Origin of the sequence: Methylococcus capsulatus, from assembly GCF_036864975.1 — a bacterium.
GTDB lineage: Bacteria > Pseudomonadota > Gammaproteobacteria > Methylococcales > Methylococcaceae > Methylococcus.
This window is the reverse complement of record NZ_CP104311.1, coordinates 3273601-3388943: the sequence shown is the minus strand read 5'-3', so window position 1 is coordinate 3388943 and position 115343 is coordinate 3273601. Positions and strand designations below refer to the sequence as shown.

Annotated in this window: 105 protein-coding genes, 1 tRNA gene and 1 pseudogene (2 of these 107 only partly in view); 60 read left to right on the top strand and 47 right to left on the bottom strand. The window is 61.7% G+C overall.

The genetic code is table 11. The features are described 5' to 3' along the window. The 8 genes from N4J17_RS16335 to N4J17_RS16300 all read left to right on the top strand — a co-directional run. A protein-coding gene (locus N4J17_RS16335) for a DNA polymerase III subunit chi (protein WP_198322883.1) crosses the window boundary here: on the top strand, positions 1-131 show its final stretch. 301 nt of this gene lie to the left of the window's left edge; 131 of the gene's 432 nt are visible here — the last part of the coding sequence; its start codon lies off the left edge, out of view; its stop codon occupies positions 129-131. A gap of 86 nt (positions 132-217) precedes the next feature. Next, positions 218-2983: a valine--tRNA ligase gene (locus N4J17_RS16330; RefSeq protein WP_198322882.1), complete on the top strand. Its 2766-nt coding sequence runs from the start codon at positions 218-220 to the stop codon at positions 2981-2983. A 49-nt stretch (positions 2984-3032) separates the two neighbouring features. Further along, on the top strand, positions 3033-4748 hold the full coding sequence (gene pilB / locus N4J17_RS16325) for a type IV-A pilus assembly ATPase PilB (RefSeq protein WP_198322881.1): 1716 nt from the start codon (positions 3033-3035) through the stop codon (positions 4746-4748). Between the two features lie 4 nt (positions 4749-4752). Then, complete coding sequence (locus tag N4J17_RS16320) at positions 4753-5967, top strand: type II secretion system F family protein (RefSeq protein WP_198322880.1); 1215 nt, start codon at positions 4753-4755, stop codon at positions 5965-5967. A gap of 46 nt (positions 5968-6013) precedes the next feature. Next, entirely contained in the window at positions 6014-6859 is an 846-nt protein-coding gene (locus N4J17_RS16315; protein WP_277458359.1) for a prepilin peptidase, read from the top strand. Positions 6860-6866: 7 nt separating this feature from the next. Beyond that, positions 6867-7463, top strand: coding sequence for a dephospho-CoA kinase (gene coaE, locus N4J17_RS16310; protein ID WP_198322878.1), 597 nt, complete (start codon positions 6867-6869; stop codon positions 7461-7463). A gap of 154 nt (positions 7464-7617) precedes the next feature. Further along, a complete protein-coding gene (zapD, locus tag N4J17_RS16305) occupies positions 7618-8331 on the top strand; it encodes a cell division protein ZapD (protein WP_338457616.1) in 714 nt (237 codons plus the stop codon). Positions 8332-8343: 12 nt separating this feature from the next. Next, positions 8344-8559 (top strand): DNA gyrase inhibitor YacG, encoded by a 216-nt coding sequence (locus N4J17_RS16300; protein ID WP_198322876.1) that lies wholly within the window; start codon positions 8344-8346, stop codon positions 8557-8559. A gap of 9 nt (positions 8560-8568) precedes the next feature. On the opposite strand, the gene cysG is transcribed toward N4J17_RS16300, so the two are convergent. Next, complete coding sequence (gene cysG / locus N4J17_RS16295) at positions 8569-9993, bottom strand: siroheme synthase CysG (RefSeq protein ID WP_198322875.1); 1425 nt, start codon at positions 9991-9993, stop codon at positions 8569-8571. Positions 9994-10040: 47 nt separating this feature from the next. Here cysG and N4J17_RS16290 point away from each other — a divergent pair, with 47 nt between their 5' ends. After that, a complete protein-coding gene (locus tag N4J17_RS16290) occupies positions 10041-10271 on the top strand; it encodes a sulfurtransferase TusA family protein (RefSeq protein WP_198322874.1) in 231 nt (76 codons plus the stop codon). Between the two features lie 8 nt (positions 10272-10279). On the opposite strand, the gene N4J17_RS16285 is transcribed toward N4J17_RS16290, so the two are convergent. After that, positions 10280-10942 carry an HAD family hydrolase gene (locus tag N4J17_RS16285; protein WP_198322873.1) on the bottom strand — a complete coding sequence of 221 codons (663 nt, stop codon included), beginning with the start codon at positions 10940-10942 and terminating at the stop codon, positions 10280-10282. A gap of 193 nt (positions 10943-11135) precedes the next feature. Here N4J17_RS16285 and N4J17_RS16280 point away from each other — a divergent pair, with 193 nt between their 5' ends. Further along, positions 11136-11711, top strand: coding sequence for an RNA pyrophosphohydrolase (locus N4J17_RS16280; protein ID WP_198322906.1), 576 nt, complete (start codon positions 11136-11138; stop codon positions 11709-11711). On the opposite strand, the gene cpdA is transcribed toward N4J17_RS16280, so the two are convergent. From cpdA to N4J17_RS16245, 7 genes are all read right to left on the bottom strand, one after another. After that, positions 11624-12388, bottom strand: a complete 765-nt coding sequence (gene cpdA, locus N4J17_RS16275) for a 3',5'-cyclic-AMP phosphodiesterase (protein WP_232470446.1) — start codon at positions 12386-12388, stop codon at positions 11624-11626. The genes N4J17_RS16280 and cpdA overlap by 88 nt on opposite strands. A 21-nt stretch (positions 12389-12409) precedes the next feature. Then, entirely contained in the window at positions 12410-13756 is a 1347-nt protein-coding gene (gene argA / locus N4J17_RS16270; RefSeq protein ID WP_198322871.1) for an amino-acid N-acetyltransferase, read from the bottom strand. Next, positions 13753-14946 (bottom strand): acetylornithine deacetylase, encoded by a 1194-nt coding sequence (argE, locus tag N4J17_RS16265; protein ID WP_198322870.1) that lies wholly within the window; start codon positions 14944-14946, stop codon positions 13753-13755. Before argE ends, argA begins: the two co-directional genes overlap by 4 nt. A 16-nt stretch (positions 14947-14962) precedes the next feature. Then, positions 14963-16651: a dihydroxy-acid dehydratase gene (ilvD, locus tag N4J17_RS16260; protein WP_198322869.1), complete on the bottom strand. Its 1689-nt coding sequence runs from the start codon at positions 16649-16651 to the stop codon at positions 14963-14965. A 55-nt stretch (positions 16652-16706) separates the two neighbouring features. Continuing rightward, positions 16707-17195 (bottom strand): TIGR04211 family SH3 domain-containing protein, encoded by a 489-nt coding sequence (locus N4J17_RS16255; RefSeq protein ID WP_198322868.1) that lies wholly within the window; start codon positions 17193-17195, stop codon positions 16707-16709. Between the two features lie 182 nt (positions 17196-17377). Further along, positions 17378-18274 (bottom strand): ornithine carbamoyltransferase, encoded by an 897-nt coding sequence (argF, locus tag N4J17_RS16250; RefSeq protein WP_198322867.1) that lies wholly within the window; start codon positions 18272-18274, stop codon positions 17378-17380. A gap of 24 nt (positions 18275-18298) precedes the next feature. After that, positions 18299-19474, bottom strand: coding sequence for an aspartate aminotransferase family protein (locus N4J17_RS16245; RefSeq protein WP_198322866.1), 1176 nt, complete (start codon positions 19472-19474; stop codon positions 18299-18301). A 227-nt stretch (positions 19475-19701) separates the two neighbouring features. On the opposite strand from N4J17_RS16245, the gene grxD reads away from it, so the two are divergent. Then, complete coding sequence (gene grxD, locus N4J17_RS16240) at positions 19702-20034, top strand: Grx4 family monothiol glutaredoxin (RefSeq protein ID WP_277458356.1); 333 nt, start codon at positions 19702-19704, stop codon at positions 20032-20034. Positions 20035-20044: 10 nt separating this feature from the next. Here the strand turns inward: grxD and rnt are convergent, their stop codons facing one another. After that, a complete protein-coding gene (rnt, locus tag N4J17_RS16235; RefSeq protein WP_198322864.1) occupies positions 20045-20674 on the bottom strand; it encodes a ribonuclease T in 630 nt (209 codons plus the stop codon). Between the two features lie 150 nt (positions 20675-20824). Here rnt and N4J17_RS16230 point away from each other — a divergent pair, with 150 nt between their 5' ends. Further along, the gene (locus N4J17_RS16230; RefSeq protein WP_198322863.1) at positions 20825-21679 is read left to right on the top strand and encodes an MlaA family lipoprotein; all 855 of its coding nucleotides are present in this window, start codon (positions 20825-20827) and stop codon (positions 21677-21679) included. Positions 21680-21740: 61 nt separating this feature from the next. Here the strand turns inward: N4J17_RS16230 and pyrC are convergent, their stop codons facing one another. Together pyrC and N4J17_RS16220 are read right to left on the bottom strand one after the other, a co-directional pair. Beyond that, positions 21741-22784 carry a dihydroorotase gene (pyrC, locus tag N4J17_RS16225; RefSeq protein WP_198322862.1) on the bottom strand — a complete coding sequence of 348 codons (1044 nt, stop codon included), beginning with the start codon at positions 22782-22784 and terminating at the stop codon, positions 21741-21743. Positions 22785-22843: 59 nt separating this feature from the next. Then, positions 22844-25216 carry a TonB-dependent receptor gene (locus N4J17_RS16220; RefSeq protein ID WP_232470444.1) on the bottom strand — a complete coding sequence of 791 codons (2373 nt, stop codon included), beginning with the start codon at positions 25214-25216 and terminating at the stop codon, positions 22844-22846. A gap of 21 nt (positions 25217-25237) precedes the next feature. Here N4J17_RS16220 and N4J17_RS16215 point away from each other — a divergent pair. The 8 genes and pseudogenes from N4J17_RS16215 (at position 25238) to trhA (ending at position 35115) form a co-directional block, all read left to right on the top strand. Then, positions 25238-25923 (top strand): annotated as a pseudogene (locus N4J17_RS16215) (LemA family protein). A 34-nt stretch (positions 25924-25957) separates the two neighbouring features. Then, positions 25958-27586, top strand: coding sequence for a DUF2207 domain-containing protein (locus N4J17_RS16210; RefSeq protein WP_198322859.1), 1629 nt, complete (start codon positions 25958-25960; stop codon positions 27584-27586). 200 nt (positions 27587-27786) lie between these two features. Beyond that, on the top strand, positions 27787-30021 hold the full coding sequence (locus N4J17_RS16205; RefSeq protein WP_198322858.1) for a heavy metal translocating P-type ATPase: 2235 nt from the start codon (positions 27787-27789) through the stop codon (positions 30019-30021). A gap of 64 nt (positions 30022-30085) precedes the next feature. Beyond that, a complete protein-coding gene (locus tag N4J17_RS16200; RefSeq protein ID WP_198322857.1) occupies positions 30086-30712 on the top strand; it encodes an MEDS domain-containing protein in 627 nt (208 codons plus the stop codon). A 3-nt stretch (positions 30713-30715) separates the two neighbouring features. Next, positions 30716-33121 carry a PAS domain S-box protein gene (locus N4J17_RS16195; RefSeq protein WP_198322856.1) on the top strand — a complete coding sequence of 802 codons (2406 nt, stop codon included), beginning with the start codon at positions 30716-30718 and terminating at the stop codon, positions 33119-33121. Between the two features lie 146 nt (positions 33122-33267). Then, positions 33268-33354, top strand: a tRNA-Leu gene (locus tag N4J17_RS16190). Positions 33355-33689: 335 nt separating this feature from the next. Then, a complete protein-coding gene (locus N4J17_RS16185; protein WP_198322855.1) occupies positions 33690-34415 on the top strand; it encodes a hypothetical protein in 726 nt (241 codons plus the stop codon). A gap of 13 nt (positions 34416-34428) precedes the next feature. Continuing rightward, positions 34429-35115, top strand: a complete 687-nt coding sequence (trhA, locus tag N4J17_RS16180) for a PAQR family membrane homeostasis protein TrhA (RefSeq protein WP_198322854.1) — start codon at positions 34429-34431, stop codon at positions 35113-35115. A 51-nt stretch (positions 35116-35166) separates the two neighbouring features. Here the strand turns inward: trhA and N4J17_RS16175 are convergent, their stop codons facing one another. Further along, entirely contained in the window at positions 35167-35493 is a 327-nt protein-coding gene (locus tag N4J17_RS16175) for an RNA recognition motif domain-containing protein (protein ID WP_198322853.1), read from the bottom strand. 1142 nt (positions 35494-36635) lie between these two features. Between N4J17_RS16175 and N4J17_RS16170 the strand changes: the two genes are divergently transcribed. The 9 genes from N4J17_RS16170 (at position 36636) to N4J17_RS16130 (ending at position 47710) form a co-directional block, all read left to right on the top strand. Then, positions 36636-37964: a UDP-N-acetylglucosamine-peptide N-acetylglucosaminyltransferase gene (locus tag N4J17_RS16170; RefSeq protein ID WP_232470442.1), complete on the top strand. Its 1329-nt coding sequence runs from the start codon at positions 36636-36638 to the stop codon at positions 37962-37964. Positions 37965-38615: 651 nt separating this feature from the next. Then, positions 38616-38960, top strand: coding sequence for a zinc ribbon domain-containing protein YjdM (locus N4J17_RS16165; RefSeq protein ID WP_198322851.1), 345 nt, complete (start codon positions 38616-38618; stop codon positions 38958-38960). A 193-nt stretch (positions 38961-39153) separates the two neighbouring features. Continuing rightward, on the top strand, positions 39154-39735 hold the full coding sequence (locus N4J17_RS16160) for a superoxide dismutase (protein WP_232470455.1): 582 nt from the start codon (positions 39154-39156) through the stop codon (positions 39733-39735). 564 nt (positions 39736-40299) lie between these two features. Then, the gene (adk, locus tag N4J17_RS16155) at positions 40300-40944 is read left to right on the top strand and encodes an adenylate kinase (RefSeq protein ID WP_198322850.1); all 645 of its coding nucleotides are present in this window, start codon (positions 40300-40302) and stop codon (positions 40942-40944) included. A 35-nt stretch (positions 40945-40979) separates the two neighbouring features. After that, complete coding sequence (gene leuC / locus N4J17_RS16150; protein ID WP_198322849.1) at positions 40980-42392, top strand: 3-isopropylmalate dehydratase large subunit; 1413 nt, start codon at positions 40980-40982, stop codon at positions 42390-42392. Further along, the gene (gene leuD / locus N4J17_RS16145; RefSeq protein ID WP_198322848.1) at positions 42389-43027 is read left to right on the top strand and encodes a 3-isopropylmalate dehydratase small subunit; all 639 of its coding nucleotides are present in this window, start codon (positions 42389-42391) and stop codon (positions 43025-43027) included. Before leuC ends, leuD begins: the two co-directional genes overlap by 4 nt. A gap of 28 nt (positions 43028-43055) precedes the next feature. Further along, complete coding sequence (gene leuB / locus N4J17_RS16140) at positions 43056-44138, top strand: 3-isopropylmalate dehydrogenase (protein WP_198322847.1); 1083 nt, start codon at positions 43056-43058, stop codon at positions 44136-44138. 59 nt (positions 44139-44197) lie between these two features. Then, complete coding sequence (locus tag N4J17_RS16135) at positions 44198-45220, top strand: aspartate-semialdehyde dehydrogenase (RefSeq protein WP_198322846.1); 1023 nt, start codon at positions 44198-44200, stop codon at positions 45218-45220. A 36-nt stretch (positions 45221-45256) separates the two neighbouring features. Then, positions 45257-47710: a FimV/HubP family polar landmark protein gene (locus tag N4J17_RS16130; protein WP_277458490.1), complete on the top strand. Its 2454-nt coding sequence runs from the start codon at positions 45257-45259 to the stop codon at positions 47708-47710. Between the two features lie 76 nt (positions 47711-47786). Here the strand turns inward: N4J17_RS16130 and N4J17_RS16125 are convergent, their stop codons facing one another. Both N4J17_RS16125 and N4J17_RS16120 read right to left on the bottom strand, forming a co-directional pair. Then, the gene (locus tag N4J17_RS16125; RefSeq protein WP_198322845.1) at positions 47787-48272 is read right to left on the bottom strand and encodes a DUF934 domain-containing protein; all 486 of its coding nucleotides are present in this window, start codon (positions 48270-48272) and stop codon (positions 47787-47789) included. Further along, entirely contained in the window at positions 48259-49905 is a 1647-nt protein-coding gene (locus N4J17_RS16120) for a nitrite/sulfite reductase (RefSeq protein WP_198322844.1), read from the bottom strand. The genes N4J17_RS16125 and N4J17_RS16120 overlap by 14 nt, the downstream gene beginning before the upstream one ends. 270 nt (positions 49906-50175) lie before the next feature. Here N4J17_RS16120 and nhaD point away from each other — a divergent pair, with 270 nt between their 5' ends. Next, positions 50176-51537, top strand: a complete 1362-nt coding sequence (nhaD, locus tag N4J17_RS16115) for a sodium:proton antiporter NhaD (RefSeq protein ID WP_198322843.1) — start codon at positions 50176-50178, stop codon at positions 51535-51537. A gap of 368 nt (positions 51538-51905) precedes the next feature. Here the strand turns inward: nhaD and N4J17_RS16110 are convergent, their stop codons facing one another. After that, a complete protein-coding gene (locus N4J17_RS16110; protein WP_198322842.1) occupies positions 51906-52874 on the bottom strand; it encodes an alpha-E domain-containing protein in 969 nt (322 codons plus the stop codon). Between the two features lies 1 nt (position 52875). Beyond that, positions 52876-54324, bottom strand: a complete 1449-nt coding sequence (locus N4J17_RS16105) for a circularly permuted type 2 ATP-grasp protein (RefSeq protein ID WP_198322841.1) — start codon at positions 54322-54324, stop codon at positions 52876-52878. 323 nt (positions 54325-54647) lie between these two features. On the opposite strand from N4J17_RS16105, the gene N4J17_RS16100 reads away from it, so the two are divergent. Then, complete coding sequence (locus N4J17_RS16100; protein ID WP_198322840.1) at positions 54648-55412, top strand: proteasome-type protease; 765 nt, start codon at positions 54648-54650, stop codon at positions 55410-55412. Here the strand turns inward: N4J17_RS16100 and N4J17_RS16095 are convergent. Continuing rightward, positions 55395-55790 (bottom strand): hypothetical protein, encoded by a 396-nt coding sequence (locus N4J17_RS16095; RefSeq protein WP_198322839.1) that lies wholly within the window; start codon positions 55788-55790, stop codon positions 55395-55397. The genes N4J17_RS16100 and N4J17_RS16095 overlap by 18 nt on opposite strands. Positions 55791-55929: 139 nt before the next feature. On the opposite strand from N4J17_RS16095, the gene N4J17_RS16090 reads away from it, so the two are divergent. Continuing rightward, positions 55930-57132 carry an aminotransferase class I/II-fold pyridoxal phosphate-dependent enzyme gene (locus tag N4J17_RS16090; protein ID WP_198322838.1) on the top strand — a complete coding sequence of 401 codons (1203 nt, stop codon included), beginning with the start codon at positions 55930-55932 and terminating at the stop codon, positions 57130-57132. Positions 57133-57143: 11 nt separating this feature from the next. Here N4J17_RS16090 and N4J17_RS16085 read toward each other — a convergent pair whose 3' ends face one another. From N4J17_RS16085 to speA, 6 genes are read right to left on the bottom strand one after another with little or no spacing between them, the layout of a single operon-like run. Continuing rightward, positions 57144-57893 (bottom strand): lysophospholipid acyltransferase family protein, encoded by a 750-nt coding sequence (locus tag N4J17_RS16085; RefSeq protein WP_198322837.1) that lies wholly within the window; start codon positions 57891-57893, stop codon positions 57144-57146. After that, positions 57856-58395, bottom strand: coding sequence for a D-glycero-beta-D-manno-heptose 1,7-bisphosphate 7-phosphatase (gene gmhB / locus N4J17_RS16080; RefSeq protein WP_198322836.1), 540 nt, complete (start codon positions 58393-58395; stop codon positions 57856-57858). The genes N4J17_RS16085 and gmhB overlap by 38 nt, the downstream gene beginning before the upstream one ends. A gap of 1 nt (position 58396) precedes the next feature. After that, a complete protein-coding gene (gene glyS, locus N4J17_RS16075) occupies positions 58397-60478 on the bottom strand; it encodes a glycine--tRNA ligase subunit beta (protein WP_198322835.1) in 2082 nt (693 codons plus the stop codon). After that, a complete protein-coding gene (gene glyQ / locus N4J17_RS16070; protein ID WP_198322834.1) occupies positions 60471-61406 on the bottom strand; it encodes a glycine--tRNA ligase subunit alpha in 936 nt (311 codons plus the stop codon). The genes glyS and glyQ overlap by 8 nt, the downstream gene beginning before the upstream one ends. Before the next feature lie 53 nt (positions 61407-61459). After that, positions 61460-62329 (bottom strand): NAD(P)-dependent oxidoreductase, encoded by an 870-nt coding sequence (locus N4J17_RS16065; RefSeq protein ID WP_232470441.1) that lies wholly within the window; start codon positions 62327-62329, stop codon positions 61460-61462. A 2-nt stretch (positions 62330-62331) separates the two neighbouring features. Further along, positions 62332-64209: a biosynthetic arginine decarboxylase gene (gene speA, locus N4J17_RS16060; RefSeq protein ID WP_198322832.1), complete on the bottom strand. Its 1878-nt coding sequence runs from the start codon at positions 64207-64209 to the stop codon at positions 62332-62334. Positions 64210-64279: 70 nt separating this feature from the next. Here speA and speE point away from each other — a divergent pair, with 70 nt between their 5' ends. Both speE and N4J17_RS16050 read left to right on the top strand, forming a co-directional pair. After that, positions 64280-65137 (top strand): polyamine aminopropyltransferase, encoded by an 858-nt coding sequence (gene speE, locus N4J17_RS16055; protein WP_198322831.1) that lies wholly within the window; start codon positions 64280-64282, stop codon positions 65135-65137. A gap of 56 nt (positions 65138-65193) precedes the next feature. Beyond that, positions 65194-65766 (top strand): MarR family winged helix-turn-helix transcriptional regulator, encoded by a 573-nt coding sequence (locus tag N4J17_RS16050; RefSeq protein ID WP_198322830.1) that lies wholly within the window; start codon positions 65194-65196, stop codon positions 65764-65766. A gap of 60 nt (positions 65767-65826) precedes the next feature. Here the strand turns inward: N4J17_RS16050 and glnK are convergent, their stop codons facing one another. Both glnK and acs read right to left on the bottom strand, forming a co-directional pair. Next, a complete protein-coding gene (gene glnK, locus N4J17_RS16045) occupies positions 65827-66165 on the bottom strand; it encodes a P-II family nitrogen regulator (RefSeq protein WP_198322829.1) in 339 nt (112 codons plus the stop codon). A 54-nt stretch (positions 66166-66219) separates the two neighbouring features. Further along, on the bottom strand, positions 66220-68154 hold the full coding sequence (gene acs / locus N4J17_RS16040; RefSeq protein WP_198322828.1) for an acetate--CoA ligase: 1935 nt from the start codon (positions 68152-68154) through the stop codon (positions 66220-66222). A gap of 312 nt (positions 68155-68466) precedes the next feature. Between acs and rpoS the strand changes: the two genes are divergently transcribed. Beyond that, a complete protein-coding gene (gene rpoS / locus N4J17_RS16035; protein ID WP_198322827.1) occupies positions 68467-69489 on the top strand; it encodes an RNA polymerase sigma factor RpoS in 1023 nt (340 codons plus the stop codon). A 68-nt stretch (positions 69490-69557) separates the two neighbouring features. Further along, positions 69558-69947: a hypothetical protein gene (locus tag N4J17_RS16030; protein ID WP_198322826.1), complete on the top strand. Its 390-nt coding sequence runs from the start codon at positions 69558-69560 to the stop codon at positions 69945-69947. A gap of 84 nt (positions 69948-70031) precedes the next feature. On the opposite strand, the gene N4J17_RS16025 is transcribed toward N4J17_RS16030, so the two are convergent. From N4J17_RS16025 to gltB, 3 genes are all read right to left on the bottom strand, one after another. Continuing rightward, positions 70032-71516 (bottom strand): TrkH family potassium uptake protein, encoded by a 1485-nt coding sequence (locus N4J17_RS16025; RefSeq protein ID WP_198322825.1) that lies wholly within the window; start codon positions 71514-71516, stop codon positions 70032-70034. A 152-nt stretch (positions 71517-71668) separates the two neighbouring features. Further along, the gene (locus N4J17_RS16020; protein WP_198322824.1) at positions 71669-73108 is read right to left on the bottom strand and encodes a glutamate synthase subunit beta; all 1440 of its coding nucleotides are present in this window, start codon (positions 73106-73108) and stop codon (positions 71669-71671) included. A 38-nt stretch (positions 73109-73146) separates the two neighbouring features. Next, positions 73147-77775 carry a glutamate synthase large subunit gene (gltB, locus tag N4J17_RS16015; RefSeq protein ID WP_198322823.1) on the bottom strand — a complete coding sequence of 1543 codons (4629 nt, stop codon included), beginning with the start codon at positions 77773-77775 and terminating at the stop codon, positions 73147-73149. A gap of 365 nt (positions 77776-78140) precedes the next feature. Here gltB and rpsF point away from each other — a divergent pair, with 365 nt between their 5' ends. The 8 genes from rpsF to N4J17_RS15975 all read left to right on the top strand — a co-directional run bounded on the left by rpsF (position 78141) and on the right by N4J17_RS15975 (position 84655). Then, positions 78141-78554 carry a 30S ribosomal protein S6 gene (rpsF, locus tag N4J17_RS16010; RefSeq protein WP_198322822.1) on the top strand — a complete coding sequence of 138 codons (414 nt, stop codon included), beginning with the start codon at positions 78141-78143 and terminating at the stop codon, positions 78552-78554. A gap of 58 nt (positions 78555-78612) precedes the next feature. Further along, on the top strand, positions 78613-78843 hold the full coding sequence (gene rpsR, locus N4J17_RS16005; protein ID WP_198322821.1) for a 30S ribosomal protein S18: 231 nt from the start codon (positions 78613-78615) through the stop codon (positions 78841-78843). Positions 78844-78880: 37 nt separating this feature from the next. After that, complete coding sequence (locus N4J17_RS16000) at positions 78881-79786, top strand: hypothetical protein (protein ID WP_277458489.1); 906 nt, start codon at positions 78881-78883, stop codon at positions 79784-79786. Positions 79787-79843: 57 nt separating this feature from the next. Continuing rightward, complete coding sequence (gene rplI, locus N4J17_RS15995) at positions 79844-80290, top strand: 50S ribosomal protein L9 (protein ID WP_198322820.1); 447 nt, start codon at positions 79844-79846, stop codon at positions 80288-80290. A 28-nt stretch (positions 80291-80318) separates the two neighbouring features. Then, positions 80319-81596 carry a lipid IV(A) 3-deoxy-D-manno-octulosonic acid transferase gene (gene waaA / locus N4J17_RS15990; protein ID WP_198322819.1) on the top strand — a complete coding sequence of 426 codons (1278 nt, stop codon included), beginning with the start codon at positions 80319-80321 and terminating at the stop codon, positions 81594-81596. 19 nt (positions 81597-81615) lie between these two features. Beyond that, positions 81616-83073: a mannose-1-phosphate guanylyltransferase/mannose-6-phosphate isomerase gene (locus tag N4J17_RS15985; RefSeq protein ID WP_198322818.1), complete on the top strand. Its 1458-nt coding sequence runs from the start codon at positions 81616-81618 to the stop codon at positions 83071-83073. A gap of 12 nt (positions 83074-83085) precedes the next feature. Beyond that, positions 83086-84177, top strand: coding sequence for a redox-regulated ATPase YchF (gene ychF, locus N4J17_RS15980; RefSeq protein WP_198322817.1), 1092 nt, complete (start codon positions 83086-83088; stop codon positions 84175-84177). Between the two features lie 298 nt (positions 84178-84475). Then, positions 84476-84655, top strand: a complete 180-nt coding sequence (locus N4J17_RS15975; protein WP_010961275.1) for a hypothetical protein — start codon at positions 84476-84478, stop codon at positions 84653-84655. Positions 84656-84691: 36 nt separating this feature from the next. On the opposite strand, the gene N4J17_RS15970 is transcribed toward N4J17_RS15975, so the two are convergent. Together N4J17_RS15970 and N4J17_RS15965 are read right to left on the bottom strand one after the other, a co-directional pair. After that, the gene (locus N4J17_RS15970) at positions 84692-84889 is read right to left on the bottom strand and encodes a hypothetical protein (RefSeq protein WP_198322816.1); all 198 of its coding nucleotides are present in this window, start codon (positions 84887-84889) and stop codon (positions 84692-84694) included. 40 nt (positions 84890-84929) lie between these two features. Then, complete coding sequence (locus N4J17_RS15965; protein WP_232470440.1) at positions 84930-85604, bottom strand: class I SAM-dependent methyltransferase; 675 nt, start codon at positions 85602-85604, stop codon at positions 84930-84932. 164 nt (positions 85605-85768) lie between these two features. Between N4J17_RS15965 and N4J17_RS15960 the strand changes: the two genes are divergently transcribed. The 3 genes from N4J17_RS15960 (at position 85769) to rsfS (ending at position 88352) form a co-directional block, all read left to right on the top strand. Beyond that, positions 85769-87250: a transglycosylase SLT domain-containing protein gene (locus N4J17_RS15960; RefSeq protein WP_232470439.1), complete on the top strand. Its 1482-nt coding sequence runs from the start codon at positions 85769-85771 to the stop codon at positions 87248-87250. A gap of 295 nt (positions 87251-87545) precedes the next feature. Further along, positions 87546-87740, top strand: coding sequence for a LysM peptidoglycan-binding domain-containing protein (locus N4J17_RS15955; protein WP_277458488.1), 195 nt, complete (start codon positions 87546-87548; stop codon positions 87738-87740). Positions 87741-87905: 165 nt separating this feature from the next. Beyond that, positions 87906-88352, top strand: coding sequence for a ribosome silencing factor (gene rsfS, locus N4J17_RS15950; RefSeq protein WP_232470437.1), 447 nt, complete (start codon positions 87906-87908; stop codon positions 88350-88352). Positions 88353-88377: 25 nt separating this feature from the next. On the opposite strand, the gene N4J17_RS15945 is transcribed toward rsfS, so the two are convergent. The 15 genes from N4J17_RS15945 to N4J17_RS15875 form a co-directional block, all read right to left on the bottom strand. Then, the gene (locus tag N4J17_RS15945) at positions 88378-88620 is read right to left on the bottom strand and encodes a YMGG-like glycine zipper-containing protein (RefSeq protein WP_277458487.1); all 243 of its coding nucleotides are present in this window, start codon (positions 88618-88620) and stop codon (positions 88378-88380) included. A gap of 182 nt (positions 88621-88802) precedes the next feature. Continuing rightward, positions 88803-90878 (bottom strand): ATP-dependent DNA helicase RecG, encoded by a 2076-nt coding sequence (recG, locus tag N4J17_RS15940; protein ID WP_198322814.1) that lies wholly within the window; start codon positions 90876-90878, stop codon positions 88803-88805. 12 nt (positions 90879-90890) lie between these two features. Then, positions 90891-91277: a RidA family protein gene (locus N4J17_RS15935; protein ID WP_198322813.1), complete on the bottom strand. Its 387-nt coding sequence runs from the start codon at positions 91275-91277 to the stop codon at positions 90891-90893. Positions 91278-91286: 9 nt separating this feature from the next. Then, positions 91287-93494: a RelA/SpoT family protein gene (locus N4J17_RS15930; protein ID WP_198322812.1), complete on the bottom strand. Its 2208-nt coding sequence runs from the start codon at positions 93492-93494 to the stop codon at positions 91287-91289. 27 nt (positions 93495-93521) lie between these two features. Next, a complete protein-coding gene (gene rpoZ / locus N4J17_RS15925; protein WP_198322811.1) occupies positions 93522-93803 on the bottom strand; it encodes a DNA-directed RNA polymerase subunit omega in 282 nt (93 codons plus the stop codon). A gap of 134 nt (positions 93804-93937) precedes the next feature. After that, positions 93938-95113, bottom strand: coding sequence for a phosphoglycerate kinase (locus tag N4J17_RS15920; RefSeq protein ID WP_198322810.1), 1176 nt, complete (start codon positions 95111-95113; stop codon positions 93938-93940). Between the two features lie 39 nt (positions 95114-95152). After that, positions 95153-95710 carry a thioredoxin family protein gene (locus N4J17_RS15915; protein ID WP_198322809.1) on the bottom strand — a complete coding sequence of 186 codons (558 nt, stop codon included), beginning with the start codon at positions 95708-95710 and terminating at the stop codon, positions 95153-95155. A gap of 66 nt (positions 95711-95776) precedes the next feature. Further along, positions 95777-97405 (bottom strand): ubiquinone biosynthesis regulatory protein kinase UbiB, encoded by a 1629-nt coding sequence (gene ubiB / locus N4J17_RS15910; protein WP_198322808.1) that lies wholly within the window; start codon positions 97403-97405, stop codon positions 95777-95779. Then, positions 97402-98055 (bottom strand): ubiquinone biosynthesis accessory factor UbiJ, encoded by a 654-nt coding sequence (locus N4J17_RS15905; protein ID WP_232470435.1) that lies wholly within the window; start codon positions 98053-98055, stop codon positions 97402-97404. The genes ubiB and N4J17_RS15905 overlap by 4 nt, the downstream gene beginning before the upstream one ends. Positions 98056-98066: 11 nt before the next feature. Further along, positions 98067-98813 carry a bifunctional demethylmenaquinone methyltransferase/2-methoxy-6-polyprenyl-1,4-benzoquinol methylase UbiE gene (gene ubiE / locus N4J17_RS15900; protein ID WP_198322806.1) on the bottom strand — a complete coding sequence of 249 codons (747 nt, stop codon included), beginning with the start codon at positions 98811-98813 and terminating at the stop codon, positions 98067-98069. A gap of 29 nt (positions 98814-98842) precedes the next feature. Next, the gene (locus N4J17_RS15895) at positions 98843-99196 is read right to left on the bottom strand and encodes a DUF971 domain-containing protein (RefSeq protein WP_277458486.1); all 354 of its coding nucleotides are present in this window, start codon (positions 99194-99196) and stop codon (positions 98843-98845) included. Positions 99197-99210: 14 nt separating this feature from the next. Beyond that, positions 99211-100533, bottom strand: a complete 1323-nt coding sequence (gene hslU, locus N4J17_RS15890) for an ATP-dependent protease ATPase subunit HslU (RefSeq protein WP_198322804.1) — start codon at positions 100531-100533, stop codon at positions 99211-99213. Next, positions 100530-101093 (bottom strand): ATP-dependent protease subunit HslV, encoded by a 564-nt coding sequence (gene hslV, locus N4J17_RS15885; RefSeq protein WP_198322803.1) that lies wholly within the window; start codon positions 101091-101093, stop codon positions 100530-100532. Before hslV ends, hslU begins: the two co-directional genes overlap by 4 nt. A gap of 56 nt (positions 101094-101149) precedes the next feature. Next, the gene (locus tag N4J17_RS15880; RefSeq protein WP_198322802.1) at positions 101150-102901 is read right to left on the bottom strand and encodes a proline--tRNA ligase; all 1752 of its coding nucleotides are present in this window, start codon (positions 102899-102901) and stop codon (positions 101150-101152) included. Between the two features lie 96 nt (positions 102902-102997). Beyond that, positions 102998-103513: a copper resistance protein NlpE gene (locus N4J17_RS15875; protein ID WP_338457615.1), complete on the bottom strand. Its 516-nt coding sequence runs from the start codon at positions 103511-103513 to the stop codon at positions 102998-103000. Between the two features lie 415 nt (positions 103514-103928). Between N4J17_RS15875 and N4J17_RS15870 the strand changes: the two genes are divergently transcribed. The 3 genes from N4J17_RS15870 to N4J17_RS15860 all read left to right on the top strand — a co-directional run bounded on the left by N4J17_RS15870 (position 103929) and on the right by N4J17_RS15860 (position 107648). After that, complete coding sequence (locus N4J17_RS15870) at positions 103929-105620, top strand: multicopper oxidase family protein (protein WP_198322800.1); 1692 nt, start codon at positions 103929-103931, stop codon at positions 105618-105620. A gap of 111 nt (positions 105621-105731) precedes the next feature. Then, the gene (gene purT, locus N4J17_RS15865) at positions 105732-106934 is read left to right on the top strand and encodes a formate-dependent phosphoribosylglycinamide formyltransferase (protein ID WP_338457686.1); all 1203 of its coding nucleotides are present in this window, start codon (positions 105732-105734) and stop codon (positions 106932-106934) included. 69 nt (positions 106935-107003) lie between these two features. Further along, the gene (locus N4J17_RS15860; RefSeq protein ID WP_198323601.1) at positions 107004-107648 is read left to right on the top strand and encodes a lytic transglycosylase domain-containing protein; all 645 of its coding nucleotides are present in this window, start codon (positions 107004-107006) and stop codon (positions 107646-107648) included. 22 nt (positions 107649-107670) lie between these two features. Here the strand turns inward: N4J17_RS15860 and N4J17_RS15855 are convergent, their stop codons facing one another. Then, on the bottom strand, positions 107671-108270 hold the full coding sequence (locus N4J17_RS15855) for a Maf family protein (RefSeq protein WP_198323602.1): 600 nt from the start codon (positions 108268-108270) through the stop codon (positions 107671-107673). A 56-nt stretch (positions 108271-108326) separates the two neighbouring features. Between N4J17_RS15855 and N4J17_RS15850 the strand changes: the two genes are divergently transcribed. From N4J17_RS15850 to mltG, 10 genes are all read left to right on the top strand, one after another. Continuing rightward, positions 108327-108842 carry a YceD family protein gene (locus N4J17_RS15850; RefSeq protein WP_198323603.1) on the top strand — a complete coding sequence of 172 codons (516 nt, stop codon included), beginning with the start codon at positions 108327-108329 and terminating at the stop codon, positions 108840-108842. A gap of 9 nt (positions 108843-108851) precedes the next feature. Beyond that, complete coding sequence (rpmF, locus tag N4J17_RS15845) at positions 108852-109046, top strand: 50S ribosomal protein L32 (RefSeq protein WP_198323604.1); 195 nt, start codon at positions 108852-108854, stop codon at positions 109044-109046. 77 nt (positions 109047-109123) lie between these two features. Beyond that, positions 109124-110143, top strand: coding sequence for a phosphate acyltransferase PlsX (gene plsX, locus N4J17_RS15840; protein WP_198323605.1), 1020 nt, complete (start codon positions 109124-109126; stop codon positions 110141-110143). Continuing rightward, the gene (locus N4J17_RS15835; protein ID WP_198323606.1) at positions 110140-111105 is read left to right on the top strand and encodes a beta-ketoacyl-ACP synthase III; all 966 of its coding nucleotides are present in this window, start codon (positions 110140-110142) and stop codon (positions 111103-111105) included. Before plsX ends, N4J17_RS15835 begins: the two co-directional genes overlap by 4 nt. A gap of 14 nt (positions 111106-111119) precedes the next feature. Next, positions 111120-112076 carry an ACP S-malonyltransferase gene (fabD, locus tag N4J17_RS15830; RefSeq protein ID WP_198323607.1) on the top strand — a complete coding sequence of 319 codons (957 nt, stop codon included), beginning with the start codon at positions 111120-111122 and terminating at the stop codon, positions 112074-112076. Next, a complete protein-coding gene (gene fabG, locus N4J17_RS15825; protein ID WP_198323608.1) occupies positions 112073-112810 on the top strand; it encodes a 3-oxoacyl-ACP reductase FabG in 738 nt (245 codons plus the stop codon). Before fabD ends, fabG begins: the two co-directional genes overlap by 4 nt. A gap of 92 nt (positions 112811-112902) precedes the next feature. Beyond that, positions 112903-113133 (top strand): acyl carrier protein, encoded by a 231-nt coding sequence (gene acpP / locus N4J17_RS15820; RefSeq protein WP_198323609.1) that lies wholly within the window; start codon positions 112903-112905, stop codon positions 113131-113133. A gap of 78 nt (positions 113134-113211) precedes the next feature. After that, positions 113212-114453, top strand: a complete 1242-nt coding sequence (gene fabF / locus N4J17_RS15815; protein ID WP_198323610.1) for a beta-ketoacyl-ACP synthase II — start codon at positions 113212-113214, stop codon at positions 114451-114453. Between the two features lie 56 nt (positions 114454-114509). Next, a complete protein-coding gene (gene pabC, locus N4J17_RS15810) occupies positions 114510-115340 on the top strand; it encodes an aminodeoxychorismate lyase (RefSeq protein WP_198323611.1) in 831 nt (276 codons plus the stop codon). Next, positions 115337-115343: the beginning of an endolytic transglycosylase MltG gene (gene mltG, locus N4J17_RS15805; protein ID WP_198323612.1), read on the top strand. Its footprint extends 992 nt past the window's final position; only the first 7 of its 999 coding nucleotides appear in the window; it begins with the start codon at positions 115337-115339; its stop codon lies beyond the right edge, outside the window. Before pabC ends, mltG begins: the two co-directional genes overlap by 4 nt.

The following is a 115343-nucleotide window of genomic DNA, read 5'->3' as shown; positions in this document are numbered from 1 at the left end:
GCCGGTTCCGGCGCGTGATCGAGTTGGTTGGGCCGGACGATGCCGCGCGGGCACTCAAGCGCGAGCATTTCCGTTATTACCGCAGCCAAGGGCTGAGTCCTGCCATGGTCGACCTCGAAGCCGGGGCATAACCGCCGGCGGGTTGGATATCATTAACATATTATGATTGCTGGCACCGGCTTCGACGCCAGCCGGTTTCGCTTATATTTTGAAATCCATGGATAAAGTCTACGAACCCCACGCCATCGAGCAGCGCTGGTATCAGTACTGGGAGGCATCCAGCTTCTTCGCCCCGGCGGGCGAGGGCGCACCTTACTGCATCATGATTCCGCCGCCCAACGTCACCGGCAGCCTGCACATGGGGCATGCCTTCCAGGACACGGTGATGGACATCCTCGTCCGCTACCATCGCATGAAGGGCGACCGCACCCTGTGGCAGGCTGGCACCGACCATGCCGGCATCGCCACCCAGATGGTGGTGGAGCGCCAGCTCGCCGCTGGCGGTCAGACCCGCCACGAGCTGGGCCGTGAAGCCTTCATCGAGCGGGTTTGGCAATGGAAGGAGACTTCCGGCGGTACCATCACCCGCCAGCTCCGCCGTATGGGGGCCTCTCTGGACTGGTCGCGCGAGCGCTTTACCCTGGACGAGGGGCTGTCGCGGGCGGTACGCGAGGTGTTCGTTCGGCTTTATGAGGAAGGGCTGATTTATCGTGGCAAGCGTCTGGTGAACTGGGATCCGGTGCTGCACACCGCCGTGTCCGATCTGGAGGTGATCTCTGAGGAAGAGCAGGGCCATCTCTGGCACATGCGTTACCCGCTGGCGGACGGCAGCGGCCACCTGGTGGTGGCGACCACCCGGCCGGAAACCATGCTGGGCGACACCGCCGTCGCGGTGCATCCGGAGGACGGACGCTATCGCCACCTGATCGGCCAGGCAGTCCGGCTGCCGCTTACCGGTCGCGAAATTCCGGTGATCGGCGACGACTACGTCGATCCGGAATTCGGCTCAGGCTGCGTCAAGATCACCCCGGCGCATGATTTCAACGACTATGCCATCGGCGTGCGCCATGGGCTGCCGATGATCAGCATATTCGACCAGAGCGCGGCGATTCTGCCGCGGGCGGACATTCCCGCCAAATACCACGGCCTCGACCGTTACGAGGCCCGCGATCTGATCGTCCACGATCTCGACGAGCTCGGCCTGATCGAGAAGATCGAAGGGCACCGCCTTATGGTGCCGCGCGGTGACCGCACCGGCGTGGTGGTCGAGCCGTTCCTGACCGACCAGTGGTTCGTCAAGGTCGGCCCCCTGGCTGAGCCGGCGATCAAGGCGGTGGAGGAGGGGCGCATCCGCTTCATTCCTGAGAACTGGAGCAACACCTATTACCAGTGGATGTACAACATTCAAGACTGGTGCATCAGCCGGCAAATCTGGTGGGGACATCGCATCCCGGCCTGGTACGATAGCGAAGGCCGTGTCTATGTCGGCCGCTCAGAGGAAGAAGTCCGGGCCAAGCACTGTCTCGATGCCTCCGTCGCATTGCGGCAGGACGACGACGTGCTGGATACCTGGTTCTCCTCCGCGTTGTGGCCATTCTCCACCTTGGGCTGGCCCGATCGCACGTCAGAGCTTGACACTTTCTATCCCACCAGTGTCCTGGTCACAGGCTTCGACATCATCTTTTTCTGGGTGGCCCGGATGATCATGATGGGCCTCAAGTTCATGGGCGACGTACCGTTCCGCGAGGTCTACATCCACGGGCTGGTGCGCGATGCCGAAGGCCAGAAAATGTCCAAGTCCAAGGGCAACGTGCTGGACCCCATCGACCTGATCGACGGTATCTCGTTGGAAGATCTGGTCGCGAAGAGGACCCAAGGGCTGATGCAGCCGCAGATGGCGGCGCGGATCGAAAAGCGCACCCGCCAGGATTTCCCCGCGGGCATTCCCTCCTATGGTACCGATGCGCTGCGCTTCACCTTCGCTTCGCTGGCGTCCACCGGCCGCGACATCCGCTTCGACCTGAAGCGGGTCGAAGGTTACCGCAACTTCTGCAACAAGCTGTGGAACGCGGCGCGCTACGTGCTGATGAACACCGAAGGGCAAGATTGCGGCCTAGGTGGCGGCGCATGCAGCTATAGCCTGCCTGACCGGTGGATCCGGAGCCGGTTTCAGGCGGCCGTCGGCACAGTGACCGAGGCGGTGGGTCAGTACCGCTTCGATCTGGCGGCACAGGCCCTCTACGAGTTCGTCTGGAGCGAATACTGCGACTGGTACCTGGAGCTGGCCAAGGTGGTGCTCCAGTTCAGCAATGAGGCTGAAGGACGCGGCACCCGCCAGACACTGGTGAGTGTGCTGGAATCCCTGCTGCGGCTGGCCCACCCCTTCATGCCGTTCATCACCGAGGAGATCTGGGCTAGGGTGGCGCCGCTGACAGGGGTATTCGCGCCTACGATCATGCGGCAAAGCTATCCCGAAGTCGACCCGGCTCAGGTTGATCCCGAGGCCGAGCGCGAAATGGCCTGGCTGATGGACGTGATCCTGGGGGTGCGGCGCATCCGGGCGGAAATGAACCTCGCTCCGGCCCGACCGCTGCCGGTGTTGCTGAGTCACGGCACCGAGCAGGACCGGGTCTGGTCGGTACGTTCGGGCCCGTTGCTGGAGAAACTGGCACGGCTGGAAAGTCTGAGCTGGCTCGCGCCGGGCCAGGCCGAACCGGAAGCGGCGATCGCTCTGGTGGGCGAACTGCGCGTCCTCATTCTGATGCGGGGTCTGATCGACAAGGAGGCCGAGCTGATCCGGCTGGACAAGGAAATCCAGCGTCTGGGCAAGGAGCTGCCGCGACTGGAAAGCAAGCTCGGCGATGCCGCTTTCTTGAGCAAAGCGCCGCCGCAGGTGGTGGAAAAAGAGAAGGCCCGTCTGGCCGATCTGCAGGCCGGTTTGGCTTCTCTGATCGCCCAGAAACAACGTATTCAAGCGCTGTGATGCTCTGGTCTGATTCACGACCGGCGGGGGTCGGGGGGATGTCCTGAGCATGGCGGCAGTGTCCGGCGGCCAGCAGCTGAGCGGTCTGGCGAAAAGCCTGGTCAAGGCCCAGTTGCTTTCGGAGGCGGAGGCTCAGGCGTACTTCGAGGATGCGCGCCGGCAGAACACCCCTTTCGTCAGCTATCTCGTCACCAACAAGATCCTCGACGGCCTCCAGATCGCCCAGGTCGCCCACCAGGAGTTCGGCCTACCCCTGCTCGACCTGGACGCAATCGTGTTCGACATCCCCCCCACCCAATGGGTCAGCGAGAAGCTGATACGCCGCCATCACATTCTGCCCTTGCTGCGACGGGGGAATCACCTCTTCGTCGCGGTCTCGGATCCGACCAATTTTCTGGGGCTGGATGAAATCACTTTCCAGACCCGTCTCGTCACCGACTGTATTCTGGTCGAGGAGAATAAGCTTTCGCGCTGCATCGAGGTGGTCCTGGATGCGGCCGACACCAGCCTCAAGCAACTGCTCGAAGAGGACCTGGACAGTCTCCAGATCACCGCGGGGGACGACGAAGGCCCGCACGCCGAACCGGAAATTTCCGGCATCGACGACGCGCCGATCGTGCGTTTCGTCAACCGGCTCTTATTGGACGCGGTGCGGAAAGGGGCTTCGGACATTCATATCGAGCCCTACGAAAAATTCCTGCGCATTCGCTTCCGACACGACGGCATCCTGCACGAAGTGGCGAATCCGCCATCGGCGCTGGGCGTCAAGATCTGCGCTCGCATCAAAGTGATGTCGCGCATGGATATCGCGGAACACCGCATTCCCCAGGACGGACGCATCAAGATGACGCTGTCGCGCTCCCGCGCTATCGATTTCCGCGTCAATACCTGTCCGACGCTGTTCGGGGAAAAGATCGTGCTGCGTATCCTCGATCCGGGTTCGGCCCAGATCGGCGTTGAAATGCTGGGATTCGAACCCGAGCAGCGAGACAATTTCTTGCGCGCACTGGAAAAGCCCTATGGCATGATTCTGGTCACCGGCCCCACCGGCAGTGGCAAAACCGTCACGCTCTACACCGGTCTGAACCTCCTCAACCGCGTCGAAACCAACATCTCTACGGTCGAGGACCCGGTCGAAATCACGGTGCCGGGGATCAACCAGGTCAACGTCAACTACAAGACCGGCCTCACTTTCGCCGAGGCGCTGCGGGCGTTTCTGCGTCAGGATCCCGACGTCATCATGGTCGGCGAGATCCGCGACCTGGAAACCGCCGAAATCGCCGTCAAGGCCGCTCAGACCGGACATCTGGTGCTTTCGACCCTGCATACCAACGATGCGCCGCAGACCTTGAACCGTCTGATGCAGATGGGGATCCCGGCGTTCAACATCGCCTCCTCCGTGCTCCTGATCATGGCACAGCGGCTGGCCCGCCGGCTTTGTCCGCATTGCAAGCGGGAGGAGAAAGTACCGCCCGAGGTCCTGCTCGCCGCCGGCTTCCGGGAGGAAGACATCGGCAAATTCATGCTTTACGGACCGGCGGGTTGTGATCAGTGCGTGAAAGGCTACAAGGGGCGGGTCGGCATATACCAAGTCATGCCGATTTCGGAAGAAATCAACCGCATCATCCTGGAAGGCGGGAATGTGGTGGCCCTGACCGAACAGGCGCATGCGGAAGGTATCGCGGATCTGAGGGAGTCTGGCTTGAAGAAGGTGAAGGCGGGCATCACCAGCCTCGAGGAAATCGACCGCGTGACGAGGGACTGAGCGCATGCCGAATCAGGAAACCGCTTTGTTCGTTTGGGAGGGCCTGGACAGGAACGGCAGTCGGACCCGGGGGGAAATCAGCGCCCGGTCGGAGATCACGGCGCGGGCGGAGCTCAGACGTCAGGGCATCCGCGTCGTCAAGATCAAGAAGAAGCCCAAGCCCTTGTTCGGCGGTCCACACAAGAAGATCACACCCAAGCACATCGCCGTGTTCAGCCGCCAGTTGGCGACCATGCTGTCGGCCGGGGTTCCCCTAGTCCAGGCATTCGACATCGTGGGCCGCGGCCATGACAATCCGGCTATGCAGGATCTGCTGATGAGCATCAAGGCCGACGTGGAAGCCGGCACGACCCTGGCGGATGCCCTGTCGAAGCACCCGGTCTATTTCGACGAGCTTTTCTGTAATCTGGTTCGGGCCGGCGAACAGGCCGGTGTGCTGGAAACCTTGTTGCACAAGGTGGCCGACTACAAGGAAAAAACCGAGTTCCTCAAGGGCAAGATCAAAAAGGCTTTGGCGTATCCGATCGCCGTCGTCGTGGTTGCGGTGATCGTGACGTCGATCTTGCTGATTTTCGTGGTGCCGACCTTCGAGGACCTGTTCAAGAGTTTCGGCGCCGATCTGCCGGCCTTCACCCAGATGGTGATCAATCTTTCGCGCTGGCTGCGGGACTGGTGGTACGTGGTGTTCGGCTCGCTGGGCGTAGCCACGGCTGCATTCGTGAAGGCCCGGCAGCGCTCGCCGGCGTTCAACCATCTTCTGGACCGGCTGGCCTTGGGGCTGCCGGTCGTCGGTGCCATTTTGCACAAGGCTGCCATCGCCCGCTTCGCGAGGACATTGTCTACCATGTCCGCAGCCGGCGTGCCCCTGGTCGAGGCACTGCAATCGGTGGCAGGGGCGACCGGAAACATCATTTATGGCGACGTGGTTATGCGAATGCGCGAAGAGGTATCCATCGGCCAACAGCTCCAGATGTCGATGCGCCAGGCCAACCTATTCCCCAACATGGTGGTGCAGATGGTGGCGATTGGTGAGGAGTCGGGGGCGCTCGACAGCATGCTGTCCAAAGTCGCCGATTTCTACGAAGAAGAAGTGGACAACGCCGTGGATTCGTTGAGCAGCCTGCTCGAACCCTTGATCATGGTGGTTCTGGGCATCTTGGTCGGGGGGCTGGTGATCGCCATGTATCTGCCGATTTTCAAACTGGGTTCCGTCGTCTGAAGGGGTAATCTTGACCGACTTTGCTTTATTTCCGGAGAGTCCCGCGTTGATCTGGGTTTGGGGCTTGTTCGGACTGATCATCGGCAGTTTCCTCAACGTAGTTATCCATCGTCTACCGCTCATGATGGAGCAGGCTTGGCGCAGGGAGTGCCGGGAGTTTCTCGAGCCTGGCGGCGGGCATCCGTCCGTGGAGCCCGAATACGACCTGTGGAGACCCGGCTCGCAGTGTCCACACTGCAGGGCGCCGGTCCGGTTCTGGCAGAATGTCCCTATACTCAGCTATCTTTGGCTGCGCGGCCGCTGTGCCGCTTGCGGCGCCGCAATCTCCTGGCGATATCCTCTGGTCGAGGCGCTCACGGGCATGCTGTTCGCGACGCTGGCCTGGCGTTTCGGCGCGTCCTGGCAGGCCCTGGCTGCGTCCGGTCTGACAGCGGCTTTGATCGCCCTGGCTTTCATCGATATTGATCACCTCGTGCTCCCGGACGACATCACCCTTCCCCTGCTGTGGCTAGGCCTGCTACTGAACGCCCAGAGTCTGTTCTGCAACCTGGAGACGGCGCTGTACGGCGCCGTCGCTGGCTATCTCCTGCTATGGACGGTGCATCGCGGCTTTCTGCTGCTGACCGGTCGGGAGGGCATGGGGTTCGGTGACTTCAAGCTGCTCGCCATGCTCGGCGCCTGGATGGGCTGGCCCATGCTGCCGGTCATTATCCTGTTCTCGTCCATCTCGGGAGCGGTGATCGGTTCGATTGTGCTGGCGGTCGGCGGCAAGGAGAGGAATACGCCGATTCCATTCGGGCCGTTTCTGGCGGCGGGTGGCTGGATTGCCCTGTTGTGGGGAAATACGCTCAACGACGCCTATTGGCGCTGGGCTACTGCCGGAGGAGGCTAGGGTCGCAATGCTCGTGGTCGGTTTGACGGGCGGCATCGGTGCCGGCAAATCCACGGTCGCTCGTTTGTTCGCAGCGCGCGGCGTCGAGGTGCTCGACGCGGACGAAGTGGCGCACCGCTTGCTGGAGCCGGGGCAGCCGGCGCTCAAGGCCGTAATCCGGGCATTTGGCAGCGGAATCCTGGGGGCCGACGGCACACTGGACCGGGCGGCGCTGAGACGCCGTGTCTTCGCCGATCCGAAGGCCCGCAAGCGTCTGGAAGGGATCGTGCACCCCCTGGTCTATGCCGAACTCGCGCGCTTGGTGCTGGGATCGGAAGGCAGCTATTGCGTGCTGTCCATTCCGCTGCTGTTGGAGACGGGACGGCGTAGGTTCGTAGACCGTCTGTTGGTCGTGGATTGCCCGGAAACTCTCCAGATCGAGCGGGTGGTCCGGCGCAGTGGCCTGCGGCCCGAGGAGGTGCGGGCCATCATGGCCGCCCAGGTATCCCGCAGCGAGCGGCTGGCGGCGGCGGACGATGTCATCGTCAATGCCTCCGACACAGCCAGTCTGGAGGCGGAAGTGGACGCTTTGCACAAACGCTACAGTGCCCTCGCCGCAGCTTGACTAATGGGGGCTAAAGTTGACAATGACGCGGTCAACCGCTCGTCCGGTCCGACGATCCCGCGGGCTTACCCCTATCCCCAATCCGACCGGTTTCCCGAACTTGAAGAATCAAATCGTTTATGAGTTTCCGTTGAACGAACGGATGCGCTTGTTTATGCGCCTGGAGCAGCTGTTCCGGCAGGCCAGGCATTTCAATCAGGGCGCTTCGGTCTGGGATTGCCGTGCGGTCGTGGCGACCTTGAACGAGATCGTCGCGCTGCTCAGCCGAAACGACATCAAATCGGAGCTGCTCAAGGAGCTCGACCGGCTCGGCGGGGCGCTGGGCAAGATGCAGGGCAACCAACATATCGACCAGGCGGCACTGGCTTCGGTTCTTAGCCAGCTCGATGCCGCCAGTCAGCGCATCTACGGCCATAGCGGACGGATCGGCTATCAGGTGATGGAGAACGAGCTGTTCAAATCAGTCGCGCAGCGGACGGCGATTCCGGGCGGCACCTGTTCGTTCGATCTGCCAGGCTACCATTTCTGGCTGGAGCGGGATGGCGAGCGAAGAAGGAAAGAGGCCACCGAATGGCTGGACTGTTTCCATCCTGTCCAGGAGGGGATTGCGCTCATTCTCGGCCTGCTCCGTGACAGTGCCGCAGGCATCTGGGAAACCGCCCATAGCGGATTCTTCCAGAAGAATCTGGATCATGCCGCAGCGGTTCAACTGCTTCGCGTTGCGGTGCCGATCGAGCTGCCCTATTTCGCTGAAATCAGCGGCGGAAAGCACCGTTTCACGGTCCGCTTCCTCACCGGCCTGCCGAACGAGCGTCCCGTCCAGTGCAGCGAGGACGTGCCTTTCCAATTGACCACCTGTCTGCTTTGAAGCTTCCTGCCGATGTCGCGCGTCTACACCGTCGTCCGTTGCCCCCGCTGCGGCAAGCCGGTGCCCTGGACTGAAACGCAGAAGTTCAAGCCGTTTTGCAGCGAACGCTGCCGGCTGATCGATCTGGGCGGATGGGTCAATGAGGATTATGCCATTCCCGGCGAGCCGATTGGCCCGGAGGATCCATCCGAAGACCGCGATGACGGCGCAAAACCGCCCGCCGGTTGAGCCCGGTTCCTATTGGCCGTTTCCAGCCCTTCCGTCGGCTTCTTGCCGGCTGTGGTACCAAGCCAGTTTGTCCCGCAGCTCCACCACATCGCCGATGATGACCAGGGTAGGCGCCCTGATTTCGGCCTCCGCGACCCGGGCAGGGAGCGTTTCCAGCGTGGCGGTCACCACCTTCTGGTCGCGGGTGGTGCCCTGCTGGATCAGTGCGGCCGGACGGGACGGCGGCGCGCCGTGGCGGATCAGTTCGGCGCAGATCTGCGGCAGTCCATGCAAGCCCATGTAGACCACCACAGTCTGACGGGGCCGGACGAGCTGAGGCCAGTCCAGACCCTGGAGGGTGCCATCCTTCAGCTGGCCGGCGACGAACACGCAGGCATGCGCATGATCGCGGTGGGTTAAGGGGATACCGGCATAGGCGGCACATCCCGATGCCGCCGTGATCCCCGGAACCACCTGGAACGGAATGCCGCGCGCCATCAGAGTTTCGATCTCTTCGCCGCCCCGCCCGAAAATGAAAGGGTCGCCGCCTTTGAGGCGGACCACGCGGTTGCCTTCGGCGGCCAGATTCACTAGCAGCGCGTTGATGTTGTCCTGCGGAATGCTATGGCGGCTGCGTTCCTTGCCTGCATAGACGCGTCGTGCGTCCCGCCGCACCAGCGCCAGGATCTCAGGCGAGACCAGACGATCGTAGACGACGACGTCGGCCTCCTGGATCAGGCGCAAGGCGCGTAGGGTCAACAAGTCCGGATCGCCGGGGCCGGCGCCGACCAGTGCGACCGATCCCCGCTCCGCTGCCTCTTGCCGGGCGGCGTCCGCCGCCTCGAGCAGCAGGCGCTCGGCTTCTTCTTGGCGCCCCTGCAGTGCCAGCTCCGCAGCCGGCCCTTGCAGTGTCCGCTCCCAGAAATGCCGGCGAGCTCGCGGCTCGGGAATCGCCTGCCGGACCCGTTCCCGCAAGCCGGCTGTGATCCGGGCCAGCGTACCGAAACGGGAAGGAATGCAGGCCTCGATGCGGGTCCGAAGCTGGCGGGCCAGGACGGGCGAGGCGCCGCCGGTGGACACCGCAACCACCACTGGCGAGCGGTCGATGATGGCCGGGAAGATGAAGTCGCACAGGTCGGGGCAATCGACGACGTTGACCGGGATGCCATACCGCCGCGCAACGGCTGCGACACGTGCATTGACGTCGCGGTCGTCGGTTGCCGCGATGATCAGCCGGAAACCTTCGCTGTCGGCCGCCTCAAAGGACTTGGCACGCAACCGGACCAAGCCGCGACCGGCGAGTTCGACGATGGCCGCTTCCGCGGTGGTAGCGATCACGGTGACAGCCGCACCTGCCTCGACTAGCAGGCCGAGTTTACGGACAGCGACCTCACCGCCCCCCACGATTAGGCAGGGGAGACCGCGAAGCTTCAGGAAAATCGGTAGGTAATCCATGGGATGGCTTTTGTTAAAATGCGGGTCTTGGCATTGGAGTCAAAAACATGATCGTCATCGACCAGGAGCTGGATACCAGCGGACTGATGTGTCCACTGCCGCTGCTGCGCCTGAAAAAAGCCCTGCAGACCCTCGGCAGTGGCCAGACTGTGCGTGTGCGGGCGACCGATCCCGCATCCGTCCTCGATTTCGGAGTCTATCTCGAACAGGCGGGCCATGTGCTCTTGGATTATGCCGAAGAGGCCGGGACGCACCTCTTCCTCATCCGGAAAGGCTAAACGGGTCGTCAGGCCGCCCGCAGGCTGATCACCGGCCAGCCCCGCTGCTCGGCCGTGCGGCGCAGCACAGGATCGGGGTCCACCGCCACGGGATGAGCGACACGCGAGAGTAAGGGAATGTCGTTGTGGGAATCGCTGTAGAACCAGGTGTCTTCCAGATCGTGGCCGTCGTTATCCGCCAGCCAGGCCGAAAGGCGGTGGACCTTGCCCTCGTGGAAGGACGGAATGCCCTCAACCCGTCCCGTATAGCGGCCATCACGGAACTCGGGCTCGGTGGCGATGAGGTTGTCGATACCGTACAGCCGCACGATGGGTTCGGTCACGAAGCGGTTGGTGGCGGTGATGACCAGTAGCGTATGGCCGGCGGAGCGGTGCCGTTCGACCAGCTCACGGGCCGTAGTCTGCACGATCGGCAGGATTTTTTCTTCCACGAACGATTCACGCCAGCGAAACAACTGTTGGGGGTCGTTTTCCGCCAGCGGGCGCAAGGCGAACGCAAGGAATTCACCGATATCCAGCGTGCCATTCTTGTAGGCTTCATAGAAGCGGGTGTTGGCCACTTCGTAAGCCTCGGGATCGACGATGCCCCTGTCCACCAGGAAACGGCCCCAAAGGTAATCGCTGTCGCCGGCGAGCAACGTGTTGTCGAGGTCGAATATTGCCAGAGTCACGGGTTTCCTTTACATTCCAAACACATTGACGGAACTTCGCAGCGGTGTACTGCTTCGTCCGCTATCGAGGCGTTCACGCCGGCCCCCACGAGGTCGGTCGAGGGTGGGCTCGACGGCCGGCGAATCGACGCTATGTCACTTGCGACCGGAAACAGTATACCAGTTGGAGACAATGGGCGGATTAGCGGGAGATATGATCGATGCCGAGGGCTATCGCCTGAATGTCGGCATCATCCTCAGCAACGACGAGGGCCGGGTGTTCTGGGCGCGCCGGGCGGGCATGCGTTCATCGCAGTTTCCCCAGGGAGGCATCAAGGTCGATGAAGATCCGGATGCCGCGATGTTCCGCGAGCTCTATGAAGAAGTGGGCCTGGAGCGCCAGTACGTCAAAATCATCGCCCGCACCAAGGGTTGGTTGCGCTACCAGCTTCCGGAGCGCTTCATCCGCCGCCGCTCCTATCCGCTTTGCATCGGGCAGAAGCAGATCTGGTACATCCTGCGTCTGACCGGACCCGAAGCCAACATTCGATTGGACTGTTCCGAGCGTCCCGAGTTCGACCGCTGGTGCTGGGTCGATTACTGGCATCCCTTGAGCGACGTCGTCTACTTCAAGCGGGAAGTCTACCGCCAGGCCTTGAGCGAACTGCAACGGGCCTTGCAGGCCGACCGGCCGGCGGGGGCTCAGGCGGTGTCGGACGCCGGCGGCACCGCGACCCGGCAGATTCCCGTAGTCACCGAACCGTCCGGCCCCAGCTCGAGCCAGCGGTAGCCGGGTTGCTCCGCATCCAGCGCGAAGGTCCGGCTGGCGGGCTGGAACTGGATGCAGGTCGAGGGGGTGCCGAGCACTCGCTTTCCCTTAAATTCCACGTCCGCCACCTGGTGCGTATGGCCATGCAGGACGGCCTTGACTTGGGGGTGCCGGTCCAGCACAGCGAAAAACTCGCCAGCGTTGTCCAAGATCATGGTGTCCATCCAGGCGCTCCCGGAGGGAACGGGATGGTGATGGAGGGCGACGAGGGTATGGAGCGACGGATGGCGGCTCAGGGTCCGTTGCAGCAGGTCGAGCTGTCCTTCCGACAAGGAGCCGCCGGCCGAGCCGGGTACGGTGCTGTCCAGGCATACGATCAGCCAGTGGCCTTTCCGGATCACGGGTTCGTGCAACAGCGGCGTGGATTTCAGGATGTGGCGGGCGAGTGCGGGTTCGTCGTGATTCCCCGGCAGCCAATGGCACGGCGCTGGCAGTTCGGCACAAAACCCGGCGAGCCGCCGGTAACTTTGCGGTACCGGTTCCTGCGCCAGGTCGCCGGTGAGCAGGACCAGGTCGAAGGGGCCGCGGTTCGCATGGCCGATGACGGCGCGCAGGCTGGCCGCGCTGTCGATGCCGTAAAACCGGGCTCCCGGGTCGGGCAGGATGTGTGAATCGGTGATCTGGAGGATGCGCAGCATTCCTGAATCCGACATGGACGTTCAGGTTTTTCGGGGAATTTCGGACGGCCTGATCGTTTTGATCAAAACCTGGGAATTGCGCTCTGGGCTGTAGCTCGCGCGCCGCTGCGCAGGTAGGTCGGCGAGTGAGGCGGGTTCGAAGCCGCGTTCGCGGAACCACTGCATGGCCTGGGTGGTCAGCACGAAAAGCCGCGCCAAACCGAGTTTGCGGGCCCGCTGCTCGACGAATTCCAGCAGCCTTTCGCCCCGGCTTTCGCCCCGGTAATCGGGGTGCAGAGCAAGGCAGGCGAATTCGCCCAGAGATTCGGCCGGAAATGTATGCAGGGCGGCGCAACCGACGATCAGTCCATCGCGCTCGATGACGACATAGTCCCCGATTTCGGTTTCCAGGCGTTCGCGGGAGCGGTTCACCAAGGCGCCGGTCTGTTCGAGTGGCCGGATCAGATCCAGGATGCCGACCACGTCGTTGATGCGGGCCGGGCGCAATTCCTCGAATGGATTGGCGCTGACGAGGGTACCGACACCGTCACGCGTGAACAGTTCCAGCAGCAGGGCGCCGTCGATGTGGCGGTCCAGCAGATGGGCGCGGGCCACGCCGGAACGGCAGGCTTTGAGGGCGGCGGCCAAGTGGGTGGCTACGCCCGTTTCCAGCGAACCGCCCCGTTCCAGCAGACACTCGGCCTCCTGCACCGTAATCTGGTGGATCATCCGGCCGTCGGTGCCGGCGCAGGACTGCTCCATAAGCAACAGGAGCTTATCGGCCCCGAGGGCGCCGGCCACGGCAGTCGCTACCTCCTCGGCACTGAGGTTGAAGATTTCCCCGGTGGGAGAATAGCCGAGCGGAGACACCAGAACCACGCTGCCTTCGTCCAGCAGTCGGCGCATCGCCCCGGCATCCACGCGGCGCACCTCGCCGGTGTAGCCGAAATCCACTCCGTCGCGCACCCCCAAAGGCTTGGCGACCACGAAATTGCCCGAGGCCACCCGGATCCTTGCTCCGGCCATGGGTGAATTGGCGGCGCCCATCGACAGTAGGGCTTCGATCTCCACCCGGACGGCGCCGGCGGCTTCCTGCACGCACTCCAGCGCGGTCGCATCGGTGATCCGCAGACCCTGGTGGTACCGTAGTTCCGCACCGCGGCTGCGCAGACGTTGCTCCACCTGAGGGCGGGTACCGTGCACCAGCACCAGCCTGACCCCTAAGCTGTGAAGCAGAGCGAAGTCGTGGACCAGCTCAGCGAAGCGCCCATCGGTCAGGGCTTCGCCGCCGAAACTGACGACGAAGGTGCGGTTCCGGTGCGCATGAATGTAGGGGGCGGCGCCGCGGAACCAGCGTACGAAGGTTTGGGGGGGGATGCCTGAATTCATCCCGAAGCGTCCTCCGTCAAGGGTGCAGGAACCGGCCTGATGCAATAGCGTTCGATGAGGCCACGGAGAATCGCCGTCGCCGGCTCGATGTGATCCAACGGGAGGTATTCGTCGGGCTGGTGGGCCTGCTCGATGTAGCCGGCGCCCAGGACCACGGTTTCCATACCGAGCCGGGAAAAGAAGGGGGCCTCGGTACCAAAGGACACCGCCCCGGCCCGGGCGTGACTGAGATGCTCGCAGCAGCGCACCAGCCCGGCATCCGCCCGGGTTTCGAAAGCCGGCACGCCGTCGAAGAGGGAATCGACGGAAAGCTCGAATCGGGGGGAGGCCGGCAAGGCTCGTGCCAGCCGCTGCTTCAACAGGTTGCGGAGCTCCTCGGTGTCCATGCCGGGCAGAGGCCGCAGGTCGATGCTCAGCTCGCATTGGCCGCAGATGCGGTTGGGATTGTCGCCGCCGCGGATGGCGCCGAGGTTCAGTGTCGGCACGGGTACGGCAAAGGCCGGATTGCGGTAGCGCTCCTGCAGCTCCTCGCGGATGACCAGCAGTTCGGAAATCAGCCGGTGCATGCCCTCGATGGCGTTCGCGCCGAGGGTTGGATCGCTCGAATGTCCGGCCTGGCCGCGGACGCGGATCGATTCCATCATGACGCCCTTGTGCATGCGAATGGGCTTGAGGCCGGTCGGTTCGCCGATCACGCAGCGGCGGGCCGGTGCGAGCTGGACCGGCAAGAGTGCCTTGGCGCCAGCCATGGAGCTTTCCTCGTCCGCAGTGGCGACCAGCAGCAGGGGTCTGTGGAGAGCGGCTGGATCGATGTCGCTCGCAGCGGTCAGGGCCAGAGCAAAGAAGGATTTCATGTCGGCGCTGCCGAGTCCGTAGATCCGGCCGTCTTTTTCGATCGCCATGAACGGGTCGCTGTGCCAGCGGTCGGGATCGCAGGGTACCGTGTCGGTATGGCCGGACAACGCCAGACCTCCGCCACATTCCGCCGGCCCGAGGCTGGCGATCAGGTTGGCCTTGCCGTGTGCCAGAGGCTGGATCGCGACCCGGAATCCCAGCGCTTCGGCCCATTCTGCCAGCAGGTCGATCACGGCCCGGTTGGACTCGTCGAAGCGCGGGTCGGTGCAACTGACCGAAGGCCGGGCGATCAGGGCCCGGATCATCTCGCGCAGGGGCGGCAGGTGCCGGGCCATGGTCGCCGTAACCGGGTCAGAGACCGTTGTCGGTGACGGCGCCTTCCGAGGCCGAGCTCACCAGCCTGGCGTACTTGGCCAGCACGCCCTTGGTGTAGCGCGGCGCCGGCTGACTCCACTGCGCCAGGCGCCGGCCGATTTCATCGTCGGCGACGTGCAGGGTCAGTTCCCGGGTTTCGGCATCGATGGTGATGGTATCGCCGTCCCGAACGATCGCCAGCGGTCCGCCGGTGTACGCTTCCGGCGTGATGTGGCCGACCACGAAGCCGTGGGTGCCGCCGGAAAAGCGGCCGTCGGTGATGAGCGCGACCTCCTTGCCCAGCCCCTTGCCCATGACCGCCGAGGTCGGCGAGAGCATCTCACGCATGCCGGGGCCGCCCTTGGGGCCCTCGTAGCGGATGACGATGACGTCGCCTTTCACTACGGTGCCGTCGAGGATGGCCTTGAGCGCCTGTTCCTCGCCGTCGAATACGCGGGCGGCGCCGGTGAAGCTCAGACCTTCCTTGCCGGTGATCTTGGCGACCGCGCCTTCCGGCGCCAGGTTGCCCCTGAGGATTACCAGATGGCTATCCTTTTTGATAGGGTTGTTCAGCGGCCGGATCATGTCTTGTCCGGTCGGGTAGTCGGGCGCGTCGGCCAGGTTTTCCGCCAAGGTTTTGCCGGTAACGGTCATGCAGTCGCCGTGCAGGAGTCCCGCATCCAGCAATGTCTTCATCAGCGGTTGGATGCCGCCGATTTCCACCAGTTCGGCCATGGAGTATCTACCGCTGGGTTTCAGATCCGCCAGCATCGGCACTTTGTGACCGATGCGGGTGAAATCGTCGAGTGTCAGGTCGATGCCGCAGGCGTTGGCCATGGCCAGGAGGTGCAGCACGGCGTTGGTGGAGCCGCCCAGGGCGATCACCACCGTGATGGCGTTCTCGAACGCCTTCTTGGTCATGATGTCGCGGGGCTTGAGATCCAAGTCCATGAGTTTGAGCACCTGTGCCCCCGCCCGCTCGCAGTCCAGCTCCTTGGCACGGGAAATGGCCACCTGGGCCGAACTGCCCGGCAGGCTCATTCCTAATGCCTCGATCGCGGATGCCATGGTGTTGGCGGTATACATGCCGCCGCAGGAGCCCGGCCCGGGGATGGCCTTGGATTCGATGGCGTGCAGTTCGGCATCGTCGATGCGGTTGTTGGCGCGGGCGCCGACCGCTTCGAATACCGACACCACGTCCAGCTTCTTGTCGCCGTGGCAACCCGGCAAGATGGTGCCGCCGTAGACGAATACCGCTGGGCGGTTGAGGCGGGCGAGAGCGATCATACAACCGGGCATGTTCTTGTCGCAGCCGCCGATGGCGACCACGCCGTCATAACCCTGACAGGCCACAACGGTTTCGATGGAATCGGCGATGACCTCGCGCGACACGAGGGAATACTTCATCCCTTCGGTGCCCATCGAGATGCCGTCTGAGATAGTGATGGTGTTGAAGATCACCGCTTTGCCGCCGCCGCCGTTGACGCCGCGTGCCGCGTCCTCGGCCAGCTTGTTGATGTGCATGTTGCACGGGGTCACCATGGCCCAGGTGGAAGCGATGCCGATCTGTGGTTTGGCGAAGTCGGCATCGGTGAACCCGACGGCGTGCAGCATCGCGCGGCTCGGGGCACGCTCCATGCCGTCGACGACCTGGGACGAATGGGGACGGGGGTGCTTGTCGGTCATGATGAGTTTCCTTAGGGAATGTCCGGTTCGCCGGCGATGGCGAGGATGAAATGCGTCAAAACGAATCCCAGCTACTGCGTCTGCGCCAGCCGAGCTGGGGAACGATCAGGCCCAGCAGGAAGCCGCCGGCCAGTACGCCGGCGCCGATCAGGAACCAGCGCTGCCGGCTGTCTTCAGCCAGTGCCTGGTTCTCCAGACGCTTGGCTTCGAGATCGCGTTCGACGGTTGCCAGGGTTTCCCGCAGGCGGTTGCGTTCCGCTTCGATCTGAAGGGCATTGGCCGAGGTCTGCCGGATCGCGGCCAGTTCGGCCATCAAGCGCTCGTTTTCCGAGCTGAGACTGCGGGAGCTCGATTCCGCCGCATCCCGCCCGGCCCGCAGGCCGGCGAGTTCGGTTTCGAGCGATTTACGCTCGTTTTCCAGTTCGGCGAGCTTCTGTTTGAGCTCAAGGTTTTTCTGCTTGACCTCGTTGAAATCTTTCAGCAGAACGACCTGCCCACCGCGGGGTTTCGGGGTCTGGGCCGGTGGAGCAACATCGGCCGGCACACGGCCGTGTTCTGGTGCAGCGCTTGCTGCCGAGGCCGCGGCAAGCAGAAGGCAGGCTAGGGTCCTTTTCATTTCGGGCCGAACACCAAAGAAAAAACGGACGGGCCGGACCAGTCATGTCCTGCCACGAAAACGAATTATAACGCCGACAGCGGATTACCCAACGCAGCCCGGAAACCGCTTCAGGCCGTCAGCAGGAATTCCAGCAAGGCTTTCTGGGCATGCAGCCGGTTTTCGGCTTCGTCCCAGACCACGCTTTGCGGACCTTCCAGGACCTCGGCGGAAACTTCCTCGCCGCGGTGGGCGGGGAGACAGTGCATGAACAATGCGTCGGGGTGCGCCAGAGCCATGAGCGCGGCATTGACCTGGTAGCTTCGAAACGCTCCAGTGCGCTCGGTCTGCTCACTCTCCTGCCCCATGCTGGCCCAGACGTCGGTCACGACCAGATCGGCGCCGACCACCGCGGTCCTGACGTCCGGGCCGACCTCGACGCGTTTTCCCGCTGCTTCGATCAGGTCGGTCTCGGGTTCGTATCCGGGAGGGCAGGCGATGCGCAACTGGAAATCCAGCAGTTCGGCGGCATGGACGTAGGTCTGGCACATGTTGTTGCCGTCACCGATCCAGGCGACGGTCTTGCCGGCGATGTCCCCGCGGTATTCGAAATAGGTCTGCATGTCCGCCAGAAGCTGGCAGGGGTGGAAGCGGTCGGTCAGCCCGTTGATTACCGGTACTCTGGAGTATTCGGCGAAGATTTCGACGGTGCGATGGGAATGGGTGCGAAGCATGATGCAGTCCACCATGCGGGACAACACCCGTGCCGAATCCTCGATCGGTTCGCCGCGTCCGAGCTGCGTATCCCGTGGTGAGAGGAAGATGGAACTGCCGCCGAACTGGGCCATGCCGACTTCGAACGATACCCGCGTACGGGTCGAAGATTTTTCGAACACCATTCCCAGGACCTTGTTTTTCAGGGGTTCGTAGGTTTCCTTCCGGGCCTTGAGTTCGATGGCGCGGGCGATCAGCGTGCGGAATTCGGCGGAACTGAGGTCGCGCAAGGTGACGAGATGACGCGGTTTCATGGCGAATCTGCTGGATCGGTGATATCAGCCGACGGCGCCGAGATGGGCTGCGACGAGGGAGCTCAGTCGCTCCACCAGATCGTCGGCCTGGGCATCCGTCAGTATCAGGGGCGGGAGCAGGCGCACGGTCCGCTCTGCGGTGACATTGATGAGCAGGCCCTGCTTCAAGGCCACCCCGACGAGCTCGGTACAGGGCCGCTTGGTTTCAATACCGATCATGAGGCCCAGTCCCCGGATTTCGGTGACCCCGGGATGTTCACCAAGGCGGGCCAGGAAGCCGTCCAGCAATCGCCGGCCGAGGCTCTCCGCCCGCTGGGCCAGGGACTGCCGGGTCAGGGTGTCGATCACTGCCAGGGCCGCGGCGCAGGCCAGCGGATTGCCGCCGAAGGTGGAGCCGTGCTTGCCGGGTGTGAGCATTTCCGCGGCCGTGCCGCGTGCGAGACAGGCGCCGATTGGCACGCCGTTGCCGAGCGCTTTCGCCAGCGTCATCACGTCCGGGACGACGCCGGCGTGCTGGTGGCCGAACATCCGGCCGGTACGGCCCATGCCGGTCTGTACTTCATCGAGCATCAGCAGCCAGCCGCGCCGCTCGCACAGTGATTTCAGATGCGCCAGGTAGTCGTGAGGCGGAATACGGACTCCGCCTTCGCCCTGCACCGGTTCGACCAGGACGGCGACGACGTCGGGATCATCGACGGCGGCGACGGCATCGGCGTCGCCATAGGGCCGGCGCACGAAGCCGCCGACCAGCGGCGCAAATCCTTCCTGGACTTTCGGGTTGCCGGTGGCGCTCAGCGTGGCCAGCGTGCGGCCATGAAAGCTCCCGTCCATGACGACGATTTTCGGGGCGTCGATACCGCGCTGATAGCCGTATCGCCGCGCAATCTTGATTGCGGCCTCATTGGCCTCGGCGCCGGAGTTGCAAAAGAAGGCGTTATCCATTCCGCTCAGGTCGCAGAGGCGTTTGGCCAGGTCTTCCTGCAGCCCGATGCGATAGAGGTTGGAGCAGTGGACCAGCCGTCCAGCCTGATCGCATAAAGCCTGCGCGACTGCCGGATGGGCGTGGCCCAGGCCGCAGACCGCGACGCCGGACACGGCGTCGAGGTAACGCTTGCCTTCGCTGTCGAAAAGCCAGGCGCCCTCACCATGGGTGAACGTCACGGGTTGCCGGGCATAGGTCGGCATGATGTTGCTCGTCATCGATGTGCGGAAAAAACCCGAAAAAACAAAAGGCAGTCGAGCCAGACTGCCTAGTAAGGTCCGAAGATTAACGGAAAAGAAGGCGCAATACAAGAACTTCATCGACCCGATACGGCAAGCCGTTTCTGCCGGGCCGGCAGGCGCAGAGCCGTCGGACGTCCCGCTTGACGTTCAGGGTTGGGTATCGAACAATCGGATGGTTTCATCCGAAGCAAATGAGGCAAACCGTGGACGTGATCGAAAATATCAAGCGCCAGATCGCAGACAATCCCGTCATCCTGTACATGAAGGGGACGCCCGATTTCCCGCAATGCGGATTTTCCGGACGGGCCGTTCAGATTCTCGACAAATGCGGGGTGGAGTACGCTTTCGTCAATGTCTTCGAGGCGCCCGAAGTCCGTGAGAACCTGAAGCAGGTTTCCAATTGGCCGACGTTTCCTCAGCTGTTCGTCGGAGGGGAACTGGTCGGCGGCAGCGACATCATGATGGAGCTTTACGAGAGCGGCGAACTGCAGAAACTGCTTGCAGGGGCAACAAAGGCAGGAGAACAGCAGGTCTGAAGCCGGTCGTTCACTCCGGCGGCAGGAGTTCGGTCATCCGCTTCCAGCGGTTGACGATGGTGCAAAACAGCCGGGCGGTCTGGTTGGCATCATAGGCTGCGGAATGGGCCTCCTGATGGTCCCAGCTGAGCCCCGCCGCTTGCGCCGCTCGCGCCAGCACGGTCTGGCCGTAGGCGAGTCCCCCGAGGGTCGCGGTGTCGAACGTGCTGAAAGGATGGAAGGGGTTCTTCTTGATCCTGGCACGGCTCGATGCGGCGTTGAGAAAGGCGATGTCGAAGGCCGGGTTGTGGCCCACGAGGATCGCCCTCGTGCAGCCGTGCTGGCGGATGGACTGCTGGACGGCGTCGAAAATCTGCGACAGCGCCTCGCGTTCATCCACGGCGAACCGGAACGGATGAAACGGATTGATCTTGTTGAAGCTCAGCGCGGCCTCATCCAGCTTGGCACCTTCGAAGGGCTTCACATGCAGCTGATGGGTGCGGACGGGATGGAGATTTCCCGATTCGTCCATGTCCAGGTGGACTGCGGCGATTTCGAGCAGGGCATTGGTGTGCGGATCGAAACCCGAGGTTTCGACATCGACGACGACCGGCAGATAACTCCGGAAGCGCCGGGCTAGGGGGGATTTGCGGGAAGTCATAAAGAGTGCCAATCGCGGGTTTGCGGTGCATTAGAACCCATTGTAAGGCGATTTCGGGGGGGATTGCATTGCGGATTGCGGCGTAGCGTTTAGAATACGCATGCGCGTCAAGCTCCCCTGGAATCACGAGATCAAGGGTAAAAAAACAGTATGGAAAACTCTCGAATCATACGCGGCCGGCTGGCAGTGGCATTCATCGTCGTAGCAGGGGCGGCCGGTTGTGCGGCGGACAAGGCCAAACAGGAGGAGCCCGGCGCGGGCGCCCCCCGGACGCATGTGGATTCGCGCGACCCATGGGAGGAGTGGAACCGCGGTGTTCAGTCCTTTAACGACGGACTCGACGATTATTTCATGAAGCCCGTGGCCAAGGGCTATCAATGGGTCACTCCCAAATTCGTCGACAAGGGGGTCACGAATTTTTTCAGCAACGTCGACGACGTCTCGGTGATCGCGAACGATCTGCTCCAGTTCAAGCTGTTGCAGACGGGTCAGGACCTGGGGCGCTTCCTCGTCAACTCGACGGTCGGCATGGCGGGATTCATCGATGTGGCCGACAAACTCGATCTGCCCAAACACTACGAAGATTTCGACCAGACTTTGGCGATCTGGGGGGTACCATCCGGTCCCTATCTCGTACTGCCCGTGATCGGGCCGGGCTCGCCGCGCGGCGTGGTCGGGTTTGCTGGCGATACCGCGGCCAATCCCATCAACTACATCACACCATCAGCCATCCCTTGGGGTGCGGGTGCCGGGCGGTTCGTGGACGTCCGGGCCGACATGCTGAGTGCGACCAAGATCGCCGACGAGGCGTCGGTGGACCGTTACGAGTTCATCCGCAATGCCTATTTTCAGCAGCGGAACTATCTGATTCACGACGGCAATCCGCCACTGGAAGACGATTTTGGCGGCGGCGAGGGTCTGGAGATGGAATTCGAGCTGCAGGGCATCGAAGAACGCGCCAACGAAGCCACCGAGAAGGAAAAGGCAAAACCGGTATCGCCTTGACGACGGTTTCTTGCCCTGCTGCAAAAAGCCCGCTCGTGAAGCGGGCTTTTTTCTGGCCGGTTTAACCCGAGTGGCGGAATGCGCGCCAGGGAAGGCATTCGCCGGCCATGGCGGGAACCAAGCTGTGGGGTCCGAACGGCAGCGTGTCAGGAACCTGCCATGGCGTCCGGTGCAGGGTGATGGTTCCACGGTTTCTGGGGAGGCCGTAGAAATCGGCGCCGTTGTGGCTGGCAAACCGCTCGAGCTTGTGCAGCGCTCCGGCCCGCTCGAATGCGAGGGCGTAGAGCTCGATGGCCGTGAACGCCGTGTAGCAGCCGGCGCAACCGCAGGCGCTTTCTTTGTGTGGGCGGGGGTGGGGGGCACTGTCGGTGCCAAGAAAGAAGTGGGTGTTGCCGCTGGTCGCGGCCGACACCAGTGCCTGTCGGTGGGATTCGCGCTTGAGCACCGGCAGGCAGTAATGGTGAGGGTGGATGCCGCCGGCCAGTAAGGCATTGCGGTTGTAGAGCAGATGGTGGGCCGTGATGGTGGCCCCGATTCGGGAGCCGCAGCTTTGCACGAACTCCACACCCTCCTTCGTCGTCACGTGTTCCAGGACGATGCGCAATTCCGGGAAGCGCCTGACCAGCGGTTCCAGAACCGATTCGATGAAACGCGCTTCCCGGTCGAAAATGTCGACTTCCGCGTCGGTGACCTCGCCGTGGACGAGCAGGGGTACGTCATGCCGTTCCAGGGCTTCGAGCGCCCGCTGGATCTTTTCGATGGCCGTGACGCCGGCCTCGGAGTGGGTCGTGGCGCCGGCCGGGTAGAGCTTGAAGCCGATGATTTCCGGTGTTTCGGCCGCGCGCCGGACTTCATCGGCCGGGGTGGCATCCGTCAGATAAAGCGCCATCAGCGGCTCGAAGCGCGCGTCTTCCGGCAGGGCCGCCAGGATACGGCCACGGTATTCCAGCGCAGCCGTCACCGTCGTCACCGGCGGCTTCAGGTTGGGCATGACGACCGCGCGGCCGAACTGGCGGGCACTATGGTCCACGACGTCCGCCATGGCCGCGCCGTCGCGCAGGTGCAGATGCCAGTCGTCGGGTGTAGTCAGCGTGATCGAGTCCATGCCGATTCGGGGAAGGTGGGCTTTCCCGGCGATTATACCGGCCTGCCGCCGGCTTTCCTTCAGAAAGCCAGCTTGATGCCGGCCCAGGCCGCCCTGGGCGAACCCGGCCCGACGAAGCGGTTGTTGGTGTAGTCAGGCCCCAGCACTTCCCGAGGATTGCCGTACATGCCGAACGTCTGGTACTGCGTGTCGAACAGGTTGTTGACGCGGAAGAACATCGAGAAATGCTCATCATAACGGTATTCGCCGTGCAGCATGACGATGGCGTAGTCCTGCAGCGGCGCAGTCAGATTGGCTTCGTCGCCGCGCAGATATTGCCCGCTGTTGTAGATGATCTCGGTGCCGGCAGTGAGTCCTTCCGTAATGGTCACGGCAGCGTTGAACTTCAGCATGTTCTGCGGGATGCCGGGGATATGGTCTCCTTTTTGCACATAGATCAGGCCGTCCCGGGCGTAAGGGTTGTTCGGGCTGTTCTCGATGAACGGGGTCTGGAAAGTGGCGTCGAGCAGGGTGTAGTTCAGCCCTAACCTGAACCGCTCGAACTCGGCGTTGACGCCAAGCTCGAAGCCCCTGCGCAGGGTCTGGCCGACGTTGTCGAAATAACCCTCGTTGTTGTACACGCCGCTGGCCGCGATGAAGAGAATGTCGTTGCTGTTCTCGGTCTGGAACAGCGTCGCGTTCCAGTTGATGTCGCCCTCCACTCCTGCTCCGAAATCAATGTCCTCAAAGATGCCACGAGCACCGATTTCGCCGGTGGTCGCGACCACCTGCTTGAGAGGTGGGTCGGACAGGAAGGCGTTGGGCAGCTTGCAGGGCAGGGCGGGATCGGCGCAACTGAGTTCGAGCGGCGTCGGAGCACGGTTGGATTGGCTGAAGTTGCCGAAGAAATTGAGTTCGGGCCGCCAGTTGTAGGTCAAACCTGCCGAAGGATTGATCCGGTCGTAGCTGTGCTTGCCGTTCAGCTCCGTGCCGAGCTGGTCGACGAGCTCGATCTGGGTCAGGTTGTAGCGGCCCGATATTGTGAACGTCAGGGCGTGCGTGAGAGAAAACGAATCGCTCAGATAGACTCCATAGTTGTAGACGCTGGTATGCAGGCGTACCCGCGGCTCTGCGAGGATGACGCCGCTGCCTAGGGTGCCACGGTTGTTCAAGAGTGCAGCCAGTTCGGTGTCGGCGCCGTAATCGACCTGGCCCTGATTGTAGACGCCGCCGACGAGCAAGCGGTTGTCGTAGCCGCCCAGCGTTTGGTTGAACGCAGCCTGCAGGCTGCCGCCGTAGTTGCGCTGGTTGGTCTGGGTAAAATTGTTGGTCGCGCCTTGCACCTTGGGGCCGCTGGCGACCGGGCTGCCATCGATGGCATACACTTGTCCGCCCTCTCCGCCGTCGTCGCACATATAAGTGGGATCGTCTGCACAGGGTTCGTAGTCCGAACCATCGCCATTGAAGGTGCTGATCAGGTTCTGGCGGAAAAAGGCGTTGCCGGACAGTTCGATGTCGTCGGCCAGCCAGTGGTTGCCGTCCAGCGAGGCCAGGAACAGGTTGGTCTTGGTCTGGTCCGGATAGGTGAAGACGGCGTTGGGCTGCTGGTTGTAGAGCTGGATCGGAACCGCGCCGTTGCCGACCATGTTGTCGTCAGTCGCCGCGAAGTTCATGTTGAGATTGGAGCGGTCGCTGTTTTTCCAGCTCAGGGTGGAGAACCATTGCATCACGCCGGTCGGGGAGTATTCGCGCCAGCCGTCTTCGTGGAAATTGCGGAAATGGAAATAGGCACCGAACTCGCCGTTGTTCCAGCCGGTCTCGACCTCCTCCGAGTTGCGGCCCCACGACCCGCCGAACAGTTCGGCCCGGTAGCCCGGCGCCGTGAAACCGTTCTTGGTGCGGACGCTGATTGCGCCGCCCAGCGTGTTCTGACCGAACACCGGGTTGGAGCCGGATTCCAAGCTCATCCTGTCGATGGCGCCTTCCGGGATGAGGTCCCAGTTCACCGTGTCGCCGAAGGGCTCATTGAAGCGAATGCCGTTGACGTAAATCGAGAGCCCCTGCGGCAGCCCCAGCAAGGGCGAGGCGACGAAGCCGCGGTACTGCACGTCCGGCTGGAACGGGTTGTTCTGGGCGTCGTTGACGTTGACGCTGCCGAAGAATCGGTTCATGTAATCCGGGAGGGTGACGCTTTCCGCCTGGTCCAATTCCTTGGCGTCGACGGTCTGGACCCGGGAAGGCAGCTTGTATTCCTCCACTCCTGAATCACCCACAGGCGAGTCGGTGATGACCTTGACGGTTTCCAGCTGCACCGTCTTGTCCGACGTCGTTCCGGCTTCAGCACCCTGAGCGGTGTCCTCTGCTGCACCGGCGCATTGGGCGAAACTCAAGGCGGCGATGCCGCACACCATGATCTTGCGCATGTCGATGTCACTCTCAAAAAATCGCGCCATGATAGGGAATGGCTGACCGGCATGAATAGGGAAAATATCCCGCCGTTGGTGAAGGCAGCAGGGTTTGACAAAACCATCCGGCGCCCAGAAACTGCCGCGAAGGTACCGCCTCGGCGTGCCGGTTCGAGTCAGCAAGGAGTCACGACAGCCATGCAGTACGCAGTACTGGTCCTCATCCTGATCGTCCTTTCGGTCGTTTTCATCTACAACGCCCTGGTGCGGCTACGGGTACAGTGCGATAACGCCTGGGCCGATGTTGAAGTGCAGCTCAAGCGCCGCTACGACCTGATTCCGAACCTGGTGGAAACCGTCAAGGGATATGCAGTGCATGAAAAGGGCACGCTGGAGGCCGTCATCGTTGCTCGCAACCGGGCCATGTCGGTTCAAGGCCCTGCGGGGCGGGCCGCGGCGGAGGAAACCCTGAGCGGCGCGCTGCAGCAGCTTTTCGCCTTGGCCAGTATCCCCAGTTGAGAGCGGTCGAGAGCTTCCAGCAGCTGCAGGGTACCCTCACCGAAATCGAAGACACGGTGCAGAATGCCAGGCGCTACTACAATGCTGCGGTGCGTGATTTCAACACTCGGATCGCCCAGTTCCCCTTCAATTTCATTGCCAACGCTTTCGGTTTCACCGCGCGTGCCTTCTTCGAGCTCGGCGAAGCCGCCCAGCGCGAGGTGCCGGCCGTGCGTTTCGATACCGGTGCCCGCTGACTTGCGCATGGCCGGTGCCGGACGTGGTCGAACCGTGTGCCGGGCAATTTTGCTCTTCACGGGGCTGATCTGTGCCTTGCAGGTCCATGCCCGGTCCCTGGTGATCCAGAATTTCCATGCCGACATCGTGGTTGGAGTCGACGCCACGGTGGACGTCAGCGAAACCATCCGTTCCCGCTTCGAGGGAAGGTGGAACGGCATCTACCGCTCAATTCCGGTCGAGTACCATACGCCGCAGGGGTTCAACCACCATTTGTTTCTCGATCTGCTCGGAGCGACCGATCCGCAGGGGTTGTCGTTGAAGGTGGAGGACGCCAGCGAACGCCATTACCGCAAATTCAAGATCTGGATCCCGGGTGCGGAGGATGTCGCGAAGACTGTCATATTGCATTACCGGGTACGCAATGGCCTCAAGTTCTTCGAGGATCACGACGAGTTGTACTGGAACATCACCGGCGACGAATGGGAGGTTCCCATCGAAGCCGCCAGCGCCCGCATCGCGCTGCCGTCCGGCGCCGAAGGTGTCCGCACTCTGGCCTTCACAGGCAGCTACGGTTCGCGGGAAGCGGCCGTCGAGGTGCAGGTGCGCGGCCGCGAAATCGATTTCCGTATGCGGCGTCCCCTGGCTTTCCATGAAGGGCTGACCGCGGTCGTCGGTTGGAACAAAGGTGTGGTGCAGCGGCCCACGATGATGGCGCGGGCTGCGGATTTCCTGCGCGCCAACTGGCCTTTGGGTTTGCCGCTGGCGGTGCTGATCGCGATGTACCGGCGCTGGTCCGTCCGCGGCCGTGACCCGCGCCTTCGTCCCATCGCCCCACAGTACCGCCCGCCCGAGGGACTGACACCGGCCGAATTGGGAACCTTGATCGATGGTTCCGCTGACCTGCGGGATATCACCGCCACCCTGGTCGATCTCGCGGTCAAAGGCTATGTCCTGATCGAAAAGGAGGAAACCGACCGGTTGCTCGGCGTCTTCAAGAACACCGATTACCTCTTCCTATCGTGCCAGCCGGCTTCGACCTGGGGCGTGCTCTGTCCGCATGAAAGGGTGCTCTTGAGCGCGGTGTTTTCCGGCGGGGCGAAGGCAAGCGTCCGCCTTTCCGAACTGGAACGGAAGTTCTATGTCCATTTGCCCGGCATCTGCGACAGAATTTTCGATGCCCTGATGGCGCGGCGCTACTTCTCGGACCGTCCCGACCGGGTGCGCAGGAATTACCTGCTGGGCGGTCTGGTGCTCGGCGCGGTTTGGTTGTTCGGTGCGATCCTGGGAGCCCCTTATGCCGGCGTGCATTGGGGCATGGCGCCTGGCACGTTGATGCTGCCCGGCCTGATTTCCGCGGTGATCGTCGCTGCTTTCGGCTATTTCATGCCGGCTCGGACGGTGGCGGGGACGCGGGCGCTGGAAGCGGCTCTCGGCTTCGAGGATTTCCTGGAAAAGGTGGAAGTCGACCGCATGGACCGGATGATCCGCACCCCGAAATGTTCGAGCAACTGCTGCCTTATGCCATGGCGCTGGGCCTGGAAAAGCGCTGGGTGGCGGCATTCGCCGGTATCTGTCGCCAGCTGCCGGTTTGGTATCGGGGTGGGAGCACCTTGGATTTCGATACCGGCGGTTTCTCCCGCGATCTCGGCGGCCTCTCCGCTCAGGCCGCTTCCGTCCTGAGTTCGGCGCCGCGCAGTTCCGGCGGGTCAGGTTTTGTTGGCGGAAGCTCCGGCGGTGGTTTCGGCGGCGGGGGCGGGGGCGGGTTTTAGCCCGTCCTGCTGCGGGTTTTGCGCCGTCCGTGATATGTTTTTCCAGCACGGGTAAGCTGGCCATGCCGGCTTTGCCGCCCTCCTTAACCGACCACCGAGGATTCCCGAGTCATGAATGACCGTACCGATTCGAGTGACGAGCAGGGTTTGCGCCTGTCTATCTTGGGCATGCGCTGTGCCGGTTGCGTCGAGGCCGTCGAAACTGCTTTAAAGGACGTGCCGGGGGTGGAGTCGGTCAGCGTCAATTTCGGCGACCATTCCGCACTGGTGAAGGGCGAGGCCGATCCGGAAAGATTGAGGGCCGCACTCAAGGCGGCAGGTTACGACGGTGCGGTGATGGAAGTCCTCGAAGATCCTGCCGCAGAGGAGCGAGCAGAAGAGGAGCGCTACCGCGAGCTGCTGAAAAAAGCCGCCTGGGCCGCTTCCCTCGGCGTGCCGTTGATGCTGGGCGCGCATCTGGACTGGTTTCCGATGATCGGAACGTCGGCAGGAACGACGTTCTGGACCGTCATTTCGCTGCTCACCCTGGCCGTGCTGTATTTCTCCGGCGGGCATTTCTTCCGCGGCGCGATCAAGTCGTTCCAGCATCGCCAGGCGAACATGGATACCCTGATCGCTCTGGGCACCGGTGCGGCATGGTTCTATTCGACGGTGGCCATCGACTCCGCCGATCTGCTGCCGGCGCAAGGGCAGCACGCTTATTTCGAGGCGGCGGCGGTCATACTCGCCTTCATCAACTTCGGTTCAGCGCTGGAGACACGTGCCCGGGGCAAGACTTCCTCGGCGATCCGTGCGCTGATTGGCCTGCAGCCCCGCACCGCGCGGGTGATCCGCGACGGCCAGGAGCTCGACGTGCCGATCGCCGAGGTCGGCCTGGATGAAATCCTCCGGGTACGGCCGGGTGAAAAGATCCCCGTGGACGGCATCCTGGTCGAGGGACGATCGACCGTCGACGAGTCCATGCTGACCGGCGAACCGATTCCGGTGGAAAAAGGCGAGGGCGACATGGTGGTGGCGGGCAGCCTGAATCAGTCTGGAACTTTCCTGTTCCGCGCCACCCGCATCGGGCGCCACACTGTTTTGGCTCAGATCATCGCCAGCGTGCGTCAGGCCCAGGCCACCAAGCCCGAGATCGCCCGCCTGGTGGACAAGGTGTCCGCGGTGTTCGTGCCGGTGGTGGTCGGTATTTCCGCAGTCACCTTCCTGGTCTGGTGGATGTTCGGGCCGGCGCCATCATTCGGCTATGCCTTCGTCACTGCGATGACGGTGCTGGTCATCGCCTGTCCTTGCGCATTGGGGTTGGCCACACCGATATCCATCATGGTCGCCGTCGGCCGTGCTGCCCAGCAGGGTATTCTCATCCGGCGCGGCGAAGCACTGCAAAGCGCGGGCCGGCTCACCGCGGTGGTGCTGGACAAGACCGGTACGATCACTGAAGGCCGGCCCAGCGTGATGGGCATCGACACGGCCCAGGGCTGGTCGGCGGAACGGGTGCTGGGGCTGGCTGCAAGCCTTGAGGCAGGGTCCGAACATCCGCTGGCTTCGGCAGTGCTGCGCGCCGCGGAGACGAGCGGGATAGCGATGGCCACGGTGGATGGTTTCATCGCGGAGCCCGGTCATGGTGTGGCCGGCAGCGTCGACGGCGTTCGGTTGCTGCTCGGCAACGTGGCCATGCTGGAAAAGTACGGCATCGATTTGCGCGTTTTCGAGGCTCAATTGGCGAATTGCTTCAAGGATGCGCTGACGCCGCTGCTGCTGGCAGCTGACGGCCAGGCGGTCGGCCTGTTGCGGGTCGCCGATCCGATCAAGCCGGACGCCCGCGAGGCGGTGCAGCGTCTGAAGGAACTGGGCGTTCGGGTATTGATGGTGACCGGCGATCATGAAGCCACCGCCCGGGCGATCGCCCGGGCGGCCGGCATCGACGAGGTACGCGCCCAGGTGTTGCCGCAGGACAAGGCGACGGTGGTGAAGGATCTCCAGTCGCGCGGTGAGATCGTCGGCATGGTCGGCGACGGCATCAACGATGCGCCGGCTCTTGCCCAGGCCGACGTAGGCTTCGCCATCGGCACCGGCACCGATATCGCGATCGAAAGCGGCGACGTCGTGATCATGGCCGGTTCGCCGCTGAAGGTGTCCGAAGCCATCCATTTGTCGCGGCTGACAGTGCGCAACATTAAACAGAATCTGCTGGGAGCGTTCATTTACAATACACTGAGCATACCTATCGCAGCTGGAATCCTGTACCCCTTCGCCGGCATACTGCTGAACCCGATGATCGCCGGCGCGGCCATGGCGCTTTCTTCGGTCACCGTGGTCACCAATGCCAATCGTTTACGCTGGCTATGAATCGGCGGAAAAAAGCCTATGCTTTTTCCGCTGCAGTCGACACGCCCACAACAAGGAGGAGCACATGACGGAATCTGCACGGCCCATGGTATCGCTGGGTTTCACTGCGGAGCTTTTTCCGCCCGGTACCCATATGTGTTACCTCTACAACGATGATCGGGAACGTCTGGCAATCATCTCCGAGTTCGTGCGTGCCGGTATCAAGGCCGGAGAAAAGATCGGGTATTTCGTCGAGGAGATGACTCCTTCGGCGCTGCGCGACTACTTCGCGGGCCTTGGCATCGTGCCCCCGGAAGAGGCGCAGCTGGAGATCGACCCCGCCGTTGACGTGTATTGCCCGGACGGGCGCTTCTCGCCCGATAGGATGCTGGACCGCCTGCGTTCGGCCTATGAGGACGGCAGCCGGGAAGGGTTCAACGGTGTCCGGCTGACCGGTGAAATGCATTGGGCGTTGCGGGGGGTGCCGGGCTCGGGGCGGCTTGCCGAATACGAGTCCCGCATCAACCTACTGATGGTCGATTGCCCCCTCACCGTGATCTGCCAGTACGACGCCAACCACTTCGACGGCGCCACCCTGTTCAGGGTGCTCAACGCCCACCCTATGATGATCGTGCGGGGACAGGTCGTCCACAATCCGTACTATCTTCCTCCCCAGGAATATTTCGCCCGTTATCCGGCGCCAAATGCCTGAGCGATGACCCGCCTGGAGTTGGAGGCGACCGTCCTCGGCCGCCTCCTGGTGATACAGGAGACGCTAGACATACTTCCCGACCCGGCGGGCATCGGAGAATTCCTGGATGCCGCTTTGGCCGAGGTGCCCGGCGTGGCGGGCGCCCATCTGTGCGTCGACGGCAAGCTGGCGCCAGCTTCCGCCGAACTTGCGCCCCTGTGCATCGGCATGGCGTCGAATCATGCCCGGATCGTGGCCGGCCCTGCGGGGGAAGGCCAGCGACTTTTCGTCTACCCCTTGCGGATCGCGTCCCGCTTTTATGGTGTACTGCTGCTGCGTCTGTCGGATCCGGCGGAGTTCCGCAATTACCGGGAGTTCCTGGGCAATATCGCCAACGTGGTGGCACGGACCCTGGAGAATCGCGCGTTCGTGGCGGAACTGGCCCGCTCCAATCGCCTGCTCGAACAGCGAGTGGAAGAGCGCACCCGCGCGTTGTCGGAAAAGACCGCGGAGCTTCAGCGCGAATGCGACATTCGCCGGGCCATCCAGGACGATCTGGCCGAGAGTGAGGAGAAGTTCCGCCAGATCAGCACGGCGGCGCTGGACGCCATCGCAATCATCGACGGGCGAGGCCGGGTGACCTACTGGAACCCAGCTGCGGAAGCCATGTTCGGTTACCTGAGCGATGAAATCATCGGGCGCGATCTCCACGAGATGCTGGCGCCAGAGCGCTACCTGGGGTCCTATCGCGCCGGAATCGCCGAATTCCGGCGGAGCGGCACCGGTGCGGCGATCGGCCGGACGCTGGAAATCCAGGCAAAACGCAAGGATGGCAGTGAGTTTCCGATCGAACTTTCGGTATCTTCGGTGAAAATCCACGGCGAGTGGCACGCCATCGGTATCATCCGGGACATCATCGGGCGAAAACAGGCGGAAGCCCTCAAGGCCCGGCTGGCCGCCATCGTTGAGTCGTCGGAGGACGCCATCGTGGCCAAGACCCTCGATGGCATCATCACGAGCTGGAATGCCGGTGCCGAGAGGATGTACGGCTACCGTGCCGAAGAAATCATCGGCCAGTCGGTCACCCGTCTGGCGCCCCCCGAACTGCACGATGAGATTCGCCGGTGTCTGGCAGAAGTCGCCGCCGGCAGGGCCGTAAAGGGCCTCCAGACCCGGCGTTTGACCCGGAGCGGAGAGCAGTTCGACGTTTCGCTGACGATATCCCCGTTGCCCGGTGAAGACGGGAAGGTTGTGGGCGCTTCCGTCATCGGGCGCGACATCACCGGACTCAAACGATCGGAACAGGCGCTACGGCGTCTCAACAGGGTCCTCAATACCGTCACCGGTTGCGACAGCGTCCTGGTCCGGGCGCGGAGCGAAGCCGAACTGCTCAGTGAAATGTGCCGCGTCATCGCAGACATCGGGGGTTATGGCAAGGCATGGGTGGCCCTACTGCCGGACAACGCGAACGCATGCGTACCGCCTGAGGTCTATCACAGTGAAACGCCGGGGACCGTGGATTTCGCCGCGCGGCTGTCGGATCGCGACGTGTTCGATGCCATTTTACGTAACGTGGGCCGATCCGGGGTCAGGCAGGTGTGGCGGGAGATCGACGAGGCGTCGCCACTGTTCCCTTTGCGTCATTGTGCCATCGAGCAAGGCTGCGAGGCTTTGGCACTTCTTCCGATACAGAATGGCTCGGGCGTCGGCGGCATATTGGGCCTTTGTGGGGAAACACTGGAAGCTTTCGATGGTGACGAAATGGCGCTGCTGGAAAAGCTGGCGCGGGACATGGCCTATGGCATCGCTCACCTGCGGGACCAGGCCGAACGCCTGAAGAACGCCAACAGGATCATTCGAAGCCTGGAGCAGACGATTCAAGCCGTCGCCACCACCCTCGAAATGCGGGACCCCTACACCGCCGGTCACCAGCGGCGGGTCGCCGATCTCGCGGCGGCCATCGCGAAAAAACTGAATCTTTCCGGCGACGAGGTGCATGGCATCCGCCTGGCCGGTATGGTCCACGATCTCGGCAAGATTCGCATCCCCGCCGAAATCCTCACCAAACCGGGCCGGCTGACCCCTCTGGAATTCGATTTCATCAAAACCCACTCCCAGGTCGGATACGACATACTCAAGGACATCGCATTCCCCTGGCCGATCGCCGACATGGTTCTGCAACATCACGAGAAGCTGGATGGATCGGGGTATCCGCAAGGACTCGCCGGTGATGCCATCCTCCTCGGCGCGCGGATCATTGCGGTCGCGGATGTCATGGAGGCGATGTCGTCACACCGCCCCTACCGGCCCGGTCTCGGCAACGCGGCGGCTTTGGCGGAACTGGAGGCGCACCGCGGGATTTGGTACGACGCGCAAGTGGTCGACGCCTGCAAAGCTCTGTTCCGGGAGGAAGACAACCCGCTGAGGTGACGCTCGGGGGCGAGATGCCGGAAGCGGTAAGCCGTAGCGAAGTATCGACGGGGCGCGGAATCGTGTCGCAGCCGGGCAAGGGGCAGCGTGCGCTGCCAGGGTCGGGCGTGAAATGGTAAGATGGAGTCCGCTACTGCATGCACCCAGCCTCGGTGGTGAAACTGGTAGACACAAGAGACTTAAAATCTCTCGGCTGCAAGGCCGTGCCGGTTCGAGCCCGGCCCGAGGCACCACCAAAATCAATCGGAGCGTTTGTCGATCCCTTCAAGCTTCCGACCGAAGTGCTCAGGTTCTCAACTCATGACCTCGGCGTCCTTTGTACCTTTTCCGTAAGCCGCCCGGCATGCATTGTCAGCCCGACAGCCCGATTTCCGTGTCTGCCGATGGTATTTGCCGGAGCAGCGCAGAGCCATTGTCTCCCCAAAGCCAGCGCTGGCAGCGCGGTGTTACGGCAATTTTGGGTGCCAAGGTGAACCGCTTCCTAACGTCTTTGCCGAGCCGGCCGCCTCGTGCGGCAATGGTATGCCCTGAGTCGTCATGGCGAGGCTGGCTCGCGCAATCGCTCCTGATGCGTCACCAACACCTTGACGTCCCCGGCGAGGTTGCGGCCGAAGTCGGACACCGGGCGATGGGCGTGTTCGGCGAACTTCGCCGCCCGGTGCCTGATCTCCTATCACACCGCCTTGAACCGTCTTCTTTCGGCCGGATGGCTAATCGGCGCAATCTCGTCGGTCAGGCCCAGTTGGCCCAAAAGACGCCAGCAGTTGAAGATGAAGGCTCCCGAGTGCGCAATGGCATCGTTGGTGTCGAACTTGCCCGAGGGCAGGCGTCGCTGCTCCTGTTCCGACTTGACCAGCCTGACGAGCGCAGGCCGCTATACTTCCTGGAACTTATCCGCTGTCTTGGCTCGGGGCACCTCGGTTTCTTGCTGTTGGCCTTTGGCAAACAGCACCCGCGCCGACAATGCATCGGTCAGTTCCCGCAAGGGGCTGGTCTTGGCATCGAGCCGTTGGCACATCCAGGCGCCGGAGGGCACTTTGCCAAGATCCAAGGCTTCCCTGCGGAGCCGGTTCTGCCGAAACGGCTCGATGGCTTCGAAGTCACTCTCGCCCAGATAGAGCAAACCCGCTATCGCCTTGAGCATGGCCAAGGTTCGCGTGCCCTGCGAAACTGGCGGTTTGGCATCAAGGGAAGGGTTTTTTTAGACTATCAGCCGTTGCCGAAGAGTCACATCACCGAGGAGCTAGGGAAGGACGAGGCGGAATCCTCTTGGCAAACGGGGGAGAGGCGCTAACGCGGCAGCGGGCATGGACACTCATTCGATTCCAGGTTTTGCTGAGCCGGTCAGCTCTTTGACCCATTTGCTGGGAGCCGGAGTAGTTGCCGTGTATGGGTACTTCCTGCTCCGAAGAGGACGCGGGAACATCTCTCGCTTGATCACGCTGGGCGTATTCGTGTTCTCCTGTATATTCCTCTTGTCCATGAGCGGTGTTTACCACTTGCTTGCGGCGGGGGGAAGTGGCCATGCCGTCCTACAACGGCTGGATCATGCCGCGATTTTTTCCCTGATCGCCGGCAGCTTTACCCCAGTTCACTGGATTCTATTCACTGGCTGGGGCCGGTGGGGGGTGTTGCTCTTGATCTGGGCCTTGGCCATTACAGGCATCACGCTCAAGGTCATTTTCTTTGAGCAAATTCCGGAATGGCTGGGGTTGACGCTTTTCATGGGGATTGGCTGGATCGGCCTTGCTTCCGGCATAACCCTTGCCCGCCGCTATGGTTTGCGCTTCGTCATGCCCCTGGTTTATAGCGGTCTGTCTTACACCGCCGGCGGATTGCTGGAGTTTCTCGGCGTGCCTATCCTGATTCCAGGGGTGATCGGTCCGCATGAGTTGCTGCATTTTGGTGTATTGGCGGGCATTGCCTTCCACTTTCGTTTTCTAGCCGGCATGCTGGACCGGGTGGCGCCGAGAAGGCCGATTCAGGACGACTGAAACGGCCTTTCCGGCCTCCCCAGCGTCGTGCGCTGACTCCAGCGGTTCTGCTCAGTATGGCCTTCGGCCACCAAAGCCGCCACGGCCACCACCGAAGCCGCCGCTGCGACCAAAGCTGTCGGATCGTTGTTCGCGCGGGCGTGCTTCGTTGACGATCAAGGCGCGACCGTCGAAGTCCTTACCGTGCAAGGCGGCAATGGCAGCCCATGCCTCCTTGTCATTGCCCATCTCGACGAAACCGAAGCCTTTGGAGCGGCCGCTGTCTCGGTCTGTAACGACGGTTGCCGAGGTTACAGCACCATGCGTCGCGAACATTGCTTGAAGATCACGGTCGGTAATGGTGTAACTCAGGTTGCCGACAAACAATTTCTTAGCCATGAAAAAATCCTCGATGGAAAGCAATACGGAAATGGCTGCGGAGTCAGCCCGATCAGCCGTTGACACTGCCAATCACTTCCGAAGCCCGGACTCGGGTCAGGAATATGTTCTGGCGGAGTGCAGTTGAATGTACGAAATCAGGACGTCGTGGAGCTGGGTTCCATCAAGGATGCAACACGGCATCGAAAAAGGCCAATAAAAAGAGCACCATGCCCTTGAATTCAAGCTCTAACGTGCTTTAACTCAGCGCCGGACTGATCTGCGCATCGAGAAAAACAACCACCCGCTGGTCCGGCTGGACTTACGATATGCGGCTGCTGGAGGCGGCGAAATTGGTCTTCAGTGGCGACAATCCTGGCTCAGCATACGCCACTTTTTCTGAAAAACCCAATATTATTTTTTCCAAATTTAATGGACATTTGAGGGGTTAGAGCGCATTGTACACTGATGTAGGACGAGGTGCGGCCAAACGGTTTGGGGCGTTTCGTTCGTGGATTCTTGATCCCGGGCTTTTTTGAACCAGGAATCCACGGCTTCGTAAGTCCGCAGGTCGTGGGTCGCGACGACGTCTTTTTGCAGGAGAGCGGCACGAGCCTTCCGTGAAAGGCGTTACCGTGATTCGGGAAAGCGGGGGTGCCCATGGGCTAGGACAGGTTCGGTGTACCACCCATGTCGAGGTAACTCGGCTAGGTCCGATCACTTCCTTTTTCCGAGGCCCAAAATTCATGCAAGATCATAATCCCGGCCGCCGCTGTCTAACAACGAGCGTTTTTCAGCAAACCTGTGGATTTTGTGGTTGTGTCTTCCGTGTGGAGATTACGTGGTCAATCGCATATGTCCAAAAGGCCTACCAGGGCACGCAGGCCTATTCCTGCCCGGAGTGCCGCCAGAACTCCCGCATCAGAACGTCGACCGTGCCGCGGCTGACCTTGATCTCAAAGCGCACCGACGGTCGCTCGGGCCTGTGTCCAGGCGCTGACTCACAGTCCCTCTGAACGAAACCTGCCGGCAAGCTGTCCCTGCCCTGAATCCGTGAACGCGGCGACCGCATCAAACAGACTAGCATGCCCTTTTGCGGTAGCAGGTCTCCTATCACCCCAGAAGTAGATAAGCAATTGAAATTTTATGACCTGAGCCGGAGCATGTGCGAATGGGACCGTCTGGACGAGTGGCGTGCCAAGATGCGCGACGTCATCACCAGGAAAGAAGCAGGTAGGGTTTCGCCATTTCATTTGCTGTCAATGCCAGGGATGGGCGCAAGTGAACAACGCTCATGCGCCGATCTGTGGATGCAGGATCGCATCGCATCGTCCAGGATGCAGAGATCGCATCTGGACTTCGCGTTCTCTCCCAAAGACAAGGCAAAAATACGTATTGGATATCTATCCTGTGACTTCCATGACCATGCAACATCGCTGCTATTGGTGGAGTTGTTCGAATGCCACGAGCGGGACCGCTTCGAGGTCTTTGCATATTCTTATGGTCCGGATGACGGGAAAAACATGCGGGGACGCCTCAAAAAATGCTTCGATCGCTTCCTGGACATTCAGGAGTTATCGGACGTGGAAGCTGCGAAGCAGATCTATGAGGGTCAGATCGACATTCTGGTCGATCTGAAAGGTTATACGAGCAATAGTCGTACGATGATTCTTACATTCCGGCCGGCGCCAATTCAGGTGAATTATTTGGGTTATCCAGGAACCTTGGGCGGCAACTTCTGCGATTACATCATCACCGATCGGTTTCTTACCCCGCTGGCGAGTGCCGCCGATTACAGCGAGGCGTTCGCGTATCTACCTGATACGTATCAACCCCATGGTCGCCGCTGCCCAATTGGCACTCGCCCCACACGATCCGATGCCGGCTTGGCGGAACAAGGGTTTGTGTTCTGCTGCTTCAACCAGGCTTATAAGATTACTCCTGAGATTTTCGATGTTTGGTGCAAATTGCTCACCAACGTTCCCGGCAGTATGCTTTGGTTGCTGAAAAACAATAAGGCAGAAGGCAATCTCAGGAATGAGGCGTGTAAACGGGGCGTCGCTCCCGATAGTCTCATCTTTGCTGAGGAGAAACCGCAAAGTGAGCACCTGGGGCGGCTGGCATTGGCGGATCTGGTGCTGGATACGTTTCCCTACAACGCTCACACAACGGCCAGCGATGCTTTATGGGCTGGTGTTCCCCTGGTGACATGTGCGGGAGCGACGTTTCCTTCGCGGGTCGCTGGAAGCCTTTTGCAGGCAATCGGCTTGCCGGAGCTCATTGCCACTGACATCGATGGTTATTACGACCTGGTTTTTGATCTGGCCTCTTCTCCTGAGCGGTTGTCACAGATCAAAGCAAAGCTTGATGCCAACCGCCTGACTACTGCTTTATTCGATATCGATACTTATACCAAGAATATCGAGAAATTGTATGCCACCATGTGGCAACGATATCTCGATGGCTTGCCGCCTTCCATCATACAGGGCTGACACATGCGAGGCATTGCGTTTCGGCGGGCGAGGAAGATTCACGCCGATAGCCGGGAACGGCTTCTGAAGTCGTGGCTGGAGCAGTGCATGCGGCGTTTGGAATGCCGGCAGTTGGTGATCTCAAAGAAGCAGAGTGTGGATCATGTCGCCGACGAGTTGTCTGGAGTCTTGGCGCGCAGGCTGAATTCGTGGAGATCGGCGGGGCCTTTTCGGTCGGAAAGATGATTTCGAGCCGTGGCCCAGACTGTGCCGCATGCAGCCGCAGTGCCCAAAAAAGCTGGCGCCCGGCATTGAGGGGACACGATGCCGGCCGCCGGAGAATGGGAGATGATGAACCATGAATAGTCACCCGCACTTGGGCGTGGTGGCTGATCCACATCCGATAGTTCAGCATGCGGTTGTGTCCTGAATGTGTGCGGAATGTCAGCATGGTGTAACGCATCCTCACCTGACAGGTGGGCAAGCCGAGTCAGTGGCCGCCGAGCCGGAACGCATGGGGCACATTTAGATAGACGGGCGGCGTGTCAAGCCGTTTGTAGCAAGAGTCTGCCCATCGGGATGCGCCCGCATTCTGTTGCCTGTTTTTGACTTCCTCCTTGGCGCTAGTGTAGATTCCGGCCACTTTCCACAATCCACTTCAAAAGGCAGCGTATGAGCAATTTTCCGCCGTGCCCACAATGCAAATCCGAATTCACCTATGAAGATGGCGGCATGATCGTCTGTCCAGAATGCGGGTATGAATGGGCTATGGTCGCCGCCGCCGAGAGCGCGGAAATCGGCAAAAAAGTAGTGAAAGATGCATACGGCAACATTCTAATGGACGGTGACAGTGTGACCGTGATCAAGGATTTGAAAGTCAAAGGCTCATCATCAGTGGTCAAAGTCGGCACCAAGGTCAAGAACATCCGTCTGGTTGATGGCGACCACGACATCGATTGCAAGATCGAAGGTATTGGCGCGATGGGCTTGAAATCGGAATTTGTCAAGAAAGCCTGAATCGGCCTGCGGTGATAAGAAGGGTTCCAGGCTTCCATTCCACTCAATAGGTGCAGCTATGAGAGAGAATCATATGCGTAAATCATCGATTTTACACGAGCGTCGCAGCTTTCTTATCGCATCCGCGGGAGCGGTCGCCTGGTTGGCGACAGGCGGGCTTCCCAGAGTTTCGAAGGCTGCATCCTCCCATTCCTTGCCGCCGCTGCCTTATGCCGAGAACGCCCTGGCGCCGGTGATTTCAGCCAATACCGTCGGCTTTCACTATGGTAAGCATCACAAGGGTTATGTGGATAACCTGAACAAGCTCGTTGCAGGGACGGAATATGCCGATTTTACTTTGGAAAAAATTATTAGCGATACTGCAGGGAAAGCGGACCGGACTTCAATTTTCAATAATGCGGCTCAGGTTTGGAATCATACGTTTTACTGGAAAAGTCTCAGGCCCAATGGTGGCGGTGAGCCCCCGGCCGCCCTGAAGGGGAAAATCGAAGCCTCATTCGGCAGCGTCGACGCATGCAAAAAGGAGTTTGCGAACGCAGCGGTGTCACAGTTCGGAAGCGGTTGGGCCTGGCTCGTTCTCGCTGGTGACAAGCTCGAGATTATCAGGACGGCCAATGCCGATACTCCTCTGACATCCCGAAAAAAGCCATTGCTGGCAATCGACGTATGGGAGCATGCCTATTATCTGGACTATCAGAACCGCCGCGCCGATTATGTGAATGCAGTTCTCGAAAAGCTGTTGAACTGGGAGTTTGCTTCGCAGAACACCGGTTAACGGGTGAAGGGGCGGCCAGCCGGCCACGTGAGGTGAGGGAGGGGCCACCCCGGCCAGCCGCTGTAAAGAGCACGTAAATTGCGAGAAACCCAGGGGATTGAGCTGTGTTTCCGTTGACCAGGAACAGTTCGATACTCGTATGTATCAGAATTATTTCCAGGGTGCAGGAGGTTTTTCCGATCCTTGTGGCGGGAAGGACACGGAAAGGGCGCGGGCGCACGGTGACACCATAATGTTGCCGGTCGAGTTCGGGAGTGGGGATGATGGAGCGCTGCGGCGGGGTTCGAGGCAGGGAGCGGCCAGCGAGGGCAGCTGGCCGCTGGGGCACCGGTTCCATGGTTGACTGTCGATGTGGGCCGGGGAATCGGCTTCGACCCACGATGCCAAGTAGATCACGGGGTTGTATCGGGAGTGTTTCCCCAACGTTGCGGAGCGGACAGAGTCGGTACGGTCCGTTCGACAAGCTGGGGGCACCGTTTCGCCGGATATCGGAGGGCAGTAGGCGCTGCGGTCGTATCTATGGCATGATGTGGGGTTTCTTACACAAAACCGTCGGAGTCATTCATGCGCATCATGCTGCTGGGAAGTCCTGGGTCTGGTAAGGGTACGCAGGCCAAGTACCTCACGGAGCGTTTCGGTATCCCCCAGATTTCCACCGGCGACATGCTGCGTGCCGCTGTGCGCGAGGGTACGCCTCTGGGCATGGAAGCGAAGAAGATCATGGATGCCGGGCAGCTGGTGTCGGATTCGATCATCCTCGGCCTGATCAAGGAGCGTATCGCCGCGCCGGACTGCACGAACGGGTTTCTGTTGGACGGCTTTCCTCGAACGATCGCCCAGGCCGACGCTTTGGCCGAGTTGGGCGTGGCGCTCGACCACGTGGTGGAGATCGCGGTGGATGACGAGGAGATTGTCCGGCGTTTGAGCGGCCGGCGGGTGCACCCGGCTTCCGGACGTACCTATCACGTGGTGTTCAATCCCCCCAAGGTGGAAGGCAAGGACGACGTGACCGGCGAGCCGCTGGTCCAGCGCGAGGATGACAAGGAGGAGACCGTCCGCAAACGTCTGGAGATCTATCATGCCCAGACCAAGCCACTGGTCGATTACTACCGGAGCAAAGCGGCGCAGGGCGGGGTGAAGTTCCACACAGTGCCGGGGGTGGGCAGCGTCGAGGCGGTCCGTGACGCGTTGTTGGCCGTCCTGGCCTGAAGAAACCGCCGGAATCATCTTTGCATCTTGAAGTCATGAGCGGAAAAACCCTTTACGACAAGCTGTGGGACGACCACGTCGTGCATGTCGATGCGGACGGATCGTGCCTGATCTACATTGATCGCCATCTAATCCACGAGGTGACCTCACCCCAGGCATTCGAAGGGCTGCGGATGGCAGGGCGTGTACCTTGGCGAGTGGATGCCAATCTTGCAGTGGCCGACCACAACGTCCCCACCGCTGACCGCGACAAAGGTATCGCCGATCCGGTGTCGCGCCTGCAGGTGGAAACTTTGGACAAGAACTGCGCCGATTTCGGTATTACCGAATTCGCGATGGACGACGTGCGCCAGGGTATCGTGCATGTGATCGGGCCCGAGCAGGGCGCGACCCTGCCGGGCATGACCATCGTTTGCGGCGATTCGCATACTTCGACTCACGGCGCTTTCGGGGCGCTCGCCTTCGGGATCGGCACTTCCGAGGTCGAGCATGTGTTGGCCACGCAATGTCTGGTGCAGCGCAAGGCGAAAAACATGCTGGTCCGCGTCGACGGCAAGCTGGCGCCGGGCGTGACAGCGAAAGATTTGGTACTGGCGATTATCGGCCGTATCGGAACGGCCGGCGGCACCGGCTATACCATCGAATTCGCAGGCGAAGCCATCCGCGGCTTGTCGATGGAAGGCCGGATGACGGTTTGCAACATGGCGATCGAGGCGGGCGCACGTGCTGGCCTGGTGGCGGTGGACGAAGTCACGCTCGACTACCTCAAGGGCCGGCCGTTCGCTCCGGCGGGCGCCTTGTGGGAGCGGGCGGTCGAGGCATGGAAAGACCTGCACAGCGATCCGGATGCGGTGTTCGACAAGGTCATCGAGATCGATGCCGCCGGCATCAAGCCACAGGTGACCTGGGGAACTTCGCCGGAACAGGTCGTGCCGGTGGATGCCGAGGTGCCGGACCCGGCCACGGAAGTCGATCCGGTGCGGCGGGAAAGCATGGAGCGGGCGCTGCAGTACATGGATCTCCTGCCTGGCACGCCAATCGGAGCGATCCGGGTCGACCGGGTATTCATCGGGTCCTGCACCAATGCCAGGATCGAGGACCTGCGCGCCGCGGCGGAGGTCGCTCGGGGACACAAGCTCGCCGCCCATGTGAAGCAGGCACTGGTGGTGCCCGGCTCGGGTCTGGTCAAGCGGCAGGCGGAGCAGGAGGGGCTGGACAAGGTCTTTCTCGAGGCCGGTTTCGAATGGCGCGATCCCGGTTGTTCTATGTGCTTGGCGATGAATGCCGACCGGCTGGAACCCGGCGAGCGTTGCGCCTCCACCTCCAACCGGAATTTCGAGGGACGCCAGGGCTATGGCGGGCGTACCCATCTGGTGAGTCCGGCCATGGCGGCTGCGGCGGCCATTCATGGGCATTTCGTCGACATTACCGAAGGAGGGCGCGTATGAAGCCTTTCACGAAATTCACTTCGCGCGTCGTGCCATTGGACCGGGCCAATGTTGACACCGATGCCATCATTCCCAAGCAGTTTCTGAAGTCCATCCGCCGCAGCGGGTTCGGTCCCTATCTGTTCGACGAGTGGCGTTACCTGGACCGTGGCGAGCCCGATATGGATTGTAGCCACCGTCCACTCAACCCGGAGTTCGTGCTCAACCTGCCCTGTTATGCCGGCGCCAAGATATTGCTGGCCCGCAAGAACTTCGGCTGTGGCTCCTCGCGCGAGCACGCGCCCTGGGCGCTGGGGGATTATGGCTTTCGCGCCATCATCGCGCCGAGCTTCGCCGACATCTTCTACAACAACTGCTTCAAGAACGGCATCCTGCCCATCGTACTCGACGAAGCCACGGTCGATCGCCTGTTTAGCGAGGCCGGACCCGGCTTCGAGCTCACCATCGACCTGGAGTCGCAGACCGTGGCGACGCCGTTCGGCGAAACCTTCCATTTCGACGTGGATGCCTCCCGCAAGCATCGTCTGCTGAACGGCCTGGACGACATCGCTCTGACCCTGCAGCATGCCGAGGCCATCCGCGCCTACGAAGCCGCCCGCAGGAAGTCTGCCCCCTGGCTGTTCGCCGTCCCTTGAAGTCTCGAGTAATTCAGGTATCGCTTCAATGACTATCAAAATCGCTGTTTTGCCCGGCGACGGGATCGGACCGGAAATCGTCGCAGAAGCCTTGAAGGTCTTGGATAGCCTGTGCACCGATTTCGGTTTGGCGGTCGAAACCGAACACGCTCTGATCGGCGGTGCGGCCTACGATGTCCATGGCACCCCCTTCCCGCAAGAAACCCTGACGCTGTGCCGGGCCGCCGACTCGATCCTGCTTGGTGCGGTCGGTGGTCCCAAATGGGAGCCTCTGGATTATTCGCTGCGGCCCGAGCGGGGGCTCCTGGGCTTGCGTTCGGAGCTGGAACTGTTTTCCAATCTGCGGCCGGCGGTGCTCTATCCGCAGTTGGTGGCGGCTTCGACCCTCAAGCCCGAAGTGGTCGTTGGCCTGGACATCATGATCGTGCGGGAGCTGACCGGTGGCATTTATTTCGGCAAGCCGCGCGGTCGTCGCATCAACGAGCACGGTGAGCGGGAAGGGTACAACACCCTGGTGTACAGCGAATCGGAAATCCGCCGCATAGCCCACAGCGCGTTCCAGATTGCTCGGAAGCGTAACAAGCGCCTGTGCAGCATCGACAAGGCCAATGTGCTGGAATGCACGGAACTGTGGCGCGAGGTGGTCATCGAGGCCGGCAAGGACTATCCGGACGTGGCGCTGAGCCATATGTATGTGGACAACGCCGCGATGCAGTTGGTCCGTAACCCGAAGCAATTCGACGTGATGCTGACCGATAACATGTTCGGCGACATCTTGTCCGACTGCGCCGCCATGCTGACCGGCTCGATCGGTATGCTGCCTTCGGCTTCCCTCGACAAGAACGGCAAGGGGATGTACGAGCCTATCCACGGCTCGGCCCCGGATATCGCCGGCCGCGGCATCGCCAATCCGATCGCTACCATCCTGTCGCTGGCCATGATGCTGCGCTACAGCTTCGACGACGCGGTCTTGGCGGAGCGGATCGAGAGGGCGGTGCAGACGGCATTGGATCAGGGTTTCCGCACGGCCGATATTGCCTCGGAAGGCACCGTCGAGGTCGGTACCGCCGCGATGGGTGATGCGATCGTCGCTGCTTTGCGCAGTGCCTGAACCTTGCCGCTTCTGCCAACAGAAGCCGGCAATCGAATTTCACTGAACCGAGTCAGATCATGAGCAAAACCTACAATGTCGCCGTGCTGGGCGCCACCGGGGCCGTCGGCGAAACGATGCTGTCCATCCTTGAGCAACGCCGGTTCCCGGTGGGCGAGGTGTACGCCCTGGCCAGCAGTCGTTCCACCGGTAAGCGCCTGGAGTTCAGGGGCAGCCAGCTCAAAGTGGTGGATGTGGAGGAGTTCGACTGGTCCCTGGTCCAGATCGGCCTGTTTTCGCCCGGCGCCTCGGTTTCCGATATCTACGCGCCCCGGGCGGCGGCGGCTGGCTGTGTGGTGATCGACAATACCTCCCGCTTCCGCTACGAGGACGACATCCCGCTGGTGGTGCCGGAGGTCAATGCGGAAAAGATCGCCGATTACCGGAACCGCGGCATCATCGCCAACCCCAACTGTTCCACCATTCAGATGCTGGTGGCGCTGAAACCGATCTACGATGCCGTCGGCATCGAGCGCATCAATGTCTGCACCTATCAGGCGGTGTCCGGCACCGGCAAGAAGGCCATCGAGGAGCTGGCCGGCCAGACCGCGCAATTGCTCAATGGCCTGCCCTGCCAGGCCTCGGTGTATCCCAAGCAGATTGCTTTCAACGTGTTGCCGCAGATCGATGTCTTCCTGGACAACGGTTACACCAAGGAAGAGATGAAGATGGTCTGGGAGACCCGCAAGATCATGGGGGACGATGCCATCCTGGTGAATCCCACCACCGTGCGGGTGCCGGTGTTCTACGGTCATTCGGAGGCCGTGCACATCGAGACCCGGGACAAGATCACGGCGGAGCAGGCGAGGGCATTGCTGGAGAAGGCGCCGGGCGTCGTGGTGATCGACGAGCATCAGCCGGGGGGCTACCCGACCGCAGTCACCGAGGCCGCCGGCAAAGACCCGGTATTCGTCGGCCGCATCCGCGAAGACATTTCGCATCCGCGCGGACTGAACCTGTGGGTGGTCGCGGACAACATCCGTAAGGGCGCGGCGCTCAACAGCGTGCAGATTGCGGAGATACTGATAGATAAGTATATTTGACGCATTCATTTTTACATTTCCTATTGACGACCCGCGGTGTACGGAGCGGAAAGGATCAGATTCGCGCGTCGGACCCTGACGCTCATCGGCATCTTCATTTCTCCCGGCTCCCATGCCCTGGGTATCGGGGAACTCAGGCTGCTGTCCGCTCTCAACCAGACGCTCAAGGCGGAGGTGCCCCTCGTCGTTTCGGAGGAGAAACTCGAGGACATCAAGGTGACACTCGCTTCGCCGGAGGCTTTTGCCCGGGCCGGCATTGAACGCCGGCAGTTCCTGTCGAGCCTGCGGTTTCAGCCGGAGCAGCGTGCCGACGGGAGCGGCGTGATCCGGATCAGCTCCCGAGAGCCCATCAGTGAGCCGTTCCTGAGTTTTCTGATGGAGGTGGATTGGCCGGAGGGGCGGATCGTCAAGGAATTCACCGTGCTGGTCGATCCGCCGGTACAGGTCTTCCCCGACCCGAGTTCTCCTAGCCGCTCCGAGCGTGCTTCGCCATACCCGCAGGAACCGACGCCGCGTTCGCTTTATGTTGTGGACCCTCCCTCTTCCCCTTCTGCCGGTCGTGCCAGGTCCTCCGGGGAAGGATCGGAATATGGCCCCATCAGGCGCCGCGATACCCTCTCCTCCATCGCCAAGGCCGTCAATGCGGATGGCGACCTGACCCCGGAACAAGTCAAGGTCGGCATCTACCGCGCCAATCCGGATGCCTTCATCGGGGGTAACGTCAACGCTCTCAAGCATGGGGCCGTGTTGACCATTCCTCCGCACGCAGTACTGGCGGAGCTGCAGCCGGCGGATGCCGTCAGGCAGTGGCGGGAACTGCGGGCGGCGGCGCGCCAGAGTGCTCGAAAGAATGTATCCACCCTCCCGCCAGCGGCTTCCGCTCCCGTCCCGCCGCCGGAAGGAGGGGAAACCGCGGCCCGCGGCGGTCGGCTCAAGCTTCTCGCACCTGGCAGCCAAGGGCCAGCTGGTGGAGCCGGCGGCAAGGATGATCTCGCCCTGGAGGTCGCCGAAAGCCTTCGCCAGGAAAATGAAGAAATTCGTGCCCGATTGGGGGCGCTCGAGCAGCAGCTTTCGACCCTTCAGCAACTCCTCGATTTGAAGGACCGGCAGATCGCGGCGCTGCAACCCGGGGTTCCGGCCGCCGCTTCGCCTTCCGCAAGCGTTCCTCCGTCGCCGGTGCCGGTGTCATCTCCGGCCGCCGAATCCGGCGCCGGAACGCCAGTGACCGTGGTCATCCAGCCTCCCCCGGCAACCGAGCCGACGGAGGACGCCGCTGCCAACGGCTCTTGGCTTTGGGGGCTGGGTCCCCTCACACTCACGGCAGCGCTGGCCTGGTGGGCGAGACGGAGGCGGCGGGCGTTCGGCCTTGGCCTGCCTTCGAGACTCGACAAACTGATGGCCGGCAGCACGGCATCGACCGCGCCGCGGACCGTTTCCTCCGCAGGTGTCCGCAGTCTGGAAGCGTACCGCAACGCGGTCAAAGAGGTGGATTCCGTGGAGCCGATCGACGCGATCGCCGAGGCCGATGCCTTTCTGGCCAATGGCAAACTTGCCCCGGCCGAGCAACTGATGCGGGCCGCCGTCACAGCACACCCTGAACGCGACGAATTTCGCCTGAAGCTGCTCGAAATTCTATACCTCGCGGGGAAATACCAGGCGTTCGAGGAACTGGCGGAAGACACATCGGGCTGGCGTGAGACGCGGCCGGACCTCTGGGGAGAAGTGTCCCGTATGAGTCTCAAGCTGCGTTTGAAACCTCCCGTGCCGGTGGATGTTCCGGACGGTCTTCCCGATGCGGCGGCGCGCCGGTCGCTAGTGGCTGACACCGTTCCCGAAATGCCACGATCGCCTGCGGTTGTGCAAGGGGTATCGTCGGAAGCTCTCGATGTGGAACTCCGGGACGGTGCTGCGGAACCCGAGGGGGAGCAGATTGTGGCCGATGACATACCTCCACTCGAGTTCGAATTCGCCGGGCTGGAACCGTGTTCGCCGGCGGGAAGAGCGAACGACGAGCCGGAGGTCGTCCATGACGCCGACAATCTCATCGCTTACGAACCGGAGCCGTATGCCCGCGCGACGGCTTCAGCGGCTGAGTCCATCGAGTCGCTGCTGGCGGAGCTCGAAAGCCTTGACGACCACGCCGAACTAAACCCGCCTCCGGTGCCGACGCAAGAGACGCCGGCCCGCGCCTCCGAACCGCCGATGACCATCGAGATCGAAGCGGTTCCGGCCGTGCGGAATACGGAGCCCGCCGGTCAACCCGGTTCGGGTATGCCAGGGCCGATCCGGGAGGACATGGACCCGTATGGGGACATCACCGACATGGATCCGCTCGAGACGAAGCTTGACCTCAGCAAGGCCTATGTCGACATGGGCGATGCCGATGCGGCAAGCGAGCTGTTGGAGGAGATCCTCGCCGTGGGGAACGACCGCCAGAAGGCGGAAGCCCGCGTGCTCATGGATCGGGTGGCTGGGGCGCAGAGCCGGTAGGAGGGTGTGGGCGGGATCGTGCCCGATCATGGTGCGCCCCCTCACGAATCGAGTCACGCCCTCAAGAATGACCAGTTCATCGGGCGCAGCGCCGGTAAAGCGGCCGTGGGTCGTCCACTGCGGCCTGGTAAGTCACGCTGAATTCGCTGAGCAGGGGCAGCGTGCTTTCCAGGTTCGCATCGTGCGTGAATTCGAAGGCGTTGAATCCCACGCGCCGGAGAAAGAACACCTGGTCTGGAATGAAGGCTCCACGTGCCCGGAGTTCACCCTGGTAGCCATAGCGCTCCCTCAACAGCCTGGCTATGGAAAATCCGCGGCCGTCGACCATGCTGGGGAATTCCACCACGACTAGTGGGAACCGGTCGAGTTCTCCGGCGAAATCTTCCACGCGATCCTCTCCCCTGACCCGCAACCCCAAGGCGCCGCCGTGGGCGGCCAGCTCGCTCTTCTCGCGGTTCCAGCGTGCGAGCGAAACGGTGCAGGGGGCAGCAGTCACTGGTTCGTCATCGGCCAGATGGTGCCAAGTATCGGTGACGATGGATCCGTCTTTAATGATGGGCATAGACGCGCTCCTGAAACGGGTTGATGCCTAGACGTCGCACGGTATCGAGAAAGGATTCCTCGTCCTGACGCAACTCAATGTAGGTTTTCAGAATGGTTTCCACGGCCTGAGCCACGTGAGCCTTGTCGATGGCGGGACCGAGGCGTTCGCCGAGCGATGCGTCATTGCTGGAGCTGCCGCCCAGAGTGAGCTGGTACCACTCCTCGCCTTTCTTGTCTACGCCCAGGATGCCGATGTGGCCCACGCTCTGATGGGCGCAGCCGTTCATGCAGCCGGAAATGTTGATCCGCAGGTCGCCGAGGTCGTGCAGATAATCGATATCGTCGATGCGTGAATAGATGTCTTCTGCCACCGAGATCGAGCTGGCATTGGCCAGCGAGCAATAATCCAGACCGGGGCAGCAGATCATATCGGTGGCCTTGCCGATGTTGGGCGTGGCCAGCCCGATGGAGTCGAGGCGCTGCCAGAGTTCGTACAGATCGTCCTGATGCACGTCCGCGAACACCAGGTTCTGGGTATGGGTGGCGCGGATCTCGCCGAAGCTGTAGTGCTCGGCCAGCTCGGCCACGGCATCCAGCTGGGTGTCGGTGACATCACCCGGCGGCACTCCGCGGGCTTTCAGTGACAGAAACACTGCACGGTAGCCGGCGATCTTGTGGGCCGTTGTGTTGTTCCTCAGCCAAGTGGCGAAGCGTGGGTCGGCCGCCGCCAGGCCGTCCGGGCCGGCGCCGCTCGCAGGCCGGTACTCGGGCGTTGTGAAATGTTTCTTCACCCGCTCGATCTCGCCGGTGTCCAGCACCAGTTGCGGGCGGATCTGCGCCCATTCGGCCTCGACCTGACGGGTGAAGTCTGCGATACCGGTTTCTTTGAGCAGGATTTTGATGCGTGCCTTGAATTTGTTGTCGCGCCGCCCAAAGCGGTTGTAGACCCGCAGGATGGCTTCCAGATAGGACAGGAGATCGGCCTTGGGGAGGAAAGGGCGGATGGTCTGGCCGATGATCGGTGTGCGTCCGAGGCCGCCGCCGACCAGGACTTCGAAGCCGGTTTCGCCTGTCTTGCTTTTGACCATCTGCAAGCCGATGTCGTGCAGCTGGGTCGCGGCACGGTCTTTCATCGCCCCGCTAACGGCGATCTTGAATTTGCGCGGCAGGTAGCTGAATTCCGGGTGTAGGGTCGACCACTGCCGGATGATTTCGCAGTAGGGGCGCGGGTCTTCGATCTCGTCGGGGCAAATGCCGGCCAGCGGGTCGCTGGTGACATTGCGGATGCAGTTGCCGCTGGTCTGGATGGCATGCATCTGGACCGTCGCCAGCTCGGCCAGGATGTCCGGTACGTCTTCCAGGCGCGGCCAGTTGAATTGGATGTTTTGGCGGGTGGTGAAATGGGCAACGGATTTGTCGTAGCGGCGGGCGATTTCGGCCAGTTTGCGCAGTTGCCTGGACGAGAGCAGGCCATAGGGGATGGCGACGCGCAGCATCGGGGAGTGGCGTTGGATGTACAGGCCATTCATCAGACGCAGCGGGCGGAACTGCTCTTCGCTCAGCTCGCCCTGAAGGAATCTGCGGGTCTGGCTGCGGAACTGGGCAACCCGTTCGTCGACCAGCCGTTGGTCATATTCGTCGTATTGGTACATGGCGTTTTCGCTGTCGGGTGTTCGCTTCGGGGCGATATCCTGAGTGTTTTACTATGAAAACGACGATAACACCATCGCGTGTCGGAGTCGACGCCTGCCGCCGGTGTGTGGTGGTGGGGCTGGATAGCGTGCGCGTCGCCGGTGCCCGGTGGATTCGTCAGTCCGGATGTTCTTCTTATATAATCGTGGGTCGGATTTGGGAACAGGCGGGCCGCTCATGTAGCGGCCACGTTTTTATTCGATTCAATAACAATTCGAGAGGACCTGGCCTTGTTACGCGCATTCGTTTTATTGTCGCTTTTCCTAGGGCTGCCTGAGCTTGCCCTGGCGGAGGAAACCCGGAATCTTGATCTGACCGCGACTCACCGAGGATTATACTGCGTTCTGATCTTCATCGTGGCCTATGCCTTCGTGATGACCGAAGAATTCACGCATCTTCGGAAGTCCAAGCCGGTGATCCTGGCCGCCGGCATCATCTGGGCGGAGGTCGCCTACATGGCCAGCACCGCCGGCGTCGCTGCCGAGGAGGTGCACCGGGCATTCGAGCACGACCTCAAGGAATATGCGGAACTGATGCTGTTCCTGCTGGTCGCCATGACCTACATCAATGCCATGGCCGAGCGTAATGTGTTCGAGGCGCTGCGGTCCTGGTTGGTGACCCGCAAGTTCGGTTACCGCAAGCTGTTCTGGATCACCGGCGTCATCACCTTCTTCCTGTCTTCCGTGGCTGACAACCTGACCTCGGCGCTGCTGGTTGGTGCCGTGGTGATGGCGGTCGGGGCCAAGAGTCCCCGATTCGTCAGCTTAGGATTCATCAACCTGGTGATCGCGGCCAACGCGGGCGGCGCCTTCAGCCCCTTCGGCGACATCACGACTCTGATGGTATGGCAGGCTGGAAAAGCGGAATTCTTCGATTTCTTCGAGTTGTTCATTCCTTCGGTCGTGAACTTCGCGGTGCCGGCGGTCTTCATGCACTTCGCGATTCCGAACGAACTGCCGGATTTTCCCGAGGAGGAGGTCGTCGTCATGAAGCCAGGCGCTCTGGCGATCTGCGGTCTGTTCGTGCTCACCATCTCGATCGCCGTCAGCTTCAAGCAGTTCCTCCATCTGCCGCCGTTCTTGGGCATGATGGTGGGCCTGTCCATCCTGATGTTCTACGGTTACCGCCTCAAGATGTATTTCCCCGGCAACAGCGACGACCGGTTCGATGTGTTCGCCAACGTCCGCGACGCCGAATGGGACACTTTGCTGTTCTTCTTCGGTGTGGTGTTCGCGGTCGGCGGTCTGGGCTACATCGGCTATCTGGAGCTGGCTTCCGCCGCCATGTATGACGGTCTCGGTGCGACCACGGCCAATGTCATCGTCGGTCTGCTGTCGGCGGTGGTCGACAACATCCCGGTGATGTTCGCGGTGCTGAACATGAACCCGGACATGGACATCTACCAGTGGATGCTGGTCACCCTGACCGCTGGCGTGGGCGGATCCATGCTGTCGGTGGGCTCGGCGGCCGGTGTGGCGCTGATGGGCACATCGCGCGGCATGTACACCTTCTTCAGCCATCTGAAATGGACACCCGCGGTGGCTGCAGGCTATGTCGCCAGTATCGCGACGCACTATTTCATCAACGGCTGATCGCCACGAAGGAGCACAAGGAAGTCGAGCGAAGCGAGCGAGTGCGACGACACCCGCGAAGCCGTAGGCCCGGATGTTTTGTCGGAGTCTGCGGCTTCACCGCAGGTGTAGACAAAACATAAGGGAACCGACACGGCGTCGAGTCATTGTGGGAGCCATGGCGGAGTGCGTCGCGGAGAGACGGACGGAGCCGAGGCGGACGCAGGACGGCGCGGGCCGCCGAAGGCAAAGACGTCGCCAATTTTTCGCTTCCGAGGGTGACTTGGAAGTCCCGTCGGGTTTCGCGAAAAATGGCGACGCTCCAGTGTCTGAAGGGTGACGAAAAGGCCCGCGGCCAAAGCCGCGGGCCTTTTCGCATCTGCTGTACCCTATTCGTTACTGCAAAGCGACTGATTCTGCCGGGGCGACAATTTTTCGACGTCGAAGTAGCAGCCGGAGAGGGCATCGTGAATTTCGGCCAACTTGATCTGGAGATCGTCGATGAATCGGTGCAGTTCGGTACGGCGGCGGCTTTCCTCATCCTGGACCAGGGCGATGGCTTCCGCCAGTTTTTCGCGGGCACAGCCGCCCTGCGGCAGATGGGCGAGCGCCTCCAGCATGTCGCGGAGGCAGAAATGGCAGGAACGGGGAAACAAGGTGTCTTCCAGGAGAAACTTCACCACCGAATTCCGTCCGACGGCGCTCTGGCAGTGGCGCCGGTACATATGGTAGGCCGTCATCGACTTCAGCACGCTCATCCAGAGCAGGTTTTCGAACGGCGTCACATCCTTGCCTTCCGGTGACAGGTCGATCCAACGGGCGTCTAGAATGCGGGTGGTCATGTCGGCCCGCTCCAGATTGCAGCCGAGCCGGACGAATTCGTAGGCTTCATCATGGCTCATGGTGCCGGCGATGATGCCGGCGACGGTCTGTACGCTGACGATGATATCGTCGAGGTAGGCAAAGCGGCGTTTCGGCGACTCGCTGTCCGGTATGCGCGCCATCGCCTTAAGGTACAGCGCGTTGATATGCTCCCAGCCTTCCCGCTGGAGTATGTCCCGTATGCTGCGGGCGTTCTCGCGGGCCGCGCGCAGCGAGCTGACGATGGAGCCGGGATTGCGTGCCTCCGTAATCAGGAAACGGCTGACCTGGCTTTCGCCGGGAGTGGAATAAAGCGTGGCGAATGTTTCCTCGCTCCCAGTGATGGTCAGCAGAGAATCCCAGCTGGGACGGATTTCCCGGGGCAAGTCCAGCATCACGTTGGCGTTGGCATTGATCATGCGGGCGGTGTTTTCCGCCCGCTCTAGATAGCGCGACATCCAGTAGAGGCTTTCCGCGACGCGCGACAACATCGCCATGTCAGGCTCCTTTTCCGTCGATGATCCAGGTGTCCTTGCTGCCTCCTCCCTGGGACGAGTTCACCACGGTCGAGCCTTTCTGGAGAGCGACGCGGGTCAGTCCACCGTTGGTCACATAGATGTCCCGGCCGCTCAGGATGAAGGGGCGCAGGTCGAGATGGCGCGGTTCGGCCCGATGATCGACCAGTGTGGGCGCGGTGGACAGGGTGAGCATGGGCTGCGCCATGTAGTTGCGCGGATCGCGGCGGATGCGCTCAGCGAACTCCACGCGCTCCTCCCGGCGGGCCCTGGGGCCGATGAGCATGCCGTAGCCGCCCGATTCATTGGCCGGTTTGACCACGAGTTGGTCGAGGTGGTCCAGCACATAGCGGCATTCCTCTGGATCGACGCAGCGGTAGGAAGGTACATTCGGCAGGATGGGCTCCTCGTTCAAGTAATAGCGGATGATGTCGGGAACGTAGGTGTAGACCACCTTATCGTCCGCCACCCCGGCTCCAGGAGCGTTGGCCAGCGCCACCTTGCCCTTCTTCCAGGCGCGGATGAGCCCTGGTACGCCGAGCACCGATTCCGGATTGAAGGTTTCCGGGTCGAGAAACAGATCGTCGATCCGCCGGTAAACCACGTCGACCTTGTGCAGACCTTCGATGGTGCGCATGTAGACGCAGTCGTCGCTGCCGACGACCAGGTCGCGTCCTTCCACCAGTTCGGCGCCCATCTGCTGGGCCAGGTAGGCGTGTTCGAAATAAGCCGAGTTATAGATGCCGGGTGTCAGCACCACGATCTGAGGATTGGCCATGGGCGCGAGGGATGCCAGGCACTGGCGGAGTTGGGCCGGATAGTCGTCGACCGGGCCGATGGCGTAGGATTCGAAAAGCTCCGGCAACACCCGCTTCATCACCAGCCGGTTCTCTAGCATGTAGGACACGCCGGAGGGTACCCGGAGGTTGTCCTCCAGCACGTAGAACCGCCCGTCCTTGTCCTTGACCAGGTCGGTGCCGCACACATGGGCCCAGACGCCGAGCGGCGGGTCGATACCGACACACTCGGGCCGGAAATTCCTGGAGTCTGCCAGCAGTTCGCGCGGGAATACGCCATCCCGGACGATGTCCTGAGCGTGGTAGATGTCATTGATGAACAGGTTCAGCGCGCGGGTGCGCTGTTTTAGCCCGCGTTCGACCCCTTCCCATTCCTCGGCCCGAATCAGCCGTGGGATGATGTCGAACGGCCAGGCACGGTCGATAGAGCCCTCGTTCTCACAGTAGACCGTGAAAGTGATGCCCATGCTCAGGATTTCGGCTTCGGCGGCGGCTTTGCGTTCCTGGAGATCGGCTTCGGAGAAGCCATTGAGATGGTCGAACAGGGCACAGGCGATTCGCCGGGGCATGCCGTGCTCGTCGATCAACTCATCGAAACATTCCGGATTGGGGTAATCTTGCAGTGCCAGGGTCATGATCGTGTTTCGATCCTTGGAGGCTAAAATCGTTTCAGGGTGCGGCGGGCCACGGTGACGCAGGAAGCGGGCCTTCCTATAGGCGGACAAGCGATTTTCGGGCCATGCCAAGTGCCCTTCTGTCGTTTCCCGTGCGATGCCCAGGCGGGCGTGGGGCGGCCCGACCGGAGGCTGGGCTGGTTTGGGGCACGCTGGAAACGCCTTGCGCTGATCCGGTGCAAGTGCCGAAATCCCTATCGATTGCGCAGCCGCTTGAGATCGGGGGCTGTTTCGAGCTAGAGTCCTGCGGCTTAACCGCGCAGATCCTATGTTAAGGAATCCCCATGACTTACTGCCTTGCCATCAAGGTCGACGAGGGGCTGGTGTTCGCCTCCGATTCCCGTACCCATGCCGGTGTCGATTACGCCAGCGTTTACAGCAAAATGTACCGCTTCGATTTGCACAGCGACCGCATGATGATCGTCCTGGCCGCCGGCAATTTGGCCACGACTCAGGCTGTGATCAATCTGATACGACGCGATCTGGAAAATCCGGGAGCGCTCTACAATCTGAACACGGCGGCCTACTTATACGATGCTGCGTCCTACATAGGTGGAACCAGCGTACGGGTTCAGGAGCAACACGCCAGCGCAATGCAGCGTAGCGGCGTCTCGGCCGAGGCCAGCTTCATCCTGGGTGGCCAGATCCAGGGGCAGCCGCCCGAAATTTACCTCATCTATCCCCAGGGCAATTACATCACAGCATCGCCCGACACGCCTTATTTGCAGGTTGGCGAAACCAAGTATGGCAAGCCGATTCTCGATCGGATGATCTCCCCCACCACGACGCTGGAAGATGCGGCGCGCTGCGCCCTGGTCTCCATCGACTCGACGATGCGCAGCAATATCTCGGTCGGCCCCCCGGTGGAGGTCGCCTTCTACCGGCGGGACTCCTTTGCCATCGGCCATTATCTGCACCTGGATTATTCCAGCCCCCTCTATGCTTCGATCCAGAAGCAGTGGGCCGAGGGTATACGCAACGCTTTCACCCTGTTGCCACGGTTCGAGTGGGAAGCAACCGGATCGATCGGTTCAGAACAGAGCCAATAGGGCCAGCAAGCCAACACCGGCGCTGATCAGAATGATTTTCAGGCGGTGACGCAGATACCAGGCCTTGGCCTCGGCGACCATTCGTTGCCAGTTATCCTCGATCCGTCGCCTGCGCTCGTGCCACCTGCGGGCGAACTTGCCGGCCAGCAGGCTTCCCAGCCACACCACGACGCCGATCGTCAGCCAGGCCGTCAGGACCTGGGCGCCGCGCGGCGTGAGGCCGAGCACGGTTTCGAACACCGTGTCCAGCAGCATCTCCAGGGCTTCGAGAAGGAGCTCTGCGGTATGCGAAAGGATTTCCACGACGAGTTCGCCTTCGATGGCGACGACGAGCAGGACCACAAAAGTGACGAAGAGATAGAATTTGCTCGCACGCATGAGTCCGAACGGATGCCGTCATGGTTGATGGTGGGGTGAAGAAGCGACCGGCCGCTCCTTGCCGAAGCGATCGGACCCGCAGCGTCGGTATTTTAACCGTAAAATGAAACTTTTTCCGTCTAGGTTTTCAGGGGATACGATGAACCGGCGACCGCATGAGGCTGGCCAGGCAACACGGGAAGCGGAGCATGGCAGGTGTCTGGCCGATGGCATCCGGCCGTTCCATGTCATGGCGATCCTGGCGCGCGCGAAGGCGCTGGAGGCGTCCGGGCGTTCCATCGTTCATCTGGAAATCGGCGAGCCGGATTTTCCGACGCCCGAGCCGGTGAACGCGGCGGCGACCCGATTCCTGTCCGGCGGGCAGGTGCGCTATACCCCGGCCGCCGGGTTGCCTGAGCTACGGGAGCGCATCGGGAGATACTATGCTGAGCGCTACGGTACAGGGGTCTCACCCCAGCGGATATTTCTCACACCCGGCGCATCGGGTGCGTTTTCCCTGGCGCTGGCCGTGGCCTTGGCACCCGGTCGGCGCGTTATGCTGGCCGATCCCGGCTATCCCTGTTATTCCAATTTCGTGCATCTGTATTCCGGCGAACCGCATGCCGTGCCGGTGAGGGCGGCGCATGATTTCCATCTGGACGCAGACCTGTGCCGGACGCATTGCGGAGGAGAGGTACCGGTGGCGATCAGCGCCTCGCCTTCCAACCCGACCGGCACGGTCATGCGTGCCGCGGTATTGCGGGAGCTGGTACAGTGGTTCGAAGCCGAACAGGGCATCCTGATTTCGGACGAGATTTACCACGGGTTGGAATACGGTGGCCGCCCGGTCAGCGCGCTGGAGTTTGGCGACCATGTGTTCGTCGTCAACAGCTTCTCGAAATATTTCGGCATGACCGGCTGGCGTCTGGGCTGGTTGGTCGTGCCGGAGGCATATGCGGCTGCGGTGGAGCGGGTGGCTCAGAACATCTTCATTTCGGCGCCGACGCTCTCACAGTACGCAGCGCTGGCGGCATTTTCGGAGGCGTGCCTTGCCGAATTGGAACGGCGCCGGCGGGCTTTCGAAGCGCGCCGTGATTTTCTTTGGGGGGAACTGGTGAAGCTGGGATTCGGGGTGCCGGCCCCGCCGTCCGGGGCGTTCTACATCTATGCCGACTGCTCGGCGTTCACTGATGACAGCGCGGAGTTCGCCGCGCGCCTCCTGGAGCAGGCCGGCGTCGCGGTGACGCCGGGCAAGGACTTCGGCACCCAGTCACCGGAGCGTTATCTGCGCTTCGCCTACACGGCCGACATCCCCGTACTACAGGAGGCGGTCGAACGGATTCGCCGTTTTGTCGGCGGCTAAAAAAACCGGTCTCAACGGGGCCGGCTGATTTCCTGCATCTGGGCTTCGATCCAGCGCTCGGCCTGGGCGGTGATTTCCGCCGCGTCGAACTTGGCGGCGTCGATCGGTGGGCCGACGCGGACCTGGATGGTGCCGGGATACTTCAGGAAAGCACGGCGGCTCCAGTATTCGCCGGCGTTATGTGCTACCGGCACCACCGGGCAGCCGGCACGATGAGCCAGCATGGCGCCGCTGGCGCCATAGTGCCCCTTTTTGCCGGGTGCGACTCGGGTGCCTTCCGGGAACACGACCACCCACAGCCCGTCTTGCAGCCGTTTGACGCCTTCGTTCAGCACCTCCTTGAGCGCTGCCGTCTTGTGGGAGCGGTTGATGGCGATGGGTTTGAGGGTCGCCATCGCCCAGCCCCAGACCGGCAGCCTCAGCAGTTCCTGCTTGAGGATGAACACCAGGGGCGGGAAGATCACTTGCAGTGCGAGGGTCTCCCAGGCCGATTGGTGCTTGCAGAGGATTACGCCGGGCTGGGCTGGAATGTTTTCCCGGCCCTGGACCTGAAAGTCCAGCCGGCATACGGTTTTCAGCATCCATAGATTGAACCGGACCCAGCAGTTGGCCAAGGCCCAGCGCATGCCGAACGAGAAGGGCCGCGCAGCGATCATGCACGGGCTGATCACCAAGGTGGACAAGGTCATGCCGGCGAAAAACACCGCCGAACGCAGGATGATCTCAAGTTTGGCTGAAAACGATATATTGTGCGGCTGCATACAAATCGGGGAAAGTGGGGACGTCGAGTTCGGGATTCCGCTCCAGTGTGCGCGTGCCCTTGCCGGTTTCGACCAAGATCGGCACGGCGCCTGCCGCCGCTGCCGCCTCGATATCGCGCAGCGAATCGCCCACGGCCGGCGTGCCGGCGAGTTCCACGCCATACTTTTCAGCGAAGGCGCGGAACAGGCCGGGTCTGGGTTTGCGGCAGCCGCAGACGTCTTCGGGCCCATGCGGGCACAGGAAAATGTCGAAGATTTCGCCGCCGGCTTCCCGCACCATCGTCCTCATCTTGTCGTGGATCGCTTCCAGCATGGCTGGGCTGAACAACCGGCGGGCAATGCCGGACTGGTTGGTCAGCACCACGACCCGGAAGCCGTGGTGGGTCAAGAGGGCGATGGCATCGAGGCTGCCGGGGATCGGGCGCCATTCCTCCGGTGACTTGATGTACTCGTCGGAGTCTTGGTTGATGACGCCGTCCCGGTCCAGGATCACATAGTGCATATCATTGGGCCGGCTGCAGCGCGGAGATGTCGGCGATGTTCAGGAACAGCCCTTCGATCAGGGCCAGCAGGCCGAGCCGGTTGCTGCGCAGGGATTCGTCCTCGGTCATCACCATCACTTTGTCGAAGAAGGTGTCGACGCTGTCCCGCAACTGTGCCAGCCGGCACAGCGCCGAGGTGTAGTCGCGAGCATGCAGCAGCGGCAGGATGTCGGCATGGGCCTGGCGGGCCGCGGCCAGCAGTGCCTTTTCCGAAGGCTCGATCAGGATCCGTTCCTCCGCATTCGCAACCACCGTTTCGCCCGATTTGCGCAGGATGTTGCGGATGCGCTTGTTGGCCGCGGCGAGGCTTTCGGCGGCGGTGAGACCCCGGAATTCGCGCACAGCAGCGAGCCGGCCGAGGAAATCCACCAGGTTGGTCGGCCGTAGCGCCAGCACGGCTTCGAATTCGTCATGGCGGTAGCCCTGCTCCAGGCAGTAGCCGCGTAGGCGTTCGTAGAGGAAGTCCAGCAGCGCCGAGCGGGTTGCCTCTGGGTCGAACCCGTGGGGGAGCAGTTTCAATGACTTCTCCAGCAGGATTTCGATATCCAGGTCAAGGTGTTTTTCGATCAGGATGCGAATGACACCCAGTGCAGCGCGGCGCAGGGCGTAAGGGTCGCGGTCGCCGCTGGGAATCAGGCCGATGCTGAAGATGCCGGCCAGGGTGTCGATCTTCTCCGCCAGCGCCAGGATTTCGCCAGTGCGCGACGTGGGCAGCGATCCGCCCGAGACCTTGGGCAGGTACTGCTCCTCGATGGCGAGCGCGACTTCGTGGGGTTCGCCCTCGGCCAGCGCGTAATAGCGGCCCATGATGCCCTGCAGTTCAGTGAACTCGCCGACCATGTGGGTTAGGAGGTCCGCTTTCGCCAGCAGGGCGGCGCGCTCGACGAAGCTGGGGTCTACGTTCAGGGATTCGGCGATGAATACCGCCAGCTGCTGTACCCGCCGGGTCTTGTCGAAAACGGAGCCGAGCTTGTTCTGGAAGGTGACCTGACTCAGTTCCTCCACCCGATCTTCCAGGGTGCGTTTGCGGTCCTGGTTCCAGAAAAATTCGGCATCCGCCAACCGCGGCCGAACCACGCGTTCGTTGCCCTCGCGGATGACCTCGGGTCGGCGGCTGGCAACGTTGCTGAAGGTGATGAAATGGGGCAGCAGTTTACCCTCGGCGTCGACCACCGGGAGATACTTCTGGTTGTCCTGCATGGTGGTGATCAGCACTTCCGGCGGCAGGCTCAGATAGCGCGCATCGAAGCTCCCCAGCACCGGCACGGGCCATTCGACCAGGGCGGTGATCTCGTCCAGCAGATCCGGGTTGATCAGCGGCTTGCCGTTCGCCGTCGCGGCCGTTTCCCTGGCGAGCCGCTCGATCCGGGCACGGCGTTCGGCGAAGTCGGGCAGCACGTGGCCGTGGGTCGAAAGCAGCCCGGCGTATTCGCCGGGGATCGCGATCTCGATCGGATCGGGCGCATGGCACCGGTGGCCACGGGTGGTTCGGCCAGAGGCGACGCCGAGAATCTCGCACTCGACGACCGTCCCGCCGTAGAGCAGTACCACCCATTGCACTGGCCGGACGAATTCGGCCATCCCCGCGCCCCAGCGCATGCGCTTGGCGATCGGAAGGGCGGCCAGACTATGGCGGATGATGTCCGGGATCAGGGCTTCGGTGGGTCTGCCACGGATTTTCTGGATCACACCCACCCACTCGCCTTTTTCGGTCTTCAGTGTGATGAGCTGATCGGCGGTGACGCCACAGCTTCTGGCGAAACCTTCGGTAGCCTTGGTTGGGGCGCCCTGGGCATCGTAAGCCACGTTCAGCGCCGGGCCGCGTCGCTCAATGGTCTGGTCCGGCTGGGCGGTGGCCAGTTTGTGGACCAGTAGGGCGAGCCGGCGCGGCGTGGCATAGGCCTTGATGGAGGCATAGGACAGCCCGGCTTTTTCCAGTCCAGCCGCCACGTTGTCCCTGAGTGCTTCACTCAGTTTGAGCAGGGATTTGGGCGGTAATTCCTCGGTGCCCAGCTCGAACAGCAGATCGCGGGTCTCAGCCATGAGCATGCCCCTCCTTGGTGTCGAGCATGGGGAACCCCAGGGCCTCCCGGCGCTGGTAATAGGCTTCGGCCACGGCTTTGGCGAGTTCACGTACCCGCAGGATGAAGCGCTGGCGTTCGGTGACCGAGATGGCCCGGCGAGCATCGAGCAGGTTGAAGGCATGCGAGGCCTTCAGCACCATTTCATAGGCGGGGAGGGGCAGTCCCAGTACGATGAGCTGGCGGCATTCCCGCTCGTAAGTGTCGAAGGCATTGAAGAGAAATTCGACGTTGGCGTGCTCGAAGTTAAAAGCCGACATTTCGACTTCGTTCTGATGGAACACGTCGCCGTACCGGACGATGCCTTGCGGCCCCTGCGTCCAGACCAGGTCGTAGACGTTCTCCACGCCCTGCACGTACATGGCGATGCGCTCCAGACCGTAGGTGATTTCACCGCTGACCGGCCGGCAGTCGAGGCCGCCGACCTGCTGGAAATAGGTGAACTGGGTCACTTCCATGCCGTTCAGCCAGACCTCCCAGCCCAGGCCCCAGGCGCCGAGGGTGGGCGATTCCCAGTTGTCTTCGACGAAGCGGACGTCATGTTCGAGCAGGTCGAAGCCAAGCAGGCGCAGCGAGTCGAGGTAGAGTTCCTGGATGTCCGGCGGCGAGGGTTTCAACAGCACCTGGAATTGATAGTAATGTTGCAGCCGGTTGGGATTGTCGCCATAGCGGCCGTCGGTGGGGCGGCGCGAGGGCTGCACATAGGCGGTGTTCCACGGTTCCGGGCCGATGGCGCGGAGGAAGGTCGCGGGATGGAAGGTTCCAGCGCCCACCTCCAGATCCAGCGGCTGGAGGATCACGCAGCCTTGCTCGGCCCAATAGCGTTGGAGTGTCAGGATCAGATCCTGGAAGCTCAGGGTTTGGGGTGCGGGGGGATTCGTGGTAGGCACAAGTGGTCCGACAGATTTTCGTGCGGGCGGGAATTATAGCCGAAAGCGCCGGCTCAACCGTTGGGCATTGCTTCCGACTTCAGGCGGAACAGGGCCGAGATGTCGTCGTCGCCGTATCCCTGGGCCATGAGTTCGGCATATTCGTCGCGGGTCCGCCCGCTCAGCGGCAGGGGGATTCCCAATCTGTCCGCCATCTCCAGGCAGATGTTCAGGTCCTTGTGGTGCAGGGCCAGCTTGAAGCCGGGCTGGAAGCTGCCGCGTATCATGGTCTTGCCGCGTTTGTCCAGGAACCAGTTGCCGGCGGCGCCGCTGGAGACTACCTCGATGACCTTGTCCAGCTCCAGCCCCAGGGCTTGCCCGAAGGCCAGGGCTTCGGTTACGGCCTGGTTGATGCCGGCGCACATTACCTGGTTTACCGCCTTGGTGGCCTGACCGGCGCCGGTGTCGCCCATATGCATGATACGGCTGCCCATCGCCGCCAGCACTGGCTGGACTTTTGCCACGGTTTCGGTCTTGCCGCCGATCATCAGGGCCAGGGTGCCGTTGCGGGCGCCTTCTACGCCGCCGCTCACCGGAGCATCGAGAAAATCGCCGCCCGCTTGGCGGACGAGCTCGGCGGCGCGACAGGCGGTGGCTACGCCGACCGTCGAGCAGTCGATGACCGTCGACTCCGGCCGGAGCGCCGGCGCCAACGCCCCGATCACCTCCAGCACATCGGTGTCGGCCGAGACGCAGAGCACGATCACATCGCAGGCCGTGGCCATTTCGGCGAGGTCCGCCCAGGCGGCGGTGCCGGTCTCGGTGGCGAACTTCCGAGCCTTTTCCGGCGTGCGGTTCCAGACGCCGGCCAAAAGGCCTGCATGCCAGAGGTTGCGGGCCATCCCCAGCCCCATGGCGCCGAGGCCGACGAAGCCGGTCTTCATGTTCATTCCTCCAGATAGGTGTAGTTGCTGAGCCCGGCGATCAGTTCGCTTTCGTACTGCTTGCGCTGGTGCAAAGGGATATCCGCCTCGATCAGCTTCTTGCGGTAGGACCGTTCCAGTTCGTCGGGATCGATGTGGACATAGCGCAGCAGGTCGTCGGCGCCGTCGCCCCTTCGGGTATGGGTGAAGGTATAGCCGCCCGAACCGTCCAGTTCGACATTCACCGAGTGGGTGTCGCCGAACAGATTGTGCATGTCGCCCAGGATCTCCTGGTAGGCGCCGACCAGGAAGAAGCCTATCAGATAGGGTTCCCCGGGGGCCGGCGCATGCATACGCAGGGTGTTCTCGATACTCTGGCGGTCGATGTAGGCGTTGATCCGGCCGTCGGAATCGCAGGTCATGTCCTGGATCACGGCGCGGCGGGTGGGCTCCTCATCGAGCCGTTGCAACGGCATGACCGGGAAAATCTGGTCGATCGCCCAGGCATCGGGAATCGATTGGAAGACCGAGAAATTGCAGAATAGCTTGTCGGCCAAGCGTTCGTTGAGTTCGTCCAGCACGGCCCGGTGAGCTCTGAGCCGGATGTCGAGACGCTGCTGCACTTCGTGGCAGAGCGTGGCATGGAGCCGTTCGGCTTCCGCCAGCTGGTCGAGGCCGATCTTGCCCTGGACGTACATGGTCCGGGCTTCGGAAATGTCGAACTCGGCGTCGTGATAGATGCCCAGTACCGATTCGTTGTCCACCCGGCGGAGCAGGTCCTCCAGGTCTTTCAATGGCTGGGCCACCGAGGCGGAGACCGGGCTCGCGTCATAGGTGGCCGCTTCGATGTCGACGACGTTGGTGACCAGCACGGCATGATGCGCGCTCATCGCCCGCCCGGCTTCGGTGATCAGGTCGGGCTGGGGCAATCCTTGGTCGGCACAGAGTTCAGAGAAGGCCCGGACGACGCTGTGGGCGTACTCGTCCACGCTGTAGTTGATCGAGCAGTCACTGACCGAATGAGTGCCCTCGTAGTCGATGCCGAGGCCACCGCCCACATCGACATGATCGACCGGCACCCCCAACCGCCGCAGTTCCGCATAGTAGCGGCCGGCTTCGCGCAGGGCGGTCTTGACGTCATTGATGTTGGCCACCTGTGATCCCATGTGGAAGTGCATCAGTCGTACCCAGCCGAGGCCGCCGGCGCCCTCCAGCCGTTTGAGGAACTTCAGGATTTCACCCGCATGCAGGCCGAATTTGGATTTCTCGCCGCCGCTGTTCTGCCACTTACCGGCGCTGATACTGGAAAGCCTGATCCGTACACCGAGCAGGGGGGCGATGCCGAGCGCTTCGGATTCGCTCAGCACCAGTTCGAGTTCGGACAGCTTTTCGACCACGATGAAGACCCGCAGTCCCAGCCGGCTGCCGATCAGGGCCAGCCGTATGTAGGCGCGGTCCTTGTAGCCATTGCAGATGATGGTACCGGCTTCCGCCAGGGCGAGGATGGCGAGCAGCTCCGATTTGCTGCCGGCCTCGAGGCCGACGCCGCCGGCGCGGAGAATGTTCTCGATGACATTACGCTGCTGGTTGACTTTGATCGGGTAGACCGGCGTATAGCCCCCCCCATATTGATAGGCGGCCCGTGCCTTGCCGAAGGCCGACGTCAAGAGGCGCACCCGGTCGTGCAGGATGTGGGGAAAGCGCATCAGCACGGGCAGGGATAGCCCCTCGGAACGGACGCTGCGGGCGATGGCGGCGATGCTCACGCTTCCCTCGACGGTGCCCCGCAACGGACAGACCACGACGTCACCGTCCGGCGCAATGTTGAAATAGCCATCGCTCCAGTGCTCGATGGCGTAAGTGTCGCGCGCCTCGCTCAGCGTCCAGTTCGCTTTTGTCATGGGGGGCCGTCTTTCAAAAACTCTCAATTATGGGGAGAATGCAACATTTTTTCCACGCAGGAGGACTTCCATGCGCGATACACAGGACTGGTTTACCGAATCCTATCCCGACAATGGCAGTGCGCTGTCCCTGAAAATCAAGGCGAAACTGCACGAGGAGCAGACGCCATTCCAGCGCATCGAGATCTATGACACCGAATGGTTTGGCAAGCTCATGGTGATCGACGGCTGCACCATGGTGAGCGACCGCGACAACTTCCTCTATCACGAGATGATGACGCATCCCGTACTGTATACCCACCCCGCGCCAAAAACGGTATGGATCATCGGTGGCGGAGATTGCGGCAGCCTGCGGGAGGTGTTAAAGCACCCGGAAGTCGAGAAGGCGATCCAGATCGAGATCGATGAGCGGGTGACGCGGCTGGCAGAACAGTATTTTCCCCAGCTGTGCGAATCCAATGGCGACCCTCGCGCGGAGCTGTTGTTCATCGACGGCATCCAGTGGGTCAAAGATGCGCCGGATGCATGCGTCGATGTCATCATCGTCGATAGCACCGATCCTGTCGGTCCCGCAGAAGGATTGTTCAACGAGGCGTTCTTTCGCGAATGCCACCGCTGTCTGCGCACCGACGGTATCCTGGTGCAGCAGAGCGAATCGCCCCTGTTCCACCTGTCCCTCATTACCTCGATGCACCGGATCATGCGGCAGGCGGGTTTTGCCCAGACACGCACGCTGTTCTTCCCGCAGTTCATCTATCCCTCGGGCTGGTGGAGCGCCACCATGGGGGGGAAGGGGGAGCTGAACCGGTTCCGCGCGGATGCGGCGGTGGCGAAGCCGTTCCCAACCCGGTATTACAACGCGGACATCCACCAGGCCGCGTTCGCCGTTCCGGAATTCTTTGGCGAGGCCCTGCGGAAGCGGGTCTGAATGCATGACAGCCAGCCATTTGTCAAGATGCGATCGGTCCGATACTATTTCTCACCATGGAAGCTGACCGCATATACGACTATCTGGAGCGGATTTCGAACCTGATCCGCATGGACGTGCGCCGGTCCGAAAGCTTCAAAGGACTGCAGCCGGTGCAGATCGAAGCCCTCCATTATCTGGCCAGTTGCAACCGCTACAGCAACACGCCGCTGGCTGTCGCCGAATATCTCGGCCTGACCAAAGGGACGGTCTCGCAAACCCTGGCTGTCCTGGAAAACAACGGCCTGATCGTCAAGGAAAGCGATGTCCGCGACCGGCGCGTAGTGCACATGCTGTTGACGGAGGCCGGCAAGCGGCTGGTGGAGGAGTCGATTCCGCCCCGCGTGCTGCGCACGGCGCTGCGCGCCATCCCGCAGGACCAGCGGCCAATGCTGGAATCTGCCCTCGCCAGCGTGCTCCAGGCGATGCAGGTCGCCAATCGGCTCAAGACTTTCGGAGCCTGCAAGAGCTGCCGTCATCACATTGTCCTGGAAGACGCCAGCCGCCGATGCGGGCTGACCGGTGAACAACTGTTCGCAGAGGATGCCGAGATGATCTGCCGCGAGCATCAACTCCCCGCCGGGGATTGAGGAAGGGCGGACAGCCGCAGGGGCTGTCCGTGGTGCCTTGTTTCCGCTGGGCTGCGCCGGTTACAGTGCCTGGTCGCCCGTCTCCCCGGTGCGGATACGGATCGCCTGGTCGATGGAGGTGATGAAGATTTTGCCGTCGCCGATCTTCCCCGTGTTGGCGGCTTTGACGATGGCATCGACCGCGGTGTCGACCAGATTGTCGGCCACCGCGATCTCCAGCTTCACCTTCGGCAGGAAATCCACGACGTATTCGGCCCCGCGGTAAAGTTCGGTGTGGCCCTTTTGCTGCCCAAACCCCTTGACTTCGGTGACCGTCAGCCCGCTCACGCCGATATCGGAAAGCGCCTCGCGCACGTCGTCGAGCTTGAAGGGTTTGATGATTGCAGTGATGAGTTTCATGATCGTCTCCGCGGATCGTTGTTCTTTCTGATGGGCGAATCGTAGCAGCAGCCGCTAAGCCGGTTTGCCCCGGATGATGTCTTCAACGACCGCCGGGTCGGCCAGCGTCGACGTGTCTCCGAGCTGATCCAAGTCGTTGGCGGCGATTTTTCGCAGAATTCGCCGCATGATTTTACCCGATCTCGTCTTCGGCAGGGCCGGCGTCCACTGGATGATGTCGGGGGTCGCAATCGCCCCGATTTCCTCCCGGACCCGTTCGATCAGTTCACGCTTGAGGTCTTCGCTCGGTGTCGCATCGGCAACCAGTGTGACAAAGGCGTAGATGCCCTGGCCCTTGATGTTGTGCGGGTAACCGACCACTGCGGCTTCCGCCACACTGTCGTGCAGCGTCAACGCACTCTCGATCTCGGCAGTTCCCAGCCGGTGCCCCGAGACATTGATGACATCGTCCACTCGGCCCGTTATCCAGTAATAACCGTCGGCATCCCGGCGCGCGCCATCGCCGGTGAAATATTTCCCCGGATAGAGAGCGAAGTAGGTTTCACGGAAACGGTCGTGATTACGGAAAACGGTGCGCGCCTGGCCTGGCCAGGACGCGGCGATGGCCAGGACGCCCTCCGCCGGGCCCGTCAGCTCGTTGCCCTGGGCGTCCAGGATGACGGGTACGACACCGAAGAAAGGGCGGGTGGCGGAGCCGGGTTTGAGTGGCGTGGCGCCGGGAAGCGGCGTAATCATGATGCCGCCGGTTTCGGTCTGCCACCAGGTATCGAGCACGGGGCAGCGTTTTTCGCCGACTTCCTGGTAGTACCACTCCCAGGCTTCCGGATTGATGGGTTCGCCGACCGAGCCCAGTATTCGCAGGCTGTGGCGGTCGGCCTGCTTCACCCAGTCCGTGCCCAGTCCCATGAGGGCCCGGATGACGGTCGGCGCCGTGTAGAAGATGCTGACCTGGTATTTGTCGATGATCTGCCACAGCCGTGCCGGTGTGGGGTAGGTCGGCACGCCTTCGAACATCAAGGTGGTCGCACCGTTGCACAGGGGGCCATAGACCACGTAGCTGTGGCCGGTGATCCAGCCGATGTCCGCGGTGCACCAGTACACTTCACCGTCGCGGTAATCGAACACATATTTGTGAGTGACGGCGGCGAACAGCAGGTAGCCGCCAGTCGTATGGACTACTCCTTTCGGTTTGCCGGTCGAGCCGGAGGTGTAGAGGATGAACAACGGGTCTTCCGCCTCCATGTCCTCGGGTGGGCAGTCGGGCGAGGCGGACTCCACGGCCTCGTGAAACCAGCGGTCGCGTCCTTCGGTCCAGTCCACCGGGCGGGCGGTATGGCGCACCACGAGTACGGTTTCGACGAGGGGGCACTGGCTCAGCGCGGCATCGACGTTGTGCTTGAGCGGTACGAATTTGCCGCCCCGCCGGCCCTCGTCGGCACAGACCACGAGACGGCAATCGGCGTCCAGAATCCGGTCCTTCAATGCCTCGGAGGAAAATCCGCCAAACACGATCGAATGTATGGCGCCAATCCGAGCGCAGGCCAGCATGGCCACGGCGGCTTCGGGGATCATCGGCAGATAGATGCATACCCGGTCGCCTTTGCCTACACCGTGGGACTTGAGTACATTGGCAAACCGACAGACCCGGTCGTGCAGCTCACCGTAGGTCAGGCGGCGCTGATCGCCGGGCTGATCGCCTTCCCACAGAATGGCCGTTTGGGCTCCGCGATCCGCCAGATGGCGGTCCAGACAGTTGTAAGACACGTTCAGGCGGGCGCCGGAGAACCATTCGATGGCCGGCGTGTCGAAATTCCATCGCCCCACCCGCTGCCAGGGGGCGTTCCAACTGACGAACTCCTGAGCCAGCTCGGCCCAGAATCCTTCCGGGTCCTTGACGGACCGGTCATACATTTCCCGATAAACTTCCTCGGTTATTCTGGTGGATGCTGCGATATCGGCGGGTACGGGATAGACATGTTCTGTTTTCATTGAGTCGTCGCTCGTCCGGTCGGCTCCGGATTGTACTCAGGAAACGGTGATCGAAACGGGTGAATTTTAGGATGCCTTCAGCGACAATGAAATCAAAAAAGCCCAGGGTATCCGACGCATTCTCCAAGGGGGGATAACACGATCTGCCCGTTTCCTTCACCCAAATAGGGTTTTTTCTCGCCTTGAAGGTATACAATTCGGTCCGAGGTTTATGGAAGGGGCGTTATTGCGGAAATCCGCGATAACGGGTAGTGGGAATGCCGTCCTCGGTTCATGGAGCCGCGGGTGGCGTGTCTGTTGAGGATGAAACTGATGTCGTCTGAAGTCGTTTTTGAGTCGGATGAGGCGCTCGTCGAAGGTTTGGAATACGGCGAGGGGGCGGCCGCGATCGAAATGGACGCCTGTGGTGAGATCGAAAGGGATGCCTTGGATGGCGGCGGCACGCAGATCTGGTTTGACGATATCGCCGATGATGGCGTAGAAGCGGCCGACACGGGGCCGGATCTCGATGCAACTCGCATCTATCTGAACCAGTTGGGGAAACGGAGGCTCCTGACGGCCGAGGAAGAAAAGCACTTCGGGCGCCTCGCCCTCGAGGGTGACGAGGATGCCCGCCGCCTCATGATCGAAAGCAATCTGCGGCTGGTCGTCAAGATCGCGCGCCGTTATCTGAACCGGGGACTGCCTTTGCTCGATCTGATCGAAGAAGGTAATCTCGGCCTGATCCGCGCGGTCGAAAAGTTCGAACCCCAACGCGGTTTTCGCTTCTCCACCTATGCCACCTGGTGGATAAGGCAGACGATCGAACGCGCCCTGATGAGCCAGGTCCGGGCGATCCGGCTTCCGATCCACGTCGCCAAGGAAATGAACACCGTATTGAAAGCCTATCGGAGCCTGTCCGTCAAAATGCAGGGAACGCCAACGGCCCGGGACGTGGCCCGGCAGCTCGATAAGCCGTGCGAGCGTGTCGCAGAGCTTCTGCGGCTGAGCGAAAAAGACTTGTCGGCCGATGCGCCGATCACGGCCGAGTCTTCCCGAACCCTCCTGGAGATGTCGCCGGACGATAATCAGAGTCCGGTCACCGATACGCTGCTCGCCGAGCGGATCGAGCAGAAAGTCGACGAATGGCTGGATCGGCTGAACTCGCGCCAGCGGGAAGTCCTTCAGCGCCGCTACGGCCTCGGCGGGTATGAGAAATCGACGCTCGAGGAGGTGGCCGCGGATATGGGGGTGACACGTGAGCGGGTGCGTCAGATTCAGCGGGAGGCGCAGATCAAGCTTCGCTCTATCCTGGAGGCGGAAGGCTACACGGCGGAAGCGGTCTTGCTGAATTGAGCCGTTCGTCGACGCCCTACGCCGTCCGCGTTAAATTGATGAGAATGCATCGGAATCGAGAGAGAACCATGACGCTTCGTAGACTCGGAATCCTGTGGCTTGCCGCCCGGTTGGCGGCATGCGCTTCTCTGGAGGAGAAGGTCCAGGATACGGAACAATTGCTGGCAGCGGCCGGATTCAAGATCAACTATGCCCAGACGGCGGAGCAGCAGGCCAATGTCAAGGGAATGACACAATACAAGCTCGTGGCACACCCGAAAGGCGACAAGGTGATGTACGTCTATGCGGATGCCAACATTTGTCGGTGCATCTACGTGGGCGATGCGGATGCCTACGCCCGTTTCCAGAAGCTCGCCGTGGAAAAGGAGATCGCTGACGAGCAGAGGCAGGCCGCGGAGACCAACCTCGACGCCACCATGAACTGGGGCATGTGGGGACCTGGATTGTGGTGGCCCTGATCGGCTGTCGCTTGTGGCGGCCGTTTCCCGCACTGTTGGTGATATGCCCCGAGGCGCCCTTCCTGGGCGCTTTTTGGGGGCAGATTACTTGCGCCAGAACGCCGGCGTGAAAATGATCAGCGCGGTGAATACCTCGATGCGGCCGAGGAACATCGCGATGGTGCATGTCCAGGTCTGGAAGTCGGAAAGCGTGGCGTAATTGCTGGCCGGTCCCACCATGTTGAGGCCGGGGCCCGCGTTGTTGATACTGGCAATGATGGCCGAGAAGGAAGACACCATGTCCAGTCCGCTGACCACCAGCAGCAACGTCAGGATGACAATGCTCATGAAGTAGACGAAGATGAAGCCGAGTACCGACAGGATGATATTGGACGGAATCACCATGTGTCCGATCTTGAGCGGATTGACCGCCATCGGATGGGTCAAGAGCAGCATCTGCAGTTGACTCTGTTTCATCAGGATCAAGGTGCGCATCATCTTGATCCCGCCGCCGGTCGAGCCGGTACACGCCAGGACGCTGCTCAGGAACAGCATCCACAGCGGAGCAAACAAAGGCCATTGGTTATAGTCCACCGAGGCGAATCCACAGTCGGTGGCGAGGGACACGAGGTTGAAGCTGGCATGCCGCAGAGCGGTCCAGAAATCCGGATAGATCCGGTGCCCGACCAGGAACAGCGCGATGGCCACGCAGCTTCCGAGTACCAGAACCAGATACGGAATGGCCTCGATGTCTTGCCGATACACCTTCAGGCTTCGGGTGTGGATTGCCAGGAAGTGGGTGGCGAAGTTCATTCCCGCGATCAGCATGAAGACTATCAAGATCGCCTCGATCATTGGTGAGTCGAAATACCCAACGCTAGCGTCATGGGTCGAGAACCCGCCCAGGCTCATGGCGGCGAAAGCATGGCAGACGGCATCCAGCCAGCTCATACCGGCCATCTTGAGGCACAGGATGCAGGCCAGCGTGATCGATGCGTAGACCAGCCAAAGTTTTTTGGCGGTTTCCGTGATCCGCGGTGTCAACTTGTTTTCCTTCATGGGGCCGGGTGTTTCGGCCATGAACAGCTGGCGTCCGCCGATGCCGAGGACGGGGAGAATCGCAACCGCCAACACGATGATTCCCATTCCTCCAAGCCAGTTCAGTTCATGCCGCCAGAGATTGATGGCCGGCGGTAGTTGATCCAGGCCGGCCAGTACCGTCGCCCCTGTCGTGGTCAACCCGGACATGGCTTCGAAATAGGCGTCCGTGAACGACAGCCCCTCGATGTACGACATCAGCGGGAACGTGGCGAAGGCCGTCATCCCGGTCCAGGCGAGCACGACCAGGATGAAGCCGTCTTTGGATTTCAGGTCGTAGCGGTGCTGTCGGGTGGCGATCCACAGTAAAGCGCCGGCGCCAATGGTGAAGAACATGTCTTCGATGAATAGGAGCGCCGTACCGTCGGCGGCAAGCAGGGATGCCGTGATCGGGATCAGATAGGTGAGGCTGAAGACGATCAGCATCAGTCCGAAGACGCGGGCCAGCGACAGCAGCCGCTTCGCGGTGGCGTGGGACGCAAGCTGGGGCATCGTCAGCAGTGATGGTAAAGACCGGGCACGATGGGCATGCTCAAGTGGCCGGCGCCGGCCGACGGCGGTTACAGAAAGCTGGTCGTCTTATGGGATCGGACCCATGATTCCGATACGCCGACCACGTTGGACGGTTCATGGCGTGGCCGGGTTTATCGCGGCAAATCGGAGTAGCCCATGAGGAACTCGTCGACGGCGCGAGCCGCCTGGCGTCCCTCGCGTATGGCCCAGACGACCAGCGATTGCCCCCGCCTCATGTCGCCGGCCGCGAAGATTTTGTCTACCGAAGTCCGGTAGTTCCGCGTGTCCGCCTGGACATTGCCGCGCGTGTCCAGCTGGACACCGGCCTCTTGCAGCAATCCTTCCTGCACCGGGTGGACAAAGCCCATGGCGAGCAGGACCAAGTCTGCCTTGAGCGTAAATTCGCTGCCGGGGACTTCTTCCATCATCCAGCGCCCGCCTTCTTGTTTCCAACTCACTTCGATGCAATGGATAGCCGTCACCCTGCCGTTCTCGCCGCTGAAGCGCTGGGTCGCAACGCTCCAACGCCGTTCACAGCCCTCTTCGTGGGAGGAGGACGTGCGCAGCCGGTTGGGCCAGTTCGGCCAGGTAAGTCCTTTGTCTTCCTTGGCGGGTGGCCGGGGCAGGATTTCCAACTGCACCACCGAGGCAGCTCCCTGACGAATCGAGGTGCCGATGCAGTCGGAACCGGTATCGCCGCCGCCGATGACGATGACGTGTTTGTCGGTCGCCAGAATGCTTTCCGCTTCGTCAATCGTGTCGCCGGCAACACGCTTGTTCTGCTGTTTCAGGAACTCCATCGCGAAATGGATACCACCCAGCTCCCGTCCAGGAACGGGCAGGTCGCGCGGTTTTTCCGATCCGCCCGCCAGCACGATGGCGTCGAATTCGGCCATCAACCGACTCAGAGGAATGTTGGCGCCGATGTGGCTGTTGGGGCGGAAGATCACGCCTTCCGCCTGCATTTGGGCGATGCGGCGGTCGATCAAATGCTTTTCCATCTTGAAGTCGGGAATGCCGTAGCGTAGCAGGCCGCCGATGCGGTCGGCCTTTTCATAAACCACCACGCCATGACCCACGCGAGCCAGTTGCTGGGCGCAAGCGAGACCGGCCGGCCCGGAACCTACGACCGCGACCCGCTTGTCGGTGCGCTTGAGCGGAATCTGCGGCCGGATCCGGTTTTCTTGCCAGGCCTTGTCCACGATGGCGCATTCGATAGTCTTGATGGTGACCGGTTCGTCGTTGAGATTCAACGTGCAGGCCGCTTCGCAAGGGGCGGGGCAGATGCGACCGGTGAATTCCGGGAAGTTGTTGGTGCTGTGAAGCACCTCGGTCGCCTCCTCCCAGTCGCCCTGGTACACCAGGTCGTTCCAATCCGGAATGATGTTGTTGATCGGGCAGCCCTGATGGCAATACGGAATGCCGCAGTCCATGCAACGGGCGCCCTGGCGGCGGACCTCTTCATCGCTCAACGGTACGATGAACTCGCGGTAGTGCTGAATCCGGTCGGCGACCAGGGTATAGCGCCGGTCCTGCCGCGCGATTTCCATGAAACCGGTGGGTTTTCCCATTTTTCTCGATACCTCGTTCTTGTTTTGTGGGCCTGGCATCAGTGATGCGCGGCTGCACCGGTTCGGGTTTGCTGCATTTTTTCCAGCGCTTTGCGGTAGTCCACTGGCATGACCTTGAGGAACTTGGCTACATAGGCGTCCCAGTTGTCCAGGATCAGGCGGGCCCGCCCGCTACCGGTATAGCGCAGGTGTTTTTCGATCAGGAAACGCAGGCGGCGCATATCGTTGCGGGTCATGTCGTGCATGATGTCGACCATGCCGTGGGTCTCGAGATCGCCGCCCTGGTGCTCGAAATGCTCGAGTGCATCGTCTTCCGCCGGTACTGGCTGGAGTTCCACCATGGCGAGGTTGCAGCGCCGTTCGAAATCGCCGGATTCGTCCAGAACATAAGCGACGCCACCGGACATGCCGGCGGCGAAGTTGCGGCCGGTCGTCCCCAGCACCACCACCACGCCGCCGGTCATGTATTCGCAGCCGTGATCGCCCACTCCTTCTACCACCGCGATCGCACCGGAGTTACGGACTGCGAAGCGTTCCCCCGCCACGCCGCGGAAGTAACATTCGCCGCTGATGGCGCCATACAGTACGGTGTTGCCGACGATGATGTTCTGCTCCGGCGTAATCGGGCAGTCGGCCGGCGGGTAGATTGCCAGGCGGCCGCCGGACAGCCCCTTCCCGACATAGTCGTTGGCCTCACCTTCCAGTTCCAGCGTCACGCCGGCCGCGAGGAAGGCGCCGAAGCTCTGGCCGGCGGTACCATGGGCTTTGATATGGATGGTGTCTTCCGGCAGACCCGCGTGTCCGTAGCGCTTGGCGACCTCACCCGAGAGCATGGCGCCGAGGGTCCGGTTGTAGTTGCGGATGTCGATATCGATGTGGACCGGTTTTTTCTCTTCCAGCGCGGGGCTGGCAAGTTCGATCAGCTTGCGGTCCAGCGCCTTGTCCAGCCCGTGGTCTTGCGTTTCGCGATTGACGATGGCGACGTCGGGGCCGACTTCGGGTTTGTACAGGATCTTCGACAGGTCGATGCGCGAGGCTTTCCAATGGTCGATGGCCTTGCGCATATCCAGCAGATCGGAACGTCCGACCATTTCCTCGTAGCGCCGGAAACCGAGCCGGGCCATGAACTGGCGCACTTCCTCGGCGACGAAGAAGAAATAATTCACCACATGTTCCGGCTTGCCGGTGAAGCGCTTGCGCAGCTCGGGGTCCTGTGTCGCCACCCCCACCGGGCAGGTGTTGAGATGGCATTTCCGCATCATGATACAGCCCTCGACGATCAGCGGGGCGGTAGCGAAGCCGACTTCATCCGCGCCGAGGAGGGCGGCGATCACCACATCACGCCCAGTACGCATGCCGCCATCGGCCTGCACGCAGATGCGTCCCCGCAGGCGGTTGAGGACCAGGGTCTGATGGGTTTCGGCCAGGCCGATTTCCCAAGGCAGGCCGGCGTGCTTGATCGAGGTGATCGGGCTGGCGCCGGTGCCGCCATCGTAACCGGAAATGGTGACGTGGTCGGCATGGGCTTTGGCAACGCCCGCTGCTACCGTGCCGACGCCGACCTCCGATACCAGCTTGACGCTGATACGGGCCGCCGGATTGACATTCTTCAGATCGTGGATCAGTTGGGCCAGGTCTTCGATCGAATAGATGTCATGGTGCGGTGGAGGTGAGATCAGACCGACGCCCGGGGTCGAATGGCGCACCTTGGCGATGACGGCATCGACTTTGTGGCCGGGCAACTGGCCGCCTTCGCCCGGCTTGGCGCCCTGCGAGATCTTGATCTGGATGTCGTCGGCGTTGACCAGGTACTCCGCGGTGACCCCGAAACGGCCGGACGCGACCTGCTTGATCGCCGAGCGCAGGGAATCGCCGTTCGCCAGAGGTACGAAGCGTTCCGGCAGTTCGCCGCCTTCCCCGGTATTCGACTTGCCGCCGATCCGGTTCATGGCGATCGCCAGGGTGGTGTGGGCCTCGTACGAGATCGATCCGAACGACATGGCGCCGGTGGCGAAGCGTTTGACGATGTCCTTGGCGGGCTCGACCTCGTCCAGCGGCACGGGTTCGGCCGCAAACCGGAAATCCATCAGGCCGCGCAGCGTCAACAGCTGCTCGTTCTGCTCGTTGATCAGCCGGGCATACTCGGCGTAGGTTGCGGCGTCGTTGGCGCGGGTGGCGTGCTGCAGCTTGGAGATGGTTTCCGGGGTCCACATGTGGCCCTCGCCGCGCAGCCGGTAGGCGTACTCGCCACCGACGTCCAGCGCATTGCGGTAGAGTGGCGCATTACCGAAAGCCAGACGATGACGCCGCACGGTTTCTTCCGCGACTTCCTTGAGCTCGATACCGCCCGTGGTGCATTCGGTTCCGTGGAAATAGCGGGCGAGGAAGTTCTCTCCCAGTCCGACGGCGTTAAATATCTGCGCCCCACAATAAGACTGGTAGGTAGAGATGCCCATTTTCGACATGATTTTGAGCAGCGCTTTGCCGATCGCTTTGATGTAGCGCTTATGGGCCTCTTCTTCACTGATCTTTTCCGGCAGTGTGCCGATCAGATCGGATAAGGTGTCGAAGGCAAGGTAGGGATTGATGGCCTCCGCGCCGTAACCGGCGAGGAGAGCGAAATGGTGCACTTCGCGAGCTTCCCCTGTTTCCACCACCAAACCCGAATGCGTGCGGAGACCAGCCCGGATCAGATGGTGATGCACCGCCGAGGTGGCCAGCAGCGCTGGAATCGCGATGTGACCTGCGTCCATACCCCGGTCCGAAAGAATCAGAATGTTGTTGCCCTCCAGTACGGCCTGTTCCGCGCGTTTGCACAGAGCATCGAGCGCAGGTTCCATGCCAGGGGCTCCAGCATCGGCCGGAAAGCAGATACTCAGGGTCTTGGTCTTGAACGCACCCTGGGTCCGAGCCTCGATGCGGCGGATCTTTTCCAGGTCGCCGTTGCTGAGGATCGGCTGGTGCACCTCGAGCCGTTTGTTGTTACCGCCATTGTCCAGCGCCAGCAGGTTGGGACGTGGACCGATGTGGGACACCAGCGACATCACCAGCTCTTCGCGGATGGGGTCGATCGCGGGATTGGTGACCTGGGCGAAGCTCTGTTTGAAATAGTCGTACAGCATCCGCGGCCGGTTCGACAGAACCGCAAGAGCGGCATCGGTACCCATGGAACCGACCGGCTCCTGGCCGCTCAAGGCGATCGGCTTGAAGAAGACCTTGATGTCTTCCTGGGTATAGCCGAAAGCCTGTTGACGGTCGAGCAGGGTGGCGTGATCCGGTGCCATGGCGGCCACTTCGGGCGGCAGGTTCTCCACATTGATTTGAGTTCTGTCCAGCCATTCCTGATAAGGATTGCGGCCGGCCAGCCCGTCCTTTATTTCCTGGTCTTCAATGATGCGCCCTTGCTCCAGGTCGATCAGGAACATCTTGCCGGGCTGCAGCCGCCACTTCTTGACGATTTTGTGCTGCGGGATGTTCAGCACGCCCATTTCTGAGCCCATGATAACGTAGTCGTCGTCGGTGATCAGATAGCGGGCAGGTCGCAGGCCGTTGCGGTCGAGGGTGGCGCCGATCTGGCGGCCGTCCGTGAAGGCCACCGCGGCGGGGCCGTCCCAGGGTTCCATCAGCGCCGAGTAATACTCGTAGAACGCCCGGCGCTTGGCATCCATCAGGGGGTTACCGGCCCAGGCTTCCGGAATCAGCAGCATCATGGCATGGACCAGCGAATAGCCGCCGGCGACCAGCAGCTCCAGCGCATTGTCGAAGCAAGCCGAGTCAGACTGACCTTCGGCGATCAGCGGCCAAATCTTGTCCAGGTCCTCGCCCAAAAGCTCGGACTTCATCGACTGGCGGCGTGCCGCCATCCAGTTGATGTTGCCGCGGATGGTGTTGATCTCGCCGTTATGGGCGATCATCCGGAACGGGTGGGCCAGATCCCAGGTCGGGAAGGTGTTGGTCGAGAAGCGCTGATGCACCAGGGCCAGGCCGGAAACCAGGCTCTCATCGCGGAGGTCGAGGTAGTAGGCCCCCACCTGGTCCGCCAGCAGCATCCCTTTATAGACGATGGTGCGCGACGACAGCGACGGCAGATAGAACATCTCGTCGCCGGCGATTTGACCATCGCGGATGGCGTTTTCGGCCTGCTTGCGGATGACGAACAGCTTGCGCTCGAACGCACTCTGATCGGCGCGGCCGGCACCGCGGCCGATGAATACCTGGCGTATGAAAGGTTCCACGGCCTTGACCGTTTCGCCGATGCCGGTGTTGTCCACGGGGACATCGCGCCAGCCGAGTACCGTTTGGCCCTCGGCGGTCACATAGTGAGTCAGAATTTCCTCGCAGTGGCGTCGCTTGTTTGCATCCCGAGGCAGGAACAGCATGCCCACGCCATAGTGTCCTGGTTCGGGAAGCGTGATGCCGACTCTTGCGCACTCTTTGCGCAGAAATGCATCGGGCAGCTGGAGCAGGATGCCGGCGCCGTCGCCCGCCAGGGGATCGGCTCCCACTGCTCCGCGATGGGTGAGATTCTTCAGTATTTCCAGCCCCTGGAGAACGATGTCATGGCTTTTTTTGCCCTTGATGTGGGCGATGAAGCCGACGCCGCAAGCGTCGTGTTCATGGCGTGGATCGTACAAACCCTGCTTTTGGGGCAAAGTATGGTGGCTCATTGGGGTTACCTCTTGAGGAGCGCGCCGGGGTCAACGAGCGAACGCGTCTGGATTGGCGCCCCGCCCGTTCCGATACGTGATTCCCCCCCGCGCGGGATGGCCGCGGTCTGCTCGGACTCGGTGATCGACGGAGGGGGACGAGTTCATCGCACTGGGGGCATGGGTCCGCCCGCAAAAAAATGGCTGGACACTATAGGGAATCGGGTATGTATTTGCAACACCTCCGGTTGGCCATGCGGTGGGCTCCCTGTTGTTCGGGAAAAGTGAAAGGGGTATAGTGCACCGTTTTGTGGTGGGGCGTCTGGGCCCTTCTCCTTGCTTCACCGCTTGGCGGGGAGCTGACTCAAACCGAAAGGAGCATTAGTGTGCGACATTATGAAATAGTATTCATGGTCCATCCGGACCAGAGCGGACAGGTGCCGGCGATGATCGAACGGTACCGTTCCATCATCGAGAGTGCGGCGGGCCGCGTCCATCGCCTGGAAGACTGGGGGCGCCGTCAGTTGGCCTATCCGATCGCCAAGCTGCACAAGGCGCATTATGTGCTGATGAACATCGAATGCGATCAGGCGACCTTGGAAGAGTTAGAAAGCGGTTTTCGGTTCAACGATGCAGTTCTGCGCAGCCTGACGATCAAGCGCGACGAGGCGGTGACCGAGCCGTCCGCGCTGGCGAGGTCCGGCGGTGAGGCCGAGACCGAGCGCGCGCCGGCGGAGGAAGGCGGGGAAGAAACCGCCGTTGGCGTCGCGCCGGGCAACGTGGCGGAAGCAGAGGCTTGACGCCGCTGCCGGTCGACCAAATAAAGCATAATTGCCGATCAGATTCTGGAGTTCATCAATGGTTCGTCAATTCAAACGTAGAAGGTATTGCCGCTTCACCGCGGAAGACATCAAGGAAATCGATTACAAGGACCTGGACACCCTGCGGGAATATATCTCCGAGACGGGAAAAATCGTTCCCAGCCGTATCACGGGGACCAGCGCTAAGTATCAGCGTCAGTTGGCCACGGCCATCAAGCGCGCGCGCTTCCTCGCGCTGCTGCCGTTCTGCGACGCGCACGAGCAGTAAGCGCCGTTCGACCGTTCGCGCGAGAGGACCAGGGTTCGTGAAGGGGCTTGCGGCTTTCGTCATGAAGGGTCGAGGGCAGGCGGTGCTGGTCATCGCCGGACTCGTATGCCTTTCGTTCATGATACCGCTGGTCGGTCTGCTGAGTTCCGCCGCTTTCGGACTCGTCGTGCTGAGACAGGGTTTACCGGTCGCCTCCACGGTGCTGGCTCTGTCGGCGGCGGCGGTCGCGGTGTTTGGCGGTGTGGTTCTGGGCAGTGTAGCAGCGCCGTTGATCTATGCGCTGCTGCTCTGGCTCCCTACCGCCGTCGTGGCGTGGGTGCTGCGGATTTCCCGTCGGATCGACTGGGCATTGGCTGCCGTCGTCTTGCCGGCGCTGGTTGCGGTGCTGGCGGTTTACGGACTGATAGGGGAGCCGGCGGAGTTCTGGGCCGACAAACTCATGCCGATGGTTCAGCCGCTGCTGGATCAGGCTCCGGCCGGTTTCGACGCGGAAGCTATGCGGGCCAGTCTGCGGGTAGCGGCGCATTATGCAACAGGGTTCGTGAGCGCGGGTTCCGCCTTGAGCATTTTCATGGCGCTGATGTTGGCGCGATGGTGGCAATCCCTGCTTTACAATCCCGGCGGGTTTCGTACCGAGTTTCTTGAGCTGCGGCCCGCGCCGGCGTTTGCGTATGCCGCGGTGGTCTGCATCGGCGGCGCCATGTTGTTGCCTGCCCCGGCCGAATTGCTGTGGAATCTCGGTCTGGTGTTTTTCGTGCTGTACCTCGTAGCTGGAATCGCCGTGCTCCATGCGCTGTTGTCCCGTCGTCCTGCCGGAAAGTTCTGGCTAGCCGGACTCTATCTGTTGTTGTTCGTGATTCCTCAGGTCGCCATTCCCGTCGTCCTCATGGGGTTCACGGACGTCTGGATGGACTGGCGGCACCGGCGTGCAGCGGGCGTCTGAAACAAGTTGGCCGGAAATAATTCATTTCTTAAATCAGTTTTTTCGAGGTCTTAGAAGATGGATGTGATTCTTCTTGAAAAGGTGCCGAATCTCGGCAACTTGGGTGACAAAGTTTCGGTGCGTCCGGGATATGGTCGCAATTTCCTCATCCCGAAAGGGAAGGCGGTTGTCGCAACGGCGGCTAAGCTGGCCGAGTTCGAGCAGCGGCGGGCGGATCTGGAGAAAAAGGCATCCGAAGAGCTGGCTGCCGCACAGGCTCGCGCCGAGGCCATTTCGCAGCTGAGCGTATCGATTACCCAAAAGGCCGGCGAGGAAGGCAAGCTGTACGGCTCGGTCGGTACTAAGGATATCGCCGAAGCGGTGACCGCGGCCGGTGTGCCGGTCGAACGGCACGAAGTGCGGCTGCCTCATGGTCCGATCCGGCTCGCCGGGGACTACGAAATCACTTTGCACCTGCACAGCGACGTGAACGCGACGCTGAACCTGAAAGTCATCGGCGAGTAATCCGAACCCTGGTGCCAGAGGGCGGAGCGTGAGGTCCGTTTATACGAGCCTGTTTTACGCGTCCCTCCCTTGGGTGCTGGCGCGCCTGTTATGGCGCAGCCAAGCGAATCCCGGTTACCGGGACCGGATTGCCGAGCGGTTAGGATTCTATTCCGGCCCGCCCAGGCCGGTGGACGTCTGGATTCATGCGGTTTCCGTGGGCGAGGCGGAAGCCGCTTTTTCATTGATCGCCACCCTCCGGCGACACACTCCGGCTCGCATTCTCGTCACGACCACCACACCGACCGGCTCGGCGCGGGTGCGCAAGGTGCTCGGTGACACGGTCGAGCATGTTTTTCTGCCATATGATCTGCCGGATGCTGTCGGCCGTTTTCTGGGGCATTTCTCTCCGCGTGCGGCCGTCATCATGGAGACGGAAATCTGGCCCAATTTGTTCACAGCCTGCCGGAAGCGCGGTATTCCTCTTCTCATCGCCAACGCCCGTTTGTCGGAGCGCTCGGCCCGGCGCTATGCCTGTATCCGCGGTACTCTGAGGAGCCTTCTGGCCGGCGTCGACATCGCCGCGCAGACCGAAGCCGACGCCCAGCGTTTTGTCACCATCGGCGCGGATCCTGCGACCATCACCATCACCGGCAATCTGAAATTCGATGCCGCACCGGACGCCTCGGTCAGGGCGGGCGGTGCGGCTCTCAAGCGGGCCTTGTTCCAGGAACGGCCGGTCTGGCTGGCAGCGAGTACGCATAGGGGGGAGGAAAAGGCGGTGCTGGAGGCTTTCTCCCGCATCCGCTCCCGGTATCCCGAACTGCTGCTGGTAATCGCGCCCCGTCATCCCGAGCGTTTCGAAGAGGTCGCGCGGTTGGCCGCAGCGGCCGGTCACCGGGTCGCCCGACAAACGCAAGCGGGGAAGGCCGTGCCCGGGGCATTCGAGATTTTTCTGCTCGACACACTGGGGGACCTCGTGCGCTTCTATGCCGCCAGTGATATCGCATTCATCGGAGGGAGCCTGGTCGACGTCGGTGGCCACAACGTGGTCGAGCCCGCTTTGGCGGAAACGGCCATCGTGTTCGGGCCATACACGCGAAATTTCCAGCAGATATGTGATGATCTCGAGGGCGGGGGGGCTGCCGTTCGGGTTCGCGATAGCGGGGAACTGGCGGCCGCGGTCGGCCGGTTGGTGGCGGATGGGGTCAGTCGCGGTGATATGGTGCAGCAGGCGCTTGCCTTCGTAAAGCGCAACCGGGGGGCTGCGGAGCGCCATTGGCGAATTCTCGCCCGTCATTTTGGAGAGTCTTTCCAGTCGCATTGATTTTTTGGAGGTGCGCACCATGAGTAGTGTAACGATCAAGCCACTCATTCTCTCGGGTGGAGTGGGCTCCCGTCTCTGGCCGCATTCGCGCGAAGCCTATCCCAAGCAGTTTCTTCCTCTGTTGGGCGAGCGCACCTTGTTTCAGGAAACCGCCGGGCGTATCAGTGGGATGACGGAGCCGTGCTTCGACATCCGCTCGCCCTTGGTCGTGTGCAATGAACAGCATCGTTTTCTGGTGGCCGAGCAGCTGCGGCAGATGGGCTATGAAGATGCCGATATCCTCCTCGAACCGAGTGGCCGCAACACGGCTCCGGCGTTAACGATTGCGGCGCTGCACGTTCGTGAGCGCCTCGGGGGCGACTGCATTCTGGCAGTGATGCCAGCGGATCACCACATCGCCGACGTGGAAGGTTTCCGCGTCGGTATGGCGCGGGCTCTGGAGGTTGCAGGACGCGGGCTGATCGGGACGTTCGGTATCGTGCCGGACCGGCCGGAGACGGGTTACGGCTATATTCGCAAAGGACGGGCGCTGGAGGACGGCACGGTTTTCGAGCTGGAGGCCTTCGTGGAAAAACCGGATGCCGAAACCGCAGTGCATTATCTGAGCTCCGGTGAGTACCTATGGAACAGCGGGCTGTTCGTGCTGCGGGTGAATGTCTGGCTAGAGCGGATCGGTTCGCATCGCCCCGACATCCTGGAATCCTGTTCCGCAGCCTATGAAAAAGCCGGCGCAGACGGTAATTTCATACGGGTTGACCGGACCGATTTCCTGCGCTGCCCGTCCGATTCCATCGACTACGCCGTGATGGAAAAGCTCAATGGCACGGGACAGGCGGTCGTCATACCGCTCGACGTGGGTTGGTGTGATCTCGGTTCCTGGGCATCGCTGTCCGAAGTCAAGCCGCGGGACGAGCACGGCAACGTCGTGGAAGGTGACGTTTATGCGCGCGATACCAGGAATTCGCTGCTGTATGCCGACAGCCGGTTTCTCGCCGCCATCGGCGTGGACGACCTGCTGGTGGTGGACACGGCGGACGCGGTGTTGGTCGCGCACAAGTCGAAGGCTCAGGATATCAAGCAGATCGCCGAACATCTCAAAGCGGCGAACCGTACCGAACACAAGGTCCATCGCCGGGTGCACCGCCCCTGGGGAACCTACGAGTCGATCGATACCGGCCAGCGCTACCAGGTCAAGCGGATCACGGTGACGCCGGGCGCCGCTCTTTCGCTGCAGATGCATCACCATCGGGCCGAGCACTGGATCGTCGTACGGGGTACCGCCCGGGTCGTCCGCGGCGAAGAGTCATTCCTGCTGACGGAAAACCAGTCCACTTACATCCCCCTCGGGGTTCATCATCGTCTGGAAAATCCAGGAACCATTCCGTTGGAAATCATCGAGGTGCAATCCGGCAGTTACCTCGGTGAGGACGACATCGTCCGCTTCCAGGACCACTATCATCGTACCGAAGAACGCTAGGAACATTCCCGCATGGCATTACACGTCGGCATCGTCGGCTTGCCCAACGTCGGCAAGTCCACGCTTTTCAACGCGCTCACCAAAGCCGCCATCGCGGCCGAGAATTATCCTTTCTGCACTATCGATCCCAACGTGGGTGTCGTGCCCGTCCCCGACCCGAGGCTTGAGGTGCTGGCGGGAATCGTGAAACCCGAGCGGGTGGTGCCGACGGCCATCGAGTTCGTCGACATCGCAGGACTGGTGGCCGGCGCATCGAAGGGCGAGGGACTGGGCAACCAGTTTCTTGCCCACATCCGCGAAACCGACGCGATCGCGCATGTCGTCCGCTGCTTCGAGAATGACGACATCGTACATGTTGCCGGAAAGGTCGACCCCCTCTCCGACATCGAAGTGATCGGGATGGAACTCATCCTCGCCGACATGGCGACGGTGGAGAAAGTCCTCCAGCGTGCTCAGAAGGCCGCCAAGTCCGGGAACAAGGAAGAGATCGAGCGGGTACGCGTGCTGGAGCTCGTCAGCAAGGGGTTGAATTCGGGAACGCCGGTGCGGGCCATACCGCTGCCTCCGGAAGACGTGGCCCTATTGCGGGATCTGCATCTGCTCACCGCCAAGCCGACGATGTATATCGCCAACGTCCAGGAAGGCGGCTTCGAGAATAACCCCCTCTTGGAGCAGGTTGAAGCATTCGCACGTGACGAAGGTGCGGTGGTCGTGCCGGTCTGTGCCGCTTTCGAGGCCGAACTGTCCCAGCTCGAAGACGAAGACAAGGCGGATTTCCTGGCAGAGATCGGCTTCGAAGAACCGGGGCTCAACCGGGTGGTGCGGGCGGCATACCGTCTGCTGAACCTGTTCACCTTCTTTACTGCGGGTGTCAAGGAGGTCCGGGCCTGGACCATTCCTGCAGGCGCCACTGCGCCCCAGGCGGCGGGTGTCATCCACAGCGATTTCGAAAAAGGTTTCATCCGCGCGGAGGTGATCGCCTACGAGGACTTCGTCGCCTGCAATGGCGAGCAAGGGGCCAAAGACGCCGGGAAGTGGCGTTTAGAAGGCAAGGATTATGTCATGCACGACGGAGACATCGTGCATTTCCGCTTCAATGTCTAACTGCTTGCATGGTGAGGTAAGGTCGGGGATGATCGCTCCGACGGTGCCGGCGCCCTACCACCGACGTTCGAGCGTTTGCAATAGGAGAAGGGCTGGGCGGCCTGGAAATTTTTTAAAGTTTGATCCAGGTCAACTATTGTTTTTCATTGTTTTGTAGGGGTAAACTTGTTGTCAATGAAGCGGTGCGCCGAGTTGGGTCCTGCTTCAGAGTGCAACAATCAATTATACGATGGGGAGGCCGACAGCCCGGGGGCTGAAAGCACAATCCCTGCAACATCGACAACGATAGGAGGATAGAATGGAAAACCAAGAAAAAGACAACTTCTGGTTGTGGATCGGCGCATTGATCGTTGGAACCGTCGTCCTGGTCGTTCTGTTCAAGGCCAGAGAAAACGAAGTGAGCGGCTGGCAGAGCGGTGCCGCTCAAGAGGCGGCCAAGGAAGTCGACGCTCAGATCGCCAAGCAAAAGACCAAATAATCAGGCGATTCGTAACTTACTAAATTAAAAACCTTATTACAAAAGGGATCCATTCGCACGGCGAATGGAATGCCAAGGCGTATTTGCCGAAGCGATGACAGGAAAGTCGGAGGAGAGCGTATGCTCACCGTCTGCTTTGGTGCGCAGAAAGGATGGGTTCTTGCTATGCAAGTTCAGGAAGCTCATTTTTTTCTGCGCATCGAATCCCCCGCCAGCCGTTTCTTCCTTCAGCAAGGCTGTCCCCATCTCAAAATATCTTTGTTCCTTCCTGCCATTATCCGCAGGTGTGGTGTCCTCTGCTAGGTGTGGGGCCTTCCACCCTGTGGAAAGCCGTTTCGATCGGGCCACAGCCTCCGATCAGTTCGGGAATCGAGGACCAGGGCGATGCCAATGGAATCGGCCGCTGGCGCCGCTTGATCGCTCGAACCGCATAAGCCGCTGCCAAATGGGCCCGCGAACGGTTCAAGAGAGAACCGCGGTTGGGCAGGCAGCATTCAGGGGTGAGGCTGAAACCGGCGACGAGGCAAGTGTCCAGGTTGAGGTTTTTCAGCCAGGCCATCAGGCGGGATGGCGTGATGAGGCTGATGTCAACGTTCTTCAGAAGCAGGGGTACACAACGCTGCAGATTCTTTGGATTCCACGGGTTCAGTGCGAGGACATGAAGTTCTCCTTGGGGTTTGAGAATGCGTTCGCACTCTTGCAAAATCCTACACGGGTCAGGCGAAAACTCCAGGACGTGGACGAGGTAGACCAGATCGACGCTCTGTGCGTCGAACGGGATTTCATCGGGTGCGGCAATGAGGCGGGCGGCTGCCCGCTGGGCTTCCTTCGGTCCGCTGGTCAGGAGGCATGACGTACCGCGTGGGAAGCCATTCAGCGGGGAGAGGTCGCCGGGGCAGCCAACTTGTAATGTAATCTGATTGTAAGTAAGCTTTAGCTCACTCGACAAATAATGGAATTCCAATCGCTTGAGTGCCTGCCCCGGCGTCGTGCCTCGATACCATTCAGAGAATATCTCGTGAGGGTGTTGAGCAAAGCCTTTATTCGTACTCATAGAGTTGAGCGGCCTGTTGTAGCTAGCCTCAGCCAGCTGCCTAACTGAGGGAGTATTTTATGAAGCGATTCCCGTTCCGTCCGCGATTGCTTGCCACCATGTCGCTGGTGGTCCTGCTTCTTCCCGGCTGTGCCAACAAGCCGAACAACCTCAAACCATCGGTTCCAGAACCCCGCCTTGGGGCCGCTTCCGAGAATCCCGGTAAACCCAAGAAGGGGAAACAGGCATCGCCGGGTTCCCAGTACGACACGTTGTGGGAGCGGATGTTCTCGCTGTATGCCTTGCCCCAGGTGGAACATCGCTTGGTGGATCGTGAGGTCTCGTGGTTCATCAACCACCCCGATTATTTGAAGCGCGCGCAAAAGCGGGCTGAACCCTTCTTATATACCATCGTTCGGCAACTCGAGAAACAGAAGATGCCGGGCGAACTGGCGCTGCTGCCCATCGTCGAAAGTGCATTTCAGCCCCATGCGGTGTCTCCCGCCCGGGCCGCCGGGATATGGCAGTTCATCCCGGAAACGGGTCGCCGTTACGGTCTGAAGCGCAGCCGCTCCTACGATGGGCGTCGTGATGTCTATGCCTCGACGCGGGCGGCGATCAAGTACCTTAAAAAACTCCATAACGACTTCAATGGCGATTGGCTTCTGGCGATAGCCGCTTACAACTGCGGCGAAGGTGCGGTCGCCAAGGCGATTCAGCGCAACGAGGCGCGGAATCTGCCGACTGATTTCTGGTCGTTGGATCTGCCGGAGGAGACGAAGGCTTACGTGCCGCGGTTGCTAGCCGTGTCGAAAGTTTTCGCGAATGCCGATAAGTATGCGATCGACCTCCATTACATTCCGAACGAAGCCATTTTCAAGCCAGTGAAAGTGAGTTCTCAGCTCGATCTCGCACTGGCGGCCGACGCAGCCGACATGAGTCTGGAACGGATGCTCGAATTGAATCCCGGTTTCAAGCATCCGCGCGCTGACATAGAAGGTTCCTACCGTCTTTTCGTGCCTGCGGACAAATCGCGTAAATTCAAGAAGGAGTTGGCCAGACTGGCGATGAGTGGACAATTCGAGTCCCATCTCCCGGCCGACGAAACGGAGGGAAGTCCCGGGACCGGTCGTCGGAGTTCGCCCGACACAGTCATGCTGGATGCGGCCGATCCGGCTCGCGACCGGTCTGGGCGAAAGTCGGCGGCCTCGGCTTACACGGCGGAAATTGCCGTGCCGTCTCGCTATCCGGAATGGGGCTCGGCGAAGGATTGGAATCGGAGAGAACGCTGGCAGAGTGCGGAGATGGGAAGCCAGGCGGGTGTGATCGCTCACCTGCGGGATGGCAGCCGCCCGCAGAACGTTTTGGGAGTGGGACACGAAGCCAAGACGAGGAAAGGAAAGCGGGGCCTGGATGATGGCCTTGGCCCTTCCAGGCAGGGGAATCCCGGACGGAAGAATGACATCCGGAACGTTGCGGCAGAGTCCGCCCTTTCCCGGGAGGAGGCGTCGCATGATGAACGGACTGCTCGCACTAAGGAAAAGTACACCGTATCGCGATGAAGGAGCACAAGGAAGTCGAGCGAAGCGAGCGAGTGCGACGACCCCCGCGAAGCCGTAGGCCCGGATGTTTTGTCGGAGTCTGCGGCTTCATCGCAGGTGGAGACAAAACATAAGGGAACCGACACGGCGTCGAGTCATTGTGGGAGCCTTGGCGGAGTGCGTCGCGGAGAGACGGACGGAGCCGAGGCGGACGCAGGACGGCGCGGGCCGCCGAAGGCAAAGACGTCGCCAATTTTTCGCTTCCGAGGGTGACTTGGAAGTCCCGTCGGGTTTCGCGAAAAATGGCGACGCTCCAGTGTCCGATAATCGCCTCGGTGCAGGGATCAAGTCCTCGCAATCCATTCGCCATACCGTCAAACCCGGCGAAACCCTGTTCGCCATTTCCCAGCGGTTCGGTGTCAGCGTCGCGGATCTGCGGAAATGGAACGGCGTGAAGGAAAACAAGCTCGAAGCCGGCAGGAACATCAAGGTTTCGGCCGGGAAACATTGAGTCAAGAGTGCCGGCCTTTGGCGGCTGCGGAGCTACGACGGCCTTTGATCTCACCAACGCTTCTTGCAATTTGGCCCGAGCGGCCTCATGTCGGGCGACATGCCTGTTCTGATATTCAGTATTGTCTCATCCCGGGCGAGTCGGCCCGGCATCCATTGATTTCCTTTGCTGTCCTCCGCCTCCTCGCTCGAAGAGGGTTTTCCGGCCGATGGGCGTGCGCTACATCTCATCGCTTTGTTCACAAATCATTTGAGTCAAAAATTCAAGATGCCTATGCCTATCGACTCGTTGCTTGAAATCGTCGTGGCCGCGCTGGATGAAGGGAAAGGGCGCGACGTCAAGATCATCGATCTGCGTGGAAAGACGGCAATTGCCGATTTCTTCGTGATCGCCAGCGGAACCTCCGATCGACACGTCAGATCACTGGCCGGGAATGTCGAAGCCAGCGCCAAAGCGCATGCGTTTCAGCCCTTCGGGTTGGAAGGGGAAGAGTCTGGCGAGTGGGTGGTGGTGGATCTCGGCGATGTGGTGGTGCATGTGATGAAGCCGCCCGTGCGAGAGTTTTACCAGCTCGAGAAGCTCTGGGCCGAGATATTTCCCGCTGCCGCCTGACCGGTTGCGGCGTTGCTCCACCTCGTTATTGCGGTTGCGCTTTCTTCTGCTTTTTTGATTGACTACTGGCCTGGCCTTGCCGATAGCCTTCGGCGTAGGTCGCGGCTTGGTTTTCCTTGTACTTCTGATACAGGTATCCGCCGGCGAGTCCGGCTGCGGCACCGATGCCGGCACCCATGGCGGCGTTACCCGCCAGTGCTCCAATAACCGCTCCGCCACCGGCGCCGATGAGTGTGCCGGAAGTCATGCGTTGCTGCGAAGGGGTCATCCCGGCGCATCCGGCCAGCCCGAGTGCAAGGACCGAGGCGCAGAAGATGCGGCTGGAATGAGGCGAAAGGGTGCATGTTTGAACGGCGGGCTGGCGAGTCATGGGGAACCTCTCCTTTTCTCGTTACCAGGTCAGAAGGACGCGCAGCAGTCTACCAACTCGAGGCGCATGTATCCATTGCGTCATGCGCCGGCGTAATGAAGTCCACGTCCGACCCAGCGGTCGATCAGCGGCGTGACCAGTTCGGGATGGTGTTTGAGTACGTGTTCCGCGCTTGCGCCCACCGTTTCGATCAGATCGGCGTCGCGGGTCAGGTCTGCGATCCGGAAGCGTGCCAGGCCGGTCTGGCGGACGCCCAGAAATTCCCCGGGTCCCCGCTGCTGGAGATCTTTCTCGGCGATGACGAAGCCGTTCGAGGATTGCTTTAAAATTTTCAGCCTCTCCCTGCCGATGGTGGACAGCGGCGGCTGGTACAGGAGGATGCAATAGGCGCTGCCCGGACCGCGGCCAACCCGTCCCCGCAGCTGATGGAGTTGCGCGAGTCCGAGACGTTCTGGATTCTCAATGATCATCAGGCCGGCATTCGGTACGTCTACGCCGACTTCGATCACCGTCGTTGCTACCAGGATGTCGGACTCGCCTGCTTTGAACGCCCGCATGACGCTGTCTTTTTCCGCAGCGGACATGCGTCCGTGCAGCAGCTGGATGCGCAGGCCGGGCAGTGCTTGGGCCAGGCTCGCAGCCGTATTCGCGGCTGCTTCGCATTGCAATGCCTCGGATTCTTCGATCAGCGTGCAGACCCAGTAGGCTTGCCTGCCGCCGGCGATCCAAGCGGCGATCCGGTCGACGATTTCCCCGCGGCGGGTCGAGGGGATCACGCGGGTGACGACGGGGGTCCGTCCCGGCGGAAGCTCGTCGAGGATTGAGCAGTCCAGATCGGCGTAACCGAGAATTGCTAGGGTGCGGGGAATGGGCGTCGCCGTCATGACCAGCTGGTGGGGCAGCGCGGCATCCGGGTGGGCCTTATCGCGCAAAGCCAGGCGCTGATGGACCCCGAAGCGGTGTTGTTCATCGATTATGGTCAGGCCGAGGCGGTGGAACTCGACGCTCTCCTGGAACAACGCGTGAGTGCCGATGACCAGACCAGTGGCGCCGTTCGCTATCGCCGCCAATGCCTCCTTCCGGCTTTGGCCTTTGAGCCTGCCGGTCAGTAGGGTGGTCGAGACGCCGCAAGACCTCAGCCAGCCGGTGAAGGTATGGAAGTGCTGTTCGGCAAGCAATTCGGTGGGAGCCATGAGGGCCGTCTGCCAGCCACTGGAGGCTGCCGCCAGTGCGGCATGGGCGGCGACGATGGTCTTTCCCGAGCCGACGTCGCCTTGCAGCAGCCGCAGCATGGGGCGGCCGCTACGCAAATCCGTTTCGATTTCACCAATCACCCGCCGCTGGGCCCGCGTCAGGGAAAAAGGCAGTCCGCTCTGGAAAGTTGCTTTGACGGTATCGTCCGTGCTCAGCGCCGGTGCGGACCGCTGACGGATCTCCTGCCGGAAGCGGGCCAGGCTCAAATGATGGGCGAGCAGCTCCTCGTAAGCCAAGCGGCGGCGGGCCCGCTCGAGGGCGGCTGGGCAGGCAGCGGCGGGTCGATGCAGGCAGCGCACCGCGTCCCACCATGACATCGCGTCGAACTCGGGTGCCAGGCGCGGAGGAAGTCTGAGTGGGTCCTCCTGGTCCGGTTCGGCCAGGCGCAGGGCTTGATCCACGAACCGCCGCAGACTCTGCTGGCGTAGTCCGTCGGTGGTCGGGTAGACCGGCGTCAGGCCGGTTTCCAGCGGGGGTGAGCTGGTTCCGGTCAGCGCCTCGTATTCCGGGTGGACCATTTCCAGCCCATGCGCGCCGATGCGCACTTCGCCAAAACAGCGAATCCGTCGAACGCTCGTCAAGGTCCGGAGCTGTTCCGGTCGGAAATGGAAGAAGCGCAGATTGAGGAAGCCCGTCCCGTCACTGATCCGGCAGATTAGCGCCCGCCGGGCGCTTCCGGCGACGTCGGCGAGCTCCACGTCGCCTTCCACCAGCGCCGGTTGGCCGGGCTGCAGCGCGCAAAGAGGCGTGAGCCGGGTCCGGTCCTCGTAGCGGATCGGCAGGTGGAGCAAGAGGTCCTGCAGGTTGAAGATGCCGAGTTTGTTGAGGCGGACTTGGGTTCTTTCACCCGCTCCCTGCAGCTCGTCGAGGGAGACCTGATCCGGCCTCCGCGATTTTGGCATCGCTCTGTGGGGCTAGTCCGGCAGGACGAGGACCGCATCCATTTCCACGCCGGCGCCGCGGGGGAGGGCGGCGACGCCGACGGCCGCGCGCGCGGGGTAAGGTTCCGAGAAGTAGTTCGCCATGATTTCGTTGACCAGCGGAAAATGTCCGAGATCGGTCAGGAACACGTTGAGCTTAACGATGTGTCCCAGCGTGCCACCGGCGGCCTCGGCTACGGCGCTGAGATTATCGAAAACCCGCCGGATCTGCATTTCCATGTTGTCGTCGACGAGTGTCATGGTGGCCGGATCCAGTGGGATTTGGCCCGACAGGTAAACGGTATTTCCGACGCGTATGGCCTGGGAATAGGTGCCGATGGCCTTGGGGGCGTGGTCGGTGTGAATGAGCTGGCGCATCATGATTTTTTTTTACCTTCTCAGTTCTGACTTGACTCTGGATATTTTCAGGACAATGTTCAGCCTGCGCAATTCACGCATGACCCGCGCGAGGTGGACCCGGTCTTTGACACTGATGGTGATGACGTCCGTGGATATCTGGTCATCCTGATTGGTGATCTGGACGTTTTCGATGTCGGCCTCCAACCGAGAGATCGCCGAAGCCACTTGGGCGAGGGTGCCGACCCGGTTCATCAGTTCCAGGCGAATCATCACCGGGAACATCCCACTTGCCGCGCGATCCCACTCGACGTCCAGGCTGTTGATCTGCTTGCGCCGCAGCTCTGCGGCATTCTTGCAATCAGTGAGGTGCACCACAATGCCCTTGCCCGGGTTGAAGAAGCCGACGATGGGGTCGCCCGGGATCGGCCGGCAACACTTTGCCAGGTTGACCACGACACCCTCGGTTCCCTTGATGACGAGCGGGGTCCTGGTGCTTTTTTCGGCGGGCAGCGATGGTGCGCTGTCATGGATTTCCCGGTCGCATTGCAGCATTTGCTGTACCACGACGAAGGGCAGCCGGTTACCGAGTCCGAGATCTTCCAGCAAGGATTCGAACGAGGGCAGGTCCAGGGCTCGGGTAAAGTGTTCTAGACGCTGTTGCGGTATCGCTTCCAGATTCAACCCGTGATTGGCCAGTTCTTTTTCCAGCAGGCGCCGGCCGAGGTTGACCGCTTCCTGTTTCTTGAAATTCCTCAATTGGCTACGGATCGCGGCCCGGGCTTTGGCCGTCACCACGTAATTCAACCACAGGGGATTCGGCCTGGCCCAGGGCGCGGTGATGATTTCGATGGTCTGGCCATTTTCGAGCACGCTGTGCAGCGGCGCCAGGACCCGGTTGACGCGGGCCGAGACACAGGAATTGCCGATGTCGGTATGTACGGCGTAGGCGAAATCGACGATGGTGGCGCCACGCGGCAGCTTGATGATGCGACCCTTGGGTGTGAACACATAGCACTCATGCTGGAACAGGTCGACCTTGAGGTTGTCGAGGAATTCCAGGGAATCGCCGGCGCTCTTCTGGATTTCCAGCAGGTCACGCAGCCATTCCCGTGCTCGCGCCTGGCTGCTGGCGGCGGGATCGGTTTCCGATTTGTACAGCCAATGGGCGGCAATCCCCGACTCCGCCATGTGGTGCATCGCATGGGTGCGGATCTGGATTTCCAGCGGTAGGCCGAAGGGGCCGATCAGGACGGTGTGGAGCGACTGATAGCCGTTGGCCTTGGGCAGGGCGATGTAATCCTTGAAGCGGCCGGGGATCGGTTTGTACAGGTTGTGTACGGCGCCTAGCGCACGATAGCACTCGTCGGGCGTGTCGACCACGATGCGGAAAGCGTAGACGTCATAGACCTGGGAGAAGGGAAGATGCTTGCTGCGCATCTTCTGGTAAAGACTGTAGAGATGCTTCTCCCGGCCGATGATCCGGGCGTCCGGCATTCCGCAGTCCTTGAGACGCGCCTTGAGGGTCGATTCGATGGTGGCGAGGACTTCTTTGCGGTTGCCTCGTGCTTTCTTGACGCATTGCTCGAGCACCCGGTGCCGCATCGGGTACATGGCGGAAAATCCGAGATTCTCCAGTTCCAGCCGGACCTCGTTCATTCCCAACCGGTGAGCGATGGGGGCATAGATGTCCAGGGTTTCCTTGGCGATGCGACAGCGCCGACTCGGGTTCATCACGTCCAGCGTGCGCATATTGTGGAGCCGGTCCGCCAGTTTGACCATGATGACGCGCAGGTCCTTGACCATCGCCAGGACCATTTTGCGGACATTCTCCGCCTGAGCCTCGGCGCGCGATTTGCTGTCGAGCTGGGTGAGCTTGCTGACGCCATCGACCAGTTCCGCCACTTCGGTTCCGAAGCGGGCGATCAGATCTTCCTTGGTCAAAGGGGTGTCTTCGATGACGTCATGGAGCAGGGCGGCCATGATGCCCTTGGCGTCCATCCGCATTTCGGCAAGGATGATGGCGACCGAAAGGGGGTGACAGACGTAGGGCTCACCGCTCAGGCGCAGCTGCCCCTCATGTGCCTTGGCGGCGACTTCGTAAGCCTGCTGAATTTCTGCGACCTGGGCGGGTTCGAGGTAGCTCGAAGCCAGATGGCCGAGCCGGCGCGCCAGCTTTTCCTGAGGCAGCTCCGCCGGCTCTTGCGGCGGCGGGGCATCGGCGACGGCGTAGGGGCTCATTGCGGCTGTTGAGGGTTCGCGGCTGACTTAGATGTCGTCGTCCAGGTCGGCGAGCTCGTCTCTGGGTGCCGGCATGGGGCGTTCGATCGGATAACGGTCCGTCTTCACCTTCTCTTTCAGGTACGCCGGGGTGATGTACCCTTCTGCGATTTCCCGCAAGGCGACCACGGTCGGTTTGTCGTTGTTCCACGCCACCTTCGCTTCTTCGGGATGGCGTGCCAGCACGCGGGCCCGCTTACTGGCAAGCAGCACGAGTTGAAAACGATTTTCGACTTTGTCCAGGCAATCTTCGACGGTGATGCGCGCCATTGAAACCCTCAAATGGTAGCTTAGGAGAAAACAAATAGTATGTATCGCAGTTTAGCGCCATGTATAGCACGTTTGACTGCGGAAGCGGCAATTTGTTGCGGATGAGATACAGCGGGCTTGTCCCGCGGTGGAATTCAGTCCGCCCTGGCCTCGAGCATTGCAACCGCCGGCAGTCGTTTGCCCTCGAGAAACTCCAGGAATGCGCCGCCGCCCGTAGAGATATAGGAGATGCGATCGGCGATGCCATACTTGTCGATGGCTGCCAGCGTGTCACCGCCGCCGGCGATGGAAAACGCACGGCTTTCAGCAATGGCAAAGGCAAGCGTACGGGTGCCATCCCCAAACTGGTCGAATTCGAAGACTCCCACAGGACCGTTCCAGACCACGGTCCCGGCGCGGCCGACCAACTCGGCGTAGCGGCGGGCGGTTTCCGGGCCGATGTCGAAGATCATGTCATCCTCGGCGACGTCGGCGACGCTCTTGACCACGGCGGGTTCTGAGGCGTCGAAGCGTTTGCCGACCACCACGTCGACCGGCACGGGGATCTCCCCGCCCTTGGCCTTGGCGGCTTCCATCAGGCGCGCGGCTTCGGCGACCAGATCCTCCTCGTACAGCGATTTTCCGACGTTGAACCCGGCGGCCTTGATGAAGGTGTTGGCGATGCCGCCGCCGACGATGAGCTGATCGACGACCCGAGAAAGGGAATCCAGAACCGTTAACTTGGTCGATACTTTCGAGCCGCCGACGATGGCGACCAAGGGGCGCGCCGGGTTGTGGAGTGCTCTGCTCAATGCATCCAATTCCGCTGCCAGCAGCAGGCCGGCACAGGCGACGGGGGCGAATTTGCCCACCCCGTGTGTGGAGGCTTCGGCGCGGTGCGCCGTGCCGAAGGCGTCCATCACGTAGACATCACACAGCGCCGCAAGTTTGCGGGCCAAAGCCTCGTCGTCCTTCTTCTCGCCTTTGTTGAAACGCACGTTCTCGAATAGCACGACCGAACCGACAGCCGGAGCGGCGCCATCCAGGTAGTCCTTCACCAGTTCCACCGGCCGCCCCAACAGCTCGGACAGTCGCTCGGCGACGGGTTTCATGGAAAACTCTTCGACATATTCCCCTTCGGTGGGACGGCCGAGATGCGACATCAGCATCACTGCGGCGCCGGCGTCCAACGCGTAGCGTATGGTCGGGAGGGCGGCACGGATGCGGACGTCGCTGGTGACCCGGCCATCCTTGACAGGGACGTTGAAGTCTTCCCGGATCAGGACGCGCTTGCCGGCGAGATCGATGTCGGTCATGCGTTTGAAAGCCATGGAGTGCTCCTTGGTGCTTGGAATCTTGATGCGGCGCGGTCAGGTGTTGCGCCACTTGATCGAGCAGCCCATGCTGGGAATCTGCTCGGCGGGGCCTTTGCCGGTCTCGGCGATCTGCTTCATGGCCTCATACAGATCGCGGCGGCAGTCGGGCGGGGCCGCTTCTCGCCGGCTGGCATCGAGCCGGCCCCGGTATTGCAGTTCCAGATCGGCGTTGTAACCGAAGAAATCCGGAGTGCACACGGCGCCGTAGGCCCGGGCGACCGCCTGGGTTTCGTCCAGCAGGTAGGGGAAAGGATAGGTCAGCTCCGCGGCGACCTTCTGCATGTTTTCGAACGAATCCTCTGGATAATCGGTCGGATCGTTGGGCATGATGGCCACCACGCCGATGCCCAACGCCTGGATGTCTTTGGCATCGCGCACTAGGCGGTCCTGCACCGCCTTCACATAGGGGCAGTGATTGCAGATGAACATGACCAGGAGCCCTTTCGGACCCCGGCATTGTTCCAGCGTCCAGATTTTGCCGTCGACGCCTGGCAGAGCGAAGTCGACGGCCTTGCGGCCGAACTCGCACACAGGGGTTTCTGTACTTACCATGCTTGTACGCTCCTAACGGGGGATTGCCGCATCATAACAGACATCGCGCAAAGGGCTTGCACCGTTTCAGCGCAATGTCCAGGCATAGGCGAATAACCCCAAGCCGAGGCCTGCCAACAACCAGACCAGCACTGGCGGGGCGAAGGACTTGCTCAGAAGAGCGGCGCTCAGGACTAACGATCCGCCACCGATGCCGCCCAAAATGCGGCGCTGTCCCTGGCGGATTTCCCGGGTCAGGATACGCAGTTCGTCCGAGCGGATGCTGAGTTCGAGCCTGCCGTTGACCGCACGATCGAGCGCCTGATAGCCGAGGCCGGGCATTTCCGGCCATTGCTGGACCCATTCGGGCAGTTTGGCCCCAAGTTTCCGGACCGCGGATTTCGGGCCGCGCTCTTCCTGGAACCAGTTTTCGAGAAAAGGCTTGGCGGTTTGCCAGAGATCGAGTTCAGGGTACAGCTCCCTTCCCAAGCCTTCGATATTGAGCAGCGTTTTCTGCAATAAGACCAGTTGCGGCTGCACTTCCATGTCGAAACGCCGGGCGACCTGGAACAGCCGCAGCAACACCTGCCCATAGGAGATTTCTTTCAGCGGCTTTTCGAAGATCGGCTCGCTGACGCTACGGATAGCCGATTCGAATTCCTCGATCCGCGTCGTGCGAGGCACCCAGCCGGATTCCACGTGCATTTCGGCGACCCGGCGATAATCCCGGTTGAAGAACGCGAGGAAATTTTCGGCCACGTAATACTGGTCGGCCTTGGAGATGCTGCCGACGATGCCGAAATCGACCGCGATGTAGCGTGCATCCGTCGTGGCGAAGATGTTGCCGGGGTGCATGTCGGCGTGGAAGAAACTATCGCGGAACACTTGGGTGAAGAAGATTTCTACTCCCCGCTCCGCCAGCAGCTTGAGGTCGACGCCCGCGCGTCGGAGCTGGGCGACGTCGCCGATGGGGATCCCGGCGACGCGTTCCATCACCATGACATCGCGGCGCGTGTAGTCCCAGTACACCTTGGGGATGTAGAGAATCCCGGAAGTTTCGAAGCGGCGCCGGATCTCGGCGGCGTTGGCCGCTTCCCGCACCAGGTCCAGTTCGTCCAGGATGGTTTTTTCGAATTCGGCGACGACTTCGGTCGGGCGGAGTCTGCGGGCATCCGGCCAGAACCGCTGCGCCATGCCGGCCAGCGCGTAGAGCAGTTCGATGTCCGCCTCGATGCGTTGCCGGACGCCGGGTCGTAATACCTTGACTACGACTTCTTCACCGCTGTGCAGGCGGGCGGCATGGACCTGCGCGACCGAAGCCGAAGCCAGCGGATCTTCATCGAAAGATCGGAACAGCGTGCCGACAGGCTGGCCCAGTGCGGATTCGACCATCCGGCGGGCCTCGGCGCCGGGAAACGGCGGGACGCGGTCCTGCAGCTTCACCAGTTCTTCTCCGATGTCATCGGGCAGCAGATCGCGGCGCGTGGATAGCGTCTGGCCGAACTTGACGAAGATCGGCCCGAGTTCTTCCATCGCCCGACGCAGGCGCACGGCGCGCGGTGCTTCGAGCTCGCGGACGCGACGTCCGGCGGAGAACCGGGCGGCATAGCGCAACGGGCGGTATAGATGGGTGGTTTCGACGAGTTCGTCGAGTCCGTGGCGAACCAGCACGTGCTGGATGTGCAGTAAGCGGCTGACGAGTCGGATGGGAATCACGGCGTGTTCGGCTGAAGCTTGCCGGGAGCGGCAGGCAGTGTTTTTTCGATACGGCCGAGCTTGGCTTCCAGCCTTGCGATGCCGTCGCGCAGGTGGTCGACCGCCGTGTACAGCGCGTCGGCCTCGGGGCCGGCGGGGACGATCCGGGTTTCTTCCTGCAGCAGCTCGCGGATGTCCAACCGCAGGGTGGTGGCGAGGTCGGCGCTCCAGTCGCGGAACGCCTGACCGGCGTCCGTGATGCTCCTGGCCGCCGTCGGCCCCAGATAGCGTGCGAACATCGCTTCCCAAGGGATGTCCAGGTCTTGCAGCAAGGCGGAGAACTGTCTTGCGGTTTCGGTGTCGCCTTCCAGCACCAGCGGTCCGGCCGTGCCGGGGCTGATACGGTCCCGGCTCAGCGCCAGCCGCGCCAGCGTGAAGGGTGAACCCGCGATCACCGCATCGGGCATGTCGGTGCTTTCCTGCAGCACTTGTATGCCGTCAGGGGTAGGGCAGAACAGGACGCCAACACCGGGTGGCGTCAGCACCAGGGCCAAGGTCTTGCCCGCCAGGGCTTCCAGCCGTGCCCGGCTGGACGTGCCGAGGGCGATGTGACGCGACAGAGCTTTCTCCATGGCCCCGCGTAAGGCGGCCGCCATCAGGAGTTTCAGCATTCCCGCCATCTTCAGAACTTATAGCCCCGGTGCACGGCAACGATGCCCTGCATGAGGTCGAAGTATTCGCAGCGCTCGAAGCCGGCCCCCTCCATCATGGTCTTGAGCTTCTCCTGGTTGGGGTGCATGCGGATCGACTCGGCGAGGTAACGGTAGCTCTCGCTGTCGTTCGCGACGAGCTTGCCCAGAAACGGCAAGACCTTGAACGAATAAAGATCGTAGGCCTTCTTGAGTAGTTCATTATGAACTTCGGAGAATTCCAGCACGATGACCCGTCCCCCCGGCTTGAGGGCCCGGTACATGGACTTCAGGGCTTGGTTCTTGTGTGTGACGTTGCGCAGGCCGAAACCGATGCTTATGCAGTCGAAGCTGTTGTCCGGAAAGGGCAGTTTTTCCGCGTCGATCTGGGCGTAGGCCACCGATTCGGCAAGACCATCGTCGATGATACGGTCGCGGCCGCGTCTGAGCATTTCCGCGTTGATGTCGGACAGCACCACGAAGCCTTTGGCGCCGACGCGCTTGCGGAACAGGGCGGTCAGGTCGCCGGTGCCTCCGGCCAGGTCCAGTACCTTCTCGCCGTAGCGGACATGCGCCAGGTCCACGGTGATCCGCTTCCAAATCCGGTGGATGCCCAAGGACATCAGGTCGTTCATGACGTCGTACTTGCCGGCGACGGAATCGAACACGGCGCGGACCATGCTCGCCTTTTCGTGCTCGGGTACGGTGCGGAAGCCGAAGTGGGTGGTATTTTCACTCATGGGGGTTGGGTTCTCGAAGGGGCGTGGGGTCAATGGCCGGCCTTGCGGCTGCAGCCCGCCGCCGCCACTTTACCGAGGTATTCTTGCCAGAGGGCGTGGTAATGCCGGCCAAGATCGTACAGTAGCTTCCAGGTATAGATACCGGTGTCGTGGCCGTCGCTGAAGGTTGGTTTGATGCCGTAATGGCCGACCGGATCGAGCGCCGTGATGGTCACGTCTTCTTTGTCCAGTGGCAGGGTTTCCTGGCCTGGGCCATGACCGCGCACCTCCGCCGAGGGGGAATATACCCGCAGGTATTCACAGGGCAGCTCGAAGCGGCTGCCGTCGTCGAAGGTGATCTCGAGCACGCGACTTTCCCGGTGCAGGGTGATGGTGAGAGGCATCGGATCGTTCATGGTCACAAGATGTAACGGCTGAGGTCTTCGTCCTGGGCCAGAGAGCCCAGGTGGGCATCGACGTATCCGGCGTCGATGGTGATGCTGGTGCCGGAGTGGTCGGCGGCGTCGAACGAAATTTCCTCCAGCAGCCGTTCCAGCACCGTGTGCAGCCGCCTGGCGCCGATGTTCTCGGTGCGTTCGTTCACCTCCCAGCTGATCTGGGCGATGCGCCGGATGGCGCTGTCGGCGAATTCCAGGCGGACGCCTTCGGTTGCCAGCAGGGCGGCGTACTGTGCCGTCAGCGACGCATCCGGCTCGGTGAGGATCCGCACGAAGTCGTCGGCCGACAGCGGATTCAGCTCCACGCGGATCGGAAACCGCCCTTGCAGCTCCGGGATCAGATCGGACGGCTTGGCCAGATGGAAAGCCCCCGAGGCGATGAACAGGATGTGGTCGGTGCGGATGGTGCCATATTTGGTACTGACGGTGCAGCCCTCGACCAAGGGCAGCAAGTCTCGCTGTACACCTTCACGGGAAACATCCGGTCCGCCGTATTCCGCGCGCTTGCAGATCTTGTCGAGCTCGTCGAGAAAGACGATGCCGTTCTGTTCCACCGCATGAACGGCCTGCAGCTTGATCTCTTCCTCGTTGATCATTTTGCTGGCCTCCTCTTCCTTAAGCAGCTTGAGGGCGTCCCCGACTCGCAGTTTGCGGGTCCGGGTCCGTCCGGCCTGGAAGTTCTGGAACAGGTTTTGCAGCTGGCTGCTCATTTCCTCCAGGCCGGGCGGGGCCATGATCTCCACGCCGATCGGGGCAGCGGAGACGTCGATTTCGATTTCCTTGTCATTCAGTTCCCCGGCACGCAGCTTTTGGCGGAATTTCTGCCGCGCCGGTGAATCCCCTTCTTCCTGGATGTTCCAGGTGCTGGCGTGCGGCACCAGGGCGTCGAGTACGCGCTCTTCGGCGGCGGCTTCCGCCCGGCTCTGTACCTTGGCCATCTCTGCTTGGCGGGTCATCTTGATCGCCGCATCGATCAGGTCGCGAATGATGGATTCGACATCGCGTCCGACATAGCCGACCTCGGTGAACTTGGTCGCCTCGACTTTGATGAACGGCGCATTGGCCAGCCGCGCCAGGCGGCGGGCAATCTCGGTCTTACCCACGCCGGTGGGGCCGATCATCAGTATGTTCTTGGGAGTGATTTCATCGCGCAGCGGCGCGCCGACCTGCGCGCGGCGCCAGCGGTTGCGCAGCGCAATGGCGACGGCGCGTTTGGCTTCTGCCTGGCCGACGATATGTTTGTCCAGCTCGTGGACGATTTCGCGGGGGGTCATCTGGCTCATGCTGGATTACCGGAATTCCGGCCGGTCTCGAGTTCTTCGATGGTCAGATTGTGGTTGGTGTAAATACAGATGTCGGCGGCGATGATCAATGACCGCTCGACGATGTCGCGGGCGTCGAGCTCGGTGTTTTCCAGCAGCGCGCGTGCCGCCGACTGGGCGAAGGGGCCACCGGAACCGATCGCGATCAGGCCGTTTTCCGGCTCGATCACGTCACCGTTACCCGAAATGATCAGCGAAGCCTTGTCGTCGGCGATGGCCAGCAGGGCTTCCAGACGGCGCAACATACGATCGGTGCGCCAGTCCTTGACCAACTCCACCGCGGCCTTGGTGAGGTTGCCGCGGTGCTTTTCCAACTGGCCCTCGAAGCGCTCGAACAGGGTGAAGGCATCGGCCGTGGCACCGGCGAAACCCGCCAGTACTCGGCCGTTGTAGAGGCGGCGCACCTTCCGTGCGTTGCCTTTCATGATCGTATTGCCGAGCGTGACCTGGCCATCCCCGCCGATGACCACCCGGTCTCCCCGGCGGACGGAAACGATGGTTGTGCCGTGAAAATTTTCCACAGGATTTCTAAAGTCGTGGCTGAAACTTGCGCATTCTATACGAATGCAGGTGATGCTTACCGGGTTTCCAAACGGTCGCGGAGGAATTCGACGACCCCGTCGATGCCGATCGGCTGGCTGTCGGCATCCTGGCGGCCCTTGTATTCCAGCGTGCCTGCGTCCAGCCCGCGCTCGCTGATGACGATACGGTGCGGAATGCCGATCAGCTCCATGTCGGCGAACATCACGCCGGGACGGGCCTTGCGGTCGTCGTACAGCACCTCGAAGCCGGCGGCCGAGAACTCGGCGTAGAGCCGCTCGGTGGCCGCCTGTACCCGCTCCGAAGCCTGCATGTTGATCGGGCAGAGCGCTACCTGGAATGGCGCCAGGGCTTCCGGCCAGATGATGCCGCGTTCGTCGTGGTTCTGCTCGATCGCCGCCGCGACGACCCGGGAAACGCCGATGCCGTAGCAGCCCATCAGCATGACTTGGCTGCGGCCTTCCTCGTTGAGTACGGTGGCGTTCAGCGCCGCGCTGTACTTCGTGCCGAGCTGGAAGATGTGGCCGACCTCGATGCCTCGTGCGATCCGCAGGGTGCCCAGGCCGTCCGGACTGGGGTCGCCCTCGACCACGTTGCGGAGATCACGCACATACTCGTCCTGCGGCAGCGGCAGATCGCGCTCCCAGTTGACACCGGTGAAGTGGTAGCCGGCCTCGTTGGCGCCGCAGACGAAATCGCTCATCACCGCCACGGCGTGGTCGGCATAGACCGGGCCGAAAGCCGTGCCGGCCGGCAGGTTCAGCGGGCCGATGTAGCCGGGACGGCAGCCCATGTGGCGTTCGATCTCTTCCTCGCTGGCGAAGCGGAAGCGTCCCAGCACCTTTCCCAGCTTGATCTCGTTCAGCTCATGGTCGCCACGCAGCAGGACCTTCACGAACACGTCCCGGTCCAACCCGTCGGCGTCAACGATGGTCTGCATGACCGCGATGGTCTTGAGGATCTTGGCAGCCGGGACCCCGAGAAATTCGCTTACGTCGGCGATGGTTTTCTTGCCCGGCGTTTCCACCTTGAGCAGTGCGGCGGTAGGTGTTGGGCGCGTCGCTATGGGTGCGACCGCCTCGGCTTGTTCGACGTTGGCGGCGTAATCGCTGGCCGTGGAGAAGGCGATGGTGTCCTCGCCGGAATCGGCCAGCACGTGGAACTCGTGCGAATGGCTGCCGCCGATGGCACCGGTGTCCGCCAGCACCGCGCGGAACTTCAGCCCCAGCCGGCTGAAGATGTTGCTGTAGGCCACGTACATGGCATCGTAGGTCTGGGTCAGCGACTCCTGATCGAGGTGGAAGGAATAAGCGTCTTTCATGATGAACTCGCGCGCCCGCATCACCCCGAAGCGCGGTCGGATCTCGTCGCGGAATTTGGTCTGGATCTGGTAAAAGTTGACCGGGAGCTGCCGGTAGCTTTTCAATTCGTTGCGGGCCAGATCGGTGATGATTTCCTCGTGGGTCGGCCCGAGGCAGAATGGCCGGTCATGGCGGTCGTGCAAACGTGCCAGCTCCGGTCCGTACTGCTCCCAGCGGCCGGATTCCTGCCACAGCTCGGCGGGCTGGACCACCGGCATCAGTACTTCCAAGGCCCCGGCTCTATCCATCTCCTCGCGCACCACCCGTTCGACCTTGTGCAGCACCTTCAGTCCCAGCGGCAGCCAAGTGTACAGCCCCGCCGCCAGTTTCCGGATCAGGCCGGCGCGCAGCATCAGCTGATGACTGACGATCTCGGCGTCGGAGGGGGTTTCCTTCAGGGTGCTCAAGGGGAATTGGGAGGTGCGCATGGAGGGATCGTTTGGGCGGCTGGAAAATTTTCCATTTTATCGGGATATGGCTGCGCAAGTCAGCAGGATTTTGCCGGTGCGGCAGTTCCGGCGTCATCAATGAATGTGCATTTCCCGGTTGCCGGCCTTGTCGCTCCGCTCCAGCCGGTACCGGTCCTGGTCGCCGGGCAGCGGCTTGCCGTCACTGGCCAGATAGATCAGGGTGCTCTCATCCTTGATGGCGAGGCGGCGCGGCGGTGCCTCTTTGTTGGGGGTCAGCAGCACGATGCCGTTCTTCTCGTCCCACTGGTATTTGCCTTTTTCGAAGGATTCCCGATTTTGCGGCTTCGCCGGTTGGATCACCAGCAGGTAACGGTCTTTGTCGTTCAGCGACAAGGTCATTTTCAGTCCGTCGCAGTTGTCTTCCTGGCATGGCAGGTAGCCGTAGAAGACGCCGCGGAATTTGCCCCTCGTTTCCTCGTCGGCATGCGCCGCATGGTCCATGCCACCATGGTGGCCCAGTTCCCGTGCCTTGAGGGCTTTTTCCTGTAGCTCTTTGTCGCTTTCCGCCCCGGCCGGCGGGATCGCGCCCAGCAGCGCGATGAAAACGAGGAAGGATGCCTTTTTGATCATTTTTCCGTTCAATGTCTGCATTGGGGTTACCGAAGGTCGATTTGCTCGGCGCCGGTGTCAACGGACGCGAAGTTTGCGTAAGGCCAAGGTTCCGCGCGCCAGGGTCTAATTTTCACATACTCGTTACGTTCGGGGCATATCCGGCCGGTTGTTCGGATGGCAACGGCGGCAGGTCCTGCGCGGTCTGGGTGTGCTGTTGCAAGAGCAGCCCGGTGGCTTTAGGACGAGGGGGTTCGGTACACCGCATTGGGGACCGGATGTCGATATCATCGGAAACTTATATACAATGCTGCCAAGGGCATCCGTTCGCTGTGCGTGCGAGGCCCGTCCAGCACTAACCTCCCGGCTGGCAGTGCCTGCAGCAGGGGAAGGTTTGCCATAACTAAAGTGACCTCGAGGTCGAAGAGGAGGGGTTATGCCGTCCAGCATCCATCTGTCACGCCGCCGTTTTCTCCGCCATACCAGTCTTGGGCTGTTCGCTTTCGCCGGAGTGCCGGCCTGGGCGCAGGCGATGACCATGGCGGGCGGTCCGAAACTCAGCCCGAACAAAGCATCGCCCGCATTTCAACCAGACGTGGAAATCGAGCTGGCGGCCCGCCAGTCCGCGGTATCCATCCTGCCTGGTCAGCCGACCCGGGTTCTGCAGTATGCCGGGCGGCTGATGAAAGGCCCGGAAGACACACTGACCCAACTGCCGGGATCTTATCTGGGTCCGCTCATGCGCCTGCATAAGGGGCAGAAGGTGCGCATCCATTTCCGCAACGAGCTGTCCGAGCCGACCATCGCCCATTGGCACGGTATGCACGTCCCGGCGCTGATGGACGGTCACCCGATGTATGCGATGGAGCCGGGAGAGACGTTCGTCTACGAATTCGAGGTGCTCAACCGGGCGAGTTTCAATATCTATCATCCGCATCCCCACGAGCTCACGGGACGGCAGGTCTATCACGGCCTGGCCGGCGGCATTCTGGTGAACGACGAAGAGGAGGCGGCGCTCGGTCTGCCGGCGGGGGAATACGAGATCCCCATCGTACTGCAGGACCGGCGCTTCGACGCTGACAACCAGCTCGTCTATGTCCGCCATATGCACGAGCGGATGATGGGGTTCCATGGTGACCGCATTCTGGTCAATGGCCGCCCGGATTTCGCGGTCGAGGTAGCGAGCCGGGCCTACCGGTTCAGGCTCATGAACGGCTCGAACGCCCGCATCTACAAGCTGGGCTGGGATGATGCCACGCCTGTGACGGTCATCGGTACCGACGGCGGCCTGCTGGAAACGCCGGAAAGCAAGCCCTACGTGATGCTCGCGCCGGGTGAGCGTCTGGACGTGTGGATGGATTTCAGCGGGCGCGCCGTCGGCTCTCAGCTGGTCATGCGGAGCCTGCCATTTTCGGGAGCTTTTCCTATGATGGCGCGGCGGATGATGGGCGAGATGATGCACAGTGCTCTGCCCCCCGGCAGCGATTACCCGTTGTTTACGGTTCGGGTGGGCCGGCGGGTGAGCGAAAGTCCCGGCCTGCCACGGCGCCTTGCAAAGATTTCCCGCTACACCCTGGCCGATACTGCCAATCCGGACAAACCGGTGCCCCTGGAGATTTCGGAAGGACCGATGTCCATGCTGCTCAATCGGCGCCCCTATGCCCATGACGATCTGCAGCCGTTCGAGAGGATTCCGTTGGGCAGCGTTCAATTGCTGGAGATATTCCACGGCCACGGTGGTCCGGAAGATGGCATGGAGCACGGCGGCGGGCATGGCATGGGCATGCACGGTGGCATGGGAATGGGCATGATGGGGCATCGCGGCATGGGGATGATGGGCGGGAGCGGCGGCATGGGGATGATGATGTCCATGGCGCATCCCATCCACCTGCACGGCCAGCCCTTCCAGATCATCAGCCGCACCGTGAACAGCGCGGTGCTGGGCGATTATGCAAGCGTTCGTGACGGTTTCGTCGACACCGGCTGGAAGGACACCGTGTTGGCGATGCCCGGCGAGCGGATCCGTCTGATCAAGCCGTTCCAGGACTTCAAAGGCTTGTTCATGTACCACTGCCACAACCTGGAGCATGAGGACATGGGCATGATGCGCGAATTTTCCATCGAATAGATGGCATGGCCAAGCGTATGTGGGCTGGCTACAATTCCTCGCCCGCAACCCTTGGCCTTCCGCCGTGTTTTGGCGGCGGCCGATTCCCTTGAGCCATTCATGACTTCAGCTATGCGCATAGGAACCCCAAACACGCCCGGTGCGACCCGGGTACTCCTCCTGGGCAGCGGCGAACTCGGCAAGGAGGTGGCGATCTCCCTCCAGCGCTACAGCGCCGAGGTGATCGCGGTCGACCGCTATCCCGGCGCGCCGGCGCAGCAGGTCGCCCACCGCGCCCACGTCATCGACATGACAGACCCAGGAGAGATCCATCGCCTGGTCGAGTCCGAGCGTCCCCATTTCATCGTGCCCGAGATCGAAGCGATCGCCACCGATGCCTTGATCGAGATCGAGCGGGCGGGGCTGGCGGAGGTTATTCCCAATGCCCGCGCTGTGCAACTCACCATGAACCGCGAAGGCATCCGGCGGCTGGCGGCGGAAAAACTGGGCCTGCCGACCTCACCCTATGCCTTTGCCGATTCCTGTGCAGCCTTGGCCGAGGCGGCGGCAAAGATCGGCTTTCCTTGTTTCGTCAAGCCCGTCATGTCGTCCTCCGGGAAGGGTCAATCCCTGCTCGAGAGCCCCTCCGATGTCCAGCCGGCCTGGGATCACGCGCGGGAGGGCGGGCGGGTCGGGGCGAGCCGTGTCATCGTCGAAGGCCGGATCGACTTCGACTTCGAGATTACCCTGCTGACGGTGCGTTCCCTCGCTTCCGGAGGTGACGCCGGGATCGCGCTCTGTGAGCCCGTAGGGCACCGGCAGCAGGCCGGGGATTACGTGGAAAGCTGGCAGCCACAGCCCCTGAGTCCTAAGGCCAGGGAACGCGCCGAGGCGATCGCCCGCACCGTGGTCGATGCCTTGGGAGGGCGCGGGCTGTTCGGTGTCGAACTGTTCGTTCGGGGGGATGAGGTGTGGTTCAGCGAGGTGAGCCCCCGGCCGCACGATACCGGCATGGTGACCATGGTCAGCCAAACGCAGAACGAGTTCGAACTGCATGTGCGCGCGATTCTGGGATTGCCGCTCGATCCCGCCCTGAGGCGTCCCGGCGCTAGCGCCGTCATTTACGGAGGGATGGCAGCGGAAGGCATCGCGTTCGAGGGGCTGGAGCAGGCGCTGGCTGTGCCGGAATCCGAGGTTCGCCTGTTCGGCAAGCCGGAGGCCCATCCGCGGCGGCGTATGGGCGTGGCGCTGGCGGCGGCGGATACGCTGGAAGAGGCGCGAAGGCGGGCGGTGCTGGCTGCATCGCGGGTGCGGCCGGTCAAAGTGTCGCCTTGAGGCTTGTCCGGCCGAACGGAGCGGTGGTATAAACCCGCTCGTTCCGATTCGAGAAAACGACGTAAAAACATGTGGATGAAACGACGTCTTTGGATTGCGCTGCTGCTGGGAGGGTTGCCGGCGGCGCAGGTCTCGGCGGATGTCTACAAGTTCGTCGACAAGAAAGGCCATGTCTATTACACCGACCGCCCCCAACATAGCGGCTACCGGTTGATCGCTACCACTAAGGTGTCGGCCCGGTTGGGGTCACCGCCACCCGCATATGAGCCGGAGCCGTCCCGCCGGGCTGCGGCTCCGGTCGCCTTCAAGGTCGGGGCATTGGAGCGCAGCCGCGAAATGCTGGCGCCGCTGATCGCCGAAGTGGCCGAGCGCTACAATCTCGATCCCCTGCTGCTGCATGCGATGATCCAGGCCGAGTCGGCATACAACTCGGAGGCGGTTTCGGGCAAGGGCGCCGTGGGTCTGATGCAGCTGATGCCGGACACCGCGGCACGCTACGGCGTGCGGGACCGGACCGACCCGGTGGAGAACGTCTACGGCGGGGCCCGCTATCTGCGTGACCTGATCGGCATGTTCAACGATGTCAGCTTGGCGGTCGCTGCCTACAATGCCGGCGAAAATAACATCATCAAATATGGCAACCGGGTTCCGCCTTTTCCCGAAACCCGGGATTACCTCAACCGGGTGATCGAATACTACAATCGCCTGAACTGACGCCGCATCCTGCCGGAGTCGTTCAGAAGACGGCGACGCCAAAGCGTTTCAGCATTTCCGTCAGCAGGATCAGGGGAAGACCGACCAAAGCGTTCGGATCGTCACCTTCGAAGCGTTCGATGAGGGCAATGCCCAGTCCTTCCGACTTGAAAGCGCCGGCGCAGTCGTAGGGTTGGTCGGCGGCGACGTAGCGCTCTATCTGGTCCCGGTGCAGGCGACGGAAATGGACCCGGCAGCGGTCCAGGCCGGTATGGCTGATCCCGCAGACCGCGTCGTACACGCACAGTCCTGTCAGGAATGTCACGGTATTCCCCGATGCCCTCGCCAACTGGGCGACCGCATTCTCATGAGTACCAGGCTTGCCCAGTCTCGAATCCCCCAGCACGGCCACCTGATCCGAGCCGATGATCAAATGGTCGGGATAGGCGGCTGCCAGTGCCCGTGCTTTCTGACAGGCCAGCCTCAAGGCGAGATCTTCCGCAGCCTCTCCCGGCTTGGCCGCTTCGTCGATGTTCGGTGAGACCGCGGTAAAGCGCAGACCCAGTTTGCGGAGCAGTTGGCGGCGGTAACTCGAACCCGAGGCCAGGAGGAGCGGCTTCGACTGCTGCGGGGGAGTCTGCATCGCGATGTTCCCTTGCTTTGACAGAAGTTGGATTTTGCCTGTATTATTACACGATTATGCTTTCCTACTTGCCTGAATTCGTCGATCCGTTGGGGTTTGCCGACAAGCGTCGGCGGGTGGTGGGGGAATTGCCGCTGGCGCTTTTCGACCGAATTGAGGAGTTCCTGTTTGAAAGAACCGGCAGCATCCGGGTCGAGCTGGAGTTCGGCAAGGACGGCCGGTGGTCGGTGGTGACCGGTTGGGTCGAGGCGGATCTTGTGCTGCAGTGTCAGCTCTGCCTGGATCGGCTGCCATGGTCGGTGCGATTGCGGGTTGCGCTAGGTGTCGTGGCTTCGCTGGAGGAGGCTGACCGCCTGCCGGCGTCTTGCGAGCCGCTGCTGTTCGATGGCGGAGCGCCGATTAGGCTATCCGACCTGGTTCAGGATGAACTCGTGCTGGCCGTCCCGCCGATACCGCAGCACGCAGTCTGTGGGGATAATGCGCCGCCTGGGCCGCAGGCGGAAAACGGGAAGAGGGAAAACCCGTTTGCCGTGCTGGCGCAACTGAAAAACAACGATAGCAAGTTTTCTTAAGGAGTCATCATGGCTGTTCAACAAAATCGCAAGACCCGTTCGAAGCGCGGCATGCGGCGGTCGCACGACGCATTGATCGCGAGTGCCCTGTCCGTCGAGGCGAACACCGGCGAAACCCATCTGCGCCACCATGTGAGCCCGGACGGCTATTATCGTGGCCGCCGCGTCATCACGCCGAAGCGCGGCGACGAGACTGAGGAATAAGCGTAAACCCTCCGGTCCGGCGGTTCGACACCCTTCTATTGGACTCTTGATGGCGGTGCATGCGGCGCGGTGACGGTATGACGACCATCGCTTTGGACGCGATGGGGGGTGATCACGGACCTAAAGTCGTGGTGCCGGCGGCTCTGGACAGTTTGGAGCGGAATCCCTCGCTGCGGCTGATCCTGGTCGGTGACGAATCCGTGCTGAGAGGGTATCTCAAGGACGCCCAGCTCCGGTTCGGGGATCGACTGAAGGTGCACCATGCGTCGCAGGTCGTGGAAATGCACGATCAGCCGTCCAAGGCGCTTCGCAATAAGAAGGACTCGTCCATGCGGGTGGCTATCGATCTGGTCAAGCGAAGCGAGGCCGATGCTTGCGTAAGCGCAGGGAATACCGGTGCGCTGATGGCGATCGCCAAGTTCGTCCTCAAGACCATCCCGGGTATCGACCGTCCGGCAATCATCGCGGCCGTGCCTTCCATGACGGGGCATACCCATGTCCTCGATCTCGGTGCCAACGTTGATTGCACTGCCGAGCATCTTTATCAGTTCGCCGTTATGGGTTATGAGCTGGTCCGGGCCGTAGAGGAACGTGAGCATCCCACGGTCGGGCTCCTCAACATCGGCGAAGAGGAGATCAAGGGGAACGAGCAGGTGAAGCGGGCCGCTGAACTGCTCAGTGGAGCCCACGTCAATTTCATCGGTTTCGTCGAGGGCGACGACATTTTCAAGGGCAGCGTCGACATTGTCGTGACCGACGGTTTCGTTGGAAACGTCGCGTTGAAAAGCAGTGAAGGTCTGGCAAAAATGATCTCTCATTTCATCAAGAGGGAGTTTTCCAGCAGTTTATTGAGTAGACTGGCAGGTTTGGTGGCGCTGCCCGTACTCAATGCCTTCAAGCGCCGGATCGATCCGCGCCAGTATAACGGTGCCAGTCTCCTCGGTCTGCGCGGCATCGTGATCAAGAGTCACGGCAATGCGGACCGCTTGTCCTTCGCCAATGCCGTCGCAATCGCAGTGAAAGAAGTCGAGAAAGCCGTTCCGGATCGTATCGGCGAGCGGGTGACGGATGCCTTCGCCGCGAGGAATCTGGCGTGACCCGCTATTCCCGCATCGCGGGCACCGGCGGCTACCTTCCCCGGCAGGTGGTGACCAATGATGATCTCGCCATGCGGGTCGAAACGTCGGACGAATGGATCGTCGAGCGCACCGGCATCCGCCGCCGACATATCGCGGCCGCCGACGAAACGGCATCCAGCATGGCCGAAATCGCATCCCGGCAGGCGCTGGAAGCAGCCGCCATCGATCCGCACGATCTCGATCTGATCATCCTCGCGACGAGTTCGCCGGACCGGGTTTTTCCCAGCACGGCATGCCTCCTACAGCAGCGTCTGGGCGTGCGAAGCTGCGCGGCGTTCGACGTGCAGGCGGCGTGTTCGGGGTTCATCTTCGCGTTGAGCATCGCCGACCAGTACATCTCCGCCGGCAATGCCAACCGCGTGCTGGTGGTCGGTACCGAAGTCAATTCCCGTTCCGTAGACTGGGACGACCGCTCGACCTGCATACTGTTCGGTGACGGTGCCGGGGCCGTGGTGCTCGAATCTGCCACCGAGCCCGGCATCATGAGCACCCATATCCATTCCGACGGCCATTACCAGGATCTGCTCTATCTGCCCAATCCCGCCAGCAACGGCGAAGGCAGTGACGAAAGTCGCACCATCCGCATGCAGGGCAGCGAAGTTTTCAAGGTCGCGGTGAACACACTCGGTCGCATCGTCGATGAAACCCTGGAGCAGAACGGCCTTCAGAAGTCCGACGTGGACTGGCTGGTACCCCATCAGGCCAATATCCGCATCATCGCGGCGACCGCAAAGAAACTTCAGTTGCCCATGGAGCGGGTGGTCGTGACGGTGGATGAACAGGGCAACACCTCTTCCGCATCGATTCCTCTCGCTTTCGACGAAGCCGTCCGCGACGGCCGCATCAAACGCGGACAAACCGTGCTGATGGAGGCCTTCGGCGGCGGTTTCGCCTGGGGCTCCGCTCTTCTGCGCTATTAAAAAGAGCTTTTGTAATGCCCAATATCGACAACAGCCTCGCTTTCCTTTTTCCGGGGCAGGGCTCCCAGTCCATCGGTATGCTGGCCGATCTCGCCGCAGCGCATCCGGTAGTCGGTGAGACCTATGCCGAGGCCTCGGAAATACTCGGTTTCGACCTCTGGCGTCTGGTCCAGGAGGGGCCGGAGGAAGAACTCAATCAGACCGTCAACACCCAGCCGGCGATGCTGGCCGCTGGGGTCGCGACCTGGCGGATCTGGTGCAAGGCAACCGATCGTCGACCCGCCTGGATGGCGGGCCACAGCCTGGGTGAGTATTCGGCATTAGTCGCCGCCGGCGCGCTCGGCTTCGCTGACGCGGTGAGACTGGTGGCCCATCGCGGCAGGCTGATGCAGGCAGCGGTCCCGCCCGGCGCAGGGGCCATGGCCGCTATCCTTGGTCTGGAGGATCCGCAGGTCGTGGCGGCTTGTAAAGAAGCCTCCACCCAGGATTCGGTGGTGACGCCGGCCAATTTCAACGCACCGGGTCAGGTGGTGATTGCCGGCGCGAGCCAGGCGGTCGAGCGCGCGATTGCGGCTGCCAAGGCACTGGGGGCGAAACGGGCGGTGTTGCTGCCGGTCAGTGTGCCCTCGCATTGCGCGCTGATGACGCCGGCTGCAGAAAAATTCGCAGCCCTGCTTTCAGAAACCTCCTTCGAATCGCCCCGTGACCGGATCGGTGTGGTCCACAACGTCGACGTCGCCATGCATCCGTCGCCGGAGGTGATCCGGGCGGTGCTGGCTCAGCAGATTTCCCATCCGGTACGCTGGTCGGAAACCATCCGCTTCCTCAGCGATCAGGGCGTGAGGCGCTTCGTGGAATGCGGGCCGGGCAAGGTCCTGGCTGGCCTGAACAAACGGATCGTCAGCGGCGAAGCAACGCTTGCCATCGTGGATCAGGATTCGTTGAACAAAGCTTTGGAGTCGATTCAATGACCGATCAGATAGCCATTGTCACGGGTGCCAGCCGGGGTATAGGACGAGCGATCGCCCATCGTTTGGCGCGCGCCGGCAATACAGTCATCGGCACCGCCACCTCGGAAAACGGCGCCGCGGCGATCGGAGCCGGCCTGAGCGATGCCGGCGTGAACGGCTGCGGGCGGGTGCTGGACGTGAGCGATCCCGCCGCGGTCGAATCCTTCGTGGCCGCCGTCAGTGACGAATTCGGCGTTCCGACGATTCTGGTCAACAACGCCGGCATTACCCGTGACGGTCTGCTGATGCGCATGAAAGACGAAGACTGGGATGCGATCATAGACACCAATCTGTCGTCCGTCTACCGCATGAGCAAGGCCTGCCTCAAAGGCATGATGAAAGCCCGCACCGGCCGCATTGTCAACATCACTTCTGTCGTTGGATTGACCGGCAATGCCGGGCAGACCAACTATGCGGCGGCGAAGGCCGGTATCATCGGCTTTACCAAGTCCCTGGCCAAGGAGATCGGCTCGCGCGGCATAACGGTGAATTCGGTGGCGCCGGGCTTCATCGATACCGACATGACCCGCGCTTTGCCGGAGGCACACAAAACGGCCCTGCTGGCATCGATTCCCCTGGGACGGCTGGGACAGGCCGAGGAGATCGCCGCGGCCGTGGCTTTTTTGTGTTCCGACGATGCCGCCTACATTACCGGCGAAACCCTCCATGTCAATGGCGGTATGTTCATGCCCTGAGTGGCTTTTTACGCCAGAGTGCTTGTGTTCGCGGGAATTCACACTAAAATCTCCGCACCTCTAAACTTGAATAACACTGAGGACAAAAAACAATGAGTGATATAGCAGAACGTGTAAAGAAGATCTTCGCCGAACAGTTGGGCGTGAAGGACGAGATCTCGAACGAGGCCTCCTTCGTGGACGATCTGGGCGCCGATTCTCTGGACACGGTCGAGCTGGTGATGGCGCTCGAAGAAGAGTTCGAATGCGAAATTCCCGACGAGGACGCCGAAAAGATCACCACGGTTCAGCAGGCGATCGATTACATCCAGAGCCATACCTGATCCGCCTTTCTGTTCCATCAGCCCCACGGGACATCGTCATCCGGTGGGGTCTTCTTTCGTTTACCTCCAGGTGTCAGCGTGAGCAAGCGTCGCGTCGTCATCACCGGACTGGGTATGGTCTGTCCGGTGGGCATCAATGTCCCCGAAAGCTGGGACAGCATCCTGAACGGCCGCAGTGGAATCGGCCCGATCGAGCATTTCGATGTCTCCGAATTCGCCACCCGTTTCGGCGGCAGCGTGCGCAACTTCGACGTGACCCGGTATCTGTCCGAAAAAGAAGCCAAGAAGATGGATACCTTTATCCACTATGGCATGGCGGCGGGCAGCCAGGCGTTCGAAGATTCGGGGCTGGAGGTCACCGAGGCCAATGCGGACCGCTTCGGCGTCTGCGTCGGCTCCGGTATCGGCGGGATCACGGGCATCGAGCATGGCTACGGCGTCTTTCTCAAGGGCGGCCCCCGCAAGATTTCCCCTTTCTTCGTGCCGGCCAACATCATCAACATGATTTCCGGCAACCTCTCCATCAAGTACGGCCTGAAAGGCCCGAATTACGCGATCGTCACTGCTTGTGCCACGGCGACCCATAGCATTGGCAGCGCGGCCAGGGTCATTCAGTATGGCGATGCCGACGTCATGTTGGCCGGCGGTGCCGAAATGGCAAGCTCACCGACGGCCCTGGGTGGATTCATCTCGGCCCGTGCCTTGTCGCGCCGCAATGACGACCCGGCGCGGGCGAGCCGTCCATGGGACAAGGACCGCGACGGCTTTGTGCTGGGTGACGGTGCCGGCGTGGTAGTGCTGGAGGAGTTGGAGCATGCCAAAAAGCGCGGCGCCCGCATCTACGCGGAGCTGATCGGCTTCGGCATGTCAGGCGACGCCCATCACATGACCCAGCCGCCGGAGGATGGCGACGGTGCGGCACGCTGCATGATGCATGCGATGCGTGATGCGGGCGTGAATGCGGAAGACATCGACTACATCAACGCCCATGGTACGTCGACGCCTGCTGGCGACCTTGCGGAAACCCGTGCCATGAAAGCGGTGCTCGGCCCGCATGCGTACTCGACGGCAATCAGCTCGACCAAGTCCATGACCGGCCATCTGCTCGGTGCGGCAGGTGGAATCGAGGCGATCTTCTCGGTCCTGGCGATTCGGGACCACGTGGTGCCGCCGACCATCAATCTGGATACGCCTGATCCGGAGTGCGACTTGGATTATGTGCCTCATACCGCCAGGGAAAAGGATCTCGAAGTGGTCATGTCCAACTCCTTCGGCTTCGGTGGCACCAACGCTACTTTGATTTTCAAGAAATTCAGTTAGGCGCTGGGGCCATCTCAGGCTTCCGCACCTGTTGCCACCTCTGCCGGATTCCGCCGATGAGCATCCTTGTCAACGGCCGTTCCTGCGGCTGTGTCGATGTGCGAGACCGGGGATTTCAATACGGCGACGGCACTTTTACCACCCTGCGCCTGCGTGCGGGAAAAGCCATGCTTTGGCCCTGGCATATCGGCCGTTTGGCAGATGCCTGCTCTCGTCTCGGCATCCGTTATCCAGGGGACGAGGCGCTGGCCGCCGATCTGCGACGGCTGGGATCGGCAGCGGTCGAAGGCGTCATCAAGATACAGATTACACGAGGCATCGGCGGTCGCGGCTACCGGCCCGTGGCAGAAGGGGAGCCGACGCGCGTGGTGTCGCTTCATCCCGCTCCCGAGTTTCCGCAGGATTATTACCGCTCCGGCGTGAGTGTGAGGCTGTGCCGTACGCCGCTCGGCATCAATTCCGCGCTGGCCGGGATTAAGCATATGAATCGTCTGGAGCAGGTACTGGGACGGGGGGAGTGGACCGATGAGTTCCAGGAAGGCTTGATGTGCGATACCGAGGGCTTTCTCGTGGAGGGTACCATGAGCAACGTTTTCATGGTGAAGTCCGGGAGGCTCGAGACGCCGCTGATCGACCGCTGCGGCGTGGCTGGTGTGATGCGGCGCTTGGTGCTGGAAATCGCCCGGTCTCGAGGGGTCGAGGTGAGCGAAAGGCGTATCCGGCCGGAAGAACTGGCAGCGGCCGATGAGGTTTTTCTGACCAACTGCGTCATCGGCATTTGGCCGGTTGCACGGCTGGCGGAGAAGAATTACCCGGTGGGCGCGTTGACGATGATGCTGAACCGGAGCTCGGAAATCCATCAGCTGTCTGAGGTCGTGGCCGGATGAAGC

Coding starts and splice junctions, on each gene's coding strand:
- N4J17_RS16330 (WP_198322882.1), top strand. CDS start 218: ATGGATAAAGTCTACGAACCCCACGCCATCGAGCAGCGCTGGTATCAG.
- pilB (WP_198322881.1), top strand. CDS start 3,033: ATGGCGGCAGTGTCCGGCGGCCAGCAGCTGAGCGGTCTGGCGAAAAGC.
- N4J17_RS16320 (WP_198322880.1), top strand. CDS start 4,753: ATGCCGAATCAGGAAACCGCTTTGTTCGTTTGGGAGGGCCTGGACAGG.
- coaE (WP_198322878.1), top strand. CDS start 6,867: ATGCTCGTGGTCGGTTTGACGGGCGGCATCGGTGCCGGCAAATCCACG.
- zapD (WP_338457616.1), top strand. CDS start 7,618: ATGCGCCTGGAGCAGCTGTTCCGGCAGGCCAGGCATTTCAATCAGGGC.
- N4J17_RS16300 (WP_198322876.1), top strand. CDS start 8,344: ATGTCGCGCGTCTACACCGTCGTCCGTTGCCCCCGCTGCGGCAAGCCG.
- cysG (WP_198322875.1), bottom strand. CDS start 9,993: ATGGATTACCTACCGATTTTCCTGAAGCTTCGCGGTCTCCCCTGCCTA.
- N4J17_RS16290 (WP_198322874.1), top strand. CDS start 10,041: ATGATCGTCATCGACCAGGAGCTGGATACCAGCGGACTGATGTGTCCA.
- N4J17_RS16280 (WP_198322906.1), top strand. CDS start 11,136: ATGATCGATGCCGAGGGCTATCGCCTGAATGTCGGCATCATCCTCAGC.
- cpdA (WP_232470446.1), bottom strand. CDS start 12,388: ATGCTGCGCATCCTCCAGATCACCGATTCACACATCCTGCCCGACCCG.
- argA (WP_198322871.1), bottom strand. CDS start 13,756: ATGAATTCAGGCATCCCCCCCCAAACCTTCGTACGCTGGTTCCGCGGC.
- argE (WP_198322870.1), bottom strand. CDS start 14,946: ATGGCCCGGCACCTGCCGCCCCTGCGCGAGATGATCCGGGCCCTGATC.
- ilvD (WP_198322869.1), bottom strand. CDS start 16,651: ATGACCGACAAGCACCCCCGTCCCCATTCGTCCCAGGTCGTCGACGGC.
- argF (WP_198322867.1), bottom strand. CDS start 18,274: ATGAAACCGCGTCATCTCGTCACCTTGCGCGACCTCAGTTCCGCCGAA.
- N4J17_RS16245 (WP_198322866.1), bottom strand. CDS start 19,474: ATGACGAGCAACATCATGCCGACCTATGCCCGGCAACCCGTGACGTTC.
- rnt (WP_198322864.1), bottom strand. CDS start 20,674: ATGACTTCCCGCAAATCCCCCCTAGCCCGGCGCTTCCGGAGTTATCTG.
- N4J17_RS16230 (WP_198322863.1), top strand. CDS start 20,825: ATGGAAAACTCTCGAATCATACGCGGCCGGCTGGCAGTGGCATTCATC.
- pyrC (WP_198322862.1), bottom strand. CDS start 22,784: ATGGACTCGATCACGCTGACTACACCCGACGACTGGCATCTGCACCTG.
- N4J17_RS16220 (WP_232470444.1), bottom strand. CDS start 25,216: ATGGCGCGATTTTTTGAGAGTGACATCGACATGCGCAAGATCATGGTG.
- N4J17_RS16205 (WP_198322858.1), top strand. CDS start 27,787: ATGAATGACCGTACCGATTCGAGTGACGAGCAGGGTTTGCGCCTGTCT.
- N4J17_RS16200 (WP_198322857.1), top strand. CDS start 30,086: ATGACGGAATCTGCACGGCCCATGGTATCGCTGGGTTTCACTGCGGAG.
- N4J17_RS16195 (WP_198322856.1), top strand. CDS start 30,716: ATGACCCGCCTGGAGTTGGAGGCGACCGTCCTCGGCCGCCTCCTGGTG.
- N4J17_RS16185 (WP_198322855.1), top strand. CDS start 33,690: ATGCGTCACCAACACCTTGACGTCCCCGGCGAGGTTGCGGCCGAAGTC.
- trhA (WP_198322854.1), top strand. CDS start 34,429: ATGGACACTCATTCGATTCCAGGTTTTGCTGAGCCGGTCAGCTCTTTG.
- N4J17_RS16175 (WP_198322853.1), bottom strand. CDS start 35,493: ATGGCTAAGAAATTGTTTGTCGGCAACCTGAGTTACACCATTACCGAC.
- N4J17_RS16170 (WP_232470442.1), top strand. CDS start 36,636: ATGTGCGAATGGGACCGTCTGGACGAGTGGCGTGCCAAGATGCGCGAC.
- N4J17_RS16165 (WP_198322851.1), top strand. CDS start 38,616: ATGAGCAATTTTCCGCCGTGCCCACAATGCAAATCCGAATTCACCTAT.
- adk (WP_198322850.1), top strand. CDS start 40,300: ATGCGCATCATGCTGCTGGGAAGTCCTGGGTCTGGTAAGGGTACGCAG.
- leuC (WP_198322849.1), top strand. CDS start 40,980: ATGAGCGGAAAAACCCTTTACGACAAGCTGTGGGACGACCACGTCGTG.
- leuD (WP_198322848.1), top strand. CDS start 42,389: ATGAAGCCTTTCACGAAATTCACTTCGCGCGTCGTGCCATTGGACCGG.
- leuB (WP_198322847.1), top strand. CDS start 43,056: ATGACTATCAAAATCGCTGTTTTGCCCGGCGACGGGATCGGACCGGAA.
- N4J17_RS16135 (WP_198322846.1), top strand. CDS start 44,198: ATGAGCAAAACCTACAATGTCGCCGTGCTGGGCGCCACCGGGGCCGTC.
- N4J17_RS16125 (WP_198322845.1), bottom strand. CDS start 48,272: ATGCCCATCATTAAAGACGGATCCATCGTCACCGATACTTGGCACCAT.
- N4J17_RS16120 (WP_198322844.1), bottom strand. CDS start 49,905: ATGTACCAATACGACGAATATGACCAACGGCTGGTCGACGAACGGGTT.
- N4J17_RS16110 (WP_198322842.1), bottom strand. CDS start 52,874: ATGGCGATGTTGTCGCGCGTCGCGGAAAGCCTCTACTGGATGTCGCGC.
- N4J17_RS16105 (WP_198322841.1), bottom strand. CDS start 54,324: ATGACCCTGGCACTGCAAGATTACCCCAATCCGGAATGTTTCGATGAG.
- N4J17_RS16100 (WP_198322840.1), top strand. CDS start 54,648: ATGACTTACTGCCTTGCCATCAAGGTCGACGAGGGGCTGGTGTTCGCC.
- N4J17_RS16095 (WP_198322839.1), bottom strand. CDS start 55,790: ATGCGTGCGAGCAAATTCTATCTCTTCGTCACTTTTGTGGTCCTGCTC.
- N4J17_RS16090 (WP_198322838.1), top strand. CDS start 55,930: ATGAACCGGCGACCGCATGAGGCTGGCCAGGCAACACGGGAAGCGGAG.
- N4J17_RS16085 (WP_198322837.1), bottom strand. CDS start 57,893: ATGCAGCCGCACAATATATCGTTTTCAGCCAAACTTGAGATCATCCTG.
- gmhB (WP_198322836.1), bottom strand. CDS start 58,395: ATGCACTATGTGATCCTGGACCGGGACGGCGTCATCAACCAAGACTCC.
- glyS (WP_198322835.1), bottom strand. CDS start 60,478: ATGGCTGAGACCCGCGATCTGCTGTTCGAGCTGGGCACCGAGGAATTA.
- N4J17_RS16065 (WP_232470441.1), bottom strand. CDS start 62,329: ATGAAGACCGGCTTCGTCGGCCTCGGCGCCATGGGGCTGGGGATGGCC.
- speA (WP_198322832.1), bottom strand. CDS start 64,209: ATGACAAAAGCGAACTGGACGCTGAGCGAGGCGCGCGACACTTACGCC.
- speE (WP_198322831.1), top strand. CDS start 64,280: ATGCGCGATACACAGGACTGGTTTACCGAATCCTATCCCGACAATGGC.
- N4J17_RS16050 (WP_198322830.1), top strand. CDS start 65,194: ATGGAAGCTGACCGCATATACGACTATCTGGAGCGGATTTCGAACCTG.
- glnK (WP_198322829.1), bottom strand. CDS start 66,165: ATGAAACTCATCACTGCAATCATCAAACCCTTCAAGCTCGACGACGTG.
- acs (WP_198322828.1), bottom strand. CDS start 68,154: ATGAAAACAGAACATGTCTATCCCGTACCCGCCGATATCGCAGCATCC.
- rpoS (WP_198322827.1), top strand. CDS start 68,467: ATGTCGTCTGAAGTCGTTTTTGAGTCGGATGAGGCGCTCGTCGAAGGT.
- N4J17_RS16030 (WP_198322826.1), top strand. CDS start 69,558: ATGACGCTTCGTAGACTCGGAATCCTGTGGCTTGCCGCCCGGTTGGCG.
- N4J17_RS16025 (WP_198322825.1), bottom strand. CDS start 71,516: ATGCCCCAGCTTGCGTCCCACGCCACCGCGAAGCGGCTGCTGTCGCTG.
- N4J17_RS16020 (WP_198322824.1), bottom strand. CDS start 73,108: ATGGGAAAACCCACCGGTTTCATGGAAATCGCGCGGCAGGACCGGCGC.
- gltB (WP_198322823.1), bottom strand. CDS start 77,775: ATGAGCCACCATACTTTGCCCCAAAAGCAGGGTTTGTACGATCCACGC.
- rpsR (WP_198322821.1), top strand. CDS start 78,613: ATGGTTCGTCAATTCAAACGTAGAAGGTATTGCCGCTTCACCGCGGAA.
- rplI (WP_198322820.1), top strand. CDS start 79,844: ATGGATGTGATTCTTCTTGAAAAGGTGCCGAATCTCGGCAACTTGGGT.
- N4J17_RS15985 (WP_198322818.1), top strand. CDS start 81,616: ATGAGTAGTGTAACGATCAAGCCACTCATTCTCTCGGGTGGAGTGGGC.
- ychF (WP_198322817.1), top strand. CDS start 83,086: ATGGCATTACACGTCGGCATCGTCGGCTTGCCCAACGTCGGCAAGTCC.
- N4J17_RS15975 (WP_010961275.1), top strand. CDS start 84,476: ATGGAAAACCAAGAAAAAGACAACTTCTGGTTGTGGATCGGCGCATTG.
- N4J17_RS15960 (WP_232470439.1), top strand. CDS start 85,769: ATGAAGCGATTCCCGTTCCGTCCGCGATTGCTTGCCACCATGTCGCTG.
- N4J17_RS15945 (WP_277458487.1), bottom strand. CDS start 88,620: ATGACCCCTTCGCAGCAACGCATGACTTCCGGCACACTCATCGGCGCC.
- recG (WP_198322814.1), bottom strand. CDS start 90,878: ATGCCAAAATCGCGGAGGCCGGATCAGGTCTCCCTCGACGAGCTGCAG.
- N4J17_RS15935 (WP_198322813.1), bottom strand. CDS start 91,277: ATGATGCGCCAGCTCATTCACACCGACCACGCCCCCAAGGCCATCGGC.
- N4J17_RS15930 (WP_198322812.1), bottom strand. CDS start 93,494: ATGAGCCCCTACGCCGTCGCCGATGCCCCGCCGCCGCAAGAGCCGGCG.
- rpoZ (WP_198322811.1), bottom strand. CDS start 93,803: ATGGCGCGCATCACCGTCGAAGATTGCCTGGACAAAGTCGAAAATCGT.
- N4J17_RS15920 (WP_198322810.1), bottom strand. CDS start 95,113: ATGGCTTTCAAACGCATGACCGACATCGATCTCGCCGGCAAGCGCGTC.
- N4J17_RS15915 (WP_198322809.1), bottom strand. CDS start 95,710: ATGGTAAGTACAGAAACCCCTGTGTGCGAGTTCGGCCGCAAGGCCGTC.
- N4J17_RS15905 (WP_232470435.1), bottom strand. CDS start 98,055: ATGCTGAAACTCCTGATGGCGGCCGCCTTACGCGGGGCCATGGAGAAA.
- ubiE (WP_198322806.1), bottom strand. CDS start 98,813: ATGAGTGAAAATACCACCCACTTCGGCTTCCGCACCGTACCCGAGCAC.
- N4J17_RS15895 (WP_277458486.1), bottom strand. CDS start 99,196: ATGCCTCTCACCATCACCCTGCACCGGGAAAGTCGCGTGCTCGAGATC.
- hslU (WP_198322804.1), bottom strand. CDS start 100,533: ATGAGCCAGATGACCCCCCGCGAAATCGTCCACGAGCTGGACAAACAT.
- N4J17_RS15880 (WP_198322802.1), bottom strand. CDS start 102,901: ATGCGCACCTCCCAATTCCCCTTGAGCACCCTGAAGGAAACCCCCTCC.
- N4J17_RS15875 (WP_338457615.1), bottom strand. CDS start 103,513: ATGATCAAAAAGGCATCCTTCCTCGTTTTCATCGCGCTGCTGGGCGCG.
- N4J17_RS15870 (WP_198322800.1), top strand. CDS start 103,929: ATGCCGTCCAGCATCCATCTGTCACGCCGCCGTTTTCTCCGCCATACC.
- purT (WP_338457686.1), top strand. CDS start 105,732: ATGCGCATAGGAACCCCAAACACGCCCGGTGCGACCCGGGTACTCCTC.
- N4J17_RS15860 (WP_198323601.1), top strand. CDS start 107,004: ATGTGGATGAAACGACGTCTTTGGATTGCGCTGCTGCTGGGAGGGTTG.
- N4J17_RS15855 (WP_198323602.1), bottom strand. CDS start 108,270: ATGCAGACTCCCCCGCAGCAGTCGAAGCCGCTCCTCCTGGCCTCGGGT.
- N4J17_RS15850 (WP_198323603.1), top strand. CDS start 108,327: ATGCTTTCCTACTTGCCTGAATTCGTCGATCCGTTGGGGTTTGCCGAC.
- rpmF (WP_198323604.1), top strand. CDS start 108,852: ATGGCTGTTCAACAAAATCGCAAGACCCGTTCGAAGCGCGGCATGCGG.
- plsX (WP_198323605.1), top strand. CDS start 109,124: ATGACGACCATCGCTTTGGACGCGATGGGGGGTGATCACGGACCTAAA.
- fabD (WP_198323607.1), top strand. CDS start 111,120: ATGCCCAATATCGACAACAGCCTCGCTTTCCTTTTTCCGGGGCAGGGC.
- fabG (WP_198323608.1), top strand. CDS start 112,073: ATGACCGATCAGATAGCCATTGTCACGGGTGCCAGCCGGGGTATAGGA.
- acpP (WP_198323609.1), top strand. CDS start 112,903: ATGAGTGATATAGCAGAACGTGTAAAGAAGATCTTCGCCGAACAGTTG.
- pabC (WP_198323611.1), top strand. CDS start 114,510: ATGAGCATCCTTGTCAACGGCCGTTCCTGCGGCTGTGTCGATGTGCGA.